The following is a 112,970-nucleotide window of genomic DNA, read 5'->3' on the forward strand; positions in this document are numbered from 1 at the left end:
GCTGAGCCGGCTTCAGCGGCCCTGGCCCGCGGTACGCTCGCGCAGCCACTGGCCGACCGCCTCGCGGTCGCCACGGAACACCACGCGCTGCGCCCTGGCGGCCCGCTGATAGTCGTACATGGGGTCGTAGTAGTCGCGCAGCAGCACCGTGATCCAGTCGCGATGCGCGTCGACCTCGCCCCGCTCGCGCTGCAGGTGCAGTGCCCCGTCCAGCAGCGCCGCCAGCGTGGCGAAGCGCACCCCGCCGAGCCGGCGGGAGATATCGGCGAGCGCCTGCCGCATCCGCGCGGCAAAGCCGTCGAAGCCGGCCTGCTCGCCGTATTCGGCGCGAAACTCGGCCTCCAGCGCGATCACGTAATCGCGCAGCACCCGCTCCACTCTTGCCTCGAAGGGCTCCTCCAGCCAGACCAGCGGGCTGGCCTGCATCCGCGCATAGAGGGCAGGCGGAAGGTCACGGCTGCCGATGAAGCGACCCTCGTCCTCGACCACGAAGGCCGACGTGCCCGCCGCGCGCTTGCGCAGCAGGTCGATCGACAGCACGTTCTCGAAGTCGATCTGCGCCGGCTGAGGGCGGGCCCGACGGCCAAAGCTGGAGCCGCGGTGGTGCGCAAGGCCCTCCAGATCGACGCTCGCCTGCAGTGTCGCCAGCAACTCGGTCTTGCCGCAACCGGTCAGGCCGCCCAGCACGATCCAGTCGCTGCGGGCGATCGCGTCCTCCAGCTCGCCGATCAGCCAGGTGCGCATCGCCTTGTAGCCGCCCACCACGCGCGGATAGGGCACGCCGCCCTCCTCGCGTAGCCAGCGCTGGGCGATCTCGGAGCGCAGTCCGCCGCGGAAGCAGTACAGGTAGCCGTCGGGATGGCGCCGTGCGAATTCTGCCCAGGCCGCGATGCGGGCCGCCTTGCGCTCGCCGCTGACCAGTTCGTGGCCGAGGCGGATCGCCGCCTGCTGGCCGGCTTCCTGGTATTCGCACCCCACGCGGTGCCGCTCCTCGTCGTCCATCAGCGGCACGTTGACCGCGCCGGGGAAGGCGCCGCGCGCGAATTCGATCGGCGCGCGCACGTCCAGCAGCGGCACGCCGGCGAGGAACAGCGCCCGGTAGTCGGCGCTGTCGGGACGCTCGTCCCGGGATGATGAACCGGTCTCGCCCATGGCGGCTCAGTCCAGCAGCACCGCGTGCGCGGCACGCTCGACGGTGGTGCCGATGCAGTCCAGCTGCAGCCCGCAGTCGGCGGCAACGCGCAGGAATTCCGCCTCCCCCTCCGGATCGACGGCTACCAGCAGGCCGCCGCTGGTCTGGGGATCGCACAGCAGCGCCCGCAGCGGCGCCGCCAGCCCCTCGTCCGGCGCCGCGATGCGGTGGCCGTAGCTGTCGAAATTGCGGCCGGTACCGCCCGGCACGCAGCCCGCTTCGATGTACTGGGGAACGCCGGGCAGCACCGGCACGGCCCGCACATCGAGGCGCACCGATACGCCGCTGCCATCGGCCATCTCGACCAGATGGCCGAGCAGGCCGAAGCCGGTCACGTCGGTCATCGCCAGCACGCCGGACAGCCGGCCGAAGCGGCTGCCGGGCCGATTGAGCCGGCACATCCATTCCGTGGCCAGGTCGGCGTGTTCCGGCCGCAGCTTGCCCTGCTTGCCGGCGGTGGTGAGCACGCCGATGCCCAGCGGCTTGGTCAGGTACAGCCGGCAGCCGGGCCGCGCGCTGTCGTTGCGCTTCAGATGCGCGCGCTCGACGATACCGGTCACGGCCAGGCCGAAGATCGGTTCCGGTGCGTCGATCGAATGGCCACCGGCCAGCGGAATGCCCGCGTCGTCGCAGGCGCGGCGGCCCCCGGCCACTACCTCGCGGGCAATTTCCGGCGCCAGCACGTTGACCGGCCAGCCGAGGATGGCGATCGCCATCAGCGGATCGCCGCCCATCGCATAGATGTCGCTGATCGCGTTGGTGGCGGCGATGCGGCCGAAGTCGAAGGGATCGTCGACCACCGGCATGAAGAAATCGGTGGTCGATACCAGGCCCCGTCCATCGCTGCCGTCGCCGTCGATGGCGTACACCGCCGCGTCATCGCGCGAGGCGTTGCCGACCCACAGCCGCGGGTCCAGATGCTGGGGGCCGCTACCGGCCAGGATGACGTCCAGGACCTTGGGGGAAATCTTGCAACCGCAGCCAGCGCCGTGGCTGTATTGCGTCAGCCGTACCGCTTCAGACATGCGCGGAACTCCGTGACTCGAGGGAAAGGGAAGGTGCAGGCCGCGGCGAGGATCACCCCGCACGAGGCACGGAACCGGGAGCCGGCGGCGCCGTGCCTGGTGCTGGGGATGAGAAGCCGAATGGTAATGATAGGGATTCACCTTCGGCGTCGCGCGAAGCCGCGGCTGCCCGCCAGCCGCGAAACACGCCGGCCCGCGCGCCCGGAGGACGCGTCAGGCCACGGCCAGGCGCATTACTGCTCGCCCGGCTCCATCTGCGACTGCAGGTAGTTCTGCAGGCCGACGCGGTCGATCAGATCGAGCTGGGTTTCCAGATACTCGATGTGCTCTTCCGTATCGGTCAGGATGTCGAGCAGCAGGTCGCGGCTGACGTAGTCGCCGACGGATTCACAGTAGGCAATGCCTTCCTTGATCGTGACCTGCGCGGCCTGCTCCAGTTGCAGATCGCACTTGAGCATCTCGGGGGTGTCCTCGCCGATCAGCAGCTTGCCCAGGTCCTGCAGGTTGGGCAGGCCGTCGAGCATCAGGATCCGGTCGATCAGGCGGTCGGCATGCTTCATCTCGCCGATCGATTCCTTGTACTCGACATCGCCCAGCTTCTTCAGGCCCCAGTGCTTGTACATGCGGGCGTGGAGGAAGTACTGGTTGATTGCGGTCAGCTCGTTGGTCAGCTGGGCATTGAGATACTGGATGACTTTCTTGTCACCTTTCATTGTTGGCTCCTGATAAGGGGCCCGCCAAAATGCCGCGCGGCGCCGGGTGGCGCCGCGTGCAGCGTGAATCAGGAACGACAAACCGCGCCGCGATCCCGATGATCGTGGCGCGTGGGAGAGAGTGAGCGGTACGGTGGCTCAGGCCACCAGCTCGGTCTGTTGATCGTTCGCGACTGCCGGGTCCCGAGTGTCCATTATGGCACGCGGTCCCGACGTGGAACAACGGGAAAGGGGGGCGAATTGCACCGGCTTTGCCATCATGGCCGGCATGGCCGTCAGGGCGGCGGCGTTGCTGTCACACAGCATCTGGTGGGCGCACTCCCGGCACCGGCCGCAGCAGGTCCCCACGCCCAGCGTCTCCGCCAATTCGTCGAGCGTCGAGACGCCCAGCGCGGCGGCGCCCTTGATCTCGCGGTCGGTTACCTGGTTGCAGATGCAGACGTACACAAAGCCCTCCTTCGACTCGGACGTCACCGGCATGACGTTCCCATGAGCGGCAGCTTAACAGAGAGTGGGAATGATAACAATTCCCATTAATCCACGTTGCGACACGATGGCAGACTGCATCACTTTCGTCCGCCGGAAGGTCCGCTTTTGCCACTTCGACAGCAGGAATGGGATTGGGTTCGTGGCTTCCAGGCCGCGCAAACCCATGGTGGTGTCAGGGTTGTGACAGGCGTTGCAGCACAGCCGCGGCGTCGTCCGGCTCGTAGGTAACCAGCAGCTCGTCCACCACCGGCGCGAGCCGCCGACAGTCGGCGCGCAGCACCTCCTGCTTCACCCGCAGCAACTGCGCGGGATGCATGGAGAACTCCCGCAGTCCCATGCCGAGCAGCAGGCGCGTCATCGCCGGGTCGCCGGCCATTTCGCCGCAGACGGCGACGGGCACGCCGGCATGGCTCGCCTCGCGGATGGTGCGGGCGATCAGCTGCAGCACGGCGGGATGGAGCGGATCGTACAGGTGGGCGACGGCATTGTCGGCACGATCGATCGCCAGCGTGTACTGGATCAGGTCGTTGGTGCCGATCGACAGGAAGTCCATCCGCCGCAGGAACAGGGGCAGCAGCAGCACCGCGGCCGGAATCTCGATCATCGCGCCGATCTTCAGCGCCGGATCGAAGGGCACGCCCCGCTCCTCCAGCTCGCGGCGGGCGCGCGCCAGCAGTTCCAGGGTCTGGTCGATTTCGCGCGCGTGCGCCAGCATCGGAAACAGCACCCGTACCGGCCCGTAGGCCGAGGCGCGCAGCAAGGCGCGCAGCTGCGTCAGGAACATCGCCGGCTCCGACAGCGACCAGCGGATCGCCCGCAGCCCCAGCGCGGGATTCAGCGCGGTCTCGTACTCCTCGCCACGCCAGTCCCGGCCATCGCGCCCGTCCCGCCCGTCGCGGGCATCCAGCGGCTTGTCCGAGCCGATATCGATCGTGCGGATCGTCACCGGCAGGCCGTGCATTGCCTCGACCGCAGCCCGGTAGGCTTCGAACTGCTCGTCCTCGCCCGGCAACTCGCCACGGCGGTTCATGAAGAGGAACTCGGAGCGGAACAGCCCGACGCCGACCGCTCCCGCTGCCAGCGCGCTGGCGGCGTCCTCGGCCAACTCGATATTGGCCAGCAGGTCGATCTCGATGCCGTCCAGCGTGACCGCGGGCGTATGGCGCAGTCGCTGCAGCCGCTTCTTCTCCAGCGCCCGCTCGCTCTGGCGGTGCCGGTATTCCTCCAGGATGATCGGCGTGGGATCGACGATCACGAGGCCGGCGTCGCCATCGATGATGATCCAGTCGTCCTGGCGGATCAGTTCGCTGGCATTTTGCACGCCGACGGCGGCGGGAATATCGAGGCTGCGCGCCACGATCGCGGTATGCGAGGTGCGGCCGCCCAGGTCGGTGACGAAGCCGTGAAAGACGGTATGGCGGAACTGCAGCATGTCCGCGGGCGAGATGTCGTGGGCGACCACGATCACGCCCGGCGTCGGCTCACCGTCAGCCGCGAGCGCGGGGACCGGTGCCGGCACCAGCACCGGCGCGCCGGCCAGATACTTGAGGATGCGCTCAACGACCTGCTCGATATCGGCCTTGCGCTCGCGCAGGTACTCGTCCTCGATCTCGTCGAACTGGCGCATCAGCTGCTCCAGCCGCGTGGTCAGGGCCCATTCCGCGTTGTACCGGCGTGTGAGGATCAGCGCCTCCGCCTCGCGCGCCAGCATCTCGTCGTCGAGGATCATCGCGTGCACGTCGAGGAAGGCGCCCATTTCCTCGGGCGCATCGGGTGGCAGGTCCCGCTTCAGGGCCGCCAGTTCGGTCCGTACGGCGGCACGCGCGCTACGCAGCCGCTGCACCTCGTCCTGCAGCCGGTCTTCGTCCACCAGGTAGTGCGAGACGTCCAGCGCCGCCGGCGCAAGCAGATGCGCCCGCCCGATTGCGACGCCGCGAGAGACCGGGATGCCGTGCAGGGCAAAGGGCATGGACCGCTCCGGTGGGAACGTTTAGGGTCGATCGCTCCGGCAGGCCGGGATCATTCTCCCTCGCCGAAGCGGTTGCCAATCAGTGTCACCAGCGCGTCCATCGCCTCCTGTTCGTCCGGGCCTTCGGTTTCGATGGTCACGGTGGAGCCGATGCCGGCCGCCAGCATCATCACGCCCATGATGCTCTTTGCATCGACCTGGCGGCCATTGCGCGACATCCGGACCTGACTGACGAAACTGCCAGCGAGCTGGGTGAGCTTGGCCGAGGCGCGTGCATGCAACCCCAGCTTATTGATGATGGTGACGTCCCTCTGCAGCATACTTGTCGGGATGGTTTGCGATCTGGTTCTGGACGGATGTGGAGCCGATCTGCAGCACGCCCTGCGAGCCGCCGGCAAGTGCCTTGGTCGCCAACTGGTCCAGTTGTTCGGAACGGTAGCAGATCGCCCTGACGAGCATCGGCAGGTTGACTCCGGCGAGGACCTTGACACGGCCGGGGTCTGCCAGGCGAGCGGCAATATTGGCCGGCGTGGCGCCGAAGATATCGGTCAGCACCAGCGTGCCGTTGTCTTCGGCCACATGGGCAAGCCTGCGCCGCGCGTCGGCAAGCACTGCGGCGGGCTCGGCATCCGGAAGCACGTCGATGGCCTCGACCCCCTTCGGCTCGCCGCAATACACGTGCGCCGCGCAGTCCCGCAGGGCACTGGCCAGCGGCGCATGCGCAATGATCAGAATGCCTGCCATGGTTGAGGTTCGATCCTGTGGTCTGGCGCGATTGTAGCAGGGGCCGGCCGCAGTGCCTTCGGCTGCACGGCAGGATGGTGCCGTCCGGGGGTCAGTGCGCCGCGCCGACCGCCTGTTCCAGCGCGTCGATGAACATGCCGGCGACCGGGAAGCCGGTCTGCTGCATGATTTCCTGGAAGCAGGTGGGGCTGGTGACGTTGACCTCCGTGAGATAGTCGCCAATCACATCCAGGCCCACCAGCAGCAGCCCCCGCGCAGCCAGCACCGGCGCCAGCGTCTCCCCGATCTCGCGGTCGCGCTCGGACAGCGGCTGCGCTCGGCCGGTGCCGCCTGCCGCCAGATTGCCGCGCACTTCGCCATCCTTGGGGATGCGCGCCAGCGAATACGGTACCGGCTTGCCGCCGATCAGCAGCACGCGCTTGTCGCCGTCGCGGATCTCGGGAATGAAGCGCTGCACCATCAGCGAACGCGCGCCGTTGTTGCCCAGCGTCTCGACGATCGCACCCAGATTGATGCCATCCTTGCCCACGCGGAACACGCCCATGCCGCCCATGCCGTCCAGCGGCTTGACGATGATGTCGCCATGCTCGGCGTGGAAGGCGCGAATGCGGGCCGCGTCGCGCGTCACCAGCGTCGGCGTGACGAACTGGCCGAACTCGGCGATGGCGATCTTCTCCGAGTGGTCACGAATCGCCTGCGGCTTGTTGAATACGCGTGCGCCCTGCCGCTCCGCCACCTCAAGCAGCCAGGTGCTGGTCACATATTCCATGTCGAACGGCGGGTCCTTGCGCATCAGCACGGCATCGAAGTCGCGCAGCGGGGTCGGGACGGCCGCGTCCAGCCGGTACCAGTCATCCGCATTGCCGGTCAGGTGCAGCGCGCTGGCGGCGGCTTCGACCACGCCCGAGGACAGCGTCAATTGCGGTTGCAGGCAGAAGTACAGCTGATGACCCCGGCCCGCCGCTTCGACCATCATCGCGTAGGTGGAGTCCTTGTACGTCTTGAAGGTATCGAGCGGGTCGGTAATGAATAGGATGCGCATGCTGGATAGATTCGGCGGTGAGGTCGGCCAGGGAGCGAACGCGGGCTGCGATGCGGCGTACAGGCCACGCCTGCATCGCGCCTGCAGCGGAAGGGATCAGAGGATGGGATTCGGATCCGTCTTCTCGAGTTCAATCGAGGCCGCCAGCAGCGCAAGCCGCGCCACCACCCCGTACATATAGAAGCGGTTGGGCACCGCGGCCCCCGGCTTGGCGTGGGTGTCGGGGATGCTGTTGGGCGCGAACGCCAGCGGCACGAAATGCATGCCAGGCGCGTTCAGGTTCTCGTCGACGCCGCGGCCGGTGTGGACGCGGTAGAAGCCGCCAACGACGTAACGGTCGATCATGTAGACCACCGGTTCCGCCACCGCCTCGTTGACCTTCTCGAAGGTATGCACGCCTTCCTGGATGATGACGTCGTTGACCTCCAGGCCTTCCTTGACGACGCTCATCTTGTTGCGCTCCTTCCGGTTCAGGCCCTTGACCTCGGCCGGATCGCGCACCGTCATCACGCCCATGCCGTAGGTGCCGGCATCGGCCTTGACCACCACGTACGGCGTTTCCTTGATGCCGTACTCGCGGTACTTCTTGGCGATCTTCTTGAGCACGCCCTCGACCGCATCGGCCAACGCTTCCTCGCCCACGCGCTCATGGAAGTCGATGCCGCCCACGCGCGCGAAGTACGGATTGATCATCCATTGATCGATGTCGATCAGCTTGGCGAACTTCTTGGCCACCTCGTCGTAGGCCGAGAAGTGCGACGACTTGCGGCGCGTGCTCCAGCCCGCGTGCAGCGGCGGCAGCACGTACTGCTCGTTGATGTTCTCCAGGATCGGCGGTACGCCGGCGGACAGGTCGTTGTTCAGCAGGATCGAACAGGGATCGAAATCCTTCAGTCCCAGGCGGCGGTCACGCGTGCCCAGTCGCTGCAGTGGCTCGACGACCAGCACCTGGCCATCCGGCAGCTCGATCGGCGTGGGCTCGGTGATGTCCTCGGACAGCGAACCGAGCCGCACGTTCAGGCCCGCCTGGCGCATGATCAGCGACAGCCGCGCGACGTTCTGCAGATAGAACATGTTGCGCGTGTGGCGCTCCGGGATCAGCAGCAGGTTCTTGGCGTCCGGGCAGATCTTCTCGATCGCGGCCATTGCCGCCTGCACCGCCAGCGGCAGCATTTCGGGGGCGAGGTTGTTGAAGCCGCCGGGGAACAGGTTGGTGTCCACTGGCGCCAGCTTGAAGCCGGCATTGCGCAGGTCGACCGAGCAATAGAACGGGGGGGTATGCTCCTGCCATTCCAGCCGGAACCAGCGCTCGATGGACGGGGTAGCGTCCAGGATCTTCTTTTCGAGTTCGAGCAGGGGGCCGTTCAGCGCGGTAATGAGATGCGGGACCATATCCATCCTATAGATCGTCTTTATCGTCCGCCCCGATTGTAGAGGAACGTTCAATAGCCTGCTGACCGGGTGCAGTGGCGGGCCGGTCGGCATGGCGTAACGATATGAGGTTTCCGGGAGGATTTAAAAGAGGAAAGGCACTGATTTTTTGACCCGGCACCGCCAGAATGATTTGCCGCAGGCAAAAAAAAAACGCGGCGGGCGCCGCGCTTTGAATGGCCTGACAGATACGGGGAGCGTTCTGCAGGTGGAGGAAACTGCCTCACTCGCACTGTATGTGCGCTCCCCGGCCATTACAACTGAAAGGTTTTGAAGACGGAGTTAAGTGCTTACCGAAGAAGGCCGCTGGTAGCCTGTGGGTGTCCCGTCATCTGGAGGGAGAGACAGTGGCCTTCGGCGTGACAAGGAACGAAAAAAGCCCGGCACGCGGCCGGGCAAAACTCCTGAGAGAAGATTCCCAATCAGCTCTCCAGCACAACACCGTTTGAGATGGCGCCCCTGTCAGGCGGCGCCGTCCCGGAACTTCGATCAGCCCTCGTAGGCGGTTTCGCCGTGCGAGGTAATGTCCAGGCCCTCGCGCTCCTCGTCCTCGGGCACGCGCAGACCGATCAGCAGGTCGACCAGCTTGAAGGCGACGAAGGCCACCACTGCCGACCAGACCACGGTGGTCAGCACGCCTTCGACCTGCACCCAGACCTGGCTGGCGATCGAATACTCGTCGGCGACCTTGTTGGCCACGTAGTCGTAGATGCCGACGCCGCCCAGGCTCGGAGCCGCGAACACGCCCGTCAGCACCGCACCGACGATGCCGCCCACGCCGTGGACGCCGAACACGTCCAGCGTGTCGTCGGCACGCAGCATCCGCTTCAGGCCGGTGACGCCCCACAGGCACAGCAGGCCGGCGACCAGACCCATCACGATGGCGCCCATCGGGCCGACAAAGCCGGCACCCGGGGTGATCGCCACCAGACCGGCGACCGCGCCCGACGCACCGCCCAGCATCGACGGCTTGCCCTTGGTGATCCACTCGCCGAAGGTCCAGGACAGCACCGCGGCAGCGGTTGCCAGCAGCGTATTGGCGAAGGCCAGCGCGGCGCCGCCGTTCGCTTCCAGGCCGGAGCCCGCGTTGAAGCCGAACCAGCCGAACCACAGCAGCGAGGCGCCGACCATGGTGAAGGTCAGGCTGTGCGGACGCAGCGCCTCGCGGCCGAAGCCCAGGCGCTTGCCGAACAGGTAGGCGCCCACCAGGCCCGCAATCGCCGCGTTGATGTGCACCACGGTACCGCCCGCGTAGTCGAGCGCGCCCTTCTGGAACAGCCAGCCGGCCTTGGCGGTCGCAGCCTCGGCGGCGGCGGCGTCGGTGTACGCGTCCGGACCCGGCCAGAACCAGACCATGTGGGCCATCGGGATGTAGGCGAAGGTGAACCACAGCACGATGAAGACCAGCACCGCCGAGAAGCGGGCGCGCTCGGCGAAGGCGCCGATGATCAGGCTGCAGGTGATCGCGGCGAATGCGCACTGGAAGCAGAAGAACACCAGTTCGGGGATCACCACGCCCTTGCTGAACGTCGCGGCCACCGCATCGGGGGTCAGGCCCTTCATGAACAGCCGGTCGGTACCGCCGAAGAAGGCGTTGCCCTCGGTGAAGGCGAAGCTGTAGCCGTAGATGGCCCACAGCAGCGACACCAGCGAGAAGATCACCAGGCACTGCATCAGCACCGACAGCATGTTCTTGGACCGCACCAGACCGCCGTAGAACAGCGCGAGGCCCGGCAGCGTCATCAGGATCACGAGCGCCGTGCAGATCAGCAGCCAGGCGGTGTCGCCCTTGTCCGGCGTCGGCGCCGCGGCGGCCGCTTCGGTGGGAGCCGCGGCCGGCACCACCGCTGCACCGGCGGCGGCGGCATTGCCACCGGCGGTGGCGGCAGTCGCGGCAGGTGTGGCGGCTTCGGCTGCGGCTGGGGCGCTTGCCTGCGCCGTCGTCGCGTCCTGCGCCACGGCGTGACCGGACAGACCAAGACCCCCCGTACCAAGGGCAAGCGCCATGGCGCCTGCCGTCAGAAAGCGTTTGAACCAGCTATTCATGTTTATCTGACCTCTTGTCTTATTCGTGCATACCGGTGCTTGTGTCGCGCCGCTTACAGCGCGTCGCCGCCGGTTTCCCCGGTACGGATACGGATGACCTGCTCGATCGGGGCAACGAAGATCTTGCCGTCGCCGATCTTGCCGGTACGCGCCGACTTCTCGATCGCCTCGATGGCGCGATCGACCACGTCGTCGGGCACGGCCACTTCGATCTTGACCTTGGGCAGGAAATCGACGATGTACTCGGCGCCCCGGTACAGCTCGGTATGGCCCTTCTGGCGCCCGAAGCCTTTCACTTCGGTGACGGTGATGCCGGAAACGCCTACGTCCGACAGCGCCTCGCGCACTTCGTCGAGCTTGAAGGGCTTGATGACGGCGATGATGAGTTTCATGCCAGTTTCTCCTGGGGCGGCCCCGGCCCTCGCCGGCGCCGCCTGCTTGCGGGTGATTTAGAAAGCTTTGGTGATCGTCGCCACCACGGTCGCCTTGCCCAGATACCGGCCCGACGTATTGGTGTAGACGCTGCGCTCGGCATTGGTGTCGATGTACGACACCGCGGCCGAGAAGCCGCTGCCCAGATCCTTGGTCAGCCCGATCTTCCAGTCGGTGTATGAGGCGTCGGAGACGTCCTGCACCTTCTGGTAGCCGACGTGGGCGTTCAGCGTCAGGCCCCAGACATTCAGCGGCACATTGGCCGACAGGTCCAGGTACCAGCTGTTCTTGCTGTCGGCAAAGCCGAACAGGTTGGTGGGCGCGTACGAGTACTTGAGGAAGACGGGGCCGTAGCCGACGCCCGCATAGACTTCGGTGGTGTACGGCCGCACGTAGCCGCCCGGGTAGTCGCCGGGGTAGTAGTACTGCAGCACGCCGACGTCGTAATTCCAGTTGCCGTCGCCCAGGGTGTTCTTGAAGCCGGCATAGAAGTCCATCTCGATCGGCGCCGACACCTCGTCGTTGCTGTCGTTCAGCCAGCTGATGCTGGAGTTCCAGTTGCCGGCATAGAAGCCGCTGGCGTGGCTGTAGTCGAAGCCGCCCTGGATGGCCGGGCGCCGGTTGGTCTGCATCAGGCCGCGGTAGCGGTACTCCGATGCCAGCGTCACGTTCGCCGTGAACGTATGCGGCGAGGCCGGTTCGGCGGCGGCAGCGCTCTGCGCGTTGGCGGTCGCGGCGAATCCGCTCAGCGCGATGGCGCCAGTGGCGCCGATGGCGAGGGCCAGCTTCTTCATGGACTTCTTCTCCTTTTCCTTGGCTCTAGGCTTGGCGGTGCCGCGGCCTGGCTCGGACCGGGCACCCCTGGTACACCGCTTCGGGCGATTTACTGCAACTGGCGTGCCAGCTACGGCGCTCCCGAACGAAGCGCGCCGGGCGGCCAACGGATCGCGTGCATCGGAACCAAAACCGTCCGCCATGGCCACAGAAGACAACGGGCCCGCCTCCGTCAAAACGTGTGTCTGCAAGGGCCGGGGCGCTTTCCGGCCGGCGGGCAAGGCGCCATAATCGCGCCATGACGCCGGCCGGAGCGTCCGCCGCGCACTAGCCGGCGCGGACCGCTCTGCACCAGCCTTGTGCAGTCGGGACAGGCGAGGGGCACGGCCGCCCTAAATCGGAGCACCACATCGGTGCGCAAGGAGAAGTCCATGAAACCCAGCGATCTCTTCAACGACCTGCAGAGCAAGGTGAGCGAGGCGCTGCGCAATTCGCCTGCGAAAGACCTGGAGAAGAACGTCCGCAGCATGATGACCCAGGGCTTTGCCAAGCTGGACCTGGTCACCCGCGAGGAATTCGACGTCCAGTCGCAGGTGCTGGCCCGCACCCGTGCGCGGCTGGAGGAGCTGGAACTGCGCGTGATCGAACTGGAGCGCCGGCTGGCGCCGCAGGCAGGCACCGCCTCCACGATGGGCGCCAGCGCGGGCGGCATGAGCGCCGGCATGACGGGCGCATCGAGTGGTGCCGTGGGTGGCGTGGGTGGCGTGGGTAGCGGCCCGGGGTCGGCGACCGCCATGGCGCCGGGTAGCGTCCCGGGAAGCGCGACGGCGTCGGGCACCGCGACGCCGACCGGCCCGGCGCTGGGCAGCACCGCGGAGATGGCGGGACGCGCCACGGGTTCGACTACCGGGTCCACCACGGGCACCGCGACGGGCACCGCTGGCGCAGGCACCGCAGGTTCCGCACCGTCCGCGGCGCCGACGGTCGAGCCCGGCACCGGCCCGACCAACCCGGGCCTGGCCGGATAAGCCCGCTGCGGCGGCGCAGCGTCATCCGCCGCAATCGTCACGATCGGAGGCCGCCGCGAGGCGGCCTCTGTCATTGCAGCCGGGCTTCACAAAGTCGTAACGGGTGCGTTCCCCTGTTGCCTGCTGCGCCCTGCCTCGGAGATGCCGCATGCAAGCCGACCTTGCCGTCGTCCGCTGTCGTGCCCTGACCGGTATCGACGCACCGCCCGTCTGCGTCGAGACGCACCTTGCCAACGGACTGCCGGCCTTCAATATCGTCGGTCTGGCCGACACCGAGGTGCGCGAGAGCCGCGAGCGGGTGCGGGCGGCCATTCTGAACAGCGGCTTCGAATTCCCGGCGCGTCGGATCACCGTCAACCTGGCCCCGGCTGATCTGCCCAAGGAGTCCGGCCGCTTCGACCTGGCGATCGCGCTGGGTGTGCTGGCCGCCAGCGGGCAGATTCCCGCCGACGCATTGGAAGGCCGCGAATTCGCCGCGGAACTGTCGTTGTCCGGCGCCTTGCGGCCGGTGCGCGGGGCGCTCGCCATGGCGATGGGGACCGCGCGCGACAACGGCAAGCGGGGCGGCAGGCCGCACGCCTTCGTGGTAGCGGAGGACAACGCGCGCGAGGCCGCGCTGGTGCCCGACGTGCCGGTGCTGGCCGCGTCCACGCTGGCCCAGGTCTGCGCGCACCTGTGCGGCACCGGTGCCGGGCTGGCGCGCGCGATCGGCGCGCTGCCGTCGACCGGCGCCGGCGCCGACTATCCGGACATGCGCGAGGTCCGCGGGCAGGCACAGGCGCGCCGCGCGATCGAGATCGCGGCGGCGGGCCAGCATTCCGCGCTGCTGGTCGGTCCACCGGGCACCGGCAAATCGATGCTGGCCCAGCGGCTGCCCGGTTTGCTGCCGGCGATGACGCTGGACGAGTCGCTGGAATCGGCCGCGGTGCTCAGCCTGACCGGCCGGGGCTTCGACGCCTCGCGCTGGGGCAGGCGTCCGTTTCGCTCTCCGCACCATACCGCTTCCGCGGCGGCGCTGGTAGGCGGCGGCGGCGATCCGCGGCCCGGCGAGATCTCGCTGGCGCACCGCGGGGTGCTGTTTCTCGACGAGTTGCCCGAGTTCGAGCGACGGGTGCTGGAGGTCCTGCGCGAGCCGCTGGAGACCGGGCGCATCACCATCTCGCGCGCCGGAAGGCAGGCCGAGTTTCCGGCGCGATTCCAGTTCATTGCCGCGATGAACCCCTGCCCCTGCGGCTATCGGGGCCATCCCCGCCGGGCTTGCCGCTGTACCCCCGATCAGATCCAGCGCTATCAGGGGCGCCTGTCCGGCCCGCTGCTGGACCGGATCGACCTGCAGATCTCGGTACCGACGCAAACCGAGCACGAAACGCTGGACGGCCCGCCGGGCGAGGACAGCGCGGCGGTGCGCGAGCGCGTCCGCGCCGCGTACCAGCTGCAGATGTCGCGGCAGGGCAAGGGCAATGCGGAACTGGCAGGCGCCGAGATCGAGCGGCATTGCCCGCTGACGGACGAGGCGCAGGGGCTGCTGCGCGCGGCGATGGCCCGGCTCGCGTGGTCGGCACGGGCGTACTTTCGCGCGCTGAAGGTCGCCCGCACCATCGCCGACCTGGCACAGGCCGAGCGCATCGACGCCGGCCATGCGGCAGAGGCGGTGCAGTACCGGCGCGTATTGCCGGGGGCCTAGCCGGCGCGCCCACTGGCGGCTGCGCTCAGCGCCGATGCTCGGGCGGCTCGCCGGGCGGCTCGGGCGGCTCCTCGATCGGCGGCTGATCGGGGGGAATGCCCGGCGGAGGCGGTTCGTCGAACGGCGGCACGGTGTGTTCCAGACGGCGCGGCATGGCGAGCTCCAGGATGCGATTCCCTCATTGAAGCAAACCCGCATCGCGCCCGCCAATCCACCGTACGCCTACATCGGCGACGCCCCTTGCCCGGAGTGCGGATCAGGCAGGCTGCCGGCGCACGAAGAACAGCGCGGCGCCCACTGCCATCAGCACGCCGCCGAAGACGCGGTTCTGCCAGCGCATCGCCGTGGCGTTGCGGAACAGCCCCTGCATCCGCGACGCCAGCAGCGCGTACCCGTGCATCACGATCAGGTCGACCGCGCACATGGTGGCCGCGAGAATGGCCAGCTGCGGCGCCAGCGGCCGGGCGGGATCGATGAACTGCGGCAGCACCGCCACCATGAAGACGATGCCCTTCGGATTGGTGACATTGGTCAGCAGACCGGTGACGAAGCGCCGGCGGGGACTGAGGGCCGCGACACGGGGGGTACCGGCTTGCCCCGGCGCGTCCTCGACGCGCGAGCGCCATTGCTGGATACCGAGGTAGATGAGGTACAGCGCGCCGACGGTCTTGACCGCGGCGAACGCCGGCTCGGACGCGAGCAGCACGGCGCCGACACCGCCGCCGGCGATCAGCAGCACGATCAGCAGCCCGGTCTGCAGGCCGAGGATGGTGGTACTGGTCTTGCGCAGGCCGTAGGACAGGCCATGGCTCATCGACAGCACGGCACCCGAGCCCGGCGAGACCGCAATCACCCAGCAGGCCACGAAGTACCCGAACCAAAGCTCCCAGCGCATCTTGTTGTTCTCCTGAATAGAAACCGGTTGGCCGACCGCGGGCGGCCATTAGAAGGGATGGAACCCGGCGAGAAACTGCTCGATCTGTTCTCGCAGGCGGTCATCCCGGGCCGTGTCGCCCGACTCGAGCACCACCGCCTGATAGACCCGCGTGCCGCGGCCGACCAGCCAGGCGGTCATCCTGCGCGGCGTCCGATCCTCGCCCGACACGCCGGTCGCGCGCACCTCCGTGGCCGGCAGCGGCAGCGCCGGGTTGCCGGCCGACATCACCGTCACCTCGCGCGTGTGCACCGGCTCGGCGGCGGCGGCACCGACGTTGGCGGCCAGTCCGGCCTGCATCGCCTCGATGGCCTCCTGGCGCAGGCGGGCGTCGTCGGCCGGGAGGGTCACCACGCCGACGGCAAACAGCGTGTCGTCGACCCGCGCCGCGTCCATCGTCATCGGCAGGCGGCGCCCCGCGATGGTCACCTGCCGCGCGGCACTGGACGGCTTGGCCGGATACAGCGCGGCATAGGCGCCCTCGTTGGACTGCACGGTGCGCCAGTCATACCGGGGCGAGCAGGCGAGCAGGGCCAGCGCCAGCGGCAGTGCCAGCACGGCATGGCGCGCGCGGCGCGCCCACGCGGGAAGGATTGGCGAAGGCATCGGCATGGACAAAGGAAGCGGTGTGGGCGCGCAGGGGCGATACCGGGAACAGAGACCGGATCGACGGCACGTCACTGGCGATCGATAGTGGATCGTCGCGAGGCGGTATTATCGTGGATTCAGGCAGGCGCGGGGACAGCGTGCCGCATCTTTCGCTCGCCCTGGCGCCCGTTGCCGCTCTCAGCCGCGTTCCCTTCCGCTTTCCTTTTCCCTTCCGCTTGCCTGCCCGATCCGCTCCCATGCCACTACCGCTGCGCTTTCCTTGGCGACGCCTCCCCCAGGCCGGGCTTGCCGCCCTGCTGCTTGCCGCGCCGCTCGGCGCTGCCGCCGCCAGCGAGGGCGCCGGCGCCGGGACAGGAACGCACGCGCACGGCGCGCCCCTGCCCCATGCGACCGATCTTGCCGCGCACGCCGCCGCCGCGGCAGCGCGCAAGGAACCGCTGGTCGTGCTGGTGACGCTACCGGGCTGCCAATACTGCGAAACCGTGCGCCGCCACTATCTGGCGCCGCTGGCGGCGGAAGCCGGCATCGCCGCGCGCGAGGTCGACATGACCGCAGTGACGCCGCTGCGCGCCTTCGAGACCAGCCAGACCACGCCGCGCGACTGGGCGCGCCAGCAAGGGGTGCGGGTCGCACCGACGGTCCTGTTCCTCGGTCCCGACGGCCGCACGCTGGCGCCACCGCTGGTCGGCCTGCAGCCGGATTTCTACGGCGCCTATCTGGATCAGGCGCTGGCGCAGGCCCGCGAGCGCCTGGCGCAACTGCCGGCAGGCAGCCGGCGCTAGAATGGCGGCTGGCCTTTCGTTGCATGCGCTCGCGATGAACTCTGCACCCTCCTCGAATTCCGGTCCCGGACCGAACCGGCCGTCGCGTTCCGCCGGCGCCCCGCGCTGGCCGTGGATCGCCGCGGTGCTGCTGCTGGCGCTGATCGGCTTCTTCGGCTATCGCGCGCTGACGCCAGCGTCGAAGGCGCCGGAGGCGACCTTCGTGCTGCTGTCCGGCGAGCGCGTCAGCACCGCGCAGCTGCAGGGCAAGGTCTACCTGGTCAATTTCTGGGCAACCAGCTGCGTGACCTGCGTCAAGGAAATGCCGGACATGGTCCGCACCTATGACAAGTACAAGGAAAAGGGCCTCGAATTCGTCGCCGTGGCGATGCAGTACGACCCACCCATGTACGTGCTCAACTTCACCGAGACGCGCAAGCTGCCGTTCAAGGTCGCGCTCGACTCCGACGGCTCGGCGGCGCGCGCCTTCGGCGACGTGCAACTGACGCCGACCACCTTCGTCGTCGACAAGCAAGGCCGCATCCTGAAGCGCTATGTCGGCGAGCCCGAATGGGACGGCCTGCACAAGCTGCTGGAAGAGGCGCTGGCGCGTACCGCCTGACACCGGCCGGGGCGTGCCCCCCCGGACAACAGGCCAGCTTGCGGTTAACCTCTGTATGGATATACAGTTGTCGCCAAGCTGAGGCGGCTGCCCGACACCGTCTCTATTCGTGCCGTTCCAGCCGCTTTTCTTTGCGGCGCCCTGCTCAGCCCCCGTGTCCGCCGACTTCCTGCTTTCCGCCACCGCGCCCGACCTGGCTTGCGCAACGCCTTGCGCCGACGATGCCGGCCATGCCCTGACAGCGGTTGTCACCGCCCCCAGCGAAGGGCCACCGGACTACCTCGCCGCCCTCAATCCCCAGCAACGCGAGGCGGTCGAGCACACCGCGACGCAGCCCCTGCTGATCATCGCTGGCGCCGGCTCCGGCAAGACCAACACGCTGGCGCATCGGGTTGCGCACCTGCTGGTGGGCGGCGCCGATCCCCGGCGCATCCTGCTGCTGACCTTTTCCCGCCGTGCCGCGATCGAACTCGGGCGCCGCGTCGAGCGGATCGTCGACCAGGCCTTCGCGACCCGCAACGGCGCCGCCGCGCGCGGACAGTCCGGCGTGGGCCGGGCCGCGCTGCAATGGGCCGGCACCTTCCACGCGATCGGCGCCCGGTTGCTGCGTGAATACGCGGAGACGCTGGGCCTGTCGCCGGCGTTCACCATCAGCGATCGCAGCGACTCGGCCGACCTGATCCACGTGCTGCGTCACGACCTCGGCCTGTCCGAGCTGCCTTCGCGCTTTCCGCGCAAGGAAACCTGCCTGGCGATCTACTCGCGCGTGGTCAATACGCAGGCGCCGCTGGAGGACGTGCTCAAGCGGCAGTTTCCCCGCTATGCGCAATGGGCCGACGCGCTGCGCAAGCTGTTCGCCTGCTACGTCGAAGCCAAGCAGAAGCAGCAGGTGCTGGACTATGACGATCTGCTGCTGTACTGGGCGCAGGCGCTGACCGAGCCCGCACTGGCGCGGGAGATGGGCGAGCGCTTCGACCACGTGCTGGTCGACGAGTACCAGGACACCAACGCGCTGCAGGCGTCGATCCTGCTCGGCATGAAGCCGGACGGCCGCGGACTGACCGTCGTCGGTGACGATGCCCAGTCGATCTATGCATTCCGCGGCGCCACCGTGCGCAATATCCTGGACTTCCCCGCCCGCTTCTCGCCGCCGGCGGCGCAGGTCACGCTCGCGCGCAACTACCGTTCGACCCAGCCGATCCTGGCCGCCGCCAATGCGGTGATCGGCCTCGCTGCCGAGCGCTTCACCAAGGACCTGTGGTCCGACCGCGAGTCGGCGGAAAAGCCCGGCGTCGTGGTCGTCAACGACGAGACCGACCAGGCGCGCTATGTGGTCGAACAGATCCTGGCACGCCGGGAAGCCGGCCTGGCGCTGATGTCGCAGGCGGTGCTGTTCCGCGCCGCCGACCACAGCGCCCAGCTGGAACTGGAACTGGCCCGGCGCAATATCCCCTTCGTCAAGTTCGGCGGCCTGAAATTCCTCGAATCGAGCCACGTGCGCGACATGCTGGCGGCGCTGCGCTGGCTGGAGAATCCGCGCGACCGGATGGCGGGCTTTCGTACCCTGCAGCTGCTGCCCGGCATCGGGCCGAAGACGGCAGCGCGCGTGCTCGAAGCGATCGAAATCGCCACCGAGCCACTGTTCGCGCTGCAGACCTTCGAACCGCCGCCCGCCGCGGAACCGGGCTGGGAGGCCCTGCTGGCGCTGGCCGCTCGCTCGATGGGCCTGCACGCACCCTGGCCCTCCGAGTTCGAGGCGGTGCTGCAATGGTACGAACCGCATCTGGACCGGCTGCACGACGACGCGCCGGCGCGCCTGGCCGACCTGCAGCAGCTCGCCCGCGTGGCCGGCACCTATGCCAGCCGGGAGCGCTTCCTGACTGAACTGACGCTCGATCCGCCCGATGCCTCCAGCGACGAATCCGGCGTCCCCTCCCGCGACGAGGATTACCTGATCCTGTCGACCATCCATTCCGCCAAAGGGCAGGAATGGAAGGCGGTCTATGTGCTGAACGCCGTGGATGGCTGCATGCCTTCGGATCTGGCGACCGGCACCACGGAGGAAATCGAGGAGGAGCGGCGGCTGCTGTATGTGGCCATGACGCGCGCCAGGGACCACCTCGATATCGTCGTGCCGCAGCGCTTCTACGTGCACCAACAACCAGGCATGGGCGACCGGCACGTCTATGCCTCGCGCACCCGCTTCCTGCCCAACCGCGTCATGCCGCATTTCCACAGCCGGGCGTGGCCGCCACCGCCGCCCGTGGACGCGGCGCCGGTCCGGCCGGCGCTTCCGGCGGTCGATCTTGCCGCGCGCATGCGGAATATGTGGCGATAGCCGGCAACGCGGAAGTGGCGTGCGCGGCACGCTTGTCGGAAGGTGGCGCGCGCTCGGCAAAACCCGGCGCCGCAAGCCTTATAATTGCCTGTTTTCCAGCCCGCACTGCGCTGCGCGCCGGTCGCGGGTCCGCCTCGGGCCGGGCGGGATCGTTCCCGCCGCGACGGCAACCGGCATCGCCACCTTCGCCTCCGCCACGATGAGCAGCTACTACCAGCACCACGTCTTCTTCTGCCTGAATCAGCGCGATTCGGGGGAAGCCTGCTGCGGCAACCACAACGCCGCGAAGATGCAGGAATACGCCAAGAAGCGCTGCAAGCAGCTTGGCATCGCCGGCGGCGAGGGCCGCGTGCGGATCAACAAGGCGGGCTGCCTGAACCGCTGTGAACTCGGTCCGGTACTGGTGGTCTACCCCGAGGCCGTCTGGTACACCTTCGTCGACGAGCAGGACATCGACGAAATCATCGAGAGCCATCTGCTGAACGGCAAGCCTGTCGAACGGCTGATGGTGGACCGCTGAAGCCGACCGTACGATGACCACCAGCTCGATGGCCTCGCCGCGCCGGCTGCCGTGCGGCGCGTCCTTCCCCGCTTTCTCCCGCTCATGAACGCGCATACCCAGGTACTTACCGTGGCCGGCCCCGTCGGCGCGATCGACGTATCGGTCGACCTGCCCCAAGGCACGCCGGCACGCGGCCTTGCGCTGGTTGCCCATCCGCATCCGCTCTTTGGCGGCACCAAGGACAACAAGGTCGCGCAGACGCTGGCGCGCGCCTTCGTGCAGCTCGGCTATGCCACCGTGCGGCCGAATTTCCGCGGCGTGGGCGGCACGGCCGGCGAGCACGACAACGGCAATGGGGAGCAGGACGACCTGCTGGCCGTCATCGACTGGATGCGCGGCCGGCAGGAGTGGCTGGAACAGGCGGCAACCGCGCCGCTGGCGCTGGGCGGGTTCTCGTTCGGCAGCTATGTCGCCAGCCATGTGGCGCGGCGCCTGGCCGAAGCCGGCACGCCGGTGCAACGCCTCGCGATGGTGGGCACCGCCGCCTCGCGCTGGCAGGTCGCCCCGGTGCCGGCGGACACCATCGTGATCCATGGCGAGCAGGACGACACCGTCCCGCTTGCCAGCGTGCTGGACTGGGCTCGGCCGCAGGAACTGCCGGTGATCGTGATTCCCGGCGCGGACCATTTCTTTCATCGCAAGCTGCATCTGATCAAGCAGCTCGTCGTCAATGCCTGGGAGCGCTGAACCGCGCCAGTGAGGCCACCGGCCGCACGCAGCCGAAGGTTGCGGCGGCCCGGTGGCGAGGAACTTGGCGTGCCGCCCCGGTCGACGCACCGCCGGGGCGGCGCCGCCATGCAATCTGGCCGGACGCTCCCCTTTCAATTCGTCGGAACCCAACAACATGTTCAAACCGTCTTCGTCGCTCCTTGCCTCGCCAGTCTCGTTCGATCTGCCGGCACGCCCGCTGATCGCGCGTGTGGTGCCGCTCGCTGCGGCGACCGCTGCCGCCCTGGCAATCGCCAGCGCGCCGCTGACCGCCCGCGCCCAGCAGACCGTGCCGATGCCGCAGGTCGCCGCCAAGGCATGGATGCTCTACGACGTGACCAGCGGCCAGGCACTGGCCTCGCAGAACGCCGACGCCCGCATCGAGCCGGCCTCGCTGACCAAGCTGATGACCGCCTATCTGGCCTTCCAGGCGCTGAAGGAAAATCGCCTGACGATCGACCAGGCGGTGGTGCCGACCAATCTGGTGCTGAAGGTCAAGAGCGACGAGTCGCGCATGTTCATCGAGCCGAACAAGCCGGTCACGGTGCGCGACCTGCTGCTCGGCCTGATCGTGCAGTCGGGCAACGACGCCGCGCTGGCGCTGGCCGAAGCGGTCGGCGGTTCCGAGGAAGGCTTCGTCGCGATGATGAATCGCGAAGCCCAGCGCATGGGCATGAAGAACACGCACTACACGAATACCGACGGCATTCCCCATCCGGAGCACTACACCACCGCGCTCGACCTGGCGACCCTGACCACGCGGCTGATCGAAGACTTCCCCGAGTACTACAGCATGTACTCGCAAAAGGACTTCACCTATAACAAGATCAAGCAGCCCAACCGCAACCGGCTGCTGTATATCGATTCGACCGTCGACGGCGTCAAGACCGGCCACACCAAGAGCGCCGGCTACTGCCTGATCTCGTCGGCCAAGCGGCCCCTGGCCAACGTGCCCAACGGTTCGCGCCGGCTGATCTCGATCGTGATCGGCACCTCCAGCGACCAGGTCCGCACGCAGGAAAGCCTGAAGGTGCTGAACTACGGCTTCCAGTTCTTCGACACCCTGCGTCTGTACGACAAGGGCCAGGTGCTGGCCACGCCGGACATCTACAAGGGCCGCGAGGACACCGTCAAGATCGGCGTGCGCGACGAAACCTATGTGACCGTGCCCAAGGGCACCGCCGGACGCCTGAAGCCAGTGCTGGAGCGCCAGGAACTGCTGGTCGCGCCGATCGCGGCCGGCCAGCAGGTCGGCACCGTCAAGCTGATGGACGGCACCCGCAAGGTCGGCGAGTTCCCGGTGGTGGCGCTCGAGGACGTGCCCGAGGCTGGCTTCTTCGGCCGGCTGTGGGACACTGTCCGCCTGTGGTTCAAGCGCAAGTAACCCCGAGTAGGAGGCTGCCCGATGAGCACCGACATTCCTGATGGCGGACAGGACCGCCCCTCGCTGATCGAATACCCCAGCGATTTCCCGATCAAGGTCATGGGCACCATGCAGGATGGCTTCGCCGAAGCCATCGTGCTGGTGGTGCAGCAGTTCGACCCGGAGTTTCACGCCGGCAAGATGGAGATGCGCCCGTCGCGCAACGGCAACTATCTGGGCCTGACCGTCACTGTGCGTGCCACCAGCCGCGAACAGCTGGACGAACTGTACCTCGCGCTGACCTCGCATCCGATGGTCAAGGTGGTGCTGTAAGCCGCCGAGCCACCGGCCCGCGTCCCGATCCTTTCCCCGTCTTCCCTTGTCTTCCCTTCCGCCGTGCTCACGCACGGCGGCTCTCGCGCCGGCAGCGCCTCGCGCCGGCCACACCTTCGATCATGAACACCGTCTTCCTCAAGCCCGGCAAGGAAAAATCGCTGCTGCGCCGGCACCCGTGGGTCTATGCCACCGGCATCGCGCGTACCGAGGGCCGCTGCGAAGCGGGCTCCACCGTGGTCGTGCGCGCCGCCGACGGCCGCTTCCTGGCCAAGGCCGCGTACAGCCCGCACTCGCAGATCCGGGCCCGCGTCTGGACCTTCGACGAGAACGAGCCGGTCGACCACGCGCTGATCAAGCGCAGGATCGCCACCGCCGTGGCCTACCGGCGCGAATGGGTGCGGGACAGCGATGCGGTCCGACTGGTCTTTGCCGAGGCCGACCGGCTGCCCGGACTGGTGGTCGATTACTACGGCGCCGGCAAGGGGGCCGAGCAGGCACAGCTGGTCTGCCAGTTCAACGCCGCCGGTGTGGAAGCGTGGAAGGATGCCGCGGTACAGGCGCTGATCCGCGAAACCGGCTGCCCCAATGTCTACGAGCGCTCCGACGCCGCCGTGCGCGAGCGCGAAGGCCTGCCGCTGGTGACCGGCGTGCTGGCCGGCGCCGAGCCCGATCCGGCGCTGTCTGCCACCGAGCACGGCGTGCGCTACTACGTCGACGTGCGCAACGGCCACAAGACCGGCTTCTACGTCGACCAGCGTGATAACCGCAAACTGGTCGGCGACCTCGCCGAGGGACGGGAGGTGCTGAACTGCTTCTGCTACACCGGGGGCTTTTCGCTGGCGGCGCTGCGCGGCGGCGCGAAGTCGGTGGTCTCGATCGATTCGTCGGGCGACGCGCTGAAGATCGCGGCGGACAACGTCAAGCTGAACGGCTTCGACCCCGAGCGCGCAACCTGGCTCGACGCCGATGTGTTCCGCACGCTGCGCCAGTTTCGCGCCGAGGGCCGCCAGTTCGACCTGATCGTGCTGGACCCGCCCAAGTTCGCGCCGTCTGCGCAGCATATCGATCGTGCCGCACGCGCCTACAAGGAGATCAACCTGGTCGGCATGCAGCTGCTGCGCCCCGGCGGCCTGCTGTTCACTTACTCGTGCTCCGGTGCGATCGATCCCGAGCTGTTCCAGAAGATCGTGGCCGGTGCCGCCACCGATGCGCGCGTCGACGCCCGCATCCTGCGCCGGCTCTCCGCCGGCACCGATCACCCGATGCTGGCGGCGTTTCCCGAAGGCGAATATCTGAAGGGTCTGCTGCTGCAACGGGTCTGATCGCGGCCGGCGCCCGGCCTGGCTTCCGTATCGGCGTCGCCCGCTTCATCGATCCTTCACGAAGACGACCCGAGGCTGTCATCGTCGGCCGCTACCATGCAATCGGTGGCTGCGGCATTGGCAGGTGCCCCGCCACCGGTGTATCAGTCTTCGTGGTGTGCCCCGCTTCTGGCGGGGCTTTTTTTGCGCTTCGGCAGCGCAAAATGAGACAACGGGGCGCCGTTTCAGGCTCCTGCCAGTTACCGCTGATAACCTAAAACACGTCGACCTCTTAGTCGCCAGTATCACGCCATTCGACAACCATTCCCCGCCCGGATGGAGCCATGGCACAAGAGACTGACGCCTCCTACAAACTGCTGTTCTCGCACCCCGAACTCGTGCGCGACCTGGTGCGCGGGTTCATTCCCGACCGGTGGCTGCGCCAGCTGGACTTCAGCACCTTGCAGAAGGTGCCCTGCTCCTTCGTCACCGACGACCTGCGGCAACGGCTCAGTGATGTGGTCTGGCGCGTCCGGGCCGACAGTCAATGGGTCTACCTGTATCTGCTGATCGAATTCCAGAGCACCGCGCCGTACTTCATGGCCGTGCGCATCGCCAACTACGTATCGCTGCTATATCAGGACCTGGTCAATGGGAAAGAGGTCCAGCCCAATCAGCAGCTGCCGCCGGTGCTGCCGATCGTCATCTATACCGGCAAGCGGCGGTGGGCGGTGCCGACGGATCTGTCCGAGATGATCCCGGTAATGAGGGGACGGGCGGCCCGCTACCGGCTGCAATCCGCGTTCAAGCTGATCGAGCAGAGCCGCTACCCTAGATCGAAGCTGGCAAGGATGCGCAACCTGTTCGCCGCGGTCGTACAGATGGAGCACTGTCCTGCTCCGGAAACGTTGCCTAAGCTTGTTAAGGCCGTAAGCCAGTGGATCGGAAACAATACGGATTTGCAGCGGACCTTCACGTCCTGGGCGTGCGCCGCCATCCGGCGCAACAATCCGGGACTAGCGATACCTCACCTTGAAACCTTGGAGGATCTCCAGATGGAAATGTCGGAAGGATGGGTGCGATGGGCAGAGCGGCTGGAGCAGAAGGGACTGGAAAAAGGCGAGCGCAAGTTCCTGCTGAAGGTGCTGACGCAGCGATTTGGTGCCGTTCCCGATGAGATCCGTGAGCGGATCGAAACCGCCGACGAAAAGCAGCTCGACCGCTGGATGGAACAAGCCTTTCAGATCGACAGCCCCTACGAGCTCGCGAACAGCTGATCGCCCGCCGCGCAAGCCATTGTCGCCAGCACGAAGCCCGAGTACGATGCGCCGAAAGCGCGTCTTTGCGCGTCGTGCCGCTGGCTTGACTTCCGGACACTCCGGCGGCCGGCGTGCGCTGGAGAAACCACGCTGAAAACCCCCGAGCCGCCGCCCTCCGCCTCCCGCACCGCGCCCGGCGCCAGTCCCCTCCTCCGTGCCATCTGGGTCGGTCTGGGCAGCCTCTGCCTGCTGATCGGCTTTGCCGGCATCTTCCTGCCGGTGCTGCCGACCACGCCGTTCGTGCTGCTGGCTGCCGCCTGCTTTGCGCGCGGCTCCCAGCGCTTCCATCGATGGCTGACGAACCACCCGAGGCTGGGGCCGATCATCCAGGACTGGGAGCGCCATCGCAGCATCCCGTTGCGCGCCAAGTGCTTCGCCATCGCCACCATGTGGGTGTCGATGTCGACGACAGCGTGGTTCCTGCGCGACCGCCCTGCCGTGTCGATCGCGCTGCTGGCCGGCGCGGTGCTGCTGACGGCCTGGCTGCTCTACCTGCCCACGCGGCCGCGCGGCGGCTACAACCCGGCGGGCGACCGCGTCCAGGACGACCGCCGCGATGCGCGGGGCCGCCAGTCCTGAGCCGCACGGCTACTGGTGGTTGCGCGCATCCTCGATCAGCCTGCCGTCCTCGGGCAGTGAGCCCGGCGCGGCGAAGCGGACCTCGCCCTTGAGCCGCAACACGTCGCGCAGGCTGGCGCGGATGGCCTCGCTCAGCGGCGCCTCGTCCCCGGCCGCGGCGCCGCGCAGCACGCAATGCAGCGTCATGATGTCCGCGCCCGGCTCCCCGGTGATGACCAGCCGCGCCTGATGGATCTCCGGATGCCGCCGCACCACCTCCGCAACCTGCCCCGGATGCACGAACATGCCGCGCACCTTGGTGGTCTGGTCGGCGCGGCCCAGCCAGCCGCGCAGCCGCAGATTGGTGCGGCCGCAGGGGCTCGCCTGGCGGGAGGAGCCGGGCACGATCGCCGACAGGTCGCCGGTGGCGAAGCGGATCAGCGGATAGTCCGGGTTGGACAGCACGGTCACCACCACTTCGCCAACCTCCCCCTCGGGCATCGGCTCGGTGCCGCCGGGCTCGACGATTTCGACCAGCACGCCCTCGTCCACCACCCAGCCGTCGGACCCGGCGGCCTCATAGGCGATCAGCCCCAGATCCGCGCTGCCATACATTTGCCGCACCTGGATGCCCTGCTCCTCGAACCAGGCCCGCAACGCGGAGGGCAGCGCTTCGCCCGATACCAGCGCCCTGGAGAAGCTGCAGCGCTGGCCCTGCTCCGCTGCCTTCTCCATCAGGATCTTCAGGAACGACGGCGTGCCGGCATAGGCAGCGGGCTGCAGCATGGCAATCGCCTGCACCTGCGCCTCGGTCTGGCCGACCCCTGCCGGGAACACGCAGCAGCCGAGGCGATGCGCGCCGCTCTCCATCATCATGCCGGCCGGCGTGAAGTGGTAGGAGAAGGTGTTGTAGACAAGGTCGCCCTGCCGGAACCCCGCGGCGTACATCGCGCGGGCGGTGCGCCACCAGTCGGAGCCGTGCCCGTCCGGCTCGTGCAGCGGGCCCGGCGACTGGAACAGATGGCGCAGGCCCGACAACGGCGTCGCGTTCAGGCCGCCCAGCGGCGGCACCTGGCGCTGCATCTCCGCGAGCCGGGCCTTGCGCGTCACGGGTAGCGCCGCCAGCGCGGCGCGAGAGGTCAGCGACTGCGGTTCGACGTCGCGCAGGCTGACTGCATAGAACGGCGCATGGCGCCGCGCATGCTCGACCTGCCGGGCCAGGGCGGCCAGCAGATCGCGCTCGCGCTCCTCGGGCGGGCGGGTTTCCAGATGGTCGTAGTAGTCGGACACGATGGCATCCAGCGATCAAGGTTTGTCAGGGGCGCTTCGACCTTCAGGCCACCGCGCCGTGGGAGGGTGTCAGGCGAGCCAGCGCTTGCGCCGCCGGTAGCTCTTGACGTCGCGGAAGGAGCTGCGCCGCCCGCCGTCGGCATCGTTGGCGGCGACGCCCAGGTAGAACTCCTTGACATCCTCGTTCTCGCGCAGCGACGCCGCGCTGCCGTCCATCACGACACGGCCGTTTTCCAGGATGTAGCCATAGCTGGCATAGCGCAGCGCCACCATGGTGTTCTGCTCGGCCAGCAGGAAGCTGACCTTCTCGCGCTGATTCAGGTCGCGCACGATCTCGAAGATCTCCTCGACGATCTGCGGTGCGAGGCCCATCGACGGCTCGTCCAGCAGCACCATCGCCGGACGCGCCATCATGGCTCGGCCGATCGCGCACATCTGCTGCTCCCCGCCCGAGGTATAGCCGGCCTGCGATTTGCGCCGAAGTTTCAGCCGCGGGAAATACGCGTAGACCCGCTCGAGCGCCTCACGCGTCTGCGCCCGGGACATGCCGCAGGTGTAGGCCCCGGTCAGCAGGTTCTCCTCCACGGTCAGGTGGGCGAAGCAATGGCGGCCCTCCATCACCTGAATCACGCCCCGGCGCACCAGTTCGTTCGGACTGAGGCGATCGACCCGGTCGCCGCGGTAGTGGATGGCGCCCTTGGTGACTTCGCCACGTTCCGCGTGCAGCAGGTTCGACACCGCCTTGAGCGTAGTGGTCTTGCCCGCGCCGTTGGCGCCGAGCAGCGCGACGATGCCGCCCTCGGGCACATCGAGCGAGACGCCGCGCAGCACCAGGATCACGTGGTCGTAGATGACCTCGATATTGTTGACGGACAGCAGGGTCATGGCGATGGCTCCGCCTGGCTGGATTCAGGATCGAAAAGGGGCGCGCAAGGGCAATGAAAGGCGCCGCGGGGAACGCCGCGGCGCCCGCCCTTGCTCAGGATTTCGCGCAGGACGGCGTGATGCCCTTCTCCTTGGCGTACTGCGCGGCATTGGCCTTGAACAGCGGGTGGATCAGGCTCTTGTTGCCCTCGATCCAGTCCGACACCGCCACCCATTTGGCGCCGTCCCATTGCTGGATCTTCACCATGCCGGAGCCCTCATGGTTCTCGCAACTGGTGCGGATCTCCGGCAGCAGCCCGGTCGCGCCCAGCTGCTGCAGCCGGGCGTTGTTCAGGTTCAGGTTCTCGAAGGCCCAGCGCATCTGCTCGCCGGTCATCGGCTTGCCCTTGCCGAAGCGCGCCTGCGCGACGCGCACCGCTTCCACCGTGACGACCGCCGCGGACACGCCGCGGTTGTACAGCACCGATCCGACCTTGCCGCGGTCCTGCATATTGCCCTTGCCGGCGCCGTACACCACCTTGTCGATGTCGGCGATCACCGGCACGCCCTTGCCCGCCACGTTCCAGGTCGCGCTCAGGTAGCCCTTGGCCGCGTCGCCGGCAGGCACCGTGTCTTCCTCCGACCCGGCCCACCACGACCCGACCATCCTGTCGCGTGGATAGCCGACCTTCTGCGCGGCCTTCAGCGCGGTCTGGTTCATCACGCCCCAGCCCCAGAAGATCACGTAGTCGGGCCGCTCCTGGCGGATGCGCAGCCACTGCGCGCCCTGCTCGTTGCCGGGGTGCGCCACCGGAATCTCCACCAGGTCGAACTTGCCGAGCTTCGCCTCGGCCTGCAACGCGACGATGGGCTCCTTGCCATAGGCGGAGTCGTGATAGAGGTAGGCGATCTTCTTGCCCGCCAGCGAGCCCTTGTTCTTGCTGGCCAGGTACTTGACGATGGCCGAGACCTGCATCTGGTAGGTGGTCACCAGCGGGAACGCATAGGGAAAGACGCTGCCGTCTACCGCATCGGTGCGGCCGTAGCCCATCATCACCAGCGGCACCTTGTCGGCCGCCGTCTTGTCGATCAGCGCGTAGGAGATGCCGGTGGACATCGTATGCCAGGCGGTACCGTTCGATACGCCGCCCTTGCCCTTGAGCCGCTCGTAGCACTCGACGCCCTTGGCGTTGTTGTACTCGGTCTCGCACTCCTCCCAGCTCAGCTTGACACCGTTGACGCCGCCGTCCTTGAGGTTCACATAGTTCAGGTAGTCGATAAAGCCGCCATAGAACGACTGCCCGTTGGCCCCGTACGGGCCGACCCGGTAGCTGGGCAGCGCGACGAACTGCTCGCCGCCGCCCTGCGCCCGCACGGGCTGCGGCGCGAGCACCGAGGCGACGGCGGCAATGGCGAGCGCGGCGCCGAGGGCCAGGGTACGAGGCGCGCGAATCAGGGATTGCATGGTTGTCTCCTTCACCCTCGAGGGGCGTTCGTTATCTTGGTCAGCATTCAAGCCGCGGGACGGACTTCAATGCGGAAACGGCCACAGCCTCAGCTTCTCCTTGCCGATCTGCCACAGGCGCGCCATGCCATGCGGCTCGACGATCAGGAAGAAAATGATCAGCCCGCCAAACACCATCATCTGGATATGGGAGACGGTGGCATTGGTGAAGGGCAGATGCAGTAGCCCCGCCAGCGGTGGCAGCAGGTTGTCCAGCAGGATCGGCAGCAGCAGGATGAAGGCGGCGCCGAGGAAGGAGCCGAGGATGCTGCCCACGCCGCCGATGATGATCATGAACAGCACGCGGAACGACAGGTCCAGGGAGAAGCCATCCGGCTCCACCGAACCCAGGTAGCAGTAGGCGTAGAGCGCGCCGGCAATGCCGCAGTAGAACGAACTGACGGCGAAGGCCAGCAGCTTGGTGCGCATCAGCCGGATGCCGATCACCTCCGCCGCGACGTCCATGTCGCGCACTGCCATCCACGCGCGGCCGGTAGCGGAGCGCACCAGGTTGCGCGCGGCCAGCGCCAGCAGCGCGACGATGGCGAGCACGAACAGATAGCGGCGCTCGGGCGTGTCGATCGGCAGGCCGAACAGGTCCAGCCGCTGCGCGGTGATCACGCCGGAGGAGCTGTTGTTCGAGAACCAGGGGAACTTGGTCAGCGCCCAGACCACGAAGAACTGCGCGGCCAGCGTGGCCACCGCCAGGTAGAACCCCTTGATCCGCAGCGAGGGCAGCCCGAACGCGACGCCGACCACCGCCGCGGACAGGCCGGCGAGCACGAAGGTCAGCAGCACCGGCAGGCCCTCGACGCGCAACTGGAAGTTGTAGGCGGCATAGGCACCGACCGCCATGAAGGCGGCAGTGCCCAGCGACAGCTGGCCGGCGTAGCCGGTGAGGATGTTCAGCCCGAGCGCGGCCAGCGAGAAGATCAGGAAGGGAATCAGGATGGCGGAGAGCCAGTACTCGCTGGCCACCGCCGGCACCACCAGGAAGGCGATGGCCAGCAGCACGGCAAAGCCGATGCGGTCCTGCCGGATCGGGAAGATCTGGCTGTCGGCCTCGTAGCTGGTCTTGAACTGTCCCGCTTCACGGTAGAACATGACGTCTCCTGGCAGTTGCCGGGGTAGGTTGCCGGATAAGTTGCCGGCCCGCTCAGACGCGGTCGATATGCTTCTCGCCGAACAGCCCCTCCGGCCGCACCAGCAGGAACAGCAGCGCGAACACATAGGGGAACCAGCCTTCGATGCCGCCGAAGTTGCCGCCGAACATCGACTGGAACACCGGCGGGATATAGATCTCGGCGAGCTTTTCGGAGGCGCCGATGATCAGCCCGCCGACGATCGCGCCGGGCACCGAGGTGAAGCCGCCGAGAATCAGCACCGGCAGCGCCTTCAGCGCGGTCAGCGTCAGCGCAAACTGCACGCCATTGCGCGATCCCCACAGCAGCCCGGCGACCAGCGCGACGAAGCCGGCCACGCCCCAGACGATGGCCCAGATCTGCTGCAGCGGAATGCCCAGCGACAGCGCCGCCTGGTGATCGTCGGCGACCGCGCGCAGGGCGCGCCCGACCCGGGTGTACTGGAAGAACAGCGCCAGCACGGCAACCAGCACGCCGGCAATGCCGGCGGCGGCAAGATCGAACTTCGACACGACGATGTCGAAGCGCTCGAGGATCGGCACGATGGGTTCGTCGACGATGCCCAGCTCGATCGGACGCACCTCGTTGCCGAACAGCAGCGGCCCCAGGCCCTCCAGGAAAAAGGACAGGCCGATGGTCGCCATGAACAGCGAGATCGGCGGCTGGTTGACCAGCTTGCGCAGCACGAAGCGCTCGGTGCCGATGCCGACCAGCAGCATCACCACGAAGGCGCCCACCACCGCGAGCCACATCGGCACGCCCTTGTCGATCAGCCCCACCACCGCCAGCGCGGCAAAGTAGACCATCGCCCCCTGCGCGAAGTTGAACACCCCGGACGCCTTGTAGATCAGCACGAAGCCCAGCGCCACCAGCGAGTACATCAGGCCGGACAGCAGTCCGCCCAGCAGGATCTCGAAGAAGAATGTCATCGACTGCCCCGTATGGAACTTCGATTCGCCGGGCGTGCAGCCCCGGCCCTGACGCTTGCCCTGGGCGGACGGTCAGTGCGCCACGCCCAGATAGGCGCGGATGACCTCCGGGTCGGACTTGACCTCGTCGGGCGCCCCGTCGGCGATCTTGCGGCCGTAGTCGAGCACCACCACCCGGTCGGAGATGTCCATCACCACGCCCATGTCGTGTTCGATCAGCACGATGGTGGTGCCGAACTGCTGGTTCACGTCCAGAATGAAGCGGCACATGTCCTGCTTTTCCTCGACGTTCATGCCGGCCATCGGCTCGTCCAGCAGCAGCAGTTCCGGTTCGGCGGCCAGCGCGCGCGCCAGTTCGACGCGCTTCTGCAATCCATAGGGCAGGCGGCCCACCGGCGTCTTGCGGATCGACTGGATCTCGAGGAAGTCGATCACCTCCTCCACCTTGTGCCGGTGCTGCATTTCCTCGCGCCGCGCCGGCCCCCACCACAGCGCGTTGGCCAGCATGCCGCAGCGCAGCCGGGTATTACGCCCGGTCATGATGTTGTCGAGCACCGACATGCCCTTGAACAGCGCGATGTTCTGGAAGGTCCGGGCGATGCCATGCCGGGCCGCGTCGGCCGGATGCATGCGCCGGCGTTCCTCGCCGCGAAAGACGATGCGGCCCTGCTGCGGGTGATAGACGCCGTTGATCACGTTCAGCATCGAGCTCTTGCCCGCGCCGTTCGGACCGATGATGGCGCGGATCTCGTGGGCCCGCACATCGAAGGAGATGTCGCTGAGCGCCTTGACGCCACCGAAGGACAGCGAGATGTGCTGCAGGTCCAGGATCACGTCGCCCTGGCGCAGCGGGCGCTGCCGGCCCTGCTCGGACTGCTCGTGCTGTCCGGCACGCGCCGCGAGCGGCTGCGCTGTCGCCTGCCCGGTCTCGATGCCCTTCCATTCGGCGTCCTGTCCGGACTGCCGTGCCACGCCTTGCCATGCCATCTGCACGGTCCTCCGTTGATCAGGCAGCCCTTGCCATGCCGGCTTGCGCCGGTTCTCCCACCCCGCCGGATGGCGCTCCCGGCGCGCCCTGCGCGGCCGGGAAGCGCTTCACATCCACCAGCCGCAGCGTCGCACTGACACTGCCCTCCCGGCCGTCCTCGAAGCGCACGCGCGTTTCGATGAACTGCTCCTCGCGTCCCGCATACAGCGCCTCCACCAGCGTGCCGTACTTCTCGGCGATGAAGTTGCGGCGGACCTTGCGGGTCCGCGTCAGCTCGTCGTCGTCCGGGTCCAGCTCCTTGTGCAGGATCAGGAAGCGCGCGAGCTGCGCGCCGGCCAGCATGGGGTCCCTGGCCAGGTCGGCATTGACCTGCTCGACGCAGCCGGCGATCAGCTCGATCACCTGGGACTGACCGGCAAGGTCGACATAGCCGGCGTACGGCAGATGACGACGCTCGGCCCAGTTGCCGACCGCATCGAAATCGATATTGATGAAGGCGCAGACGCGGTCGCGGCCGTTGCCGAAGGCCACCGCCTCCTTGATGTACGGAAAGAACTTCAGCTTGTTCTCGATGTACTTGGGCGCGAACAGCGAGCCGTCCACCAGCTTGCCGACGTCCTTGGCGCGATCGATGATCTTCAGGTGGCCGTCCGCATCGAGGATGCCCGCGTCGCCGGTCTGGAAGTAGCCGTCCTCGTCGATCGCCTCGCGGGTGGCATCGTCGCGCTTGTAGTAGCGCTGCAGCAGCCCCACGCCGCGTACCAGCACCTCGCCATTGCTGGCGATGCGCACCTCCATGCCGGGGGCGGGAGGACCCACGGTGTCGAAGCGCACCTGGCCGTCCGGCTGCAGGCAGACGTAGGCGCAGGTTTCGGTCTGCCCGTAGAACTGCTTGAGGTTGATGCCGATCGAGCGGTAGAAGCGGAACAGGTCGGGGCCGATCGCTTCGCCGGCGGTGTAGGCCACGCGGATGCGGCTCATGCCCAGCACATTGCGCAGCGGCCCGTAGACCAGCACTTCGGCAATGGCATAGCGCAACCGCTCCAGCAGCGGCACCGGCTCACCATCGAGCATCGCCACGCCGCAGCGGGCCGCCACCGCCATCGCCCAGCCGAACAGCCGCCGCTTGATGGCGCCGGCGTCCTCCATCCGGATCATCACCTGCGTCAGCAAGCCTTCGTAGATGCGCGGCGGTGCAAAGTAATAGGTCGGGCCGATCTCGCGCAGGTCGTTCATCACGGTGTCGCGAGACTCGGGACAGTTGACGGTGAACCCGGCGACAAGCGCCTGCGCATACGAGAACAGGTTGTCGCCGACCCAGGCCATCGGCAGATACGACAGCACGTCGTCGGCGGGGCCAAGACCGTCGAATGCGCAGCCGTGCATCGCGGCGCCAATCAGGCCACGGTGCGAGTGACACACGCCCTTGGGCTTGCCGGTGGTGCCGGAGGTGTAGAGGATGATCGCCGTATCGTCTGGGCTGCCTGCCTCGACCTGGCGATCGAAGTAGCCGGGGTTGTGCCGCTCGAACTCGCGGCCCATCTCGAGCAGGCCCTCGAACGACAGCAGGGCTGGATGGTCATAGTCGCGCAGCCCGCGCGGATCCTCGTAGACCAGATGCCGGATCGCCCCGCCCTGCGCGGCCAGCAACGGTTCGGCCTCCAGCAGCTTGTCCACCTGCTCCTGGTCCTCGACCACCGCGAAGGCGATCTCCGCGTCGGTCAGCACATGCACCATCTCCGCAGCGATGGCGTCCTGATAGAGCGGCACCGGCACCCCGCCCAGCGCCTGCGCGGCGCACATCGCCCAATACAGCCGCGGCCGGTTGTCGCCGATCACCGCGAGGTTCATGCCGCGCCGAAAGCCCAGCGCCGCCAGACCGCATGCGAGTTCGCGCACCTGCTGCGCGGCATCGGCCCAGCTGCTGGTCTGCCAGATGCCCAGGTCCTTCTCGCGATAGGCGGGATGGGAGGGACGTTGGCGCGCGTGTGCCAGCAGCAGTCGCGGGAAAGTCGTTGCCGACGGTTCCTGCATGGCGTGTCTCCTGTGGTCGCGGGATCCGATGCCCGCCACTGCCCGTGCCGGCCCCGGAAACCACCCGGGGATGTGGGGCCGCCCTGCATCGATGGCCGAGGCTCGATATCGCGGCGCACAAGGCGGGCAGCAGGATCAAGCCACGCTGCCCGGCGTGTTGTGACGGTAAGATAGCCGATGGCCATCCCACCGGTTGTCACGCGGGTGACAATTCCGGGTTAATCCCTAGCGGAGGACGATGCGCATGCCGGAAGACTATCTGGACCGATGCATCTGGGCCGCGGACCTGGATCCGCAGCACCGCACGCGCGTTCGGCAGGCGATGTTCGTGCGCGAGTACAGCCCGGGCGACTACGTCTGCCACAAGGGCGACATGGCGGAACACTGGCTCGGCGTGATCGAAGGGATCGTCAAGATTACCACCGTATCGCCGTCCGGAAAATCGGTCACCTTCACCGGCGTGCCGACCGGCGGCTGGTTCGGCGAAGGCGCCGCACTGAAGCAGGAAATCCGCAAGTACGACGTGATGGCATTGCGCCGTTCGCGCATCGCCTTCATGCCGCGCGACACCTTCCAATGGCTGCTCGACAACAGCCTGCCCTTCACGCGCTTTTTGCTGAACCAGCTGAATGAGCGCCTTGGGCAGTTCATTGCGGCGGTAGAGTACGAGCGCCTGCTCGACATCGATTCGCGTGTGGCAAGGGCGGTGTCGTCGTTGTTCAACGACCGGCTCTATCCTGGCATCGGCACGCGGCTGGAGATCTCGCAGGAGGAGATCGGCCTGCTGGCGGGGATTTCCCGCCAGCGCGCGAACCAGGCGCTGAAGGTGCTGGAACAGCAGGGCCTGGTGCGGGTCGACTACGGCGTCATTGAAGTTCTGGACCTGGAGGGCCTACGGCAATACGGCGAGTAGGCCCGGCTGACCGGCTGGCGTAGGGAGCCGCGGTGGGAGCGCGGGCGAGCGGGGCGAAGTCAGACGGGAGACGGGTCTACCCTGTGCCCCGCCGCCTTCTCCCATTCTGGATCGAAGCCCTGCGAGGACGCGGCGATATCCGGATTCGGCGCCCTGCCCGGGCCCGCGTTCCGGTCCGCGTCCGGCCGAGGGTCGGCGTTGACCCCAGGGTCCGGGTTCTGCGGGGGCTCGTGCGGTGGCCCATCGCCTGATTGCGGCTCGTCGACGGCCTGCGTATCGGGCACCGGCCCGGGGCGAGCGATCCCACCCTTGTCAACTCGCCTGGTGAAGATGCGGCCGGACAAGCGGGACACGGCGTACTCCTCTATCGGCACCGTGTCGCTCGTCCAGTTCCCGCCCAGCATGCCAGCCAGAAGCGCCGCTCCTGCCGCGGCGTCTGGCGCCATGGCATTCAGCTTGAGCGCCCTCGTTAGCGGCCCCTCATGCTCGCGGCCGCTCACCACTGCCTTGACAAGCGACCGATCGTACTTGTCCAGTGCACCCAGCGTCGTCTTGCCGATACGCAAGGCATGCAGCAGGCGCACCACGATCTTTCGCTCCGACTCTGTCAACGTCTCCGGCGGCACCGTCGGGCGAAGAATATCCCGCAAGTCCCCGGCAAAGAGCGAGGCCGTCGCCTTGTCGAATTCCGTGGTGTGCAGGTGCCGCAGAATATCCCTGGGGGTGCCGCCGATGCGATTGCGAAGGTAGCGAACCAGGTTGCGCTCTGCCGCGGGCCGGTATTGCGGGGGCACGGGCAGGATTGCCGCAGAGTGGCCCAACCGGTTGGTGACCATCTCGGCGGGCACGGGCTTCGCGCCAAGCATGCCGCCCAGCGTTCCGGGGGCCCGTTGGAAGAAGAATCGGTTTTCATTGCAGGCGCCGTCCTGCTGCGGCTCCAATGCAAGCAGATCTACCCATGTTCTCGCCAGCGCACCGACCGGGTGCGCTGCAAGCGACGATTCTGCGACCTTCTCGATGCGGCGGGCCCGGCTCAGGAATTCGCCAAAGATGCGCCCCGTTTGCGGAGTCAGAGCGTTACAGGCAATGTCCGACCTGACAGCGGCGAGATAGCCGCCTGCCGCGACGCGGCAGGCGCCCATGCACTGGTCGACGGCCGACCGAATGGCGGGCTCGATCTGCTTGAGCAGCCTTTTTTCTGCGGCGCTGCCGCCGCGTCCCTCTTTCGCTTCGAGCCGCGGAAGAAAGCGGGGCTCTCCTTCGCTCGCGAGGAGACGCGCTTTGCGAGCGAGCAGGGCCGGCATCTCATCCTCCACGGTCTGCGCGACGAACTGCCCGAACAGCTCCGCCAGGTTGTCATACTTGCCGCTGCCTGTCTTGCCCAGCGCGAGTGCCAGCAGGCGCTGCAGGCCCGCCTCGGCCCGACGCACGACGTCCGGGTCACCTCCCTCCCGCACGGCGAACCGGAATTCGATTCGCCGGCGGCTGCCCGGTTGCCGAAATACCAGCACCAGTTGGTTGCCGACGATGCGGCTCTCGGCGCGATCGATGGTGTCGGCCGAGATGGGGTTGAGCGGGTGCACGAAGACGGCCCACGCCGAGACGCTCACGCGGTCCACGACTTCCATCCCCTCGGGCAAACAGCAGACCGGAGGCGGCAAGTGGTTTTCAGGCTCTGGGTTTTCAGGCTCTGGGCGCTGGCGCGACAGGTTCAGTTCCGGGAACAGTTCTCCGAGCGCGGCGGGAACCGCCTCAAGGAGCATCCGATTCCGAAAACCGGCGGCCACGGTGTCCCGGCTGTGCAGGGCGCGCTCCATGCGTCGGACGCCGCTTCGCAGAAAGAGGTTATCGGCGATGAAGAACATCAGCTTCTGGCGCCAGCTCGCCGCATTGCCAGCGGCCCCGTCGTGACTGCTCTCCGCCGGTCGCCTGACAATCTCCATGCGTTCAATGCCGCCCCGGTCCTCCCGCTTGAGTGCGAAGCTCTGCCCCTGGACGGTGAAGTTACCGCCGTGCAGTGTCTCGATCTCGGCAATCAGCGTCTCGGGGGATGTCCGCAACGCCGCGTAGTAATCGGAGAAGGAGTCGATCGTGTATTCCATGAGGCGCTCCGCAACATGAGGAGGTCGCATCCTACAAAGGAATGCTCCCCAGAATGTTGCTGGAACGACAGGAACGATAGGGAAAGGTCCGGTGACAGCGTCAGATTGCGAGCCTGTCCATCGGCCGCTTCCCTCGGCACCAAAAATCGACGGACAAAAGCGAAAACCGGCGCCGCTGCAGCGAACGCCGGTCCTAGCATGACCAGATCCCGCCGATCCGGGCGGGGACGGTGTCAGCTGGTGTAGCGGTACACGCCGCGGCCGGTCTTGCGGCCCAGGTACCCCGCCGCGACCATCTCGCGCAGCAGCATGGCCGGGCGGTACTTCGGGTCGGCGAACTCGGTGTAAAGCACCTCCATCACGGCCAGCATGGTGTCCAGGCCGATCATGTCGGCCAGCGCCAGCGGTCCGATGGGGTGGTTGCAGCCCAGCTTCATGCCCTCGTCGATTTCCTCGGCGGAGGCCAGCCCTTCGCCCAGCACGGAGAAGGCTTCGTTGATCATCGGGCAGAGGATGCGATTGACGACGAAGCCGGGACTGTTGCGCACGGTGATCGGATACTTGCCGAGCTGACGGGCCAGTTCCTCCACGCGTGCGTGGGTGTCATCGCTGGTCTGCAGCCCCCGGATCAGTTCGACCAGCGCCATCATCGGCACCGGATTGAAGAAGTGCATGCCGATGAAACGCTCTGGGCGGCCAATGACCGCGGCGAGCTTGGTGATCGAGATCGACGAGGTGTTCGTGGCGATGATGACGTCGTCGCCAGCCAGCGCGTCGATCTGCTTCAGGATGCGCACCTTCAGGTCGTGATTCTCGGTCGCGGCCTCGATGACCAGTTGCGCGCGCGTCAGGTCCTCATAGGAGGTAGAGCCCTGCACCCTGCCCAGCGCCGCCTGTTTGTCGGCCTCCGTCAGCTTCTCCTTCTTGATCAGCCGGTCGAGGCTGCCGCCGATGGTGGCGAGGCCGCGCTGGACGGCCGCATCGTCGATATCGACCATCACCACGTTCAGGCCCGCCATCGCGCACGCCTGGGCGATGCCGTTGCCCATGGTTCCGGCACCGATGATGCCCACAGTCTGGATTGTCATGTTGTTGTCTCCTTGAAGGTTGCCGACCGCGAATCCGGGTTGAACCGCGCGCGGTCAGGGTAATGGATGCGTGGCTGCGCTCACGCCAGGCCAAGCTCGCGCAGCGCGGCCTGGATCCGTTCGGCGTGCTCGCGCAGCACGTCCGGCTGCTGCGGCTCGCTGGCGTGCCCGCGCAGCGCCCGGTCCGCATAGCGCGGCACGATATGGAAATGGACGTGCGGAACGGTCTGGCCCGCAGCGGCGCCGTTGAACTGGCCGATCGACACGCCGTCTGGCGCAAACGCATGCCGCACCGCGCGGGCAATCCGCTGGGTGGTACGGATCGCGGCGGCGGCCGCGCCTTCGGACAGCTCGAACAGTTCGGCCGCCGGTTCCCTGGGCAGCACCAGCACATGGCCGTCGGACTGCGGCATGATGTCCATGAAGGCCACCGTATCGGCGTCCTCGTAGACCTTGTGGCTCGGCAGCTCCCCGCGCAGAATGCGGGCGAAGATGTTGTTCTGATCGTACACGGCGGCGTCTTTCTGCATCTGAAGTTGAAGTCGGGATTCCGGGACCGGCATCGAGTGTAGCGCAGCATGCTGCGGCAGCACATTGACCGGAGGCCTTGCCCCGCCGCCTTGCGTCCGGTCCGGCTGGACAGCGCTCTGCATCGGCTACAATCGAACACCCGCCATCGGATCGGGCCGGGCCGGCCCGCGGGGCGGTCCGTTGCCAGCCAGCCGGCCAGGACGAACCAGACAAGGACAACAACCGGGACACGCATCGCCAGACGTGTCGCCTCATCGAGAGGGAGTTCTGCTATGCCGCATCCAATGCGGTGGATGGCATGCCTGGGCGCCTTTGCCTGCCTGATCGGCGTATCGGGTAGCGCGATGGCATGGGACTACACCCCTGCCGTGATTTCCGGTCTCACCAGCATCTACGGCTACCTGAGCAATCAGGAGACTACGCTGGCGCAAGGCGCGGCGAAGTTTCCCGCGCTGAAGGGCCAGATTCAGCAGGCTCGCTCGGAGTTCGACAAACAGTTTCCGGACGCGCTGGAGGTAGTGACCCGCCTGTTCCAGGACATTCCGCTGCCCGCCACCGATCGCGCGCGCCTGGCGTCCAAGGTGATGGAGATCGACCGCGAGACGGCGCTGGCCGCGCTGGCGAGCGAGCAGGCGATGCTGGCCTTCGTCCGGCACGTGCGAGAGAGCGCCCGCGGCGACATGGAGAAGGCAACGCTGCAGCTGCTGCTGGCCGCCGTCTACGAGGAACGCCCCGCGGCGGAGTTGTCCTCGCCGATGGCCCAGGTCTGGCGCACGCGCGGTGTCAAACCGGGGGTCAGTGTCGACATGACGCTGAGAATGCCGCTGTCCTGGGACCGCGATCCCGCGCGCGAGAAGCTGCAGCCGGAGCGCAGCATCTTTGCCTTCAACAGCCAGGGCGGCAACGGCTTGTCCACCATCGACCTGCTGCTTTACCCGCAAGGGGCAGAACCGGCCAGCCGGCCGAAGGCGCCGGAAGCCGCCGAAGGCACTGCGCGCGCGGAGGAGTTGCGCCAGTTGCTGGGGTCGGGAACGCGGGTCACCGGGCAGGGTGTCGCCAGGGTGGCCGACCGCCGCTCCACCTGGGTCGCCTTTACCGTGCCGGCCGATGCGGGCCGCACCGTGCAGCAGGGGCGCGCCTGGTGGGTACCGATCCCCGGCTCGCGGCAGTCGGTACTGCTGCTCTGCCGCACCGCGGCGCTTCCAGCGGCAGCGGCCGAAGCCGAGCGTAACCGGCTGGAGCCCCTGTGGACAGCGGTAGCGGCGTCGATCGTCGAGCCGGCGGTGCCACGCTGAGGGGCCGCGCTGGAGCGCGCCCGCCGGTTCAGCCAGCAAGCGTCGCCGGCGCCGGCTTGCCCCACGGCGCCAGCAGCCGGCGCATCGCCCCGCGCCAGGACGAGGACAGGCCGTTGGCAGGCCGCGCCAAGGTAAAGCGCGAGCCGCGCTCCTCGCCGGAAATCCATACCGTACCGCCCGTGGGCAACGCCGCGGTCTGCCCCGGCAGCAGCCAGATATCGGCGGCTTCGCCTTCCACCGTCAGCCAGAGGCGGCCAGTGCGGGCGGTCACCCGCTCGCCGCTGCCCGCGCGCCATTGGACGGGACGGCCGCTGCCGTCGAGTTCGAAATCTCGCAGTTCCTGCATGATCCACTCCTGAGAAGCGTTGCCGGCGTGCTCGCCAGGTGCTTGCGCGCCGGCCGTTGCGGGTCTGTCCGACTCTGCGCCGCCTGGCCCCGAGGGCCAGGGGCGGAGCACTCCCGCGGTCCTTCCATTATTCATGGCGGCCGCTACAATCCCATGCACAGTTCCGAACAGTTTCCGATGTACTGTGCAGCAGTTTTTGCTGAACAGTGATCGGGCAAACGACTGGCCGCGGCCCGGTCGGAACACCGGGCCAGCCGCGGATGCCGCCCCCCTTTGCCGACCTGACAGGACCGCACCATGAAGCTGTCGCTCGACCCGACGACGGGAATTCCGCTGACCGAGCAGATCGTCAGCGAGGTCAAGCGCTGGATCAGCAGTCGCACGGCGCGGCCGGGCGCGCGGCTGCCGTCGATCCGGCAGGTGGCTGCGGAACACGGCATCAGCCGCTTCCCGGTGATCGAGGCGTATGACCGGCTGGTGTCGCAGGGACTGGTGGCGTCGCGGCAGGGCTCCGGCTTTTATGTCGCGGACAGCCCGCTGGCGGAAGGCGCCGGCCGCGGCTGGTCCGATCCAAGCCTCGCCGACGACCTTTGCGACCATATCCTCGATCAGTTCAGCCATCCCAGCGCCACGCTGAAGCTGGCGGGCGGCTTCGTGCCCGAGAGCTGGCGCGATGTCGAAGGTCTGTCGCAGGCGATCCGGCAGGTCACCCGCAACGACATCGATTGCGTGATCCACTACGCCTCGCCGCTCGGGCTGCCGGAGTTGCGCCGGCATGTGCTGACGCGGGTACGGCAGCTGGGTATCGAGGCGGAGCAGTCGCAGGTGCTGATTACCAACGGCGCCAGCCAGGCGCTCGACCTGGTGGTGCGCCATCTGCTCAAGCCGGGCGATACGGTCTTCGTCGAGGATCCGGGCTACTACAACCTGTTCGGGCTGCTGCGGCTGCATGGCGTCCAGCTGGTCGGGGTGCCGCACACCCCCAACGGACCGGACCCCGACGCCACCGAAGCGCTGCTGCGCGAGCACCGGCCCAAGCTGTTCTTCACCAACAGCGTGCTGCAGAACCCGACCGGCTCGACGCTGGCGCCGCCGGTTGCCTTCCGGCTGCTGGAGCTGGCGCGGCGCCACGGCTTCCGCTTCGTCGAGGACGACATCTTCTCGGACTTCCAGACGCACTTCAGCGACCGGCTGGCCACGCTGGACCAGCTCGAACAGGTCATTTATATCGGCGGCTTTTCCAAGACGATTTCCGCCTCGCTGCGGATCGGCTACCTAGTCGCGGACAAGGCGCTGGTCAAGGACCTGATCGACGTCAAGGTGCTGACCACGGTGGCGGGCTCGCATTTCGCCGAAGCCGTCACGGCGGCGCTGCTGGAGCGCGGCGCCTATCGCAAGTACGTCGAGCGGTTGCGCATGCGGGTCCGCGAGGCGACGGCCAATGCGGTGCGCCGCCTCGGCGAAGCCGGCTGGGAGGTGTTCTGCCACCCCGCCGGCGGCAACTTCCTGTGGGCGCGCTCGCCTCGCTTCGAGGACTCGCGCGACCTGGTGGCGCTGGCCCGCCAGTACGACATCATGCTGGCGCCGGGCAACTACTTCCGGCCCGGCGGCGGCGCCAGCGCCTGGATACGGATCAACTCGGCGTTCGTCGAGGAGCCGCGCGCGCTGGCGTTCCTGCGCGCGGCGGGGGCGGCATGAAGCCGGCGCTCAACGGTGCAGCACGGCGTTGCGGCGCGCATAGAGGAAGTAGATCGCCAGCCCGATCGCCAGCCACGCCAGGAACGCCATCCAGGTGAAGGGCTGCAGGTGCGCCATCAGGAAGACGCAGAAGGCCACCGACAGCAGGGGCACCACCGGCACGCCAGGGCAGCGGAAGGTGCGCGGCAGGTCCGGGCGCGTGCGGCGCAGCACCAGCACCGCGATCGAGATCAGCGAGAAGGCCGACAGCGTGCCGATGTTGATCAGCTCCGCAAGCACGGCGAGCGGCACGAAGCCGGCGATCAGCGAGAAGACGATGCCGACCGTCCAGGTGGCGTAGAACGGCGTGGCGTGCACCGGGTGCACCTCCGACAGGCGGGCGGGCAGCAGGCCGTCGCGCGACATCGCGAACAGGATGCGGGTCTGGCCGTAGGTCATCACCAGGATCACGGTGGTCATGCCGAGGATCGCGCCGAGATCGACAAAGCCGGCCACCCAGTTCTGGCCGGCATATTGCAGCGCCAGCGACACCGGATGGTCGATCCCCTCGAATTTCGGGAACGGCACGATGCCGGTCATGATGGCGGCGACGGCCACGTACAGCACGGTGCAGACGGCCAGCGAGCCGATGATGCCGATCGGCAGATCGCGGCGGGGATTGCGCACCTCCTCGGCGGCGGAGGTCACCGCGTCGAAGCCGATGAAGGCGAAGAACACCAGCGCCGCCGCGTTGACGATGCCGGAGAAACCGAACGGCGCGTAGGGCTGCCAGTTGACCGGCTGCACATGCCAGACGCCGACGGCGATGAACAGCACCACCACCGAGATCTTGATGGCGACCATGACGTTGTTCAGCCGCGCCGACTCGCGCACGCCGGTCGATACGACCCACGTGATCGCCAGCATCACCAGCATGGCCGGCAGGTTCAGCACGCTGTTCACGCCGGGCACGGCGCCGGGCGCCGCGCTCAGCGCCTCGGGCAGCCGGATGCCGAAGCCGGCAATCAGCGACTGGAAGTAGCCCGACCAGCCCACCGAGACGGCCGAGGTGGCCAGCCCATATTCGAGCAGCAGGTCCCAGCCGATCATCCAGGCGATGATCTCGCCGAGCGTGGCATAGCTGTAGGTGTAGATCGATCCCGACACCGGAATCGCGGTGGCGAACTCGGCGTAGCACAGCGCAGCAAACCCGCACGCCATTGCCGCGATGACGAAGGACACGGTCAGCGCCGGGCCGGCCGTCAGCGCGCCGGTGCCGGTCAGCACGAAGATGCCGGTGCCGATGATGGCGCCGATGCCCATCATTACCAGATCGACGGGGCCGAGCACCTTTTTCAAGCCGTCGTCGCGACTCTCGGCCAGCATGGCCTCGATGTCCTTGGTGCGGAACAAACTCATAAGCGATCTCCTTGGGGAGGGCGTGCATCGCCGCCGGCGAGCAGCGCCGGCGGCGGTGCGGTCAGGTTGGTATGCGGATGGCGCGTCGCGTCCCGACCAGGCGGTCGGTGTTCCCCGCTTGCGGCCCTGCACGATGTGCGTAGAACCGGGGGCGAGGCGCCTTTTCATCCGCGGCAAGGGCGTGAAAACGCAAGAGGCGGGCCAGTTTACCGAACCGGCTGGGACAGACCATCACATCAGCACGGCGGCTTCGAAGATCGGCATCGCGGCAAAGGCGGTTGTCCCAGAAAACAAAAACCGGCCGTACCCAGGGCGGGTACGGCCGGTCGTCACAACACGGCGCGGCAAGGAGAGCCGCGGCGGTGCGCTGGAGTGCGCGCTATTTGGCCACGGGCATGGTGAACTCGGCGCCCTTGGCGATGCTGTCGGGCCAGCGCTGCATCACACTCTTGTAACGGGTGTAGAAACGCACGCCCTCCTCGCCGTAAGCGTGGTGGTCGCCGAACAACGAGCGCTTCCAGCCGCCGAACGAGTGCCATGCCATCGGCACCGGGATCGGCACGTTGATGCCGACCATGCCGACGCGGATCTGGCGGGCGAACGCCCGCGCGATACCGCCGTCGCTGGTGTAGCACGACACGCCGTTGCCGAACTCGTGCGCGTTGATCAGCGCCACTGCCTCGGCGAAGTCGTGCACGCGCACGACCGACAGCACCGGTCCGAAGATCTCTTCCTTGTAGATGGTCATCTCGGGCCGCACGTTGTCGAACAGCGTGCCGCCGACGAAGAAGCCCTTCTCATGCCCCGGCACGGTGTGGCCGCGGCCGTCGAGCACCAGCGTCGCGCCCTCCTCCACGCCGCGGGCGATATAGCCCTCGACCTTGGCCTTGTGCGCGGCGGTGACCAGCGGCCCCATCTCCGCGTCGGACTCGATGCCGTTGCGGATCTTCAGCGCCGCGGCGCGTTCGGCCAGCCTTGGCACCAGCCGGTCGGCGACGTCGCCCACGGCGACCGCTACCGAGATCGCCATGCAGCGCTCGCCGGCCGAGCCGTAGGCCGCGCCGATCAGCGCGTCGACCGCCTGGTCCAGGTCGGCATCGGGCATCACCACCAGATGGTTCTTCGCGCCGCCCAGGGCCTGCACGCGCTTGCCGTGACGCACGCCCTCCTGATGGATGTACTCGGCAATCGGCGTCGAACCGACGAACGATACCGCCTCGACATCGGGATGGTGCAGCAACGCATCGACCGCTTCCTTGTCGCCATGGACGACGTTGAACACGCCGTCGGGCAGGCCCGCCTGCTTGAGCAGATCGGCCAGCAGCAGGCTGGCCGAGGGATCGCGCTCGGACGGCTTGAGCGCGAAGGTGTTGCCGCAGGCCAGCGCCACCGGGAACATCCACATCGGCACCATCACCGGGAAGTTGAACGGCGTGATGCCGGCCACCACGCCCAGCGGCTGGCGCAGGTTCCAGTTGTCGATGCCCCCGCCGATATTGTCGGTGTAGTCGCTCTTGAGCAGATGCGGGATGCCACAGGCGAACTCGACGACTTCGATGCCGCGCGTGACCTCGCCGCGCGCGTCGGACAGCACCTTGCCGTGCTCGCGGGTGATGATCGCCGCCAGATCGTCGTGATGACGGTCCAGCAGCTCCTTGAACTTGAACAGGATGCGCGCGCGGCGCAGCGGCGGCGTCTCGGCCCAGGCCGGCCAGGCGTCGCGCGCGGCGGCGACGGCATCGTCCACGTCCTGGGTCGAGCCCATCACCACGCGGGCACTGACGTCGCCCGTGGCGGGGTTGAACACATCGGCGTAGCGGGTCGACGACGAGCGCCGTACCGTGCCGCCAATATAGTGGTGCACTTCGGCAATCTGCCGGCTATCTGCGATATTCACTGCGGTCTTCCTCGGTATGTCGCGTTGTGGTTGGTACGGGCGGTCCTTCAGCGGACCTCCTGCAGTACCTCGCGCACGGTGTCGAACAGCTGGCCGATCTGCTCCTCGGAGATGATCAGCGGCGGCGAGAAGGCGAGGATGTCGCCGGTGTAGCGCACCAGCACGCCGCGCTCCAGGCATTTGAGGAACGCCTCGTAGGCGCGTGCACCCGGCTCGCCCGGGCGCGGGTCCAGCTCGATGCCCGCGACCATGCCGAAATTGCGGATGTCGCGCACGTGCGGCGCACCGCGCACGCCATGCGCGGCCTGCTCGAATACCGGCTCCAGCTTGCGGGCGCGGCCGAACAGGTCCTCGTTCTTGTACAGATCGAGCGTAGCGATCGCGGCCGCCGCGGCCAGCGGGTGGCCCGAATAGGTGTAGCCGTGCAGCAGCTCGATGGCGCCAGCAGCCGCGCCGTTGACCACGGTGTCGTGCACCTCGCGCCGTACCGCGACCGCGCCCATGGGCACCGCGGCGTTGTTGATGGCCTTGGCCATGGTGATCAGGTCGGGTGTCACGCCGAAGCGCTCGGCGGCGGTCGCCGCGCCGAGCCGGCCGAAGGCGGTGATCACCTCGTCGAAGATCAGCAGGATGCCGTGCTTGCTGGTGATCTCGCGCAGGCGCTCCAGGTAGCCGACCGGCGGCACCAGCACGCCGGCCGAGCCCGCCAGCGGCTCGACAATGACGCCAGCCACATTGGACGGATCATGCAGCGCCAGGATGCGCTCGAGTTCGTCGGCCAGATGCGCGCCCCAGTTCGGCTGGCCTCGCGAGAAACCGGCTTCGGCGATATTGAGCGTGGCGGGCAGATGATCGGCGCCCGGCATCACGTTGTTGGAGAACATCTTGCGGTTGGGGCCGATGCCGCCCACGGCCATGCCGCCGAAGCCGACGCCGTGATAGCCGCGTTCGCGCCCGATGAAACGGGTGCGCTGGCCTTCGCCGCGCGCGCGGTGGTACGCCAGCGCGATCTTCAGCGCGGTATCGACCGACTCCGAACCGGAATTGGTGAAGAAGATGCGGTCCAGGCCCGACGGCATGATCTGCGCCAGCTTGGTGGCGGCTTCGAACGACAGCGGATGGCCCATCTGGAACGGCGGCGCGTAGTCCAGCGTCTGTGCGGCCTGGGCGATCGCCTCGGCGATCTCCTTGCGGCAGTGGCCCGCTGCCACGCACCACAGTCCCGCGCAGCCATCGAGGACCTGGCGACCGTCATGGGTCGTGTAGTACATGCCGCTGGCCGAGGCGAGCAGCCGCGGCGCGGCCTTGTACTGGCGATTGGCCGTGAACGGCATCCACAGCGCGTCGAGATCGGGCATCACGGTTTTGGCGGCGTCCATGGTTCCTCCTGAATGGGTTGTGGTCGGCCGCTGCGGAAGGCAGCGGCCCGGCAAGGCGATCGGACCACTGTAGCGGGCGCTGCTCGCCGGCAAAATAGACAGTGACCAGAAGTTGGGCAAACCGTACAGATGAAAACCGGCCAACTGTACTGGCAGGCCGGTGCAGGGCGATGCCAGCGGAGAATGGTCCGTACCGGCAGAAAGGCCTGTGCCAGCCGTTTGACCGTCGGCCGGAATTGGCAGCGGCGCTGCGGCGCGCACCGGGGATTGCGCTTGAACTGTATTGGTTTCCCCGCGACAATGCCACCCGATGATCCAGCTCGACCTGACCCGCAGCCGCCGCGGCGGCGATACCCTGACCGAACAGATCGTGGCCGGCATCGCGGCCATGGTGGACCGGCGCGCGCTGCGCCCGGGTACCTCGGTGCCGTCGGTGCGCCGCTTCGCGGCGCAGCATGGCGTCAGCACCTATACCGTGGCCGAGGCCTACGGCCGGCTCACCGCGCTCGGCTACCTGGCTTCCCGCGCGGGGTCGGGCTATACGGTGGCGCACCGGCAGGCGATACCCGGCGCCGCGCCCGCACCGCGCTGGGAAGCGCCGGTGCTGAACGCGGCGTGGCTGCTGTCGGACGTGTTCGCCGACCATTCGGTGCCGATCAAGGCCGGCGCCGGCTGGTTGCCCGGGGACTGGCTCAACGAGGAGGGCCTGCACCAGGCGATCCGCGCCGCGGCGCGGCTGCCGGCCGGGCAGGTGTCGGGTTACGGCCATCCCTACGGCCATGCCGCGCTGCGCGAGCATATCGCCACGGGCCTGGGCCGCCACGGCATGCCGGTGCAGGCGGGGCAAGTGGTGCTGACGCAGGGCGCGACCCAGGCGCTCGATCTGGTGGTGCGCACGCTGCTGCGCGCGGGCGACACGGTGCTGGTCGAGGACCCCTGCTATTGCAACCTGCTGCAGATCCTGCGGCTGGCCGGCCTGCGCGTGATCGGTGTGCCGCGCGGCAAGGACGGGCTCGATACCGACGCCCTCGACCTCGCCATCCGCGAGCATGCGCCGCGCGCGCTGTTCGTCAACACCGTCCTGCAGAACCCGACCGGGGGCACGCTGACCAGCATGAATGCGCACCGCGTGCTGCAACTGGCCGAACGCCACCGGCTGCTGGTCGTCGAGGACGACATCTATCGGGAGCTGGCGCCGCCCGGCTCACCGATGCTGGCGGCAATGGATGGCCTGTCGCATGTGGTGTATATCAACGGCTTTTCCAAGACCATCACGCCGTCGCTGCGGGTCGGCTATGTCGCGGCCAGTCCGGAGCTGGCCAAGGCATTCGCGCGCACCAAGATGGCGGTCGGCCTGACCTCGTCGGAGGTCACGGAGCGGCTGGTGTATGCGGTGCTGACCGGCGGGCACTACGGGCGCCATGTCGAATCCCTGGCCGCGCGGCTGCGCGCGCAACAGGACCACGTCACCGAGCGGATGGAAGCGCACGGGCTGGAAGTGATGCTGCGGCCCGAGGGCGGGATGTTCGCCTGGGCGCGGCTGCGCGAGCCGGTGGCCCAGGGAACGGGCAGCGCGCTGGCGACGCAGGCGCTGGCGCACGGCGTGTGGCTCGCGCCGGGCAGCTACTTCGCCGCCGACGAAGCCGACACGCCGTGGATTCGCTTCAACGTGGCGACCAGCGACGCGCCACAACTGTGGTCGTTCTTCGATGCGGTGCGCGGCGCCCGCTGAGCGCGGCGGAAACCGCCCGCCGCCGGGCGGTCGTCGGCGAGCCAGCCGTCAGAAGCGTCAGAAGCGGTAGCGCACGTACCCGGTCAGGAAATCGGTGCCCGGGTTCGGCCGCTTGATGCTGGCGTTCGAGATGTGCTGGTAACGGACGCCGGCTTCGATGCGCTGCTGCGGACCGAAGGCGACACCGAGGCCCACCATGTCGGAGAACTGGAACGCCGTGCTGAAACGATGTTCGTCCGAGGTGGAGGTATGGCTGAGCAGACGCACGCCCACCGATGCCTCGGCGAACGGCACCACCGAGCCGCCGCGCTTTTCCAGGCGCAGGATCGGCGACAGGCCCAGTTCCCAGACATCGCGCTGGTTGGTACCACGGCGCGCGTCCCAATGGGCGACGTTGACTTCGCCCTGCACCTTCAGCTGCCAGCCCTGCGGGTTGCCCCACTTGTAGGGCGTATCCCAGTTCAGCCCCAGCTCGGCCTTGTTGATGCCCTCACCTGTATCGCGCGCATAGGCGAAGTGAAGGCCCGGGTCGGCGTGGGCGGGCGCCATGGTCAGGGCTGCCAGCGCGGCGACGGCGGCACTGGCGGCACGCAGCTTGCCGGCACTGCGCGGCGCTGCAACATATTGTTGTTGTGTCATGGTGGTCGCAGGAGAAAGAAGGTTTGGGAGAGGAAACGCTGCAGGCGGGCAGGCAGGCGCGCGGGCCGCGCCAGTGCTGCGCGGCGCCGTCTCCACCTGGCCCCTGGCCGTCAGGACCAGAGGCGTTCGATCACCCATCCGGCAGTGGCGCACACACCGATCCAGGTAGCGAGGCAGCCGGTAATGAAACGGTAAGTCATCGTAATTTTTAGACCAAAACAACCAGGAACGCACAAAATCGAGCAGAAATGATACATGCATTCATGAATGTATGTTGAGCGTCGTGCGAACGGCCTCGCCGGTGGCCGCAGTCGGGGCAAGGCCGGGCGCCGCGCCACGGGCGGCCGCGACGACCGCCCCCGCCCGCCAGCAGATTGTTGCATCTGCACAACGGCTCGCCTGCCGTCATCGGCGCGCGCCGCCGGCCGGTCGGATGGCGTGCTCCCTTGGGCCGCCACGGCTTCGCCAACGCTGCTAGCCTTGGCGCTTCTGCGGAGATTCGAATGCACACCCACGATCTGTCACGCTGGACCCACCAGCATGTTTTCGACCAGGGCAACCCCGACGCCGAGCGGGGCACCCGGCTCGTGCTGGCGGTGACGCTGCTCGCCATGTGCGGCGAGATCGTTGCCGGATGGTGGTTCGGCTCGATGGCGCTGCTGGCGGACGGCTGGCATATGAGTTCGCACGCGCTGGCGATCGGCCTGTCCGTCCTTGCCTATGCCGCCTCCCGGCGCTATGCGGCGGACCGCCGCTTTGCCTTCGGCACCTGGAAGATCGAGGTGTTGGCCGGCTTCGCCAGTGCGGTGTTCCTGCTGGGCGTGGCCGTGCTGATGGCAGTGGCGTCGCTCGGGCGGCTGGTGGAGCCGACCACGATCCACTATCCCGAGGCCATGGCGGTGACGGCGCTCGGCCTGCTGGTCAATCTGGCCAGCGCCTGGCTGCTGGGCGGCGGCGGACACTCCCATGGGCACGGACACTCCCACGGGCACGCGGACGCGCACGATCAGCATCACAACGGCCACGACCTGAACCTGCGCTCGGCCTACCTGCACGTGCTGGCCGACGCCGCCACCTCGGTGCTGGCGCTGGCCGCGCTGGCCGGCGGCTGGTGGCTGGGCTGGCGCTGGCTCGACCCGGTGATGGGCATCGTCGGCGCGGCGCTGGTCGCGCACTGGGCGGTGGGTCTGATCCGCGAGACCTCCGCCGTGCTGCTTGACCGTGAAATGGATCACCCCGTGGTCGACGAGGTTCGCGAGGTGCTGGCGCAGTTCGACGGCGGCGCGGCCCACACCCGCATCACCGATCTGCACGTCTGGCGCGTTGGCAAGGCCAACTTCGCCTGCATCGTCGCGCTGGTCACCCACGACCGGACGTTGACGGCCGAGCGGGTCCGCACGGCGCTGGGCGTCCACGAGGAGCTCGCGCACGTGACTGTCGAAATTGCGTACTGCGAAGCGGCCGCAGCCGCCCGCTAGTTGAGCTCGCAGCGCATGCACCAGCCGCCCTGCAGCAGGCGCTGCTGCAGCGGCGACTCGCGCACCTCGGCCGGCAGCGCCGCCGCGGGGGTCAACGAGAAGCCATAGCGGGCAAAGTAGCTGGGGCAACTGGTGGTCAGCAGCACCGCACTGCGGCACCCCTCGGCGCGCGCCCGGCTGAGGACCGCGCAGATCAGGTGCGAGGCGATGCGCTGGTCGCGATATTCCGGCAATACCGCCAGGGAGTTGACCACGGCGGTGTCCCCGTACAACTCGGCGCCGCCACAGCCGACGATACGGCCATCGAGCACTGCGACGTGGAACAGATGCCGTTGCGGTTCGATGTCGTCCACCGGCAGGCCACACTGCTCCAGCACGCTGGTGATGTCGGGCCGCTCCCCTGGCGCCGCGGCGCGGATACGCAGATCTCTTGTCATGGAAAGCCTCGGCTCGCCCCGGCGTCTTCTGCTCCCCTGCCGGGTGCAATACGAATGATTGGACTGCGTCTGAATTGACAGTACAGCATCCGGCCGCGGCGCGGGCAGGAACTTGATGCGGGATAACCCCGAGGGTGTGCAGGCAGGGCCGCCTGTGCGGCGCGGGATGAGAAAGGAGAGAGGCGGGAGGCGGGAGGCGTCGAGGCAACCGATGCGAGCGCGATGGAGGCGGGGGAACGGAATCGAACCGTCGTGCACGGCTTTGCAGGCCATGGCATCACCACTCTGCCACCCCGCCACGTTTGCCGCATCGGTGTGCGCCGGCAGCGACCGCCGCAACGGGCGGCGACATCGGCGCGGGCGCAAGTGTAGCCGGAACCGGAAATTCGTGCAGGACCCGGCGCGCCGGCGCATCTCTGCTATCGTCACGGCCATCGCCGAACGACCGCTACCATGCGACTGCTGCACACCTCCGACTGGCATCTGGGCCAGACCTTCCATCACTACGACCGCACCGCCGAACACCAGCGCTTCCTGGACTGGCTGCTCGATACGCTCGATGCCGAAGACACCGAACTGCTGCTGATCGCCGGCGACGTCTTCGACAACGCCAATCCGTCTGCCGCTTCCCAGCGCCAGCTGTACCGGTTCATCACCGAGGCGCGCCGTCGCCGGCCCGCGCTCGCCATCGTGATGATCGCCGGCAATCACGACTCGCCGGCCCGGATGGAAGCGCCCGCGCCGTTTCTCGACGGTCTTGGCGTATGCTGCATCGGCCAGGTGACGCGGCTGGGCGACGGCGCCATCGACATCGGCCGCCTCGTCACGCCGGTGCACGGCGCGGACGGCGAGGTGCGGGCGTGGTGCCTGGCCATCCCCTTCCTGCGGCCGGGCGATGTGCCGCGACCGGCGTTGCCGGAAGGCGGCAGTGCGCAGGCCGACGCGGAAGTGGCCCCGCTTGACACCGATCCCTACCGGGCGGGCGTCGCGGCGCTCTATCGCGCGGCGCTGGACGAGGCCCTGCGCCGCCGCGCCCCGGACCAGCCCGTCGTCGCGCTGGGTCATTGCCACATGCGCGGCGGCGAGGCCTCGGAGGACTCGGAGCGGCGCATCGTCGTCGGCGGCGCGGAAGCGCTCCCGCCCGGCATCTTCGACCCGGCCATCGCCTATGTCGCGCTGGGACACCTGCACAAGGCCCAGCGCGTCGGCGGCCAGGAGCACATTCGGTACAGCGGCAGTCCGCTGCCGATGTCGTTCTCGGAGATCCACTATCGCCACCAGGTGCTCAGCGGCACCATCGAGGGCGACCGGCTCCAGGAGATCCGGGCGGTGCCGGTGCCCCGCTGGGTGCCACTGCTGCGGGTGCCGGAACAACCGGCGCCGCTGGACGACGCGCTGGCGGCATTGCAGGGGCTGTCTGTGCCGGCCCCCGCCGGGCAGGAAGCGATGGCCGAAGACCTGCAGCCCTACCTGCAGGTACGGGTGCGCCTCGACGGACCGGAGCCGGCGCTGCGCAGCCGTATCGAGCAGGCGCTGGCGGACAAGCCGGTGCGGCTGGCGCGGATCGAAGTCAGCGCCGCCGCTTCCGGCAATGACGCGACGGCGCCACTGCTGTCGCTGGACGACCTGAACCGGGTCGACCCGGCCGCGCTGTTTTCCTCGCTGTACCGCAGCCGCCATGGCGGCGAAGCACCGCCCGCGCTCCTTGCCGCATTGCACGAGCTGCTGCATGACGACGAGGACGATACGTCCGGGGTGGAGGCGGCATGAAGATCCTCGCCATCCGCGGGCGCAACCTGGCGTCCCTCGCCGGCGACTTCGAGGTCGATTTCAGCGGCGAGCCGCTGGCGTCGGCTGGGTTGTTCGCCATTTGCGGGCCGACCGGGGCGGGCAAGAGCACCTTGCTCGACGCGCTGTGCCTGGCGCTGTACGACGCCACTCCGCGCATGGCGCGGGCCCGGGACGCCACCGGCCGCGGCACTGCGCTGCCGGACGTGGCCGGGGAGACCATCGGCGCGCGCGATACCCGCACGCTGCTGCGCCGGGGCGCCGCCGAGGGCCATGCCGAGGTCGACTTCGTCGGCGGCGACGGCATCGCCTATCGCGCACGCTGGAGCGTGCGCCGCGCGCGTTCTCGCGCCAGCGGCAAGTTGCAGGACACGCAGATGGCGCTCGCCCGCCTGCCCGGCGGCGAGCCGGTGGGCGGCGGCCTGAAGTCCGAGGTCAAGCCCGCCATCGTCGAGCGCATCGGCCTGACCTTCGAGCAGTTCACCCGCGCGGTGCTGCTGGCGCAGAACGAGTTTTTCGCCTTCCTGAAAGCCGATGACGACGAGCGGGCCGAGCTGCTGCAGGCGCTGACCGGCACCGAGCGCTTCGAAGCGATCTCGCGCCGCGCCCACGAGCGCAACAAGGCCGAGCAGGAGAGGCTGCGCGGCTTGCGCGACCAGCTGGACGCCGATCCGCCGCTCGATGCCGCGACGCGGCTGGAGATCGAACAGCAGCAGCAGCGGCATGCCGAAGAGGCGGCCGCGCTGGACAGCCGCATGCGCGAGCTCGACGCGTCGGTGTCCTGGCACGAGCGCGACGCCCAGCTCGCGCATGCCAGCCAGGAGGCCGCGCTTGCCCTGCAGAGCGCCCTGTCCGCGCGTGACGCGGCAGCGCCGCGCCGGTCGCGGCTCGAGTCCGTGCGGCTGGCGCAGCAGGCGCGGCCGCTGGTGACGGAACTGGACCGGCTTGGCAAACAGGCTGCCGCGGCGCGCGCGGAAGCGGACGCGTCGCGCGCCGCATGGCTCGCTGCGCAGCAGGCCGCCGATCTCGCGCAGCAACAGCGGCGGCATGCGCTGGCCGCGCGCGATGCCGCCGCCCAGGCGCAAGCCGCCGCGGCGCCGCGAATCGCCCGGGCGCGCGAACTGGACACCGTCATCGCCACGCTGTTGCCTGGCCACCGCAACGCACTGGCCGCGCGTAACGACGCTGCCGCAGCGGCCGCCCAGGCGCGTGCGCGGCTCGACCGCGTGCAAGCGGAGCGGGCGCAGGCGGTGGCTGCGTTGGGCGCGACCCAGCAATGGCTGGACCAGCATGCCAGCCTTGCGGCGCTCGGCTCGCAATGGCTGCGCTGGGAACAGGCCCTGCACCAGGCCGCGTCATGGCATGGCGCGCATGGCCGCCTCACGGCAGAGATCGCGCGACACACCGCGGCGCTCGGCGCTGCGCGGCCCCGGCTCGCGCAGGCGGAACAGGCACTGGGCGAAGCCGTCGCCGCCCTCGAGCCCGCACAGGAGCAATGCCAGCGCTGGCGGGACGAACTGGCGGCGCAGGATCGCGATGCCATCGCGGCGCGGCTGCAGGCGGCCCGGCACCAGTCGGCGGCGCTGCAGCGGGCCGAGCAGTTGCTGCTGGCCCTGTGGCGCGCCGAGCAGGGCCTCGCGGAATTGCGGCAGCACACGGACCGCGTGCAGGCGCGCCATCGTGAATGCCTGTCGCGGCTGGAGCAACACCGGGTGCAGCGCCCGGCCGCCGAGCAGGCGCGGGACAGCGCCGAGCGCGCGTGGCGGCTCGCCGCCGCGGCCTGTCACGAGAGCGTCGAAACCCTGCGCAACGCGCTGGAGCCCGACGCACCCTGCCCGGTCTGCGGCGCCACCTCGCATCCGTACGCCGGGGACGCCGCGCAGCCCTTGCGCAAGGTGCTCGACGCCCTGGAGCAGGACTACCACCGCTGTGCGCAGGCGCTCGCGGCGCTCGATGCGGCCGGGCACGGGGACCGTGCCACGGCCGCCGCGCTGCAGGAGGAGCTCGACATGCTGCGCGCGCGCGAAGCCAGCCTGCAGGGCGAGCGCGACGCCGCTGCCGCGGCCTGGCAAGCCCATCCGCTGGCAGCCAGTGTGGCCGCTCAGTCCGAACTCTGGGCCGACCTCGACGAATGCAGGCTGCGCCTGGCGCAGCTGTCCGAAGCGGCTGCCGCGGAGGAGCGGCAGGCCGCCGCCGACGACGCCGCAGTGCGCGCGCTAGATCTGCGGCTGCAACAGGCGATGGCCGAACTGGAGCGGCTGCGCGCGGCCCGGCAGCTCGCGCAAGACCGCCGCGAGCAGCTTCACGGCGAATTGGCGCAGATCGAGTCGCGCCAGAGCGCAGCGAGCGAACAGCAGCAGACCCTGGCGGCAAGCATCGACGGCGCGCTGATCAGCCTCGACGATGGCGCGCTGGGCGCCGCCCGTCTCGCGCTTCTCGCCAGCAGGGACCCGCACGCCCGCTGGCAGGACGCCTGGTCGGCAGACCCGGCTGCGTTCGCCGCGCACTGTGCGCAACTGGCCGGCCAGTGGAACGACACGACACGCGAGCACGAAGCCCTGCGTCAGCGCGTGACCACGGCGGACCAGGCAATCGCGGCAGCGACCGACGCGCTGCAAGGCGCGCTCCAGCAGCAACAGCGTGCGGCCGATGCGTTCGCCACACAGGACCGCGAGCTGGCGGGCAAGCGTGCGTTGCGCGACGCGGTCTTCACCGATCCGCGCGACCGCGAGCGCAGCGTCGATGCAATCGCTGCACAACTGGAAGCCGCAATGTCCGGCGCAGCGGCTGCCGTCGAGCGAGCCGACGCGGCGTGCCAACAGGCTGCGCAGCGCATCGCCAGCGAAGCGGCACGGTTCGAGCGCGCCGAAGAGACGACGGTGCGCGTGCAGCAGGATCAGCTTGCCGCGCGCGCGCAACTCGATGCCTGGCTGGAACGGCAGGCGCTGCAGGAGCCGGCGCTGCGCGAACTGCTGGCCATCGGCATGGAACAAGTTGCGCAGGAGGAGGAAGCCTTGCGCGCGCTCGAGCGCGACGTCGACGCCTGCGGCGCGCTTGCCGCGGCCCGGCAAGCCGAGCGGCAGCGATGGCAGGAACAGCGGCCGGTGCTATCGGCAGAAGCGCAGGAGTGCATCGAAGCCTGGACGGCAGGAAACACCGAAGTCATCACCGAAGCCACAGCGCCGTGCGCAAGCCACGCCGACGCTGTGCGCAGCGAAGCGCTGCGCGACGCCCTTGCCCACATGCGGCAGCAGCGCGACATGGTCGGCAAGGCGCAGGCCGAAGCGAGCTTTGCCCTGCGCCGCGACGATGAGCGCCGCCAGCAGGGCGCGGCACTGCTCGAACGCATCGAGCGGCAGGAAAACGAGGCACGGATCTGGCAGGTCATGCACGAGCTGATCGGCTCGGCGGACGGCAAGAAATTCCGCAACCATGCCCAGCAGATGACGCTGGACATCCTGCTCGGTTATGCCAACCGGCACCTTGCCACGCTGTCGCGGCGCTACCGCATGGAGCGGCTGCCCGACAGCCTTGGCCTGCTGGTGGTCGATCAGGACATGGGCGACGAAGCCCGCTCCGTCCATTCGCTGTCGGGCGGCGAATCGTTCCTGGTGTCGCTGTCGCTGGCGCTCGGTCTGGCCTCGCTGTCGTCGCACCGGGTGCGGGTCGAATCGCTGTTCATCGACGAGGGCTTCGGCAGCCTGGACAGCGATACGCTGCGCGTCGCGATGGATGCGCTCGACAATCTGCAGTCCCAGGGACGCAAGGTCGGCGTGATTTCGCATGTGCACGAAATGACCGAGCGCATCGGCACGCGTATCGAGTTGCGGCGGCTCGCCGGGGGCCAGAGCCGGATCGCGGTGACGGGCGGCGAACCTGCCTGACCGCGCCCGCGCCGGACAGCGGCGCGATGCGCGCCTTTCGGCAAGCTTTCGTCAACCGGCCGTGGGCCCATCCACTGGTCGCGCCCGTGGATTTACCGTTCGCATGTCAGGACAATGCGGCGAAAAACCCGCACGGGCGTTCGTTTTTGCGGTTTTCGCCTTCGTTCGCGTCAGACGCCGCCCGGTGCACAGGCCGGATATCGGGGTTACCCTAGTGCGGTAACCCCTCCGCCTGCCCAGGGCCGGCGGCACAACAACGATTCGAGCGATCTCTCATGACACAAGTGAACAGCCCCAGCCTTGGCAGCGGCCAGGCGGCGGCGGATGACAGCCGTAAACGCGTCTTCGCCATCGTTGCCGCCTCGTCCGGTAATCTCGTCGAGTGGTTCGACTTCTACATCTACGCGTTCTGCGCGATCTACTTCGCGCATTCGTTCTTCCCGCAGTCCAATCCCACGGTCCAGCTGCTCAATACCGCCGGCGTATTCGCCGCCGGCTTCCTGATGCGTCCGATCGGCGGCTGGATTTTCGGCCGCATCGCGGACCGGCACGGCCGGAAGAATTCGCTGCTGATCTCGGTGGTCATGATGTGCACCGGGTCGCTGATGATTGCGTGCTTGCCGACCTACGACAGCATCGGCGCCTGGGCGCCCGCGCTGCTGCTGCTTGCGCGCCTGCTGCAGGGGCTGTCGGTCGGTGGCGAATACGGCACCACTGCCACCTACATGAGCGAGGTCGCGCTGCGCGGCCGGCGCGGGTTCTTCTCCTCCTTCCAGTACGTCACGCTGATCGGCGGGCAGTTGCTCGCGGTACTGGTGGTGGTCATCCTGCAGCAGATCTATACCGAGCAGGAACTGCGCACCTGGGCCTGGCGCATCCCCTTCGTGATCGGCGCGATCACCGCGATCGTCGCGCTGCTGCTGCGCCGCACGCTGCAGGAAACGTCGAACGCCTCGACCCGTGCCAGCAAGGAGGCGGGCAGCGTGGTCGCGCTGCTGCGCGACCACCGCGCCGCCTTCCTGACGGTGCTGGGCTATACCGCGGGCGGCTCGCTGATCTTCTACACCTTCACCACGTACATGCAGAAGTACCTGGTCAATACCGCCGGCATGCCGGTCAAGACCGCCAGCTACGTGATGACGGGGGCGCTGTTCGTCTACATGTGCATGCAGCCGGTGTTCGGCGCGCTGTCGGACCGCATCGGCCGCCGTACCAACATGATGCTGTTCGGCGCGCTCGGCGCGCTGATTACGGTGCCGGTGCTGACTGCGCTGCACGTGGTCACCAGCCCGATCCTCGCCTTCGTGCTGATCGTCTTTGCCCTGGCGGTGGTCAGTCTCTATACGTCGATCAGCGGCATCGTCAAGGCCGAGATGTTCCCGCCGGAAGTGCGCGCACTCGGCGTGGGGCTGGCCTATGCGATCGCCAATGCCGTGTTCGGCGGCTCGGCCGAGTACGTCGCCCTGGGCCTGAAGTCGCTGGGACACGAGAGCGCGTTCTACTGGTATGTCACCGTGATGATGGTGGTCGCCTTCCTCGTCAGCACCCGGCTGCCGAAGCAGGCGAAGTACCTGCATCACGAGCCGTGAGCCGGGCGAGGGGCCGGCGCATGCGCCGGCCCCTCGGTGGCCCTCATCGGCATTGGAAGTTTGCCGCCTCGTCCGTGCTGCCGCTGCCGACATAGACCGCGCGACGGGGATACGGGCATAGCGGCCGGGTTCGCGTCACGACGTCGTCGGTGACGGTGGATGCGACGATCCGGTCGGGTGCCCTGCCCTGCGTGACCCAGGCATCGAGCGCCTCGAGGATGTCGTGGCCGGCGTCCACCACCGGCGCCGCCGTGTCGCCATTGCCGAACTGCGTCGGCCCCGGGCCACCCGAGCAATGCCCCATGCCGGGCACCAGGTACAGCCGGAAGAAGGCGTCCATCTCCCCCTGCGATCCCTGCGCCTGCCGCACCCGCTCGAAGTAGCCGATCGTATCCACCGCGTTGACCACCGGGTCCTGCCAGCCGTTGTAGACCAGCAGCTTGCCGCCGCTGGCCTTGAAGGCCGACAGGTCGGTGCTGTTCTGGTCCACCAGCGTGCCCACCCTGGCATCGGCATAGGCCAGGTCACGGTCGAAATCGAACGTCCACCAGTTCCACTGCGGATTGTCGAAGACCCAGTAGCGCCAGAAGTCGGCGCGGGTCGGTTCCGTCGTGCCCCAGTAGGTATTCCATCCCACCGGGTTGGTGCCGACCGTGAACAGCGCCTCGCTGGTCTTTGGCCAGCCCGGGTAGACCTGCTCGCCGGTGCGTGGGTTGCGCGGCCCGGCATACATCGCTTCCAGTGCCGACACCTGCTCCGCGGTCAGGCAGTCCGGCGCATCGGCGCCGGTGCATTGCAACGATGCCGGCGCGAAGCGGCACTGGCGCGGGTCGTCCACCAGCCCGTCCGTCACGCCGTCGTCCGCATCGCAGGCGGCCACCGCGGCCTGCGTCACCATCGGCAGCTTGCTGGCCGGGATGATCGGCGTGGTGTTGTCGTTGCGGCGATGGTTGGCGAGGAACTGCCAGAGGAAGCCGGCATTGAGCCGCACCCGGTTGTTGCCGGGCGCGCCCGCGATGATGCCGTCGAAGTCGTCGGGGTAGCGCTGCGCCTCGGCGTAGCCCTGATGCCCGCCGGTGGAGCAGCCGTAGAAGTACGATCGGTCGATCGGGCGCGCATGCATCTCGCTGACCAGCCGCTTGGCCGGCACCGTGATGGCATGGATCGAGCGCGTGCCCCAGTCGACGATCTTCTCCGGATGCCCGACGCCGAACAGCAGGTCGTTCGGATTGCTGGTCTGGTGGCCGGTGTCGCCGCTGACGGTCGCATAGCCGCGCGCCAGGCCCATCGCCATGGCACGGTAGCCCAGTGCCGGGCTGTAGCCGCCGTTGCCGGCGACCATCAGCTTGCCGTTCCAGCGGGGAGCCGGCGGAATCCAGACTTCGAAGCGGATCTCCGAATCGCTGGTGGGTCTCGCCACGGCCTGCACCCGGCAGAACGACTCCACCTGCAAGGTGGTGCCGCTGGCCGGCGCGAAGCTGCCGGCCGGCACCTCGGCGGCGGCGGTTACCGTGGCGCCGTCCAGCACCGCGCGCGCCATCTGGCCGCAGTCGAGCGGCTGCTGGGCCGTCGGCGGCGGTTCGGGCGGCGGCGCGTGAGCGCCATCGTCATCGTCGTCGCCACCGCAGCCCGCGAGCAGCAGCGCCGCGGCGACGGGGGTCAGGGTCAGCGCCAGCCTGCGGCGCCTGGACTGCAGAAGATCGCGGTGCATGCTCGCCTCCCCTCGATCAAGGCAGGATCGGATTGGCCTGCGCCCGCGCCACCGCCCGTTCGGCGTCGGCCGGCAGCAGGAAGCGCTGGGCCACCAGCGACGTGGCCGCGGTGCGCAGCTTGTCCAGATAGACCGCTTGCGTGCCGTACAGCGACTCCAGTGACGGCCGCTGGTCGCCCGCGGCGATGCGCGCTGCCTCGGTGCGGTGGAACGGAATATAGCTGCCGCTCAGGTTGACCAGATCGACAATCCCCGGCGTCGCCACATAGTTGAACTCGAGGCTGGTTCCCAGCGGCACCTGCACGTCCAGCGACTGGATGCCCGAGCGCGAGAGCCCGGTCTGCGGATCGAGTTGCGGCACCAGGATGGCGTAGTCGCGCCCCATGTACGAGGGCGGCAACTGCGTCGGAATGCCGGACTCGTCCTCGGGCCGGTACTGCGGGCCGAAATCGAGCAGCGGGAAGCCGTTGTAGCGCGCGAGGTACTGGAAGTCGGGAATGGGAACCGGTCCGCCCGCCCCTTCCCACGTCACGCCGCGCATCACGGGCACCGTGAGCTGGTCGGGCCGCACCAGGGTTCCGTCGGCAAGACGCGGCACCTGGCTGTCCGGCGGCGGGACATCCCGTGCGACCCAGTCCTCCAGCGCCACGAACAGTGCGCGGAAGGTATCGGCGAAATCGATCATCGAGCCGGCGGGATAGACGGTGGCCGCCGGGTTGTAATTGATCTGCGCCGACTTGCCGCCGTGCTGCGTGCTGCCGTAGTAGTAGATGCGCGCGTTCTCTGGCTGGTCCAGGTCGCGGAAGCCCCAGGCGTCGGTCAGCACCGGCGAGCCCTGCAACTGCCAGAACTCGGTACCGGACAGGCCGAGGAAGAAGCGCGGGCAGGTCTGCGTTTCGGTACAGCGCTTCATCACGCCGCCGCTGCGTCCGGCCACGTCGTCGCGGTAGTCCGCGGCAAGCCCGCGCGGCGCGGTCTGCCCGAAGGCGCGATGATCGGTGCGCAGGCCGCCGCCGCCGCCCGGCACGGCGAAGCGCGTATTGATATTGGTCTGCCGCGCGGCAACATGGGCGAAGATGCCGTCGAACACCTTGCCGCCCGCCAGCGAGGCATTGAATCCGAGATGCAGGAAGGTCTTCATCGCATTGCCGGACTGCGAGGTGCCCTGCCCGATCGCATGGCGGATCGCACCGGCGATCGGATTGGGCGTGCCGGCGCGGTCCGCCGCTTCCTTGCGGAAGAAGGTCACCGTGTCGCGCAGCGCTGCCAGCCCGACGCCCATCACCTTGGGGTCCTTGGCCACATAGGTCAGCTCGTACAGCTGGCCCGGCACGAAACCGCCCTTCAGGCAGACCTTCGTCCCATCCGGCCGTCCCGGGAACGGCGCGCCGGTGCCGCCGCAATCGGCGAACTTCCAGTCACTGGGCGGAATCGCGATGCGCGGGTCAGTCTCGTTGACGCGCCGCGTCAAGGAATAGCCGGCTTGCGTGTTGTCCAGGCTGGCCGGTTCGTAGGGAATCATCGATCCGTTGAACACGCCGCCCGGCAGGCTCATGGTGGAAGTTGGCGCGTTGGGGATCAGCTCGGTGGCATAGGGGCCGGTGATCGAGCTGCCATCCTTGTTGCGGGCGACCGGCACGGTCAGCGTCAGCCGGGCCGGCGAGCTCTTGGGCACGTCGCCCTGCCAGGCCGCGAACAGGAAGACATAGCCGCGCTCGAAATAGACCGCGTCGCCGGGCACCTGCGCCGGGTTCGGCATGGTGAGGATATTGCCGCGATTGGGAGCGTCGTAACGCAGGATGCCGCCCGCCTTGCCCATGTCCTTGGGCTTGAGCATCACGAACTCGGTCTTGTAGTCGACCAGGCCGCGCGCGTTGACCGGCGCGAGCTCCAGGTCCTGGATCACCGCGTTGCGCGGGTCCTTCGGATCGATCTCGCCGGCGATCGAGCCGGTGACCCGTTCGTATTGCCCGACGCTGCCGAAGCTGCCCGGGAAATCCTCGCGAGCGTCGATCGTCAGCGTGATCCCGGGCTTCGCGGCCGGCGCCTGGCCGCCGCCTCCTCCGCCCCCGCCGCTGGTCGGCGGCGGCGTGGAGGGGCCGTCATCATCGTCGCTGCCGCATGCCGCAGCCAGCGCCATCACGGCGCATGCGATACCGAGGGCACGTGCCGTCCGGCCGCGCCCAAAACGCGTTGTCTCCATTCTCTTCGCTCCTGCTCCGGTGGACCGCCCACTGACGAGGCGTTGGCGCGAAGTCTAGGAAGCGGATTGCGCGAGGGGAAATGGATAATCTCGATGGATTCTGCGGGTTTTCAGCGCAATCGTCTGATGGAGCAGATTCCCGCCGAGGCGCAGCGCCCCTACAGCAACGTAGCGGTGCTGGCGCGCCCCGCGGCAACAAACAGTGTCAGCGAACCTGTGGCGCCGCGCCGTGTCCTACCGGATTGGAACGACAAGGAGGTAACACCATGGATTGTCCTGTTTGCCCGCAAACCACACTGGTGATGTCAGAGCGCCAGGGTGTCGAGATCGACTATTGCCCGAAGTGCCGGGGCGTGTGGCTGGATCGTGGCGAGCTCGACAAGATCCTCGAGCGTGCCGCTGCCGAACAGGCGCCCGTGGCGCAGGCCGCACCGAACCAGGCGCCTGCCCAGCCGGCGGCGCGTCCCTACGATCCTGGCCATGGCGGTGGATATCGCGGGGACGACCGCTACCGGAATGACGACCGCTACCGCGAGCAAAAGCACTACCGCAAGAAGAGCATCTGGCACGAGCTGTTCGACTGAGCGCACACCCCGTGCCGGGTGCAGCGATCAGAACGCCAGCATCCGGCGCGGGTCGTGTCCGGCGATATGACTGGCGATGTCGGGATCGTGCGTGACGAGCATCAGCGCGGCGCCGGTTTCGTCGCAGGCCTGCACGATCAGTTCGATGGTCCGCTTCTGCGTGACCGGGTCCAGGCGGGAAGTGGGCTCGTCCGCGAACAGGAAGACGGGCTGCAGCAGCAGCGCGCGCAACAGCGCGAAGCGCTGCAACTCCCCGCCGGAGACAGCGCCCGGCAGCCGCCGCAGCAACGCCGGCGCCAACCCCAACTGCTCCATCATCGGGCCCAGGCGCGCCCCGTCGAGCCGATGCAGCCGGATCAGGTCCTGCAGGCCGTCGCCGATCCTGCGGCGCGGGGCAAAGGCGGCACCCGGGTCCTGGTACAGCTTCTGAAAGCGATGCCGGGGCACTGCGTCGGCCCGGTGCACGTGACCCTCGTCCGCCCGGACCAGCCCGAGCAGGATGTTGCCCAGCGTGGATTTCCCGCTGCCGCTGGGCCCGGTGACGGCGACATGCTCGCCGGAGCGGATCTGCATCGTCAGCCCGGTAAACAGGATCTGTTCGCCGAAGCGCTTGGCAAGTCCGCTGGCGCCGATGATGGCGCGGCCAGCGGTGCCACCTTCGGGCGCCGCTGGCGGGCTTGCTGCGACCGTGCCCGCCCATGCGGCAGGATCGGCGGCCACCAGTTCCCGGGTGTACGGATGGGATGGCGCCGACAGGACCGTCGCCGTGCTGCCCTGCTCCACCACCTTGCCTTCCTGCAGCACCATCGCCTGGCCGCCCAGCGCGCGCGCCACGGCGATGTCATGCGTAATGGTGACGACCGCGCAACCGTGCGCCAGCGCCTCGCGCAGGTGCTCCACGACCGCGTCGCGCCACCGGTGGTCCAGCCCCTTGGTCGGCTCGTCGACGATCAGTACCGGTGCGCCACCGGCGCGCACCATCGCAAAGGCCACGCGCTGCGCCATGCCGCCTGACAGCGTGCCGGGCAGCGCTGGCGCCGCGTGCTCGACACCCATCTGGCGCAGCGCCGCCAGGGCGGCGCGCCAGCTTTCGTCGCGCGGCTTGCCGCCGACCAGACGCCAGCTCTCCGCAAGCTGACTGCCCACCCGCATCAGCGGGTCCAGCGCAAACCAGGGCTCCTGCGGCAACAGGGCGACGCAGCGGCCCCATAGCGGCCGCCGCGCGGCGGCATCGCCGGCATCGCTGGCACGGCCGGCGCACGCCAGGCGACCGCTGGCCCGCAAACCGTCCGGCAGGGTTCCCATCACGGCCTGGGCGAGCAGGCTCTTGCCGGCACCGCTCTCGCCGAGCAGCGTCAGCGCTTCCCCTGCGCGTACCGAGAAGGAGACCGGCTGCAGCAGCAACGCATTGCCGGCATGGATCGCGAGCCGGTCCGCTTCGAGCAGCGGGGCGCCGCTTCGGCGGTATTCGGGCAGCGCCATCATGCCTGTACTCCGCCCGGCTGCACCGCCGCCTCGACAGGTGCGCCGCGCCGCTCGCCGAGCAGCACCAGCGCCAGCATCGCCATGGCGATCACGACGATGGGGCTGGCCATCGCCCAGGGCGCCTCGCCGGCATAGGGCAGCAACTCGGTCATCAGCAGACCCAGCTCTGCCGTCGGAGGCGGCAGGCCCAGCCCGACGAAGCCCATCGCCGCCAGCGCGAGCACCGCGGCGCCGACGCCGAAGCTGGCCAGCGTCGCCAGCATGGGCGCCAGTTCCGGCAGCAGATGGTGCCTGGCGATATAGCCGCCCCGAAAGCCCAGCAGCCGGGCGGCTTCGACGTGGTCGCTGCGCAGCACCACCATGGCGCTGCTGCGGCTGACGCGGAAGTACTCGACCCACAGCACCAGCGACAGCCCGAGGTACAGCGGCCACAGTGCCCCGGGGGCGAGCGCGGACAACAACAGCACCAGCAGCAGGCCGGGCAGCGCCAGCACGGCATCGGCCAGCGCCGTCAGCACGCGGTCCACCCACGCACCCTTCCAGGCGGCGAGCAGGCCGAGCGCGGTCCCCGGCACCATGGCCGACAGCACGCACAGCAACGCCAGTCCCAACGACAGCCGGGCAGCGTGCGCGGTGCGCGCCAGCACGCTACGGCCGAGATGGTCCGTGCCCAGCGGCTCGGCCAGGCTCGGCGCCTGCAGCACCGCGTAGAGGTTCTGCTCGAAGGGCGGCCGCTGGGCGACCAGCGGGCCGGCCAGCGCAAAGACGGCAAGCAGCAGGATCAGCACCACGCCCAGCCGCTGGCGGCCCCGCGGATGGCGCCCGCCTGCCCGCTTGCTCGCGCCCGGATGGATCGTCTCGTTCATCATGCAGTCCTTCCCCGCGCGACGCGCAGGCGCGGATCGATCGCCGCGCAAGCCAGGTCGACCACGGCATTCAGGGCGACGAACAGCAGTCCCATCACCAGCGCGGTGCCCTGGATCATCGGCACGTCGCGGCCGAAGATCGCGTGCACCAGCGCATGGCCGATGCCGGGCCAGGCGAACAGCGTCTCGATGACCACCACGCCTTCGAGCAGGTAGACCAGCTGCACGCCGAGGTAGGCCACCACCGGCACCGCCGCATTGCGCACGCCGTGCCGCCACATCGCCATGCGGTCGGACAGACCCTTGGTGCGGGCGAACAGGAAATACGGGGAGCGCACCACGGCCGCCATCGCGTCGCGCGACACGCGCAGCGCGGTGGCCGTCAGTCCCAGCGCGAGCGTCAAGGTGGGCGCCACCCAGTTGCCGTGCTCGCCGTGTCCGCCGGCGGGCAGCACTGCCAATTCCACCGACAGCGCCAGCACGAGCAACACGCCGAGCACGAAGGGCGGCAGCGCGCGCAACACGATCGACAGCATCAGCGTACCGCGGTCCGCAAGTCCGCCGGCCCTGCGGCCCGCCAGGAAGCCCAGCGGGATGGCGATCAGCGCCGACAGTGTCAGCGCGGCCAGCGCGAGCGCGAAGGTATGCCCGAGCTGGTGCGCGATCTCCGTGCCGACCGGGGCACCGGTCACCACCGAGGTGCCCAGGTCCAGATGCAGCAGGCGCGACCACCACGACGCCAGCGCTGCATACCAGGGCAGGTCGAGGCCAAGCTCGGCGCCCACCGCTTCGGCGGCGGCGGCATTGACCATGTCGTAGCCGTAGCGGCCGGCGGCCACGCGGAAGGCCATGTCTCCCGGCAGCAACCGCATCATCACGAAGCTGAGCGTGCCGACCAGCGCGGCGACGACGGCGGCCTGCAGGCCGCGCTGCAGCAGAATGCGCAACAGCAGCCGGGCGGTAGCGCCGCGGCGGGTAGCCACCGCAGGAGCCGCCATCGAGGCCGGCGTGCCACGGCTGTCGGGGCCCAGCGAAAAGGAAGACGAGTCGTTCATCACGGGTTGCGGGTCAGGCGGTCCAGCGCATGCCGGTCAGCCGCCAGGTCCGCTCGAAGGGATCGATGGAAACGCCGGCAAGGCGGGGATTGGCGGCCAGGGTCTGGCGATACCACACCACCGGCACCAGCGGCAGGCCGCCGTGCAGCGCCCCGGCAATCCGCTGCCGCAGCGCCCGTGCCGCCGACTCGCCGCCGCGCTCTGCGGATCGCGCCGGCAGTTCACTCAAGGCGCTTAGCGCGCGCGGAACCGCGGGCTCGCGCCACTGCATCGCGCCCCAGTCGCCGCCGCTGCCGTCCTCGGCACCGAAGTCCTGCGACACCGCGCCGAAGGCATCGGGCACCACGCCATAGTTGCGCGCGATCAGTCCCATCTGCAGCGAGCCATCGCGATGGGCAAACGGAATCTCCGAGGAATTGCCGACCGCCACGCGCACCCGGATGCCGACCAGCCGCAGCTGCTCCTGGATCGCCGCGGCGATGAGCGGCAATTCGGGGCGGTCGGGAAACGTGGTCAATGTCAGCGTGAAGGGCTGGCCGTCGCGCCACAGCATGCCGTCGGCACCCAGGCGCCAGCCAAGCTCGCCCAGCAGATGGCGCGCGGCGACCGGATCGTGCGTCAGCGACGGTAGCGCGCCGTCGTGCCAGCCGGCGAGCACCGGGGGAAACAGCTGCTGCGCGGCCAGCCCGGGATCGCGCAGGATCGCCGTGGCGATGCCGCGCCGATCGAGCGCCAGCGACAGCGCCTGCCGCGCGCGGGCGTCGGCCAGCAGCGGATGCCCGGCGTTCAGCTTCAGCGAGGTCGTGCGCGGAATCATCTCCTCGACGATCCGCACGGCATTGCCGTGGCGCAGCCGCGCGATGCTGCCGGGATCGAGCCCGTAGGCCAGGTCGGCCTGGCCGGATTCGGCCATCAGCGCCCGCATCTCGGCGCGCCCCACCGACAGATACGAGGCGCGCTGCACCGCGGGGCGCGCACCTTGCCAGCCGTCGAAGGGGACCACCGAGAAGCGCTGCGGCGGCTCCAGCGTGTCGATCCGGAAGGGGCCGGAGCCGACGATGGCGCGCACGTTGCCGTCGGCGCCGAACGACGCCGGAGCGAGGATCTGCGTGCTGCTGTGCGACAGCAGCGCCGGCAGCGCGCCGTAAGGGCGCGACAATACGATGCGCACCGCGCCGCCCTCGGCGCGAATCGCCTGGATCGGCGCCCGCCCCAGCACGCCGGCCGGATGCAGCGCCCGTTGCAGGGCACGCGCCACGTCGATGTCGCGCACGGGCGTGCCGTCGTGAAAGCCCGCGCCTGCGCGCAGCACGAAGCGCCATTCGAGCCCATCGGCGGAACTGCCCCAGCGCGCGGCCATGCCCGGCACCTGACGCCCCGCCTCGTCATATTCCACCAGCGTCTCGCATACCTGCATGCGCGAGAACAGGTAGCCGCCGCGCAGCGGATCGAGGCTGGACAGTTCCCATGGGCCGATCACGCGGACGGTGCGCGTTGCGCTCGTGGCGCGGTCCTCGGCAGCGCGGGTGGAATGGGCCAGCACGGCGGGGGCAAGCCCGCTGGCGGCCAGGCCGAGCAGCAGGCGCCGCCGCGCAAGCGAAGGCGCCACGGTGGAGTGCAGCGTCACGTCAGTAGTCCAGATGCAGGCCGAGCCGGACCGTGCGGCCGATTCCCGGGGCGATCCACAGGTTGTTGTAGGCGCTCGCATAGTACCTGCGGTCGAACACATTATTGACGTTCAACGTGACCTTGACGTTGCGGCTCGCCTGCCAATAGGCGAGGAGATCCGCCAGCGTATGGCTGGGCAGCGTGAAGCTGTCGGCCGCATCGCCGGCGCGCTTGCCGACGTAGCGCACGCCAGCGCCAATGCCGTAGCGCTGGCCCACCGGTGCCGCATCCTCGTAGATCGCCAGGGCGCTGGCGCTGGTACGGGGGATATTGCGCAGCGGCGTGCCGGCCGGCAGGCGGCTGTCGGCCGTGATCTCGGCGTCGGTCAGCGCGACGTTGCCGGTCACGCGCCAGTGCTGGCCGAGGCTGCCCGAAAGGTCCAGCTCCAGCCCGCGGCTGCGCGCCTCTCCCGCCGCGATCAGGAACGACGAATCGCCGGGGTCGGTGGTCAGCACGTTGCGCTTGTGGATGCTGTACGCAGTCAGCGTCGCACCGAAGCGGCGGTCGTCGCTGTCGAACTTCACGCCCGCTTCGACCGCGCGGCCGCGCTCGGGCGAGAAGCTGTTGCCCAGCGCGTCGATGCCGGCGTTGGGGCGAAACGAGCGGCTGGCATTGGCGAACAGCGACAGGTTGTTGCTGGCGAGATAGGTCACGCCCAGCCGGGGCGACACCGCGGTCTCGTCCTGCTCGGTCACTGCCCCGCGCAGCCGGTTGTTCAGCGTCTGCCGGTACGAGTCGAAGCGCGCGCCGGCCTGCACGCGCCAGCGCTCGCCGAAGGCGAGCTGGTCCTGCACGAAGACGCCGACATTGGTCTGCCGCTCGCGCGCATCGGTCTGCGTGGCGAAGGTGCCGGGCGGCACCTGCCCATAGACCGGGTCGTAGATGTCGATCGCGTACGGCGCCTCGGCAGTGGGATTGCGCCGCAGCTGGTACTGGTTGCCGGTGAACCGGTAGGCATCGATGCCGAGCAGCAGCGTATGGCCGACCGGTCCGGTGTCGAAGCGGCCGGTCACATCCGCCTGCATCGACAGGTCGTCCGACTGGTAGTCGCGATAACGGCGCTGGCGCAGCAGCGTGCGGCCATCGGTGGCGAGCGCGTGGGCATCGCTGGAGAAGCCGTGCATCGCGCCGCCACGATAGGCGACGTTCAACCGGCCCTGCCAGCCGGGGGCGAACGCATGCTCCACGCCAAGCTGGTGCGACTGGCTGTCGATGCGGGTATCGCCATCGTTCGGCTCCCCCAGGAAACGCGAGCGCGGCAAGGCACGCAAATCGCCGTTGACCGCGACGATACCGCGGTCCAGCGGCGCACTGTAGCGCTGCACTTCCCCCGAGTAGTGCAGCAGCGTATTCGGTCCCAGCGCCCACGTCAGCGACGGCGCCAGCAGGAAGCGCTGGCTGTTGACGAAGTCGCGCCCGGTGCCGCCGTGATCGGTCACCGCGATCAGCCTGCCAGCAAGGTTATCGCCGAGCGGCCCGGTGATGTCGGCGGCCACGCGCTGGTTGTCGAAGTTGCCTACCTCCAGCTGATAGCGCTGGGCCGGTTTGAACTGCGGCTGGCGCGTGACGATATTGATGGTGCCGCCGGGCTCGCCGATGCCGTACAGCGACGAGGTCGGTCCTTTCAGCACCTCCACCCGCTCGATGGTCGCGGCATCGCGCGGCGCGGCATAGCCCCGGTTGGCGACGAAGCCATTGACCAGATACGGTGTGCCGCTGTTCTCGTTGCCGGCAAAACCGCGCACGGCATAGTTGTCCCAGAGCCCGCCGAAGTTGTCCAGGCGCGCGACGCCGCTGGCATAGTCGAAGGTCTGCTCCAGGCGCGTGGCGCCGATGTCGTCGATCAACGTGCGCGGCAGCACCCGCACCGCCTGCGGCAGCTCGCGCAGCGGCGTATCGGTGCGGCTCGCGCCGGCCGATTCCTGCGGGTTGTACGGACTTTGGGCGGCGCTCACGACCGAAACCTCCGGCAGCACCGCTTCGCTGTCTGTATCGCCTGCCGGGGCAGAGGTCTGGCTCATCGCCGCGCGCGCCACGACCAGCAGGACGGCTGCGGCAAGCGGCCGGAGGGGGCGGACGGAAAAGGGCTGCTGCAAGCGCCGCATGGATCTTCCTGTTGTTGGATGCGGGGATGGACGGCCCAAAAACAACGAGGGCCGGTAGCGGCCCCCCGATGTTTATTGAGAATGGATTTTCAATAAGATTGTAGCGGCGTGAATTGGCGCGCGTCAAATCGCGCGGACCGATGGCGATAAGCGGGAGGGCCTGGGGATGGCGGAGGCAGGCGTGCCCTCTCCCCCGGCCCCTCTCCCGCCTGGCGGGAGAGGGGAGCGAACCGGCAGGGCTGGAACAGCGAACGGTGTTCTCCCCTCGCCCGCTTGCGGGAGAGGGGTCGGGGGAGAGGGCAGCAGACCACGGCCGCCCTTCAGCCACTCAAGGCTGCGAAATCGCGAACTCGTGGGCTTCGGTATTGAGCCGCGACACCCGCCGCTCCACCCGCTTGTCGTGATACGACGAGGCGATCCGCGTGATCTGCAGCAGCGGCCCGCCGACGGGCACCTGCAGCAGTGCGTGGTCATCCTCCTGCGCGAGCACGGCGCGCAGCCGCTCCTCGGTGCGGATGACGTTGATGCCGAACACGTCCTGGTAGAAGTTGTAGAGCGTATTGGGCCGGTCGCGCAGTCTTGCCTCGGTCAGGCCCTCGAACAGCCGCTCCGGCACCGTGATGGAATCGGTCATCACCGGACGGTCGTCCAGCGACAGCACGTTGGTGAAATGAAAGACGCGCTCGCCGGGCTCGATCCCCAGCGCCATCGCCTCCTCGCGGCTCGCCTTGGCGCGGCGGAACCGCACCAGCCGCACCGAGGGATAGGCACGGTGTCCATCCTCCCGCACCACCCGAAAGAAGCGGAAGAAGTGGTCCTCCTGCCGGTGCGTGGCGACGAAGGTGCCGCGCCCCTGGTGCCGGATCAGGATGTTCTCGGCCACCAGTTCGTCGATGGCCTTGCGCAGCGTGCCGATCGACACGCCGAAGCGCTCGACCAGCCGGCGCTCGGACGGGATGGCCTCGGCCGGCTTCCATTCGCCGCTGGCCAATGCCGCGAGGATCGCCCGCTTGATGTCCTTGTACAGCACGCCGCCGATGGCCGTGCCCGGTCCGAATTCTGCGCCCACGTTGTCCGTCTCCTCCGTCGTGTTGCGGCCCATGTGCCCGGTCCGCTCGGGACCCAGCTATATAACATGGATGACTTGCAAGACCTGGGCCAGCGCGAGCCTGGACGCAACGCCCGCGCTGCCCGTTCCTGCCGGTCGCGAAATGCAGGTCGGCTATTCCGCGCGGATCTGCTTCTCGTCGATCAGCCTCGCCCAGCGCGCCACTTCATCGCGGAAGTAGTTGCTGAACATCGCGCTCGGCTGCGGCGCCGGGGTAAAGCCGGCGGCGATGATGCGCTCGCGCGGCTCCTTCATCTCGACCAGCCTGGCCACCGCCATGCCCACCTTGTCGACCACCGGCTGCGGTGTGCCCGCCGGCATCATCACGCCGGTCCAGTTCTCGACCAGCAGCTCCGGGAAGCCGACCTCGGCGACGGTGGGCACGTCGGGCAACAGCGGATGCCGCTCGCGCGTGGTCACGGCCAGCGCGCGCAGCTTGCCGCCCTTCACATGCGCCAGCGACTCCGGGAAGTTGGAGAAGACCACATCGATCTGTCCGCCGATCAGGTCCGTCATCGACGGCGCGCCGCCCTTGTAGGGCACGTGCGTCAAGCGGGTCCTGGTGAGGCTTTCGAACAGCGCCAGCGTCAAGTGCGGCGGCGTGCCGTTGCCGCTGGAGCCGGCGTTCAGCTTGCGAGTGCGGGCCGCTTCCACCAGCTCCTGCATCGACTTGATGGAGGAACTGGCGGGCACCACCACCGTCATGGGCGACGAGGCGATCCGCGCGACCGGCACCAGGTCCTTCTGCATGTTGAACGGCAGCCGCGGGAACAGCGTCACGTTGGAGGCGTGCGTCAGCGTGACCGCGAGCCAGGTGTAGCCGTCGGGAGCCGACTTGGCGACCTGGTCGGCGCCGATGTTGGCATTGCCGCCCGGTTTGTTGTCGACCACGATCGGCTTCTTCCATTCCTCCGACAACTGGTGGCCAACCAGCCGGGCCATCACATCGGTCAGTCCGCCGGGCGCGAACGGCACCACATAGCGAATCGGCTTGCTCGGATAGTCGCCTTCCGCGCCGCCATTTCCATTGGCGCGTGCGGCGGGACTCTGGGCAGCCACCGGAGCGGCGGCAAGCGACGACACAGCGGCGGACAACGCAATCAACAATGCAGCCGCATGCCTTGGCATGCGTCGGATCGAAGGGCAATGCATGGTGTGTCTCCTGTGTAGGCCGCCGCCCGTACGTTGCGAGCAGTGGCAAGGGGATGGTGCCGGCTCGATTTCTATGCGGGGTTCGCCTCCCCGGCCAGCGCCCGGATCTCGGCCAGCAGCGCGTGCGGCACGTCGATGCCCTGCGCGCTGGCCTGCGTTTTCGATGCCTCGCGCCGTGCGCCGGGCAAGCGCGTGCCCTCGTCGGCAAGCATGGCCGCCAGCAGCGCTTCCACGCGCTGGTGATAGACCTCGCCACCGCGGAACGCCGCCGGGTCGAGCACCAGGAACAGCTGCCCGATGCGGGGCCGTCCGCCCTCCTCCTCGAAGAACGAGTCGGCCTCGGCACCGAAGCTGGCGCCGGCGATCGATGCCACCAGCAGCTCGACCATCAGCGCCAGCATCGCGCCCTTGACGCCTCCGGCGGGTAGCATCGAGCCGCGCAGCGCCGCCGCCGGGTCGGTGGTGGGCTGGCCGGCTTCGTCCAGCGCCCAACCCAGCGGAATCGCCTTGCCCTGGCGAGCGGCCACCATGATCTTTCCGCGTGCAACCTCGGACAGCGACAGATCGATCTGGACCGGCGGCGCGCTGCGACGCGGAAACACCGCGGCGATCGGATTGGTGCCGAACAGTGGGCGGCGTCCGCCCCAGGCCGGCATTGCCGCCGGAGAGTTACCCAGCGCGATGCCCACCATGTCCGCCTGCGCGACCGGATCCAGATGCAACGCCGCCGCGCCGAAGTGGTGGCTGTTGCAGACCGCCACGGCGCCAATGCCGGTTTCGCGCGCCCGCACCATGGCCTCCTGCACGGCCAGCCCGCAGGCCGGAAAGGCAAAGCCGCAGCCGGCATCGACGACGCCGGCAGCGGCACGCGCGGACAGGAGGCGAGGCACGGCCCGCCCATCCACCCGGTCGCGCCGCAGGTGGCTGGCATACATCGGCACGCGCGACACGCCGTGCGAGGCCAGTCCCGCCGCATCGGCCTTCACCAGCGCGCGGGCAGTCGCCTCGGCCTGCAGGTCGCTGGCTCCCGCCCGGCGCAGCGCTTCAGCGGCAAGCGCAGTCAGCGCCTGCATGTCGAGCATCGTCATCGGCTGTCCTCCAGCGCCTTGCGCACTTGCTGCGCGATCAGCATCGACACCCGTTCATTGGCTTCCCGCGTGACGCCGCCGATATGCGGCGTGAGCAGCAGGTTTGGCACGCCAGCGAGTGCCGAGCCGGCCGGCAGCGGCTCCTGCTCGAACACGTCCAGCGCCGCGCCCGCAAGCCGGCCCTCGCGCAGCGCGGCTGCCAGCGCCGGCTCGTCCACCACCCCGCCGCGGGCGCTGTTGATCAGCACCGCGCCGGGCTTCATCTGCCGCAGGCGCTGCGCGTCGATCAGATGCCGTGTCGCGGGCACCAGCGGCACGTGCAGGCTGACGGCATCGGATTCCGCAAGCAATGCATCCAGTGCGCGGGGCTCGACGCCAGCGGATTGCCACACCGGATCGACGTCGGCCAGCATCGGGTCGTGTGCGATCACCCGCATGCCGAATGCCTGCGCCAGCGCCGCCGTCAACCGGCCGATATCGCCGAAGCCGATCAACCCCAGCGTCTTGCCCAGCGTTTCCCTGCCCTCGGACAGGCGCGCACGCGGCCATTGGCCCGCTGCCATCTCCGTGTTGCTGGCATAGGCGCCGCGCAGCAGCATCGCAACTGTCGTCACCACGTACTCCGCGACCGAGCGGGCATTGGCGCCCGTGGCCGGAATCACCCGGATACCGCGCGCCTGGCACGCCGCCACATCGATGTTGTCCAGCCCGACCCCAAGCCGGCCGACCACGCGCAGCTGCGGCGCGCGCTCCAGCAGTTCCGCATCGACGCGGGTGCGGTTGCGCACGATCAGCGCGGCGGCCTCGGACAAGGCGGACAGCAGCGCCTCGCGCCGATCGGCCCAGGACGGCTCGTAGTGCAGGTCGAAGCCGGCCGCCAGCGTGGCGACGGCCTGCTCGTCCATGAACTCGCTGATGCAGATGCGCGTCATCATGCCGACTCGTGGATGCGGGTCAGCACGAACTCGCGGTGGCCAAGCGCCTCGGCCGCGGTCCAGCGCCCATTGACCGTGGCGAGCATGCACTCGAGCAGCTTGTCGCCGGTCTGGTCCAGGTTCTGCTCGCGCTGCAGCAGGCCCGAGCAATCGACGTCGATATGCTCCTGCATCAGCCGCACCGTACGCGGGTTCGCGCACAGCTTGATCACCGGCACGATCGGGTTGCCGATCACATTGCCCTGCCCGGTCGGGAAGAAATGGACGACAAAGCCGGAGGCCGCGCACAGCGTCACCATCTCCGCCGCGGCCGACGACGAATCCATGAACCACAGGCCCGGATGGGTCGGCTCCTCGGCCTTGTCGATCACGCCGTCCACGGTGCAGGTCTTGCCGATCTTCTGGATATTGCCCAGCGCCTTTTCCTCGATGGTGGTGAGGCCGCCGGCGATATTGCCCTTGGTCGGCTGGGACTCGGACAGATCGGTCGTCTTCCAGCGGTCGATCATGCTCTGGTAGCGGTCGAACATGGTCATGAACTTGCGCCGCACCTCGGCATTGGCACAGCGCTCGGCAACGATATGCTCGCCGCCGGTCAGCTCCGAGGTTTCGCCGAACACCAGCGTGGTCCCCAGCGGATGCAGCTTGTCGAAGGCATTGCCGACGGTGGGATTGGCACCGCAGCCGGAGGTGGTATCGGACTCGCCGCACTTGGTCGACACCCACAGGTCGCCGATCGGACATTCGACGCGATGCAGCGCGGTGGCGTACTGCACGAATTCCCGCGCGGCCTGCGACGCCCGCCTGATGGTCTCGTGATCGCCATGCCCTTCGATGCCGAAGCCCACCACCGGCTTGCCGGTGCGGGCGATGCCGTCGACGACGCGCCGGGTCCAGCCATCCTCGATGCCGATCACCACGACCGCGGCGACGTTCGGATTGCTGCCGGCGCCGATCAGCGTGCGGAAATGCAGGTCCAGATCGGGGCCGAATTGCAGGCGTCCATAGGGATGAGGAATCGCCATGGTGCCCTTGATCGCATAAGCGACCGCTTCCGCGGCAGCGTTGGACAGATCGTCCAGAGGCAGGATGATGACGTGGTTGCGCACGCCAACACGGCCGTTGTCGCGGCGATAACCCCAGAAGGTAGTGTTCTGATCGATGATGGACATGAGTTCGGCTCTGACGGATTGGAGGTGGGGATGGCCATGCCCGTCGCACGGTCGAGCGCGACCGCGGCCCGCCATTCGGGGGCCTGACAGGGGTCAGCAAGGGAGGAAGATGCGCCGGCGGCTTACCAGCGCTTGGTCTTGATGTTGTGCACGTGCGCGTGCTCGCCGGCCTTGATCGGCGCGACCACGCGGCCGATGTCCACGCCGTACTTGAAGACCGTGTCGTTGGGCGCCATGTCGCGCAGCGCCACCTTGTGGCCGATGGGAATCGGCTGCCGTGCGGTCACGGTAATGGTGCGGTCCTCGTCCATGATCCAGGCATTGAGTTCGGTGCCCGCCTCGATGCCTTCCACCACCGCGACCGCCACGGTATCCCGGGCGTCGTGCAGTACGACATGAATCATCGTTTGTCTCCTTGGGGTTGATTGGCTCGTCCGCGCCTCGGACCGGGCGGCGCCGGGGCGGTGTGAAACCAGCATAGGAAACAGAAAGATAAAGGTCAACCAACTCATCTATATGAATTAGTGGAGTGAGAGTTGGCGCGCATTGCGCCTGGCGACGGGGCGGATGCCGAAATGCAAAGCGGCCCGGTGCGCAGTGCACCGGGCCGCCAGACTGCTGCGCCCCCTCGTCCCCGCGAAGGCGGGGACCCAGTGGCTCTTGCCGTCGTCCCCGCGAAGGCGGGGACCCAGTGGCGTTCGAAGACGCTGGATTCCCGCTTGCGCGGGAACGACGCGCTGGTTCTCCAAGCCCTGTCAGCAATCTGGCGGCCCGGCGCGATGCAGCGGGCGGCCAATGCCGAAGGGCAGAAGGAAGAGGATCAGCCGGCCGCCGGTTCCATGCCGATCGATTGCATCATCTGCGCGTAGCGGCGCACCTCGGCACCGACCATCGCATGGAACTGCGCCGGCGAAGCGCTGCGGCGCAGCTCGCCGGAGTTGGCTTCGATCTGCGCGGTCAGCTTGCCGGCGTCCTGCAACGCCGTGACGGCGGCGAACAGCTTCTGCACCAGCGGCGCGGGCAGGCCCGCCGGCGCGAACAGTCCGCTCCAGTTGTCCAGCTCGAAGCCCGGCGGCAGCGCCTCGGCCAGCGTCGGCACCTGCGGGAAATACGACGAGCGTGACGACGTGGTGACGGCCAGGATACGAATCTGCTTGTTGCGCAGAAATTGCGTCGCGGTGCCGATCACCGGCATGCCGAATTGCGTCTGGCCGCTGAGCATCGCCGTGACGATCTCGGTCGCGCCCTTGTAGGGGATGTGGACCGCGGTGGTGCCGGTCTGGTGCAACAGCGCCTCGACCGCCAGATGGGCCACGCTGCCCTTGCCGCCGGAGCCGTAGTTGAACTTGCCGGGCGCGCGGCGCATCGCCTCGATCAGTTCGGCGGCCGTCTTCCAGGGCGAGTCCGCCGGCACCGCCAGCACGGTCGGGCCGCCCGACAGCGCGGCGATCGCCTGGAAGTCCCTGGCCGGATCGTACGGCTTGTTGCGGTACAGATTGACGTTGATGACGTGCTGGTTGGCGAGCAGGCCGAGGGTATAGCCGTCAGGCTCGGCACGCTTGAGCGCCTGCGCACCGATGATGCCGCCCGCGCCGGGGATGTTCTCCACCACCAGCGACTGCCCCAGCTTCGGGCCCAGTTCGGCGGCGAGATTGCGCGCGGTGATGTCCGGCGAGGTGCCCGCCAGGAAGGGAACGATCAGCCGGATCGGCCGCTCGGGCCAGGCGGCAATGTCCCGCCCTTTGTCGCGCGCGCGCGCCAGTCCCAGCGATCCCAGTGCGCCCGCTGCGGCTACCGCACCGGCAGCCTTCATCCATTCTCTGCGTTGCATTGCTTGTCTCCTGTTGCCTGCCTGGCGCTATGCGTTGCGCCGGTGCGCTGGTTCGCTTGCCCCGTTGGGGGAAACCGGCCGCCGTCAGCTTGCCGCCGCATCCCTGGCACGCGCCGCCGGGGCTTCCTCTCCCGTGTCGAGAATGGCGCGCGCGATGGTGTTGCGCTGGATTTCGCTGGTGCCGGTGAAGATGCGGAACATGCGCAGCTTGCGGAAGGCCTGCTCCACCGGATGGCCGCGCGTCACACCGACATTGCCGTGAATCTGCACCGCCTTGTCGGCCACCTCGAAGCAGCGCTCGGAGACGAACAGCTTGCAGGCGGCGGCCCGCATGCGCAGGTCGGCGCCCGTATCGGCCAGGGCAGCAGTCTGCGCGATCATCGACTCGCAGGCCCACAGCGTGGCCGCCATATCGGCCAGCATATGCTGGATCGCCTGGAAGCGCGCGATCGGCCCGCCGAACTGGCGCCGGGTGCGCGCGTAGTCCAGTGACGACCGGTAGACCGACATCGCCAGCCCCAGCATGGTCGGGCAATGCAGCAGCCGGTTCACGTTGATGCGCGACATGCCGAGCTTGAAGCCATTGCCTTCGCCACCGAGGATATTGGCGCGCGGCACACGGACCTGCTCGAAGCGGATGTCCGCATCGATATGCTGGCCCGACATCGGGGTGTATTCCGTGCTGACCGTGACGCCCGGCAGGTCGAGATCGACCAGCACCGCGCTGATCGACGGCGGCGTGCCGGCCGAACCCGGCGTGGTCACGCACATCACGATCGCGAAGTCGGCGAACGGCGCGCCGCTGATGTAGTGCTTGGTGCCGTCGATCACCAGCTCGTCGCCATCTGCCACCGCGGTGGTCGAGATGCTCATCGCGTCCGAGCCGGAATGCGGCTCGGTCATCGCAAAGCAGGTCGAGCGCTCGCCGCGGATGACCGGGCCGAAATAGCGCGCGATCTGCTCGGGCGTGGCGTACTTCAGCATGTTGCCCACACGCGGCGGGCCGCCCAGGTCGCCCAGTACATGCGGCGCCAGCGAGCAGCCGCTGGCGGCCAGGTCCGCCTTCAGCGCGCACTGTTCGGCAATATTCAGCCCCTTGCCACCCAGCTGCGTCGGCAGGCAGGACGCGTACAGTCCCAGCTCGCTGGAGCGGCGCCACACGCCCTGCAGCACCTCGCGTGGCCACGGGTCTTCCGAGCCAAGGCCCAGTTCCGCCTCGAGCGGGCGCAGTTCCTCCTCGATATAGCGGCGCATCGCCGCGCGGGTCTCGATCAGGACCGGATTGGTCAGATGGTCGAACATGCGTCTCCCCTTCTAGTTCACGCGCCGATCGACGCCCTGCCAGTACTGCTCGCGCACCACCTTGCGCGCCAGCTTGCCGCTGGCGTTCTTGGGCAGCGTGTCGACGAAATCGATCGAGCGCGGCAGCTTGTAGTCGGCGATGCGCTCGCGGCAATGGGCCAGCAGCGAGCCCGCATCGGGCTGGCGGCCGGGACGCAGCGCGATCACCGCCTTCACCGCCTCGCCCCAGCGCTCGTCCGGCACGCTGATCACGCAGGCTTCGAGCACATCGGGATGCTGGTACAGGGTCGCCTCGACCTCGGTCGGATAGACGTTGAAACCGCCCGAAATGATCATGTCCTTCTTGCGGTCGACCAGGTACACGTACCCTTCCTCGTCCACCCTGGCCAGGTCCCCGGTGTGCAGCCAGCCATCGACCAGGACCTCGGCCGTCAGCGCCGGCTCCCCCCAGTAGCCCTGGAACACGTCCTCGCCGCGGATCACCAGTTCGCCGATCGCGTCGCCGCTGACCTCGTTGCCGCGCTCGTCCACCACCCGCACTTCCGTCTCGCCCAGCGCGCGGCCGCACGAGGCCAGCCGCTCCGGCCGGTGCGCCAACGCCCAGGCGTGGTCGGCGGTCGACAGCTTGGTCACGCCCGAGGTCGATTCGCTGGCCCCGTAGCCTTGCGAAAGGATCGGGCCAATGCGCTCCCAGGCCTCGCAGATGCGCGCCGGCGCCATCGGCGCGGCGCCGTAGGCCAGCGTCTTCAGGCTGGACAGATCTGCGCTGCCCAGCGCCGGCTCGGTCAGCAGCATGTTGATCATCGCCGGCACCATGAAGACGTGCGTGATGCGCAGCCGCGCCACCTCGGCCAGGAAGTGCGCCGGCTCGAAGCGGTCGAACAGCACCAGCGTCGCGCCGCAGAACAGGTACGGCTGCATCAGCATGCCGGACGCGTGCGTGATCGGCCCGATCAGCGCAAGCCGGTCGCCCGGGCGGGCCGGCTGGTCCATGCCAAGCACCACCTTGCGCAGCGAGGCGATGCGGTTGCCGTAGCTCTGCATCGCGGCCTTGATCTTGCCGGTCGAGCCGGAGGAAAAATGCAGCACGGCGAGATCGCCGGGCGCCGGGTCGTAGTTCACGGGCGTGGCCGCGGCCTGCTGCAGCAGTGTCTCGTAATCCCGGTAGCCGGGCGCGGACTCGCCGAGCGAGACAAAGACCTCCACCGAACCGAAACCCGGCGTCATGCGCGAATAGCCGGTGAAGCCCTCGCCCGCGATCATCACGCGCGGCGAGCAGTCCTCCATCACCTGCGACGCCTCCGCGGCGGTGAAGCGCGGATTGAGCGCCGCCTTGACCAGGCCCGCCTTGTACAGCGCGCATTCGAGTTCGACCAGTTCGGTGCAGTTGCGCGCCTGTACCGCAACCCGGTCGCCCTTGGCCAGACCCAGGCCCAGCAGCGCATTGGCCAGCCGGGTCGAGCGCTCGTCCAGCGCCGCGTAGGTCAGTATCCGGTCACGGTGTATGACGGCGGCGTGGCCGGCCCAGTAGCGGGCCGCCCGACGCAGGAAATAGGCGAATCCCATCGTGTCTCCTTGTGGCGTTTGCCTCTATGTCTCTGATTGGTGCCTGTCTGGCGCAGTCTGTAAGATGGCGAGCATTACCGCCATGCCGCGTTCGGCATAAAGTCATAACCAACAGGAATCCCTCGCCGTGGCGATCACCGGGGGGAGCGGACAAGCACGATGGAGACACGGGACCTCGAATACCTGCTGGCGATCGGCACCCACGGCGGCATCGGCCGCGCCGCGGAAGCGCTCGGCATCAGCCAGCCCGCCCTGACCAAGGCGGTGCGCCGCGTGGAGACGCAACTCGGCCTGCCGCTGTTCGAGCGCACCGCGCTAGGCATGCGGCCCACCGATGCCGGCAGCACATTCCTGCAGCGCGCGCGCCGGATCCGGCTCGAATACGACGATGCCCTGAAGGAAATGCGCGAGATGCGCACCGGCGAGCTGGGACTGCTGCGGGTCGGCTATTCGCCCTCGATGCCCAACCCGCTGGTGCTCGGCGCCTGCCAGCAACTGCTGCGCGAGCGGCCGGTGGCGCGCTTGCGGCTGGTGCGGCGGCTTGCCCCGGAGTTGATGGACCTGCTGGTCCAGGGGGAACTGGACCTGGCCATTGCGCCCGTGCCCAGCCGGCAGGCGGACCTGTTCGCCGCGCACGCGCTATTCCAGGACAGCCTGGCAGTGATCGCCGACGAAGACCACCCGCTGCAACACCGGCGCGGGCTGACGCTCGCCGACCTGGTCGGGCAGCCGTGGCTGCTGCCACAAGCGCATATCGTGCTGCGGCAACAGGTCGAGGACGCCTTTGAAGCGGCGGGCCTGCCGCCGCCGCTGTTGCGGATCGAAGCGGACTTCGGCAGCGCCTCGCTGCTGCATCTGCTGCGGGGTACCACGCTGCTCAGTGTCGGCGGCGCCTTGATGAATCGTGGCGCCATGGGATTGCGGCCGCTGCCGCTGCCGGTGGAGGAGCTGGACCTGCGCCGAAGGGTGGGCGCCGTCTGGCGCAAGGGCGCCTACCTGTCGCCACTGGCGCAGCGGATGATCGAGATTCTGGAGCAATCCCACACCATGTGAAGCCGCGCCGGTGCGCTCCCTCTCCCCCGGCCCTCTCCCACCAGTGGGAGAAGGGAGTAACCCGTTGGCAGCGAAGCCGCCGTGGGTGTGCTCCCCTCTCCCGCCCGGCGGGAGAGGGGCCGGGGAGAGAAGTCAGCAGCGTCCCCAAGTCCCCTGGATCAGCAAGCCTACTGGACTCCTGCGCCCGATCGACTATCGTATCCAGACGCGCGGCACTCGACCGCCGACATTCAACATGCTTGACCGCTACAGGAGACACAGATGGCCTACGTCGATGGTTTTGTTCTCGCCGTTCCCCAGGCAAACCGGGAAGCCTATCGCCAGCTCGCGGAAACCGCCGCTACCGTGTTCAAGGAGCACGGCGCACAGAAGGTGGTGGAGTGCTGGGGCGACGATGTGCCGGAGGGCAAGGTGACCTCCTTCCCGATGGCCGTCCAGCGCAAGGACGACGAAGCGGTGGTCTTTTCCTGGATCTATTGGCCCTCGCGCGCAACACGCGACGAAGGCATGAAGGCCGCGATGGAAGATCCGCGCCTGAAGCCCGACTTCGACACCATGCCGTTCGATGGCAAGCGGATGATATTCGGGGGCTTCGAGGTGATGCTCGAAGCATAGGACCGGATAAATGGTTCGAGGGACGCCGGAAAACCCGACCCTGCCCGATCACCGCGCGCTGCAACAAGCCAGGGCCGCGGTGGAGGCCGCACAACGCCATCTGGGGCCGGCGCTGCTCGCCGCCTGGCTATACGGGTCAGCCGCGGATGGCGGGCTTCGGACCCATAGCGACATCGACCTGTTGCTGCTGATCGAGGGTGGCCTGCCGGCACCGGCAGGCACTGCCCTGACCGCGAATCTGCTGTATCTGTCCGGCATCCCGGGCGATCCGCAACGGCGCCCGCTGGAGTTGACCATCGTCGACCTCGCGCAAATCAGGCCGTGGCGCTATCCCGCCATCCGCGAGTACCAGTTCGGCGAGTGGCTGCGTGCGGAACTGCTGCAGGGCGCCACCATCGAGCGTCAGCGCGATCCCGACCTGGCCTTGCTGCTGACCGCGGCAAGGCAGCATTCGCACGCCCTGTGGGGTCCATCCGCGGCGCAGCTGCTGGACCCGGTCCCGGAGCGGGACAGGTTGCGGGCGATGCGGGAGATGCTGCCCGAACTGGCGGAGAACTGGGAGGAGGACCCACGTAACGCCGTGTTGACCCTGTGCCGGATGCTGGTGACGGCGGTGACCGGCGACATCGTGCCCAAGGACCAGGCAGCCACATGGGTGCTGCGGCATTTCCCCGGCCCTCATGCGCGGATCGTGGGTTGGGCCCGCGCCGAGTATCTTGGCGAGAACAACGTCGGCGAGAACAACGTCGGCGAGCGCGCCCACAGTGGGGCCGCTATCGGCCCCATCGGGCCCGCCCGCATCGCAGTGCAGGGTCTCGCCGACCTGGTCCAAGCCAGGCTGGACGAGGCGGTCGAACCCCGGACCTGACAGGGAGCCAGGACAAGGCGCCCGCCCCGAGGAGCGGGCGCCGGTCTTACTCCACCGTCACCGACTTGGCCAGATTGCGCGGCTTGTCCACGTCGGTCCCCCGCGCACAGGCGGTGTGATACGCCAGCAGTTGCAGCGGCACCACGTGCAGGATCGGCGAGAGGTCGCCATAGTGCTCGGGCAGACGGATCACCTGGATGCCGTCGGTGGACTGGATATGCGTGTCGGCGTCCGCGAACACATAGAGCCGGCCGCCGCGCGCGCGCACTTCCTGGATGTTGGACTTCAGCTTCTCCAGCAGCGCGTCGTTGGGCGCCACCGTGACCACCGGCATCGCTTCGGTGACCAGTGCCAGCGGGCCGTGCTTCAGCTCGCCCGCCGGGTAGGCCTCGGCATGGATGTAGGAGATTTCCTTCAGCTTGAGCGCGCCTTCCAGCGCGATCGGGTAATGCAGGCCCCGGCCGAGGAACAGCGCATTCTCGCGGCGGGCGAAGTCCTCCGACCACGCGATGATCTGCGGCTCCAGCGCCAGCACGCCATGCAGCGCTGCCGGCAGATGGCGCAGATTGGCCAGCGCCGCCGCCTCGGCATCCTCGGACAGCCGGCCGCGCTGCTTGGCCAGCGCCAGCGTCAGCATGTACAGCGCCGCCAGCTGGGTGGTGAAGGCCTTGGTCGAGGCAACGCCGATCTCGGCGCCGGCGCGCGTGATGAAGCGCAGCTCGGTCTCGCGCACCATCGCGCTGCTCGACACGTTGCAGATGCACAGCGTGTGCTCATGGCCGAGCGACTTGGCGTGGCGCAGCGCCGCCAGCGTGTCGGCGGTCTCCCCGGACTGCGAAATCACCACCACCAGCGCACGCGGGTTGGGCACGGTTTCCCGATAGCGGTACTCGCTGGCGACTTCGACCTGGGTGGGAATGCGGGCGATCGATTCCAGCCAGTACTTGGCCGTGCAGCCCGAGTAATAGCTGGTGCCGCAGGCCAGGATCAGCACGCTGTCCACGCCGGCGAAGATCTGCGGCGCGCGTTCGCCGAACTGCGAAGCGTCGATGACCTCGATGCCTTCGAGCGTATCGCCCAGAGCGCGCGGCTGCTCGAAGATTTCCTTCTGCATGTAGTGACGGTACGGCCCGAGATCGACCGCTGCCGCGTGCGCCTCCACCAGCCGCACTTCGCGCTCGACTTCGTGGTCGTGCAAGTCGTGGATGGTGATGCCGTCGCGCCGGACCTCGACCACGTCGCCTTCTTCCAGGTAGATCACCCGGTTGGCGGTACCCGCAACAGCCAGCGCATCGGAGGCGAGGAACGCCTCGCCCTCGCCCAGCGCGGCGACCAGCGGCGAACCGGCGCGCGCGCCGACCACCACGTCCGGCTGGTCCTTGGCCACCACCGCGATGGCATAGGCGCCCCGCAGCCGCTTGGTAATGGCGCGCACCGAGGCGAACAGGTCGCCGCGGGTGGCGCTGCTCGGATAGGTGTAGGCCTGATGCACGAGGTGTGCGACCACTTCGGTGTCGGTCTGCGAGTCGAAGCCGTAACCGACCGCGCGCAGCTCGTCGCGCAGCGGCTCGTAGTTCTCGATGATGCCGTTATGCACCAGCGCGATCGTCTCGCCGGAGAAATGCGGGTGCGCGTTGGTCGTGTCGGGCTTGCCGTGCGTGGCCCAGCGGGTATGCGCGACGCCGACGGTACCGGCCAGGCCCGACGCCCGGGTCTGCTCGTCCAGATCGGCGACGCGCGCCACTGTGCGGGCCCGCTCCAGCGTATCGTCGCGGACTACCGCCACGCCGCAGGAATCGTAGCCACGATATTCGAGGCGGCGCAGCCCCTCGACCAGGACGGGAACGATGTTGCGGGTCGAAACCGCACCGACGATGCCACACATATTCTCTTCTCCCTGAAGGCAGGCGCGCGGTTGCGCTGCCAGTTCTTGCAGTCATGCCGGGCGGCAGATCGTGCCGGCCCGTGCACCGCGGCGCGCGGATCGCGCCGCTGCGGGCGCCACGTTCGCCGCGGCTTATCTTACTGTTTTGCTGCACCGCCCTCCGGGCGGTCGGCCACATCCGCCGGCGCGGCGCCGCTTGCCGCCTTGGGCAGCTTCGCCGGCCGCTGCCATCCGGGCACGCTGAGCTGGCGGGCACGCGAGACGGTCAGCTGCCCGGCCGGCGCATCGCGTGTCAGCGTGGTGCCGGCACCCAGCGTGGCGCCGCGTCCCACCGTCACCGGCGCGACCAGCTGCGAATCCGAGCCGATGAAGGCGTCATCCTCGATCACGGTGCGGTGCTTGTTGACGCCATCGTAGTTGCAGGTGATGGTACCCGCGCCGATGTTCACGCGCTCGCCGACCGTGGCGTCGCCGACATAGGCCAGGTGGTTCGCCTTGCTGTGCGCGGCGATGCGGCTGTTCTTGATCTCGACGAAATTACCGACATGCACGTCCTCGGCCAGCTCGGCACCCGGGCGCAGCCGGGCATACGGCCCGATACGGCCGCCGGGGCCAACCTGGGCCTGCTCCAGATGGCAGAACGGGTGGATCTGCGCCCCGGAACCGATCTTGCTATTCCGAATCACACAGTGAGGTCCGATGTGCACGCCGTCGTCCAGGTGAACCCGCCCCTCGAACACGCAGCCGACGTCAATCGTGACGTCTCGTCCGCACGTCAGCTCGCCGCGGATATCGATTCGCGCGGGGTCGAGCACCGTGACGCCGGCTTCGAGCAGTTGCTGGGCCAGGTTGCGCTGATGCAGCCGCTCCAGTTCCGCGAGCTGGACCTTGCTGTTGACGCCAAGCGTCTCCCAGAGCGCACCCGGCTGGGCGGACACGACGGCAAGGCCGTCCGCCACCGCGCGCTCGACCGTGTCCGTCAGGTAGTACTCGCCCTGGGCGTTGTCGTTGCGCAGGCTGGCCAGCCAGTCGCCGAGGCGGCCGGTCGGGCAGACGATGATGCCGGTGTTGATCTCGGCAATGGCGCGCTCGGCCTCGGTGGCATCCTTCTGCTCGACGATGCGCTGGATCTGCCCGGCCTCGTTGCGCACGATACGACCATAGCCGGTCGGATCGTCCATGGTCACGGTCAGGATGCCGAAGCGGTCGGCACCGGCGGCGTCGACCAGGGCGCGCAGCGTTGCGGCGCGGGTCAGCGGCACGTCGCCGTACAGAACCAGCGTCGGTTGCGCAGGATCCAGCAGCGGCAAGGCCTGCATCACCGCATGGCCGGTGCCCAGCTGCTGCGCCTGCAGGGCGAACTGCACGTCCGGCGCACCGACGGCGGCGCGGACCTGGTCGGCGCCATGGCCGACCACGACGACCAGCCGCGACGGAGACAGCGAGCGGGCCGTATCGAGCACGTGGGCCAGCAGGGGCCGGCCGGCGATCGGATGCAGCACCTTGGGCAAAGCCGAGTGCATCCGTTTGCCCATGCCGGCAGCAAGAATGACGATGTTCACGAGGAGGTTCCTAAGTGAGTGCGCCCGAAATGACTTCCGGAACGGATCGGCAAGGCGTGGAGTCCGCCCTGGCGGCCGATGCCCATTGCCGGCATGGCAGGCTCGACCCAGTGGTCGACAACACCGTCGACAACACGGCGGCTTGCCGGAAAGCGCCTGCCAAGGCTGCGCACGGTACGGCCCGGACGGCCGCAAACCCTTGTCCAGCCTCGGCTGGCGGGGGTCGGAGGGAGCCGTCCGGAATGCGCGACGATTCTAGCATGGGGGGTATCCGACGCTTGCTGGCTGTTGCGCAAATTCACAATCTGCGGTTGCGCGCACTGATCGCCGGATCGGTTCTGGTATTGCTGACGGCCTGCAATGCGATGAAGCTGGGCTATCAGCAGGGCGACCACCTTGCCTACTGGTGGGTGGACAACTACGTGGACGTCACCGACGACCAGGAGCCGCAGACCAAGGACGCCATCGCCCGGTTCTTTGCCTGGCACCGGCGCAGCCAGCTGCCGGAAATCGAGGCGCTGCTGCAGCGGGCCAAGTCCGAGGTCCAGCAGCCGGTTACCGAGGCGCAGCTCGACCGCTTCCGTGACGAATCGATGCGCCTGACCCGGCTGTCCTATGACCATGCGATTCCCGACGTAGCGGACCTGCTGTTGACGCTGCAGCCGGAACAGGTCCGCCGCATGGAACGCAAGTTCGCCGACGGCAACGAGAAGTACCGCAAGAAATTTCTTCGCGGCGACCCGCAGGACCGTCTTGATGCCCGCTTCGACAAGGTAATGGAGTGGTCCACGCTGGTCTATGGCCGGTTTTCCCGACAGCAGGAAGACGCCATTCGCAAGGCCCTGGCCCCGGTGGTGGATAACGCGGAAGCCCGCTACGCCGAGCGCTTGAAGCGCCAGCAGGCATGGCTCGCACTGGTGCGGCAGGTTCAGGCCGAGAAGCCGCCCAAGGCGCGCGTCATCGAATTGCTGCAGCGCTTCGGCGACCAATGGCAGGCGCCGCCCACCCGCGAGCGGCGCATCAGCTATGAGGCGGCCAGCGACACCGGCCTGGCGGTGGCGGCGACCATTGCCAACCTGACCACGCCCGAGCAAAAGCGTCACGCAGTGAACCGCTTCCAGGGGTGGATCGACGATGTGCGCGCATTGATGCGTGAAGCGCCGCGCGAAGCGCCCCGTAAAGCGCCCGTGCAGCCAGCGCACGCATCGAACTGACGCTGCGGCCGGCCGATCCGGTCAAGGGGCGGGGTCAGCTTGCCGCTTGCGGTTCGGATGCGGATGCCGGCTGCGCCGGCGAGGGCTTCTCGAAGCGGACGAACTCCATCCGGTTCTCCGCACTGCCGCCGGCGAATACCAGCGGCTGCTGCTGGAACGTCGAATCTCCGAACAGCGAGGCCTCGTCCACCTTGGCGAGGCCCGTCGCCAGTCCATTGAAGTCGAACAATTCGGTATCGGCCAGGTGCGACGGCACCACGTTCTTCAGCGCCGAGAAGATGTTGTCGATCCGGCCCGGATTCTGCCGCTCCCAGTCGAGCAGCATCTCCTTGACCTTCTTGCGCTGCAGGTTCTCCTGCGAGCCGCACAGGTTGCACGGGATGATCGGAAACTCCATCGCGCGCGCATAGGCGGCGATGTCCTTTTCCGAGCAATAGGCCAGCGGACGGATCACGATATGCTGGCCGTCGTCGGTAGCCAGCTTGGGCGGCATCGATTTCATCTTGCCGCCGAAGAACATGTTCAGGAAGAAGGTCTGGACGATGTCGTCGCGGTGGTGGCCCAGCGCAATCTTGTTGGCGCCCAGTTCCTTGGCAGTCCGATAGATCACACCGCGCCGCAGCCGGGAGCACAGCGAGCAGGTCGTCTTGCCCTCGGGGACCTTCTCCTTGACGATCGAATACGTGTCCGCCTCGACGATCACGTACTGCACGCCAATGCCGTCCAGATACCGCGGCAGCACGTCCTCGGGAAAGCCCGGCTGCTTCTGGTCCAGATTCATCGCGATCAGCTTGAAGTCGATCGGCGCCCGCTTCTGCAATGCCATCAGCACCGACAGCATCGTGTACGAGTCCTTGCCGCCGGACAGGCAGACCAGCACCGTATCGCCGTCCTCGATCATCTTGAAGTCGCCAATGGCGCGACCGGTCTGCGACTGCAGATAGGTCTCGAGGCGGTAGAAGTTCTTCGAATGGCTGGTGTCGGTCATGGCGGAAACAGGCGAAGCGGGGGCGAGCGGGGCCGCCGTGCGGGGAAAGGCGGGTATTTTACCGGGGGAAGCGCAGGGCTGCTGGCAGCGAACGCGCGATCACATCAGCAACGCTGCTAGTCTGCCCCCTCGCCCGCTCGCGGGAGAGGGACCGGCGGAGAGGGCGACCGCTGCGGCTCCAGCTTCCACCAATGTGCCTCAGTTCTTGATGTGAAACACCTCCACCCCCACCGAATCGCAATCCGGATACACGTCCGGCTTCTCGGTGGAAACGCGCACGGCGCGCACCTTGGGGTGCTTGAGCATCTCGCGTGCGACGTCATCGCACAGGGTCTCCTGCAGGTGGACATGCCCTTGCGCCATGCGGTCGGCAACGGTATTGCGCATGAAGTCGTAATCGACCACTTCGTGCAGCTTGTCGTCCTGCGGCGTGCTTTCCGCCAGCGGCACGTACAGGTCGATATTGATCAGCACGCGCTGCTCGCCCTTCTTCTCGAACTCGTGCACGCCGATATTGATCTGCACTTCATAGTTGCGCAGGAACATGCGGCGGCAGTCTTGCAGGCTGGGATGGGAAAGAGCGGCGAACATGGCGGCGGATTGCTGAAAAAAGAAGATCGGTAAGCCGGACGCGCTTGCCCTCGCAGGCGCGCATCCGGAAAAGGTCATTCGGTCAGGAACATCACGTCCCGCGCCAGCGGCATCAGGTGCTGGCCGCCGTCGACATACAACGTCGTGCCGGTCACCGCGCGCGCCTCGGCGAGGTAGGCCACGGCCTGGGCGATATCCTCCGGCGTGGAAGACTGGCCCAGCGGCGTCATCCGGTGCGCGCGCTTGAAGCCGCCCCCGGACTGGTCGCCCGATACCAGCGTGATGCCCGGCGCGACGCCGACCACGCGCAGCCGCGGCGCCAGCGCCTGTGCGAGCTGCATGGTCGCGGTCTGCAACGCGGCCTTGGAGAGGGTATAGGACAGGAAGTCCGGATTCAGGTTGTCCAGCTTCTGGTCCAGCAGATTGATCACCACGCCGCGCTGGTCGGCCTGCAGCGCCTTGTGCAACTCGCGCGCAAGCAGCAGCGGGGCGGCGACGTTGGTACGCATGTGGGTGTCCAGCGACGCATAGGAGAAGCTGGTCGCGACATCGTACTGGAACAGCGAGGCGTTGTTGACCAGGCACGTCGGCACGCCGAGCGCCTCGGTGCAGCCGGCGATCAGATTGCCGGTCGCCGCCTCGTCGCTGAGGTCGGCCTGCAGCACGGCGGCCCGGCGTCCCATCGCGCGCAACTGCGTGGCCAGCGCCTCGGCCTCGTCGCGGGAACGATGGCAATGCACGGCGATGTCCCAGCCGCGCGCCGCCAGCTCCAGCGCAATCGCGCGGCCGATACGGCGGGCGCCGCCGGTCACGAGGGCGATGCCGCGCGCAGCGGCGGACGGACCGGCGCCAGGCGCCGCGGCGGAGGACGCGGACGCGGAGGACGCGGACGCGGATGCCGACGCGGAAGCGGAAGCGGTGGACTCTGCGGAAGAAGCGGAAGCTGGCATTGCTACAATCGCGGGATGCAGAAAACCGGTAGTCTACCCCTTCCCTCCGCCGACGCGCTGGAGGCGTCGTCCCGACTGTCCGAGCACATCGGCGAGGCGATCGACGCCGCTGGCGGGTGGCTCGGCTTCGATCGCTATATGTCGATGGCGCTCTATGCCCCGGGACTCGGGTACTACAGCGGCGGAGCGGCCAAGTTCGGGCGGGATGTGCGCGACGGCAGCGACTTCGTGACCGCGCCGGAACTGACGCCGTTCTTCGCGCGCACGGTGGCCCGCCAGGTGGGGCAATGGCTGGCCGAAGGCCTCGATGCGGTGATGGAGTTCGGCGCCGGTACCGGCCGCCTTGCCGCCGATCTGCTGACGGCACTGGAGCAGCAGGGTCAGTTGCCGCGCCGCTACACGATTGTCGAGTTGTCGGGCGAGTTGCGCGAGCGGCAACAGCGCACGCTGGCCGAGCGCGCCCCGCATCTGGCTGACCGCGTGCAATGGCTGGACGCCCTGCCTGCGGCCTTCGACGGCGTGGTGATCGGCAATGAGGTACTGGACGCCATGCCGGTGCGGCTCTATGCCCGGCAGCGCGGCCTCTGGCACGAGCGTGGCGTCGCCCATGCGGACCTCAGCCCGGACGCGAATGTCGGTGCCCGTTTCGCCTATGCCGATCGCCCCTTGCCATCGCAGGACATTCCGGCGGTGCTGGCTGCCATCCCGGGCGATCACGATGTCATCACCGAGACGCATGCGGAAGCGGAGGGCTTCATGCGTTCAGTGGGCGCGATGCTCGGCAAGGGCGCCGTGCTGCTGATCGACTACGGCTTTCCCGCCGCGGAGTACTACCACCCGCAACGCACCGGCGGCACGCTGATGTGCCACTACCGCCATCATGCGCATCCGGACCCCTTCCTGTATCCGGGGCTGCAGGACATCACCGCCCACGTCAACTTCAGCGGCATTGCGCTGGCTGCCGTGGAAGCGGGCCTGACCGTGGCGGGGTTCGCCTCGCAGGCGCGCTTCCTGATGAACGCCGGCATCACGGAGCTGCTGATGACGCTCGATCCCGCCGATGCCGCCAGCTTCCTGCCCGCCGCCAACGCGGTGCAGAAGCTGCTGTCCGAAGCGGAGATGGGGGAGCTGTTCAAGGTCATCGCGCTGACCCGCGGCCTTGACGACTCGCTCCCGGCCGGATTCCGCGCCGGCGACCGCAGTTACACCCTGTAGCCGGAGCCGTCGCCATGCTGCGCTGGACGCTCACCATCTTCCTGTCGGTCATCATCCTGTCGTCCGCCCTGCCGTGGCTCAAGCGCATCGGTCTTGGCAGGCTGCCGGGCGACGTGCGTTTTCGCGTGTTCGGCCGCGAGATGGTGTTGCCGTTTGCCTCCACGGTGCTCCTGTCGCTGCTGGTGCTGGTGATCGGGCGCATGTTCTGAGCGCCCTCTCCCGCCGCGCTCTCCCGCGCGGCGCGGTCAACCCCCATCCTGTTCCAGCCGGGCGCGCTTGAGCGCGCGCATCTCGACGGCCTCCGGGTCTTCCGCCGGCAGCGGCTGCAAGCCTTCCGGATAGTCGGCCGGATCGACCCCATCCAGCTGCAAGCGCAGATGGGCCACCGCGGCAGGCTGCTCGTCAGGCGGCAGCACCGTGGCAAGCCGGCGCATCGCCGTCAACGGCAGCGCGCGCTGGCCGGCCGGCAGGCGCTCCAGCATTGTCATCAGTTCGATCCATCGTTCGAGGCGCTGGTCCGGGCCGTACGCCGCCGTCGTGACTTCGTCCGCGAGCGCGGCGACCAGCCGCGGGCGGCAAACGGCCGGCAGCGCGTCGATGTGCTCGACCAGATGCTCCCAATAGGGACTGCCGACACTGCCGGGCACGACCACCCGCAGCCAGGTGGCCCGCGCCATCGGCGGGAGGGGCCGCAGCACGTCGAACAGCTGCCGCACGCGAGCAGGGCCGATGGCGACGCGGTCCAGCTGCCGCACCAGTACCGCCCAGAAATGGCGCCGGTGATCCACCGGCAAGGTATCGATCCGGTTGCGCAGCACGTGCCAGACTGCGGGCTGCAGGTGAGGCGCCAGTTGCGGCACCGCCCGGATCAGGCCCGCCATCGCCGCCAACTGCGCATTGGCGGGCAGCGCGTCCACGTCGGCCAGATAGTGGCTCCATTGCTGGCGCGCGACGAGCGGGCTGTGCATGCAGTGCTCCAGCACCGCCACCCGGGTTCTCCGGTCGACATTGCCGAGCCACTGCAGCAGTGCTGTCATCCGGCCGTCGTCGGCGCCCTCCTGATCCAGTGCGACAGCGTCCGCCAGCGAGCGCAGCGGCCCCTGCCGGACCTGCGCTGGCAGCCGCGCAGTGACCGCGTGGAACACTTCCCACCAGATCTGCCGCCGCTGCTCGGGAGCCGGCAAGCGTCCCGCGTAGTCGGCACGCACGGCGAGCAGCCCGGCCTGCTCCGTCACCGGCAAATGGTGCAGCTGCGCCATCAGCAGGGGCCACTTCCAGGACTCGTCGCCTGGTGCGAGCGCGCGCCGGCCGAACTGCTCCAAACACGCCGCGCGAAGCGAAGGCGGCAAATCGAGATCCAGGCTCGCTTGCCAGACTCGTTCGAAGCGCGCGCGCAAGCCGGGGCCGTCGTAGGCCAACAAGGCTTCGAAAGCCGCCACCTGCGCTTGTGGCGGCAGCGCGGTGACGGCATCGAAGAGCCGATTCCAGCATCGCTGCGTCGGCGCGAGCTGCTGCTGCGCCGGGGCGGGGTGGTCCCCCATGGCTTGCGCCGCAAGCTGACGCGCAAGCGCGGCGAGCACGCACGCTTGTTCCGCGGAGGGTTTCCCGTCGGGATCGCGCAGGCGGTCGGCGGCCGCCAGGTAAGCCAGGAATCGCTCGTCCCGTTCGGACACCGTGCGCAACGGAAACGGCTTGAGCAGCTGGGCGATCAAATGCCCGCGCGCCGCCGGGCGCGGCAGCGCCAGCGCGATCTCCAGCCAGCCCCGCAGGTCGTGCCCTGCCAGCGCCTGGTCGACGGGCGGCATGGCGCTCAGGCATCGGCTCAGCGGCTCTTCCTGCTGCGCCGGGTCCAGCTGCAACACCGCCCGCATCAACCGCTCCTCCGCCCCGCGGGCGCGCAGGGCGCCCATGCGCGGCGCCGCGGCAGCGGCGAGGGCGTGCAGCGGCAGCGCACGCTCAGGCGCGGGCAGGGCCTGGACCGCCACGAGCATCCTTGCAACGGCAGGGGCAGCGAGCGCCCGGTCCAGGCGTGGGAGGCATTGCGCCACCTGCGCCAGCCAGCCGCTGCGCGCGCGCGCCGACAACAGCGGTGTGTCGAGGCTGCGGAGCGCGCGTAGCAGCCCGGACATCGAGGCGAGTTCGGCCAGCTCGTGCCGCAAGCGCTCGTCCAGGGACCACCTGCCGAGGCTGGCCTGGAAGTCGTGGCTGCATCGCAACCAGCGCGATCCGTCGCGAGCCGGCAGGAAGCCCGCGATGCGCAGCACCAGCTCCAGCGGCAACGCATGGATGGGGCCCGGTGGCGGCTCTGCATCCGACTGTTGTTGCAACTGCAGGAGCACAGCCGCCGCATCGCCTTCCGGCAAGGTGGGCTCCGCCGGCGGGTTGCCGTCGGTGGCATCGGGAGAGGCTCCCGCCTGGCTGGCGGGCGCGAGAGAGCCGAGCATGATCGCTCCTGCAGGAGTGGAAAAGGCGCCAGTGTTTCCCTCGCCCGCCTGCCCGGCTATCGAATTGGTGCGGCCCCTTGCGAGCGCGCCGTTGCGTGGCCCCCCCTCACCGGGGCGCCCCTTTGGCCGCCCATCGCCTTAGCCATCCAGCGCCGCGAGTGCCCGCTCCACCGCCTCCACGCGAGCGGCATGGATGCGCTCTCGGATCCGTTCGGGCTGCCCCTCGCATGCCTTGGCGATGGCCCCTGCATCGACGGCGGCGGCGGCTTCGCGGGCGGCCAGCAGGCGTGCGGGCTGCGGATACTCGCGCTGCTCCAGGCCCAGCCTGCCACGCGCATCGGCCTCGCAGGCCTGCAGGGCCTCGGCGAAACGGGCCGGCTTGCGCAAGGCATCGCAACGCTCCAGCAGGCGCGTGACGGCCGCCGCGCCGAATTCAAGGGAGCGGTGGATATTGCCGTGCTCGCGCGCGACCAGCACGGCCAGATCGCGGCAGTCGTTCGGCACGCGCAGCCGGCGGCAGACCTGCTCGACCAGCGTCACGCTGCGCTGCTCGTGCCCGATGTGTTTGGGCAGGACGTGCTCGGGCGTGGTGCCCTTGCCCAGGTCGTGCACCAGCGCCGCGAACCGCACCGCCAGCGTCGTTCCCATCGCGGCAGCGGTATCGAGCACCATCATGACGTGCACGCCGGTATCGACTTCGGGGTGATAGTCCGCGCGCTGCGGCACCCCCCAGAGCCGGTCCAGTTCGGGAATGAGCCGGGCCAGCGCACCGCACTCGCGCAGCACCTCGAACATGCGGGAGGGACGCGCTTCCATCAACCCGCGCGCCAGCTCCTGCCAGACGCGCTCCGGCACCAGCGCATCGACCTCGCCGGCGTGGACCATCTCCTTCATCAGGACCAGCGTGTCCGCGGCCACGGTGAAGTCCGCGAATCGGGCGGCGAACCGCGCCAGCCGCAGGATACGCACTGGGTCTTCGGCGAAGGCCGGCGAGACATGACGGAAGACCCGCGCCTGCAGGTCACGCTGCCCGCCGTAGGGGTCGATCACCGGACCGGTCAGCTCGCCCGCATCGTCCACCGCCTGCGCCATCGCGTTGATGGTCAGGTCACGCCGGATCAGATCGTCCTCGAGCGTGACATCGGGCGCGCAGTAGAAGGCAAAGCCCTTGTAGCCGGCGGCGGTCTTGCGCTCGGTCCGTGCCAGCGCATATTCCTCGCGGGTGCGCGGATGCAGGAACACCGGGAAGTCCTTGCCGACCGGCTTGAAGCCGGCGGCCTCCATCTGTGCCGGCGTGGCGCCGACCACCACGTAGTCCCGGTCCTGGCTGGGGGCGCCCAGCAGGGTGTCGCGAATGGCGCCGCCCACGGCGTAGATCTGCATGCGGGTTGGTCCGATGGCGAATCAGCGGTCGATGATCACCGCTTCGGGGTCGGTGGGCAGCGGCCGATAGGGCTCGTCCGCGACGACGAAATCGCGCTCCTTGCGCGCGCCCTCGATCCATTGCTGCATCGCCGGCAGCGCAAGGATGAAGTCGGCGTACGCCTTGGCCGGTTCGGGCAGGTGCACGCCATAGGTAGCGAAGCGCGACACCACCGGCGCGTAGAACGCGTCCGCGTTGCTGAATTGCCCGAACAGGAACGGGCCGTCCTGCCCATAGCGCTGGCGCGCGTCGGTCCAGATGGCGGCGATGCGGTCGATATCGCGCTGCACCGCGCGGTTCCAGCCCAGCCCTGGCAGCATGGCGACGATATTCATCGGCATCTGGCTGCGCAGATTGGCAAACCCCGAATGCATTTCGGCACAGATCGAACGGGCATAGGCGCGCGCCACGGGGTCGGCGGGCCACAGCCGATGCTCGGGAAAGCGCTCGGCGAGATATTCGACGATGGCGAGCGAATCCCAGACGCGCACGTCGCCGTCGACCAGCACCGGCACCTTGCCGGAGGCCGAATACACGGCGACGTCACGGTCGAAACTGTCGGTGAACAGCCGCAGGTTGGCCTCCTCGAACGGAATGCCGGCGTGGGTCAGGGCGATCCACGGGCGTAGCGACCAGGAGGAGTAGTTCTTGTTGCCGATGACGAGCTTCATGTCTGGGTCGTCCTTCTGTACAAGGAAGCGAAAGGGGCGCGCCGGGCGGATCGCCTGCGCGGTGTGCGTCCGCCACCGATGAAGCGGCGGGCATCAGCCATTCTAGCGAGAGGCGTCTTCTTCACAAAACGAAGATCGCTGACAAGCGCTGCGAATGGCGCTAGCAAGCGGCCCCTCTCCCGCGTGCCGTTAGCCCCGGTGCACGCTTCCCCGCATTTCGCGCTGCCGCGCTTCCTTCAGCCGCCCGAGCACGTCGCCGAGCACCGCTTCCAGGCTGGTCGGCTGCAAATGCAGCTCGGGCGCGATCGGCCCGGTGAGCACGTTGTCCAGGCGCATCGAATCGAGATTGTCCCGGCTCATCAGCGGCCCGCCCGGCAGATGCTCCAGCACCGCCGCCTGCACCCGCGACAGCGCATCCGGCAACGGCACGATGGGACGGGGATGGCCCGACGCTTCCCCCGCCATCCGCACCAGTTCCTCCAGCGTGTAGGCACGCGGCCCGCCCAGTTCGTACACGCGGCCGATGGTGGCCGGTGCCGCCATCGCGTTGATCAGCGCCTGCGCGACATCGAGCACGTAGACCGGCTGGAAGCGGGCCTTCGCGCAAGCGAGCGGCACCACGGGAGCATGCCGCTGCAGGCTGGCAAACAGGTTCAGGAAATGATCGTCGGGGCCGAACACCACCGAGGGACGGAAGACGGTCCAGTCCAGGCCGCTCTCGCGCACCAGCCGCTCGCCGTCGCCCTTGCTGCGCAGATACATCGATGGTCCGCTGCTGTCGGCGCCGAGCGCGCTCATATGGAGCAGCCGCCGCACACCGGTACGGCGCATCGATTCGACCAGCCGGCGCGGCAGCTCGACATGCGCCTCGGCAAACGCCTTGCCATAGGGGTGGCCGCGGTCGCCGTGCAGCACGCCGACCAGGTTGACGACGATGCCCTGGCGGCCCAGGCTGCCGATGGCCCGGTCCAGCTCGGACTCGTTGGCCAGGTCCAGCACCATGATCTCGACACGGGGCAGCTCGAGCAGCTCGCCCGAATGGGTCAGGTTGCGCGTGGTCAGGATGATCCGCTCGGGATCGATGCCGGGCTCGACCAGCGTGCCCTGCTCCAGCGGCGGACTGCCGCCTCCGGCCAGGCCGGTCAGCCGCGCCGCCAGATGACTGCCGATGAAGCCGGTCCCGCCGATGACCAGAACATTGCTCGTGAGCATGACGCCTCTCCCCAACGAAGCCGCGGCGGAACGGCTCCGCCGGGCGGTTTGTCGATGCAGTGCACGCGCTACGCAAGTCCCGGGCCGGCCCGGCCCCCGGGGTTCGATCAGGGCAGGCTGGTGGTGGTCACCGACGACGGCGTCACGTTGCCCAGCCGCGCCTTCAGCGACTGCGGGTGTCCGTGCACCAGGGCAGCGTAGTACGTGGCGTTGGACAGTACGTTCTTCACATAGGTCCGCGTCTCGCTGAACGGGATCGTTTCCGCGAAGATCGCGCCCTCGACCGGACCGCTCAGCGTGCTGCGCCAGCTCTTGGGCCGGCCCGGACCGGCGTTGTACGCGGCCGACGCGAGGGTCTGCGAGCTCTCCAGATCCGTCAGCACCATGTTCATGTAGCTGGTGCCGAGCAGGATGTTGACGTTCGGATCGCTCATCATCGACGGCGAGAAGTCCGTCATGCCGATCTTGCGCGCGACGTACTTGGCAGTCGCCGGCATTACCTGCATCAGGCCATGCGCGCCGGCGGACGAGCGCGCGTTCATGATGAAGCGCGACTCCTGCCGGATGATGCCGTAGGCCCAGGGCAGGTCCAGCCCGGCGTCCTCGGTGGCGCGCTGCATGATGTCGCGGAACGGCATCAGGAAACGCAACGAGAAGTCATGCTCGACCTTGGTCCGGTCGGCGGTATTGACGGTGCGGTCCAGCAGCGAAAGCGTCTTCGCGTACTCGGCGGCGGCCAGCAGTTCCTGGTCGCTCATGCCACGCAGCTCCCAGTTCCACTCGCGGTTGCCTTCGAAGCGCATGTCCATGTCGTAGAACGCCTTGGCGCGCTGGAAACCGGCGCGCTTTCGCATCGCCCGCACATCGCCACCGCTGACGCGGGTCTGCGGCGGCAGCGTGATGCGGCTACCCAGCTCTTCCAGCGCCAGCTGGCCGTAGAAATGGAATCCGGTCGCGATCGATTCGAACTGCTGGCGCGCCTCGGCGCCGCGCCCGGCCGCCAGCAGCGCCCGGCCCTGCCAGTAGGTCCAGGCCGGATCGCGCCCACGCAGTTCGGGCCGCATCCGTTCAATCGACTGCTGCACCTGCTTCCAGTCCCCCTGCCGCAGCGCCGCGCGCACGCGCCACTCCTGCGTCTCGGTGGACAGCCACTGGTCGCCGCCCAGGTCGAGTTGACGGCGGAAGTAGCCAGCGGCATCCGGCAGCAGCTTCTTGGCGGCATATTGCCCGACCACGCCCCAGGCGGCGCCCTGCTCGTCGCGCGACAGCGCGCCGCCGCTGGCGTTGATGTAGGCCGCCGCCTGCGACGGATCGTTGCGCGCCATCTTCACCACCATCGCCAGGGTGTCGCTGTCCACGCGGGCGTCCGGCACCAGCGCGGCGATCTTCGCCGCCAGCGTGGTGAAGTTCTGCTCCAGCGCCAGGCGCGCCTGGAAGGCCACGTCCTGGCGGGTGATCTGCTGGCTCTGGTACAGGTAGCCGATCAGGTCCACGCACGCTTCGCCGTAATAGCGCGGGTCGGTCAGCATGGCGTTCGCCTCGGCGGCGACGTTGTTGCCCTTGAGCGCGCGCGACAGCAGCGCGTAGCACTCGACCTGGGTGTCGTCCTTCAGCACGAAGCGCGGATACTCGGCGTCGAAGTTGGCCCAATCGCGCCGCTTGCCGAGCACCAGCAGCCAGTCGTTGCGCATGCGGTCGGCAATCGCCTCGCCCTTGTAGCGCTGCAGGAAGGCGCGCACTTCGTCGTCCGGCGCGTCGATGCGCGCCAGGCCCGAGGCGTCGAACAACTGCGGCTTGATGCGGAAGTACTCGACATACGACGGCATCGGGTAATCCACCAGCGTCGCCGAGATGGCATAGGCACGGGCGGCATCGTTGCGCCGAGCGGCCTCCCGCAGCGCCCGGAATGCGTCGTCCGGATCGCTTGGGATCATGGTCGCCGAAGCCGTTCCTTGCGATACCGTGCGCTTCTGTGCCGATGCCGGCATCGTGATCAGTACGCCGCTCAGGGCGACCGCGATGGTCGTCAACGCGAACACTCGCGCACGTTGCCGATATACTCCCTTGCGCATCCTTGAAGTTCCTTGTGTTGCCGGCGCGCCGCATGTGGCGGTTACAGCGCTCCCGGTCTAGTGTTTGTTTTGAGTCCGATAGCTCGGCGACATTATCACACCCCGCCAAAGCCAAATGCCTGCAGGAACGAGTGAAAAGCCCGTCGTTTCCGGAGAGTGCCCGGCCCGCGCCGGAACCGTCGGCACACCGGAACCTCCTCCAGCCCGTCCTGCGCTGCGCAAGCAACTGCTTGCCCTGCGTGCCTCGCAACCCGCGCGTGCAGAACGGGATGCCCGCATCGCCTCCCTCCTCGCCGAATTGCTGGACCGCTTGCCGGTGCATTGCCTCGGCTTCTATTGGCCGATCCAGTACGAGTTCGATGCCCGCCGCGTCGTTTCCGACTGGCTGGGCGCCGCGCCCGGGCGCACCGCGGCGCTGCCGGTCGTTGCCCAGCCGGCGGCGCCACTGGACTTTCATCTGTGGACGCCCGACGTGCCGATGCGCGAAGGCCGGTATGGCATCCCGGTGCCGGACGGGACCGACGCGGTGCAGCCCGACGCCTTGCTGATTCCCTGTGTCGGCTTCAGCAGCGATAAGTTCCGCCTGGGATACGGCGGCGGCTTCTATGACCGCACCCTCGCCGCGCTGCCGCAGCGCCCGCTGGCCATCGGCATCGGCTATGAGGCGTGCCGGTTGACGCTCGAGGTGGAGGAGCACGACGTGCCGATGGATTGGCTGGTGACGGAGGCCGGCGCCGCCTGAGCCAAGGGCGCGCTTGCCGAGGCCGCGTCAAGGGATCAAGGACGCGACGGCATCAGGCCATCCACCACGGCGCGCATGCGGCGCCAGTGCGATCCTTCCCAGAACACCCGCAGGCACACATCGCAGGTGGAAAAGCGCTGATGACGCTCGCGCACCGCGGGCGGCACGCGCTCGCCCACATCCTCGGCCCCGACCCGGCGCAGCGGTGCATTGCAGGACAGGCAGAGCGAAAACGGGCGTAGCTGGCGTGCCAGCTCCAGCCGGTCGAAGACTTCCTGCAGCTGCGCATGCGGCTTCAGCGCCCGCACATAGCAACCGTGCGCGATGCTGGCGCGCTTGAGCAGTTCGCGGTCGCGCGTCAGCACCACGCGCTGCTCACGGGCAGCGATGTCCTCGATCTCGCGGTCGTCGTAGCCGTTGTCGTAGAGCGTGTCGTAGCCGGTCAGGCGCAGCAGGTGGGCAAGCCCGCCCAGATGGGCGTCGGCGACGAAGCGGATCACGGCGAGCGGCTCGCGCAGCATCCCGGCCGGCACGGGCGGCAGCATGCCGCGGGACACGGCCCCGGGCGGAAAGACCTCGACGCGGTCGCCCTCTTCGAGCAGGCGGTCGAAGCCGGCCGGCTGCCCGTTGACGAGAATCGCCTCGACCTCGGTGTGGGGAATGCCCAGCGCCTCGATCATGTGCTTGGCGCTGGCCGCGCGTGCGCAGGGGCAGGTGCAATCGCGCCCGCGCAGCCGGGAAGGAAGGAAATCGTTCAGCTCGGCGTGGAAGCGGAACGTGGCGGTAACCATGGCGCCCAGTATGCCACTGGAAGCGCCATGGCAAGCCGCCTTACAACTTCAGCCGCTGCCAGATGGCCTTGGTCGCGCCAGCCGCGTTGAGCGTATAGAAATGCAGGCCCGGCACGCCGCCAGCCAGCAATCGGTCGCACAGCGCCGTCACCACGTCCAGCCCGAAGGCGCGGATCGATTCGCGGTCGTCGCCGAACGCTTCCAGCCGTTTGGCAACCCAGCGCGGCACTTCGGCGCCGCACATCTCCGAGAAGCGCATCAGCTGCGTGTAGTTGGTGATCGGCATGATGCCGGGCACGATCGGCACCTCGACGCCCAGTGCGCGCGCATCGTCGACGAAGCGGAAATAGGCGTCGGCGTTGTAGAAGTACTGCGTGATCGCCGAGTCGGCGCCCGCCCTCACCTTGCGGGCGAAGCTCTCCAGATCGTGGCGCGGCGAGCGCGCCTGCGGATGGCATTCCGGATAGGCCGCCACCTCGATCTGGAACCAGTCGCCGGTTTCCGCGCGGATGAACTCGACTAGCTCGTTGGCGTAGCGGAATTCGCCGATCTCGCCCATGCCCGACGGCATGTCGCCACGCAGCGCCACGATATGGCGGATGCCGTTGTCGCGATAGGTGGACAGGATCTGGCGGATGCTGTCGCGGGTCGAGCCGACGCAGGACAGGTGCGGCGCCGCCTCGATGCCGTCGCGCTGAATCTCCAGCACGGCGTCCAGCGTGCCCTGCTGGGTGGTACCGCCCGCGCCGAAAGTGACGGAAATGTATTTGGGCCCGAGCGCGGCCAGCTGGGCCCGGGTGTTGCGCAGTTTCTCCCGGCCCTCGTCCGTCTTGGGCGGGAAGAATTCGAAGCTGTAGTAGCGGTCTTGCATGATGGAGGGGCGCCGCGCATTGCGCGGCGCCAAGGCAAAGGGGAGCCGCGCCGTCAGGCCGCTTCGCGGTCGCGCAGCAGCAGGCCGGCCAGCAGGGTCGAGATCACGCTGTACAGCAGCGAACCGAGCAGCGCCGTCCAGAAGCCCGACACGGTAAAGCCCGACAGCAGATTGCCGACGAACAGGAACAGCAGCGCGTTGATCACGAAGATGAACAGTCCGAGCGTCACCAACGTGACCGGCAGGGTAAGCAGCACCAGGATCGGCCGGATCAGCGTATTGATGATCGCCAGCACCGCCGCCGCCACCATCGCCGAGCCAAAGCCCCGCACCTCGATGCCGTCAACGATCGCGCTGATCAGGAACAGCGTCAGCGCGTTGATGATCCAAACCGCGAGCAGTCTCATGGGTACTCCTTGAGGGTGAACGGCAGTACAGCGATCGGTGTGCCCCCTCTCCCACGTGCGGGAGAGGGCCGGGGAGAGGGAAGCGGACCGATCAATAGCGGTAGTGGTCGGCCTTGTACGGGCCTTCCTTGCTCACGCCGATGTAGGCGGCCTGCTGGTCGGTCAGCTCGGTCAGCTGCGCGTTCAGCTTCTTCAGCTGCAGGCGGGCGACCTTCTCGTCCAGGTGCTTGGGCAGCGTGTAGACGCCGACCGGGTACTTGCCGCTATCGCGCTCCAGCCACAGTTCGATCTGCGCCAGCGTCTGGTTGGCGAACGAGCTGCTCATCACGTACGACGGGTGGCCGGTGGCGCAGCCCAGGTTCACCAGGCGGCCCTTGGCCAGGATGATGATCTTCTTGCCGTCCGGGAACACCACGTGATCGACCTGCGGCTTGATCTCGTCCCACTGGTACTTCTCGATCGAGGCGATATCGATCTCGTTGTCAAAGTGGCCGATGTTGCAGACGATCGCCTGGTCCTTCATCCGCACCATATGGTCATGGGTGATGACGTGGTAATTACCGGTGCAGGTAACGAAGATGTCGGCCTTGTCGGCGGCATATTCCATCGTCACCACACGGTAGCCCTCCATCGCCGCCTGCAGCGCGCAGATCGGGTCCACTTCGGTGACCCAGACCTGTGCCGACAGCGCCCGCAGCGCCTGCGCGCTACCCTTGCCCACGTCGCCATACCCACAGACCACGGCGACCTTGCCGGCGATCATCACGTCGGTGGCGCGCTTGATGCCGTCGACCAGCGATTCGCGGCAGCCGTACAGGTTGTCGAACTTGCTCTTGGTGACCGAGTCGTTGACGTTGATGGCGGGGAAACGCAGTTCGCCCTTCTGCGCCATCTGGTACAGGCGATGCACGCCCGTCGTGGTTTCCTCGGTCACGCCGCGGATCGCTTCCAGGTTGCGGCTGTACCAGCTCGCATCCTTGGCCAGCTTTTCCTTGATCGCGGCGAACAGGAACGTTTCTTCCTCGCTGCCCGGGTTCTCGATTACCGACGGATCGCGTTCCGCACGGGCGCCCAGATGCAGCAGCAGCGTGGCGTCGCCGCCATCGTCCAGGATCAGGTTCGGCGTGCCGCCGTCTGCCCAGTCGAAGATGCGGTGCGTGAAGTCCCAGTACTCCTTCAGCGACTCGCCCTTGAAGGCGAACACCGGCGTGCCGCTGGCGGCGATCGCCGCGGCGGCGTGGTCCTGCGTCGAGAAGATATTGCACGAGGCCCAGCGCACGTCCGCACCGAGCGCCTTCAGCGTCTCGATCAGCACGGCGGTCTGGATCGTCATGTGCAGCGAGCCGGCAATGCGAGCGCCCTTCAGGGGCTGGCTTGCGGCGAATTCCTCGCGGATGGCCATCAGGCCAGGCATCTCGGTTTCCGCAATGGCGATTTCCTTGCGGCCCCAGCCGGCCAGGCCGATATCGGCGATCACGTAGTCTTGCTTCAGGTCGGTCACAGCGTTCATGTTTCACTCCGTCGCAGAGTGTGGACGCCGATGACGAGGGGACTGCGGGAAGAGGCGGCGCGGCAGTACCGCGCGCGGACAGGTCGACTCGCCACCGTGCGAACCACGGTTCAGCGAGCGCCGTTGAAGACATTCCGAGCCTGGCGGATGGCAGAATGCAGGGTTGCGCCCGCGCCGTCCGTTGCAACGCTCCTCGGAGTGGCGGTATTGTACCTGCCCTGCGTGACGCCGGTGCGCCGCACTGGAATTCTTTTTGGCGGCACCGCCCCACCGTGGCGACCGCCTTTCAACCCCCTATGACCGCCCATCCCCCCCGAACCCTGACCATCGCCGGCTCCGACTCCGGCGGCGGCGCCGGCATCCAGGCCGACCTGAAGACCTTCGCCGCGCTCGGCTGCTACGGCATGAGCGCGATTACCGCCATCACGGCGCAGAACACCCTCGGCGTGACCGGCGTGCACGCCATTCCGGCCGAGATGGTGGCGGCGCAGATCGACGCGGTCGCGGACGATATCGGCATCGATGCGGCCAAGACCGGGATGCTGGGCACCGCGGCCATCGTCGAGGCCGTCGCCGGGGCCGTGGATCGCCATGGCATCGCCAAGCTGGTGGTCGATCCGGTGATGGTCGCGACCTCGGGCGCCACGCTGTCCGACGATGCCACCGCGCAAGCCATGGTGCGCCTGCTCTTTCCGCGCGCCCTGCTGGTGACGCCGAACCTGCCCGAAGCCTCGTACCTGCTGGGCCGGCCCGTGACTCGCCGCGCCGAGATGGAACAGGCGGCGCAGGACCTGATCGCGCTGGGCTGCCGCGCGGTGCTGCTCAAGGGCGGGCACCTGGCGCAAGCCGGCGGCGCCGAGGGCGCGCAAGGGCTGGACGATCTGCTGATGAGCGCCGATGGCACCGTCCGGGTCTTCCGCCACCCGCGCATCGACACCCGCAACCTGCATGGCACCGGCTGCACGCTGGCGGCCGCCATCGCCTCGCAACTGGCGCGCGGCGATGCACTGGAAGAGGCAGTCGGCACCGCGCTGGATTTCGTCGCCCAGGCCATCGTGGCGGGCGCCGGACTGCGGCTCGGCGCCGGGAACGGGCCGTTGAACCACGGCTTTGCGCCGCGGGTGCTGGGGTGATTGTCAGGCGTTCGCGCTGCCAGGGAAGCCCGCTTGCCCTCTCCCCCGGCCCCTCTCCCGCAAGCGGGCGAGGGGAGCAAACCGCCGGGCTGGGTTGGGGGGGTCGTTGTTCTCCCCTCTCCCGCCCTTGCGGGAGAGGGGCCGGGGGAGAGGGAAATGCGCGCCTCCCCCCGACACCGCCAACGAAAGCCCGTCAGTTCCCGCCAGCTGCCAGCGGCACCAGCTTGAACGCCGCCCGCGCCACGCAAACGACATTGCCGGACGCGTCCTTTACCTCGCCTTCGCAGAAGGCGATCCGCGCCCCACGCCGCATGCAGCGCGCTTCCAGGGTCAGTTCGCCCCGCGCCGCCGCCAGGAAATGCGTCGACATATCGATGGTGATCACCCCGGTCTCGAGCGGCGCATGCGAGCGCGCCGCACCGCTCAGGGTGAAGTCCAGCACCGCCATCAGCGTGCCGCCGTGCACGTCGCCACGGCTGTTGACCAGCGCCGGATGCGACGGCAGCCGGGTGCGGCACAAGCCCTCTTCGATGTGAACGGGCTGCAGGCCCAGGTGCCGCATCAGCGGAACGTCGATACCGAAATACGGCCGCTCGGCCGTGCCCGGCGCGACCGGGACGATTTGCGCACTGCTTTCCAAAACCACTTCCTTAGTCGAGTTCGATCAGGACCCGGCGGTCGCCGGCGGGCTCGCCGCTGGCGCCGGGATGGCGGGACGATAGCCAGAACCCGTCCCGTACCTGGATAGGGGCAAAGCGGCATCGCCGGCCGCAATGGTAGCGCTAACTTGCCCGCTGCCGCAGGAAACGCGATTGGAACCGGTACGGGATTTCAACCATGAGTTGAAATCTGGCACCGGATTCAATCAGGCAGGGCCCGGAGTACCACCCTTCTCGAACGCCGCCATCAGCCGCTCCACCGCCGCCGGCACATCGGCCGCCTCGGTGATCGCGCGCACGACGGCCGCGCTGCCGACCCCCGCCGCCAGCACCTGCGGCAGATTGCCGGCGTCGACGCCGCCGATGCCGACCAGCGCCGGTACCTGCTCGCGCATCAGCCGGGCATAGGCGTAGAAGCGGCCCAGCCCCTGCGGCTGGGTCGGCATGACCTTGGTGGTAGTGGGGAAGATCGCGCCGAGCGCCAGATAGCTGGGCCGCAGCGGCGCCACGCGCAGCATCTCGGCGTAGCCGTGGGTGGAGACGCCCAGCCGCAGCCCGGAGGCGCGCAACGCATCGAGGTCCGCCTCGTCCAGGTCCTCCTGGCCAAGATGGATGCCGTAGATGCCGCTCGCCGCGCTGTCGCCACCGTGCGACGCGTGATAGTCCAGCGCCGCGCGCCAGTGGTCATTGATGAAGAGCCGGCTGCGGCTGCCGCGCGCCGCCTCGGCAGAGCGGGCGATCTGGTCGGCGACCGCGGTCGGATCGCTCGACTTGAAGCGCAGCTGCAGCGTGGGGACGCCCAGCGGCACCAGCCGTTCGATCCAGTCGGCGGTGGGCACCACGGCGTACAGGCCGAGGTCGGGCGGGCAGGGGACGAACGGCGCGACCGTCTGCCCCGGAGGCACCAGCGCGGCCTGGCGTACCTGCGGGAAGCGAGCGAACCGATCGGGCCAGTCCAGCGAACCCGGCTGCCACGCGCGCGCCAGGCACAGGGCGTCATGGGCAGGGAAATGCAGGCCCAGACAGGCCAGCAGCACCGCGACGAATTGCGGTCCGTGCGCGGCATCGCTATCCGCCTGCACGCTGAACACCCACGTTCCCATCGGCGAGCGCACCGTATCGATCCAGCAATCGCCTTCCCGGCTGGTTTCGATGCCGACGGCACCCATGGCGGACGCCTGCTCGATGGCTGCCGCCGCAGCCGGGCCGTCGCTGAACAGCACCGCATCGGGCTCGACCGCGTCGGCGGGCAACTGCGCGCCGTCCAGCCGCCATGCCCGCCGCGGCGTGTCGTCCGCGCCGAAGGTGGCGGCGTGGCGCGCGAGCACCGCCTGGTGCAGGGATTCGTCCGCCGGCATCGCACTCGTTGTCGAACTCATGCCTTGCTCCCTTCGCCGTGCCAGAACGGCATGCCGACCACCGGCGTGCTGGCCTGCGCCAGCTCTCGCTCCGGCATGGCGCCCGCCAGATACGCGGCGCGGCCGGCCTGCACGGCGAGGGCGAACGCGCGCGCCATCTCGATCGGGTAGGCGGCCTGCGCGACCGCGGTATTGAGCAGCACCGCGTCGTAGCCCCACTCCAGCACCTGGGTGGCATGCGAAGGCAAACCCAGTCCCGCATCGACGATCAGCGGCGTGTCGGGCAGCCGCTCGCGCAGCACCCGCATCGCATACGGGTTGACAGCCCCCTTGCCGGTGCCGATCGGCGCCGCCCACGGCATCAGCGCCTGGCAACCGACGTCCAGCAGGCGCCGGCACAGCACCAGGTCCTCGGTGCAGTACGGCAGCACCTTGAAGCCCTCCCGAATCAGCGTCTCGGCGACGGCCGGCATGTTCAGCGTATCGGGCTGCAGGGTGTAGTCGTCACCGATCAGTTCAAGCTTGATCCAGTCGGTCTCGAAGACCTCCCGCGCCATCATCGCCGTGGTGATCGCCTCCTGTGCCGAGTGACAGCCAGCGGTGTTGGGCAGCACCGGCACCTGCATCGACTTGAGCAGTTGCCAGAAGGCCTGTCCGCCCTCGCCTTCGCCCACGGCGCCCTGGCGGCGCAGCGCCACGGTCAGCATCGCCGGTTGCGAGGCTTGCACGGCGGCCTGCAGCGTCGCCGGGGACGGATAGCGGGCAGTGCCCAGCAGCAGACGCGATTGGAACGCTTCGCCGTACAGCATCAGGGGATCGTGCGCCGCGCCCGTTTGCGCGCCGTATCGAGTGTCGGTCATCGCCTCAGCCTCCCGTCACCGGTTGCACGAGATCGATCCGATCGCCCGGCGACAGCCTGGTCTGGGCATGCGCGGACTTCGGCACGAACTGGCCATTGAGCGCCGCCGCGAACGGCGGCGCGATATCGGACGCCGACACCGCATCGGCCATCGTGGCGGATGCAGGCACGGTCAGCGGCCTTCCATTGAGCAGGATTTCCATTGTCGAACCGTCAGAAAACGTTCAGCGCAGCACCGCTGCGCCGTGGACCGCGGCGATCATACCCGGCCACTGGCTGGCCGCCGGTACGGCTTCGGGCGCAGTCATGCCAGCCATCATCGCCTCGACCACCTCGCAGGCAGCCGCGACGACCGCCGGCGCAATCAGGAAGCCATGCCGGTACAGCCCGTTGACCCGCACCACCCGCGCGTCGGCATCGACGCGCACGGCAGGCAGATGATCGGGGCGCGTGGGCCGGCGCTGCACGTTCAGCTCCAGCACGCGGGCCTCGCCGAAGGCCGGATGCAGCGAGTAGGCGGCCGACAGCAGTTCGAGCGCCGAGCGCACGCTCATCGGCGAATCGTCCTCGCTTTCCAGCTCGGTCGCGCCGATGACGAAGAGGTTGCCCGGCTTGGGGGCGATGTAGATCGGATAGCGCGGATGCAGCAGCCGCACCGGCCGATGCAGTCGCACCTCCGGCGCATGCACGCGCACCACCTCGCCGCGCAGGCCACGCAGACCCGGCATCGCGCCGCGCTGCCCGGTGCCGCCCTCGGCCGGCCACGCCGCGCGCGCGCCCAGGCCCCGGCAGTCCAGCACCACGTGGGCCTCGATGCCAAGACCGGGCAGGTCGGCGGCATCGACCGCGCCGGCATTCCACACGCAGTGGGCACCCGCTTCGACCGCGCCGGCCAACAGCGTGCGCAGCACGCCGCGGTTGTCCAGCTGCCCTTCGCCCGCCAGCCAGAGCCCCTGCTGGAAGCGGCCGTCAAGCGCCGGCTCCAGCTCGGCCACGCCGCGCGCGTCGATCGCGCGCAGGCGCTCGGCCACCAGTTCGGGGGGCGACACCGCCCGGATGCGGCTGGTGAACAGCGGCATTTCCGCGCGGTCCTGCGCATGCCAGACGACAAGCGTGCCGTCCTGCTGGAAAAACACCGGCTGCCGCGTCTGCGGATCGGCCGGCAGCGCCTGCACCCAGTCGCGCCACAGCGCGACGCTGGCCAGACCAAGCTCGACGATGCGGCGCTCGCTGATGGCCGATTCCGCCAGCGGCGCCAGCATGGCCGCTGCCACATGCGCGGCAGCGCCAGCGCCGTCCGGCCCGTCCCGTTCCACCATGGCTACGCGCCGGCCGGACGAGGCCAGGCGCCATGCGGCGATCCGGCCCGCCAGGCCCGCCCCGAGGATGGCGACATCAAACTGCATCTTCATGGGTATCGATTGTGCCAGCTTGGCCGGCATGCCGCCGAAATCGAGGGAATCCGCGCAAATCCATGGGACCGCCCCGGCGAGCGGGGCGGGCGTCTTCACGAATAGATCTTGCTGCCCTTCTTCACGAACTCGATCGACTTCTGCTGCATGCCCAGCTGCGCGTCGTCGCCGGCCGCCTGGCCCTTGAGCGATTCCGCGTAGTCGCGCACGTCCTGCGTGATCTTCATCGAGCAGAACTTCGGTCCGCACATCGAGCAGAAATGAGCGATCTTGGCGCCTTCGGCCGGCAGCGTCGCATCGTGGAAAGCGCGCGCGCGCTCCGGGTCGAGGCCCAGGTTGAACTGGTCCTCCCAGCGGAACTCGAAGCGCGCCTTCGACAACGCGTTGTCGCGCAACTGCGCACCGGGCCAGCCCTTGGCCAGATCGGCGGCATGCGCGGCGATCTTGTAGGTGATGATGCCCTCGCGCACGTCCTCCTTGTCCGGCAGCCCCAGATGCTCCTTGGGCGTGACGTAGCACAGCATGGCCGTGCCCATCCAGCCGATATTGGCCGCGCCGATGCCGCTGGTGATGTGGTCATAGCCCGGCGCGATGTCGGTCACCAGCGGTCCCAGCGTATAGAACGGGGCTTCGTAGCAGTGCTTCAGTTCCTCGTCCATATTGGCCTGGATGCGCTGCAGCGGCACGTGGCCCGGACCTTCGATCATCACCTGCACATCGTGCTGCCACGCCTTGGCGGTCAGCTCGCCCAGCGTGCGCAGCTCGCCGAACTGCGCCTCGTCGTTGGAATCCGCGATACAGCCCGGACGCAGGCCGTCGCCCAGGCTGAACGACACGTCGTAGGCCTTCATGATTTCGCAGATCTCGTCGAAGTGCGTGTACAGGAAGTTCTCCTTGTGGTGGGCCAGGCACCACTTCGCCATGATCGAGCCCCCGCGCGACACGATGCCGGTGACGCGGTCCGCGGTCAGCGGCACGTAGCGCAGCAGCACGCCGGCGTGGATGGTGAAGTAGTCCACGCCCTGCTCCGCCTGCTCGATCAGCGTGTCGCGGAACATCTCCCAGGTCAGGTCTTCGGCGATGCCGCCGGTCTTGTCCAGCGCCTGGTAGATCGGCACCGTGCCGATCGGCACCGGCGAATTGCGCAGGATCCACTCGCGGGTTTCATGGATGTGCTTGCCGGTGGACAGGTCCATGATGGTGTCCGCGCCCCAGCGGATCGACCAGACCATCTTCTCGACCTCTTCGGCCAGTGACGAGGTCACCGCGGAATTGCCGAGGTTGCCGTTGATCTTCACGCGGAAATTGCGGCCGATGATCATCGGCTCCAGTTCCGTGTGGTTGATGTTGGCCGGGATGATGGCGCGGCCCGCGGCCACTTCCTTGCGCACGAATTCCGGCGTGATGTCCTCCGGACGCAGCGGCAGGCCCGCGCCCAGCGCATTGCCCGGATGCTGGCGCAGCAGCGCCTTGTATTCCGGCTTGTCGTAGAGCGCCTGCAGGTTCAGCGATTCGCGCAGCGCCACGTACTCCATCTCCGGGGTCACGATGCCCCGGCGTGCGTAGTGCATCTGGGTGACGTTGGCACCGGCTCTTGCGCGGCGCGGATTGGTCAGCTGGGCGAAACGCAGGTGCGCCGTGGCCGGATCGTTGGCGCGCGCGCGGCCGTACTCCGACGACAGGCCGGGCAGCACTTCGGTATCGCCTCGTTCCTCGATCCAGCGGCTGCGCACAGGCGGCAGGCCCGCCTTCAGATCGATATGCGTCGCCGGGTCGCTGTACGGACCCGAGGTGTCGTACACCGGAATCGGCGGGTTGGGCATCTCGCCCTGCTCGGTGCGCGTGGCCGTCTGCAGGATGGTGCGCATCGGCACGCGGATGTCGGGCCGGCTACCGGTCAGGTAGGTCTTGTTCGATGCGGGATAGGCGAATTTCTGGTCGAGATCGCTGGCGAGCGACTCGAACGAAGCGGCTGGGGCGGTGCGGGCCATGGGTGTCGTCCTCTTGGTGGGGATGGACGAAACCAGGAGCCCGTCGAGCATGTCCCCTCGAGCGTAGCCGAGGACAAGGCGGCGCATGGAATGCGCCTGCGGGAATGGTGGTCATCGTGAAACTTCCCACGCCGGTACTAACCGGATCGGGTTCGAAGGGACTCTCTCAGCCGCACGGCCCATCCGTACGGCACCCCTGTTTCATCCAACGGGGGGAATTTAAGCACAGGCAGACAGCAGGCGCCAGCCTTGTTTTGCACCGGGCCGCCGCACGCAAGTGCGCCGGGATTCCCTCGGCGCACTTGCGCGGCCTCGCCTACCATGGAGCAACAAGCCCGCAAGGGGCATCGACCAGAACGCGGCCGCCACCGCCAGGACCGCCACGGAGACAGACGCCATGCTCAGCAGCATCGCCACGCACCGCGTGTTCAATCAGGTTCCGGACCTTGCCAACCACAACCTCTTCGGCATCGATGCGGCACTGGCGGCCACGCTGGAGCGGCTCGGCGGCGGCTGGCATGCCGGCGCGCTGCACGAGTTCGGCGCGGCGCTCGGTGCGCCGGAAGTACAGGAATGGGCCGCCCAGGCCAACCGGCTCACGCCCGAGCTGCATACCCACAGCCGCACCGGCGAGCGCATCGACCAGGTCCGCTTCGACCCGGCCTGGCATTCGCTGCTGTCGCTGCTGCGCAGCCAGCAGCTGCAGGCCCTGCCGTTCGCGCAGCCTAAGCCCGGCGCATGGGTGGCACGCACCGCCGGGTATTACCTGCAGGCCCAGGTCGAATCGGGATCGCTGTGCCCGGCCACCATGACGTTTGCCAGTATCCCCGTGCTGATGAAGGAGCCGGACCTGTTCGCGCCGTTGCGCAGCCGGCTCTATGCCCCGGTGCACGACCCTCGCGACCTGCCGTGGCGCGACAAGCAGGCGGTACTGATCGGCATGGGCATGACGGAGAAACAGGGCGGCTCGGACGTGCGGGCCAATACGACGGTGGCCACGCCAGCCGCCGGCGAGGGGCGCGGCGCGCAGTACGCGCTGACCGGCCACAAGTGGTTCTTCTCCGCGCCGATGTGCGATGCCCATCTGGTGGTGGCCCGGATGGAGCGCGAGGACGGCCCGCTGTCGTGCTTCTTCGTGCCGCGCTTTCGCGACGACGGCAGCCACAATGCGGTGCAGATCCAGCGCCTGAAGGACAAGGTGGGCAACCGCTCCAATGCCAGCAGCGAGGTCGAGTTCCGCGAGGCCACCGGCATCCTGATCGGCGAGGAGGGCCGCGGCATCCCGACCATCATCGAGATGGCCAACCATACCCGCCTGGACTGCGTGATCGGCAGCGCGGGCCTGTTGCGGGCAGCGCTGGTCCAGGCCATCCATCACACCCGTCACCGCAGCGCCTTCGGCCGGCTGCTGGCGGACCAGCCGCTGATGCGCAACGTGCTGGCCGATCTCGCGCTGGAGAGCGAGGCGGCGATGCTGCTGATGATGACCCTCGGCCATGCCTTCGAGCAGGCCGGCAGCGACCCGCTCGCCAACGCCTGGAAGCGCATCGTCACTCCGGCCGCCAAGTTCTGGGTCTGCAAGCGAACCATCGAGGCCACGGGCGAAGCAATGGAAGTCTGGGGCGGCAACGGCTATGTCGAGGACAGCCCGATGGCACGCTACTACCGCGAGGCGCCGGTCAATTCGATCTGGGAAGGCTCGGGCAACATCATGTGCC

The 112,970-nt window shown here is 68.4% G+C and carries 98 protein-coding genes, 1 tRNA gene, 1 pseudogene and 2 riboswitches (2 of these 102 cut by a window edge); of the genes and pseudogenes, 32 read left to right on the plus strand and 68 right to left on the minus strand.

Going from position 1 to position 112,970, the window contains the following annotated elements; all coding sequences use genetic code 11:
* Positions 1-5 carry the end of a molybdopterin-synthase adenylyltransferase MoeB gene (locus K6V06_RS06145; protein ID WP_222241040.1) on the plus strand. Its footprint begins 745 nt before the window's first position, so 5 of the gene's 750 nt are visible here — the last part of the coding sequence; its start codon lies off the left edge, out of view; its stop codon occupies positions 3-5.
* Positions 6-12: 7 nt separating this feature from the next.
* Here the strand turns inward: K6V06_RS06145 and mnmH are convergent, their stop codons facing one another.
* From mnmH to K6V06_RS06205, 12 genes are all read right to left on the minus strand, one after another.
* Positions 13-1,152 (minus strand): tRNA 2-selenouridine(34) synthase MnmH, encoded by a 1,140-nt coding sequence (mnmH, locus tag K6V06_RS06150; RefSeq protein WP_222241042.1) that lies wholly within the window; start codon positions 1,150-1,152, stop codon positions 13-15.
* Positions 1,153-1,158: 6 nt separating this feature from the next.
* Entirely contained in the window at positions 1,159-2,217 is a 1,059-nt protein-coding gene (gene selD, locus K6V06_RS06155) for a selenide, water dikinase SelD (RefSeq protein ID WP_222241044.1), read from the minus strand.
* A 233-nt stretch (positions 2,218-2,450) separates the two neighbouring features.
* On the minus strand, positions 2,451-2,930 hold the full coding sequence (gene bfr / locus K6V06_RS06160; protein ID WP_222241046.1) for a bacterioferritin: 480 nt from the start codon (positions 2,928-2,930) through the stop codon (positions 2,451-2,453).
* Positions 2,931-3,068: 138 nt separating this feature from the next.
* On the minus strand, positions 3,069-3,377 hold the full coding sequence (locus K6V06_RS06165) for a bacterioferritin-associated ferredoxin (protein WP_222241511.1): 309 nt from the start codon (positions 3,375-3,377) through the stop codon (positions 3,069-3,071).
* A 214-nt stretch (positions 3,378-3,591) separates the two neighbouring features.
* Positions 3,592-5,388, minus strand: a complete 1,797-nt coding sequence (gene ptsP, locus K6V06_RS06170) for a phosphoenolpyruvate--protein phosphotransferase (RefSeq protein WP_222241048.1) — start codon at positions 5,386-5,388, stop codon at positions 3,592-3,594.
* A 50-nt stretch (positions 5,389-5,438) separates the two neighbouring features.
* On the minus strand, positions 5,439-5,708 hold the full coding sequence (locus tag K6V06_RS06175; RefSeq protein ID WP_222241050.1) for an HPr family phosphocarrier protein: 270 nt from the start codon (positions 5,706-5,708) through the stop codon (positions 5,439-5,441).
* Entirely contained in the window at positions 5,677-6,132 is a 456-nt protein-coding gene (locus K6V06_RS06180) for a PTS sugar transporter subunit IIA (protein WP_222241052.1), read from the minus strand. The genes K6V06_RS06175 and K6V06_RS06180 overlap by 32 nt, the downstream gene beginning before the upstream one ends.
* 91 nt (positions 6,133-6,223) lie before the next feature.
* Entirely contained in the window at positions 6,224-7,174 is a 951-nt protein-coding gene (gene gshB / locus K6V06_RS06185) for a glutathione synthase (RefSeq protein ID WP_222241054.1), read from the minus strand.
* Positions 7,175-7,270: 96 nt separating this feature from the next.
* Positions 7,271-8,566 carry a glutamate--cysteine ligase gene (gshA, locus tag K6V06_RS06190; RefSeq protein ID WP_222241056.1) on the minus strand — a complete coding sequence of 432 codons (1,296 nt, stop codon included), beginning with the start codon at positions 8,564-8,566 and terminating at the stop codon, positions 7,271-7,273.
* A 528-nt stretch (positions 8,567-9,094) separates the two neighbouring features.
* Complete coding sequence (gene amt / locus K6V06_RS06195; RefSeq protein ID WP_222241058.1) at positions 9,095-10,651, minus strand: ammonium transporter; 1,557 nt, start codon at positions 10,649-10,651, stop codon at positions 9,095-9,097.
* A 53-nt stretch (positions 10,652-10,704) separates the two neighbouring features.
* Positions 10,705-11,043 (minus strand): P-II family nitrogen regulator, encoded by a 339-nt coding sequence (locus K6V06_RS06200; protein ID WP_006159494.1) that lies wholly within the window; start codon positions 11,041-11,043, stop codon positions 10,705-10,707.
* Between the two features lie 57 nt (positions 11,044-11,100).
* Positions 11,101-11,877: a TorF family putative porin gene (locus K6V06_RS06205; RefSeq protein WP_222241060.1), complete on the minus strand. Its 777-nt coding sequence runs from the start codon at positions 11,875-11,877 to the stop codon at positions 11,101-11,103.
* A 411-nt stretch (positions 11,878-12,288) separates the two neighbouring features.
* Here K6V06_RS06205 and K6V06_RS06210 point away from each other — a divergent pair.
* Both K6V06_RS06210 and K6V06_RS06215 read left to right on the plus strand, forming a co-directional pair.
* Positions 12,289-12,531: pseudogene (locus K6V06_RS06210) on the plus strand (accessory factor UbiK family protein); the annotation flags it as partial.
* A gap of 502 nt (positions 12,532-13,033) precedes the next feature.
* Entirely contained in the window at positions 13,034-14,569 is a 1,536-nt protein-coding gene (locus tag K6V06_RS06215) for a YifB family Mg chelatase-like AAA ATPase (RefSeq protein WP_222241062.1), read from the plus strand.
* 25 nt (positions 14,570-14,594) lie between these two features.
* Here K6V06_RS06215 and K6V06_RS20650 read toward each other — a convergent pair whose 3' ends face one another.
* The 3 genes from K6V06_RS20650 to K6V06_RS06225 form a co-directional block, all read right to left on the minus strand.
* A complete protein-coding gene (locus K6V06_RS20650; protein ID WP_255581637.1) occupies positions 14,595-14,723 on the minus strand; it encodes a hypothetical protein in 129 nt (42 codons plus the stop codon).
* Positions 14,724-14,825: 102 nt separating this feature from the next.
* Positions 14,826-15,464: a LysE family transporter gene (locus tag K6V06_RS06220; RefSeq protein WP_222241064.1), complete on the minus strand. Its 639-nt coding sequence runs from the start codon at positions 15,462-15,464 to the stop codon at positions 14,826-14,828.
* A gap of 48 nt (positions 15,465-15,512) precedes the next feature.
* Positions 15,513-16,109: a hypothetical protein gene (locus K6V06_RS06225; protein ID WP_370637399.1), complete on the minus strand. Its 597-nt coding sequence runs from the start codon at positions 16,107-16,109 to the stop codon at positions 15,513-15,515.
* Positions 16,110-16,348: 239 nt separating this feature from the next.
* Here K6V06_RS06225 and K6V06_RS06230 point away from each other — a divergent pair, with 239 nt between their 5' ends.
* The 10 genes from K6V06_RS06230 (at position 16,349) to K6V06_RS06275 (ending at position 26,001) form a co-directional block, all read left to right on the plus strand.
* A complete protein-coding gene (locus K6V06_RS06230; RefSeq protein ID WP_222241068.1) occupies positions 16,349-16,894 on the plus strand; it encodes a thioredoxin in 546 nt (181 codons plus the stop codon).
* Between the two features lie 34 nt (positions 16,895-16,928).
* Positions 16,929-17,495: a TlpA disulfide reductase family protein gene (locus K6V06_RS06235; protein WP_222241070.1), complete on the plus strand. Its 567-nt coding sequence runs from the start codon at positions 16,929-16,931 to the stop codon at positions 17,493-17,495.
* Between the two features lie 169 nt (positions 17,496-17,664).
* Entirely contained in the window at positions 17,665-19,833 is a 2,169-nt protein-coding gene (locus tag K6V06_RS06240) for an ATP-dependent helicase (RefSeq protein ID WP_370637410.1), read from the plus strand.
* A 199-nt stretch (positions 19,834-20,032) separates the two neighbouring features.
* Entirely contained in the window at positions 20,033-20,353 is a 321-nt protein-coding gene (locus tag K6V06_RS06245) for a ferredoxin (RefSeq protein ID WP_222241072.1), read from the plus strand.
* Positions 20,354-20,437: 84 nt separating this feature from the next.
* Positions 20,438-21,082: an alpha/beta hydrolase gene (locus tag K6V06_RS06250; protein WP_222241074.1), complete on the plus strand. Its 645-nt coding sequence runs from the start codon at positions 20,438-20,440 to the stop codon at positions 21,080-21,082.
* A 157-nt stretch (positions 21,083-21,239) separates the two neighbouring features.
* Positions 21,240-22,487: a D-alanyl-D-alanine carboxypeptidase family protein gene (locus K6V06_RS06255; RefSeq protein ID WP_222241076.1), complete on the plus strand. Its 1,248-nt coding sequence runs from the start codon at positions 21,240-21,242 to the stop codon at positions 22,485-22,487.
* 21 nt (positions 22,488-22,508) lie between these two features.
* Positions 22,509-22,799, plus strand: a complete 291-nt coding sequence (locus K6V06_RS06260; protein ID WP_222241078.1) for a DUF493 family protein — start codon at positions 22,509-22,511, stop codon at positions 22,797-22,799.
* Between the two features lie 122 nt (positions 22,800-22,921).
* Positions 22,922-24,124 (plus strand): class I SAM-dependent rRNA methyltransferase, encoded by a 1,203-nt coding sequence (locus K6V06_RS06265; RefSeq protein WP_222241080.1) that lies wholly within the window; start codon positions 22,922-22,924, stop codon positions 24,122-24,124.
* 323 nt (positions 24,125-24,447) lie between these two features.
* A complete protein-coding gene (locus K6V06_RS06270; protein ID WP_222241082.1) occupies positions 24,448-25,380 on the plus strand; it encodes an Rpn family recombination-promoting nuclease/putative transposase in 933 nt (310 codons plus the stop codon).
* A 201-nt stretch (positions 25,381-25,581) separates the two neighbouring features.
* Positions 25,582-26,001 (plus strand): YbaN family protein, encoded by a 420-nt coding sequence (locus K6V06_RS06275; RefSeq protein WP_370637411.1) that lies wholly within the window; start codon positions 25,582-25,584, stop codon positions 25,999-26,001.
* A 9-nt stretch (positions 26,002-26,010) separates the two neighbouring features.
* On the opposite strand, the gene K6V06_RS06280 is transcribed toward K6V06_RS06275, so the two are convergent.
* The 7 genes from K6V06_RS06280 to K6V06_RS06310 all read right to left on the minus strand — a co-directional run bounded on the left by K6V06_RS06280 (position 26,011) and on the right by K6V06_RS06310 (position 34,731).
* Positions 26,011-27,270 carry an AMP-binding protein gene (locus K6V06_RS06280; RefSeq protein WP_222241084.1) on the minus strand — a complete coding sequence of 420 codons (1,260 nt, stop codon included), beginning with the start codon at positions 27,268-27,270 and terminating at the stop codon, positions 26,011-26,013.
* Positions 27,271-27,339: 69 nt separating this feature from the next.
* Positions 27,340-28,155 (minus strand): ABC transporter ATP-binding protein, encoded by an 816-nt coding sequence (locus K6V06_RS06285; protein WP_222241086.1) that lies wholly within the window; start codon positions 28,153-28,155, stop codon positions 27,340-27,342.
* A 94-nt stretch (positions 28,156-28,249) separates the two neighbouring features.
* Entirely contained in the window at positions 28,250-29,599 is a 1,350-nt protein-coding gene (locus K6V06_RS06290; protein ID WP_222241088.1) for an ABC transporter substrate-binding protein, read from the minus strand.
* Between the two features lie 66 nt (positions 29,600-29,665).
* The gene (locus K6V06_RS06295) at positions 29,666-30,742 is read right to left on the minus strand and encodes a branched-chain amino acid ABC transporter permease (protein ID WP_222241090.1); all 1,077 of its coding nucleotides are present in this window, start codon (positions 30,740-30,742) and stop codon (positions 29,666-29,668) included.
* A 52-nt stretch (positions 30,743-30,794) separates the two neighbouring features.
* Positions 30,795-31,709: a branched-chain amino acid ABC transporter permease gene (locus K6V06_RS06300; protein ID WP_222241092.1), complete on the minus strand. Its 915-nt coding sequence runs from the start codon at positions 31,707-31,709 to the stop codon at positions 30,795-30,797.
* 72 nt (positions 31,710-31,781) lie between these two features.
* Positions 31,782-32,696, minus strand: coding sequence for an ABC transporter ATP-binding protein (locus K6V06_RS06305; protein ID WP_255581638.1), 915 nt, complete (start codon positions 32,694-32,696; stop codon positions 31,782-31,784).
* A gap of 19 nt (positions 32,697-32,715) precedes the next feature.
* Positions 32,716-34,731, minus strand: coding sequence for a long-chain fatty acid--CoA ligase (locus K6V06_RS06310; protein WP_222241094.1), 2,016 nt, complete (start codon positions 34,729-34,731; stop codon positions 32,716-32,718).
* Between the two features lie 244 nt (positions 34,732-34,975).
* On the opposite strand from K6V06_RS06310, the gene K6V06_RS06315 reads away from it, so the two are divergent.
* A complete protein-coding gene (locus K6V06_RS06315) occupies positions 34,976-35,644 on the plus strand; it encodes a Crp/Fnr family transcriptional regulator (RefSeq protein WP_222241096.1) in 669 nt (222 codons plus the stop codon).
* 59 nt (positions 35,645-35,703) lie between these two features.
* Here K6V06_RS06315 and K6V06_RS06320 read toward each other — a convergent pair whose 3' ends face one another.
* The 3 genes from K6V06_RS06320 to K6V06_RS06330 form a co-directional block, all read right to left on the minus strand.
* Positions 35,704-37,746: a hypothetical protein gene (locus K6V06_RS06320; protein ID WP_222241098.1), complete on the minus strand. Its 2,043-nt coding sequence runs from the start codon at positions 37,744-37,746 to the stop codon at positions 35,704-35,706.
* Between the two features lie 233 nt (positions 37,747-37,979).
* On the minus strand, positions 37,980-38,834 hold the full coding sequence (locus tag K6V06_RS06325; protein ID WP_222241100.1) for a 3-hydroxybutyryl-CoA dehydrogenase: 855 nt from the start codon (positions 38,832-38,834) through the stop codon (positions 37,980-37,982).
* A gap of 80 nt (positions 38,835-38,914) precedes the next feature.
* Positions 38,915-39,364, minus strand: a complete 450-nt coding sequence (locus K6V06_RS06330) for an HIT family protein (RefSeq protein ID WP_222241102.1) — start codon at positions 39,362-39,364, stop codon at positions 38,915-38,917.
* 273 nt (positions 39,365-39,637) lie between these two features.
* On the opposite strand from K6V06_RS06330, the gene K6V06_RS06335 reads away from it, so the two are divergent.
* Complete coding sequence (locus K6V06_RS06335; RefSeq protein ID WP_222241104.1) at positions 39,638-40,660, plus strand: hypothetical protein; 1,023 nt, start codon at positions 39,638-39,640, stop codon at positions 40,658-40,660.
* 28 nt (positions 40,661-40,688) lie between these two features.
* Here the strand turns inward: K6V06_RS06335 and K6V06_RS06340 are convergent, their stop codons facing one another.
* On the minus strand, positions 40,689-41,006 hold the full coding sequence (locus K6V06_RS06340) for a DUF2917 domain-containing protein (protein WP_222241106.1): 318 nt from the start codon (positions 41,004-41,006) through the stop codon (positions 40,689-40,691).
* A gap of 297 nt (positions 41,007-41,303) precedes the next feature.
* On the opposite strand from K6V06_RS06340, the gene K6V06_RS06345 reads away from it, so the two are divergent.
* Positions 41,304-42,704, plus strand: coding sequence for a PLP-dependent aminotransferase family protein (locus tag K6V06_RS06345; RefSeq protein WP_222241108.1), 1,401 nt, complete (start codon positions 41,304-41,306; stop codon positions 42,702-42,704).
* 9 nt (positions 42,705-42,713) lie between these two features.
* On the opposite strand, the gene K6V06_RS06350 is transcribed toward K6V06_RS06345, so the two are convergent.
* The 3 genes from K6V06_RS06350 to K6V06_RS06360 all read right to left on the minus strand — a co-directional run bounded on the left by K6V06_RS06350 (position 42,714) and on the right by K6V06_RS06360 (position 47,378).
* Positions 42,714-44,102 (minus strand): amino acid permease, encoded by a 1,389-nt coding sequence (locus tag K6V06_RS06350; RefSeq protein WP_222241110.1) that lies wholly within the window; start codon positions 44,100-44,102, stop codon positions 42,714-42,716.
* A 379-nt stretch (positions 44,103-44,481) separates the two neighbouring features.
* Positions 44,482-45,999: a CoA-acylating methylmalonate-semialdehyde dehydrogenase gene (locus tag K6V06_RS06355; protein ID WP_222241113.1), complete on the minus strand. Its 1,518-nt coding sequence runs from the start codon at positions 45,997-45,999 to the stop codon at positions 44,482-44,484.
* Between the two features lie 47 nt (positions 46,000-46,046).
* On the minus strand, positions 46,047-47,378 hold the full coding sequence (locus tag K6V06_RS06360; RefSeq protein ID WP_222241115.1) for an aspartate aminotransferase family protein: 1,332 nt from the start codon (positions 47,376-47,378) through the stop codon (positions 46,047-46,049).
* A 310-nt stretch (positions 47,379-47,688) separates the two neighbouring features.
* Between K6V06_RS06360 and K6V06_RS06365 the strand changes: the two genes are divergently transcribed.
* On the plus strand, positions 47,689-49,110 hold the full coding sequence (locus K6V06_RS06365) for a PLP-dependent aminotransferase family protein (protein WP_222241117.1): 1,422 nt from the start codon (positions 47,689-47,691) through the stop codon (positions 49,108-49,110).
* Positions 49,111-49,167: 57 nt separating this feature from the next.
* Here K6V06_RS06365 and K6V06_RS06370 read toward each other — a convergent pair whose 3' ends face one another.
* The gene (locus tag K6V06_RS06370; RefSeq protein ID WP_222241119.1) at positions 49,168-49,749 is read right to left on the minus strand and encodes an acyloxyacyl hydrolase; all 582 of its coding nucleotides are present in this window, start codon (positions 49,747-49,749) and stop codon (positions 49,168-49,170) included.
* Positions 49,750-50,252: 503 nt separating this feature from the next.
* On the opposite strand from K6V06_RS06370, the gene dmeF reads away from it, so the two are divergent.
* A complete protein-coding gene (gene dmeF, locus K6V06_RS06375) occupies positions 50,253-51,227 on the plus strand; it encodes a CDF family Co(II)/Ni(II) efflux transporter DmeF (protein WP_222241130.1) in 975 nt (324 codons plus the stop codon).
* Here the strand turns inward: dmeF and K6V06_RS06380 are convergent.
* Both K6V06_RS06380 and K6V06_RS06385 read right to left on the minus strand, forming a co-directional pair.
* Positions 51,224-51,664, minus strand: coding sequence for a GNAT family N-acetyltransferase (locus tag K6V06_RS06380; protein ID WP_222241132.1), 441 nt, complete (start codon positions 51,662-51,664; stop codon positions 51,224-51,226). The two genes, dmeF and K6V06_RS06380, sit on opposite strands and share 4 nt — an antisense overlap.
* Positions 51,665-51,887: 223 nt before the next feature.
* Positions 51,888-51,962: transfer RNA gene (locus K6V06_RS06385), tRNA-Cys, on the minus strand.
* A gap of 155 nt (positions 51,963-52,117) precedes the next feature.
* Between K6V06_RS06385 and K6V06_RS06390 the strand changes: the two genes are divergently transcribed.
* From K6V06_RS06390 to K6V06_RS06400, 3 genes are all read left to right on the plus strand, one after another.
* Positions 52,118-53,434, plus strand: coding sequence for an exonuclease SbcCD subunit D C-terminal domain-containing protein (locus K6V06_RS06390; RefSeq protein ID WP_222241134.1), 1,317 nt, complete (start codon positions 52,118-52,120; stop codon positions 53,432-53,434).
* Positions 53,431-57,336, plus strand: coding sequence for an AAA family ATPase (locus tag K6V06_RS06395; RefSeq protein WP_222241136.1), 3,906 nt, complete (start codon positions 53,431-53,433; stop codon positions 57,334-57,336). Before K6V06_RS06390 ends, K6V06_RS06395 begins: the two co-directional genes overlap by 4 nt.
* Positions 57,337-57,611: 275 nt before the next feature.
* Complete coding sequence (locus K6V06_RS06400) at positions 57,612-58,925, plus strand: MFS family transporter (RefSeq protein WP_222241138.1); 1,314 nt, start codon at positions 57,612-57,614, stop codon at positions 58,923-58,925.
* Positions 58,926-58,968: 43 nt separating this feature from the next.
* On the opposite strand, the gene K6V06_RS06405 is transcribed toward K6V06_RS06400, so the two are convergent.
* Positions 58,969-60,636: a tannase/feruloyl esterase family alpha/beta hydrolase gene (locus tag K6V06_RS06405; protein ID WP_222241140.1), complete on the minus strand. Its 1,668-nt coding sequence runs from the start codon at positions 60,634-60,636 to the stop codon at positions 58,969-58,971.
* 16 nt (positions 60,637-60,652) lie between these two features.
* Positions 60,653-62,839: an alpha/beta hydrolase domain-containing protein gene (locus K6V06_RS06410; protein ID WP_255581639.1), complete on the minus strand. Its 2,187-nt coding sequence runs from the start codon at positions 62,837-62,839 to the stop codon at positions 60,653-60,655.
* A 93-nt stretch (positions 62,840-62,932) separates the two neighbouring features.
* Here K6V06_RS06410 and K6V06_RS06415 point away from each other — a divergent pair, with 93 nt between their 5' ends.
* Together K6V06_RS06415 and K6V06_RS06420 are read left to right on the plus strand one after the other, a co-directional pair.
* A complete protein-coding gene (locus tag K6V06_RS06415) occupies positions 62,933-63,142 on the plus strand; it encodes a hypothetical protein (RefSeq protein ID WP_222241142.1) in 210 nt (69 codons plus the stop codon).
* The gene (locus K6V06_RS06420; protein ID WP_222241144.1) at positions 63,106-63,423 is read left to right on the plus strand and encodes a zf-TFIIB domain-containing protein; all 318 of its coding nucleotides are present in this window, start codon (positions 63,106-63,108) and stop codon (positions 63,421-63,423) included. The genes K6V06_RS06415 and K6V06_RS06420 overlap by 37 nt, the downstream gene beginning before the upstream one ends.
* A 27-nt stretch (positions 63,424-63,450) precedes the next feature.
* Here the strand turns inward: K6V06_RS06420 and K6V06_RS06425 are convergent, their stop codons facing one another.
* The 14 genes from K6V06_RS06425 to K6V06_RS06490 form a co-directional block, all read right to left on the minus strand.
* Positions 63,451-64,908: an ABC transporter ATP-binding protein gene (locus tag K6V06_RS06425; RefSeq protein WP_255581640.1), complete on the minus strand. Its 1,458-nt coding sequence runs from the start codon at positions 64,906-64,908 to the stop codon at positions 63,451-63,453.
* Entirely contained in the window at positions 64,905-65,774 is an 870-nt protein-coding gene (locus K6V06_RS06430; RefSeq protein WP_222241146.1) for an ABC transporter permease, read from the minus strand. Before K6V06_RS06430 ends, K6V06_RS06425 begins: the two co-directional genes overlap by 4 nt.
* Complete coding sequence (locus K6V06_RS06435) at positions 65,774-66,772, minus strand: ABC transporter permease (RefSeq protein WP_222241530.1); 999 nt, start codon at positions 66,770-66,772, stop codon at positions 65,774-65,776. The genes K6V06_RS06430 and K6V06_RS06435 overlap by 1 nt, the downstream gene beginning before the upstream one ends.
* A 70-nt stretch (positions 66,773-66,842) precedes the next feature.
* Positions 66,843-68,456, minus strand: coding sequence for an ABC transporter substrate-binding protein (locus K6V06_RS06440; RefSeq protein ID WP_370637402.1), 1,614 nt, complete (start codon positions 68,454-68,456; stop codon positions 66,843-66,845).
* A 1-nt stretch (position 68,457) separates the two neighbouring features.
* Entirely contained in the window at positions 68,458-70,452 is a 1,995-nt protein-coding gene (locus tag K6V06_RS06445; RefSeq protein WP_370637403.1) for a TonB-dependent siderophore receptor, read from the minus strand.
* 478 nt (positions 70,453-70,930) lie between these two features.
* A complete protein-coding gene (locus tag K6V06_RS06450) occupies positions 70,931-71,704 on the minus strand; it encodes a GntR family transcriptional regulator (protein ID WP_222241160.1) in 774 nt (257 codons plus the stop codon).
* Positions 71,705-71,824: 120 nt separating this feature from the next.
* On the minus strand, positions 71,825-72,838 hold the full coding sequence (locus K6V06_RS06455; protein ID WP_255581641.1) for a tripartite tricarboxylate transporter substrate binding protein: 1,014 nt from the start codon (positions 72,836-72,838) through the stop codon (positions 71,825-71,827).
* Between the two features lie 95 nt (positions 72,839-72,933).
* Complete coding sequence (locus tag K6V06_RS06460) at positions 72,934-73,950, minus strand: Ldh family oxidoreductase (protein WP_222241164.1); 1,017 nt, start codon at positions 73,948-73,950, stop codon at positions 72,934-72,936.
* Positions 73,947-74,882, minus strand: coding sequence for a hydroxyacid dehydrogenase (locus tag K6V06_RS06465; RefSeq protein ID WP_222241532.1), 936 nt, complete (start codon positions 74,880-74,882; stop codon positions 73,947-73,949). Before K6V06_RS06465 ends, K6V06_RS06460 begins: the two co-directional genes overlap by 4 nt.
* A complete protein-coding gene (locus K6V06_RS06470) occupies positions 74,882-76,057 on the minus strand; it encodes a UxaA family hydrolase (RefSeq protein WP_222241166.1) in 1,176 nt (391 codons plus the stop codon). Before K6V06_RS06470 ends, K6V06_RS06465 begins: the two co-directional genes overlap by 1 nt.
* 122 nt (positions 76,058-76,179) lie before the next feature.
* The gene (locus K6V06_RS06475) at positions 76,180-76,461 is read right to left on the minus strand and encodes a UxaA family hydrolase (RefSeq protein WP_222241168.1); all 282 of its coding nucleotides are present in this window, start codon (positions 76,459-76,461) and stop codon (positions 76,180-76,182) included.
* Positions 76,462-76,877: 416 nt separating this feature from the next.
* On the minus strand, positions 76,878-77,888 hold the full coding sequence (locus tag K6V06_RS06480) for a tripartite tricarboxylate transporter substrate binding protein (protein ID WP_222241170.1): 1,011 nt from the start codon (positions 77,886-77,888) through the stop codon (positions 76,878-76,880).
* 84 nt (positions 77,889-77,972) lie between these two features.
* Entirely contained in the window at positions 77,973-79,190 is a 1,218-nt protein-coding gene (locus K6V06_RS06485) for an acyl-CoA dehydrogenase family protein (RefSeq protein ID WP_222241172.1), read from the minus strand.
* Between the two features lie 12 nt (positions 79,191-79,202).
* Entirely contained in the window at positions 79,203-80,756 is a 1,554-nt protein-coding gene (locus K6V06_RS06490; protein ID WP_222241174.1) for an AMP-binding protein, read from the minus strand.
* A gap of 159 nt (positions 80,757-80,915) precedes the next feature.
* On the opposite strand from K6V06_RS06490, the gene K6V06_RS06495 reads away from it, so the two are divergent.
* The 3 genes from K6V06_RS06495 (at position 80,916) to K6V06_RS06505 (ending at position 83,292) form a co-directional block, all read left to right on the plus strand.
* A complete protein-coding gene (locus K6V06_RS06495; RefSeq protein ID WP_222241176.1) occupies positions 80,916-81,809 on the plus strand; it encodes a LysR family transcriptional regulator in 894 nt (297 codons plus the stop codon).
* Between the two features lie 261 nt (positions 81,810-82,070).
* The gene (locus K6V06_RS06500; protein WP_222241178.1) at positions 82,071-82,424 is read left to right on the plus strand and encodes a DUF1428 domain-containing protein; all 354 of its coding nucleotides are present in this window, start codon (positions 82,071-82,073) and stop codon (positions 82,422-82,424) included.
* A gap of 10 nt (positions 82,425-82,434) precedes the next feature.
* On the plus strand, positions 82,435-83,292 hold the full coding sequence (locus tag K6V06_RS06505; protein ID WP_222241180.1) for an aminoglycoside adenylyltransferase family protein: 858 nt from the start codon (positions 82,435-82,437) through the stop codon (positions 83,290-83,292).
* 46 nt (positions 83,293-83,338) lie between these two features.
* Here K6V06_RS06505 and glmS read toward each other — a convergent pair whose 3' ends face one another.
* Positions 83,339-85,177, minus strand: coding sequence for a glutamine--fructose-6-phosphate transaminase (isomerizing) (gene glmS / locus K6V06_RS06510; RefSeq protein ID WP_222241189.1), 1,839 nt, complete (start codon positions 85,175-85,177; stop codon positions 83,339-83,341).
* A 137-nt stretch (positions 85,178-85,314) separates the two neighbouring features.
* A complete protein-coding gene (glmU, locus tag K6V06_RS06515) occupies positions 85,315-86,739 on the minus strand; it encodes a bifunctional UDP-N-acetylglucosamine diphosphorylase/glucosamine-1-phosphate N-acetyltransferase GlmU (protein WP_222241191.1) in 1,425 nt (474 codons plus the stop codon).
* A 14-nt stretch (positions 86,740-86,753) separates the two neighbouring features.
* Between glmU and K6V06_RS06520 the strand changes: the two genes are divergently transcribed.
* Positions 86,754-87,953: a DUF6279 family lipoprotein gene (locus K6V06_RS06520; RefSeq protein WP_370637404.1), complete on the plus strand. Its 1,200-nt coding sequence runs from the start codon at positions 86,754-86,756 to the stop codon at positions 87,951-87,953.
* Positions 87,954-87,987: 34 nt separating this feature from the next.
* Here the strand turns inward: K6V06_RS06520 and ttcA are convergent, their stop codons facing one another.
* From ttcA to K6V06_RS06535, 3 genes are all read right to left on the minus strand, one after another.
* Positions 87,988-88,941 carry a tRNA 2-thiocytidine(32) synthetase TtcA gene (gene ttcA, locus K6V06_RS06525; RefSeq protein ID WP_222241193.1) on the minus strand — a complete coding sequence of 318 codons (954 nt, stop codon included), beginning with the start codon at positions 88,939-88,941 and terminating at the stop codon, positions 87,988-87,990.
* A gap of 198 nt (positions 88,942-89,139) precedes the next feature.
* Positions 89,140-89,532 (minus strand): dihydroneopterin aldolase, encoded by a 393-nt coding sequence (locus K6V06_RS06530; protein ID WP_222241202.1) that lies wholly within the window; start codon positions 89,530-89,532, stop codon positions 89,140-89,142.
* Between the two features lie 74 nt (positions 89,533-89,606).
* Complete coding sequence (locus tag K6V06_RS06535; RefSeq protein ID WP_222241536.1) at positions 89,607-90,353, minus strand: SDR family oxidoreductase; 747 nt, start codon at positions 90,351-90,353, stop codon at positions 89,607-89,609.
* A 144-nt stretch (positions 90,354-90,497) separates the two neighbouring features.
* Between K6V06_RS06535 and K6V06_RS06540 the strand changes: the two genes are divergently transcribed.
* Positions 90,498-91,697: a class I SAM-dependent methyltransferase gene (locus K6V06_RS06540; RefSeq protein ID WP_222241204.1), complete on the plus strand. Its 1,200-nt coding sequence runs from the start codon at positions 90,498-90,500 to the stop codon at positions 91,695-91,697.
* A 14-nt stretch (positions 91,698-91,711) separates the two neighbouring features.
* Positions 91,712-91,906, plus strand: a complete 195-nt coding sequence (locus K6V06_RS06545) for a DUF2905 domain-containing protein (RefSeq protein WP_222241206.1) — start codon at positions 91,712-91,714, stop codon at positions 91,904-91,906.
* A gap of 36 nt (positions 91,907-91,942) precedes the next feature.
* Here the strand turns inward: K6V06_RS06545 and K6V06_RS06550 are convergent, their stop codons facing one another.
* The 5 genes from K6V06_RS06550 to K6V06_RS06570 all read right to left on the minus strand — a co-directional run bounded on the left by K6V06_RS06550 (position 91,943) and on the right by K6V06_RS06570 (position 99,519).
* Positions 91,943-94,141, minus strand: a complete 2,199-nt coding sequence (locus tag K6V06_RS06550; protein WP_222241208.1) for a hypothetical protein — start codon at positions 94,139-94,141, stop codon at positions 91,943-91,945.
* Positions 94,142-94,279: 138 nt separating this feature from the next.
* Entirely contained in the window at positions 94,280-95,524 is a 1,245-nt protein-coding gene (locus K6V06_RS06555) for a multifunctional CCA addition/repair protein (protein ID WP_222241210.1), read from the minus strand.
* A gap of 21 nt (positions 95,525-95,545) precedes the next feature.
* Positions 95,546-96,235 carry a glutathione S-transferase family protein gene (locus K6V06_RS06560; RefSeq protein WP_222241212.1) on the minus strand — a complete coding sequence of 230 codons (690 nt, stop codon included), beginning with the start codon at positions 96,233-96,235 and terminating at the stop codon, positions 95,546-95,548.
* Between the two features lie 189 nt (positions 96,236-96,424).
* The gene (locus tag K6V06_RS06565) at positions 96,425-97,447 is read right to left on the minus strand and encodes a complex I NDUFA9 subunit family protein (RefSeq protein WP_222241214.1); all 1,023 of its coding nucleotides are present in this window, start codon (positions 97,445-97,447) and stop codon (positions 96,425-96,427) included.
* 107 nt (positions 97,448-97,554) lie between these two features.
* Complete coding sequence (locus tag K6V06_RS06570) at positions 97,555-99,519, minus strand: lytic transglycosylase domain-containing protein (RefSeq protein ID WP_222241216.1); 1,965 nt, start codon at positions 99,517-99,519, stop codon at positions 97,555-97,557.
* A 115-nt stretch (positions 99,520-99,634) separates the two neighbouring features.
* Between K6V06_RS06570 and K6V06_RS06575 the strand changes: the two genes are divergently transcribed.
* Positions 99,635-100,261: a 5-formyltetrahydrofolate cyclo-ligase gene (locus K6V06_RS06575; protein ID WP_222241218.1), complete on the plus strand. Its 627-nt coding sequence runs from the start codon at positions 99,635-99,637 to the stop codon at positions 100,259-100,261.
* Between the two features lie 35 nt (positions 100,262-100,296).
* On the opposite strand, the gene K6V06_RS06580 is transcribed toward K6V06_RS06575, so the two are convergent.
* The 4 genes from K6V06_RS06580 to ahcY all read right to left on the minus strand — a co-directional run bounded on the left by K6V06_RS06580 (position 100,297) and on the right by ahcY (position 103,840).
* Positions 100,297-101,052: a Mut7-C RNAse domain-containing protein gene (locus tag K6V06_RS06580; RefSeq protein WP_222241219.1), complete on the minus strand. Its 756-nt coding sequence runs from the start codon at positions 101,050-101,052 to the stop codon at positions 100,297-100,299.
* Between the two features lie 40 nt (positions 101,053-101,092).
* Positions 101,093-101,923 carry a methylenetetrahydrofolate reductase [NAD(P)H] gene (metF, locus tag K6V06_RS06585; RefSeq protein WP_222241221.1) on the minus strand — a complete coding sequence of 277 codons (831 nt, stop codon included), beginning with the start codon at positions 101,921-101,923 and terminating at the stop codon, positions 101,093-101,095.
* 53 nt (positions 101,924-101,976) lie between these two features.
* Entirely contained in the window at positions 101,977-102,330 is a 354-nt protein-coding gene (locus K6V06_RS06590; protein ID WP_222241223.1) for a phage holin family protein, read from the minus strand.
* Between the two features lie 91 nt (positions 102,331-102,421).
* Complete coding sequence (gene ahcY / locus K6V06_RS06595) at positions 102,422-103,840, minus strand: adenosylhomocysteinase (RefSeq protein ID WP_222241226.1); 1,419 nt, start codon at positions 103,838-103,840, stop codon at positions 102,422-102,424.
* Positions 103,841-103,948: 108 nt separating this feature from the next.
* Positions 103,949-104,041: riboswitch (S-adenosyl-L-homocysteine riboswitch) on the minus strand.
* Between the two features lie 95 nt (positions 104,042-104,136).
* Between ahcY and thiD the strand changes: the two genes are divergently transcribed.
* Positions 104,137-104,973: a bifunctional hydroxymethylpyrimidine kinase/phosphomethylpyrimidine kinase gene (gene thiD / locus K6V06_RS06600; protein ID WP_222241228.1), complete on the plus strand. Its 837-nt coding sequence runs from the start codon at positions 104,137-104,139 to the stop codon at positions 104,971-104,973.
* Positions 104,974-105,166: 193 nt separating this feature from the next.
* Here the strand turns inward: thiD and K6V06_RS06605 are convergent, their stop codons facing one another.
* The 6 genes from K6V06_RS06605 to thiC form a co-directional block, all read right to left on the minus strand.
* On the minus strand, positions 105,167-105,613 hold the full coding sequence (locus K6V06_RS06605) for a PaaI family thioesterase (RefSeq protein WP_255581644.1): 447 nt from the start codon (positions 105,611-105,613) through the stop codon (positions 105,167-105,169).
* Positions 105,614-105,838: 225 nt separating this feature from the next.
* On the minus strand, positions 105,839-107,011 hold the full coding sequence (locus K6V06_RS06610; protein WP_222241232.1) for a thiamine phosphate synthase: 1,173 nt from the start codon (positions 107,009-107,011) through the stop codon (positions 105,839-105,841).
* Positions 107,008-107,850: a thiazole synthase gene (locus K6V06_RS06615; protein WP_222241241.1), complete on the minus strand. Its 843-nt coding sequence runs from the start codon at positions 107,848-107,850 to the stop codon at positions 107,008-107,010. Before K6V06_RS06615 ends, K6V06_RS06610 begins: the two co-directional genes overlap by 4 nt.
* A 4-nt stretch (positions 107,851-107,854) precedes the next feature.
* The gene (gene thiS / locus K6V06_RS06620) at positions 107,855-108,052 is read right to left on the minus strand and encodes a sulfur carrier protein ThiS (RefSeq protein ID WP_222241243.1); all 198 of its coding nucleotides are present in this window, start codon (positions 108,050-108,052) and stop codon (positions 107,855-107,857) included.
* Positions 108,053-108,073: 21 nt separating this feature from the next.
* On the minus strand, positions 108,074-109,261 hold the full coding sequence (locus tag K6V06_RS06625) for an FAD-dependent oxidoreductase (RefSeq protein ID WP_222241245.1): 1,188 nt from the start codon (positions 109,259-109,261) through the stop codon (positions 108,074-108,076).
* 95 nt (positions 109,262-109,356) lie between these two features.
* Positions 109,357-111,252, minus strand: a complete 1,896-nt coding sequence (gene thiC, locus K6V06_RS06630) for a phosphomethylpyrimidine synthase ThiC (protein ID WP_222241247.1) — start codon at positions 111,250-111,252, stop codon at positions 109,357-109,359.
* 106 nt (positions 111,253-111,358) lie between these two features.
* A riboswitch (TPP riboswitch) is annotated at positions 111,359-111,460 on the minus strand.
* Positions 111,461-111,649: 189 nt separating this feature from the next.
* On the opposite strand from thiC, the gene K6V06_RS06635 reads away from it, so the two are divergent.
* On the plus strand, positions 111,650-112,970 hold the 5' portion of the coding sequence (locus K6V06_RS06635; RefSeq protein WP_222241249.1) for an acyl-CoA dehydrogenase family protein. Its footprint extends 344 nt past the window's final position; the window shows 1,321 of its 1,665 coding nt (coding positions 1-1,321); its start codon is at positions 111,650-111,652; its stop codon lies off the right edge, out of view.

The sequence above is a fragment of the Cupriavidus sp. AU9028 genome (assembly GCF_019795295.1).
Taxonomy (GTDB): domain Bacteria; phylum Pseudomonadota; class Gammaproteobacteria; order Burkholderiales; family Burkholderiaceae; genus Cupriavidus.

Excerpts from the sequence above, each read along its gene's own strand:
- mnmH (WP_222241042.1), bottom strand. The coding sequence starts at position 1,152 with ATGGGCGAGACCGGTTCATCATCCCGGGACGAGCGTCCCGACAGCGCC.
- selD (WP_222241044.1), bottom strand. The coding sequence starts at position 2,217 with ATGTCTGAAGCGGTACGGCTGACGCAATACAGCCACGGCGCTGGCTGC.
- bfr (WP_222241046.1), bottom strand. The coding sequence starts at position 2,930 with ATGAAAGGTGACAAGAAAGTCATCCAGTATCTCAATGCCCAGCTGACC.
- ptsP (WP_222241048.1), bottom strand. The coding sequence starts at position 5,388 with ATGCCCTTTGCCCTGCACGGCATCCCGGTCTCTCGCGGCGTCGCAATC.
- K6V06_RS06175 (WP_222241050.1), bottom strand. The coding sequence starts at position 5,708 with ATGCTGCAGAGGGACGTCACCATCATCAATAAGCTGGGGTTGCATGCA.
- K6V06_RS06180 (WP_222241052.1), bottom strand. The coding sequence starts at position 6,132 with ATGGCAGGCATTCTGATCATTGCGCATGCGCCGCTGGCCAGTGCCCTG.
- gshB (WP_222241054.1), bottom strand. The coding sequence starts at position 7,174 with ATGCGCATCCTATTCATTACCGACCCGCTCGATACCTTCAAGACGTAC.
- gshA (WP_222241056.1), bottom strand. The coding sequence starts at position 8,566 with ATGGTCCCGCATCTCATTACCGCGCTGAACGGCCCCCTGCTCGAACTC.
- amt (WP_222241058.1), bottom strand. The coding sequence starts at position 10,651 with ATGAATAGCTGGTTCAAACGCTTTCTGACGGCAGGCGCCATGGCGCTT.
- K6V06_RS06200 (WP_006159494.1), bottom strand. The coding sequence starts at position 11,043 with ATGAAACTCATCATCGCCGTCATCAAGCCCTTCAAGCTCGACGAAGTG.
- K6V06_RS06205 (WP_222241060.1), bottom strand. The coding sequence starts at position 11,877 with ATGAAGAAGCTGGCCCTCGCCATCGGCGCCACTGGCGCCATCGCGCTG.
- K6V06_RS06215 (WP_222241062.1), top strand. The coding sequence starts at position 13,034 with ATGCAAGCCGACCTTGCCGTCGTCCGCTGTCGTGCCCTGACCGGTATC.
- K6V06_RS20650 (WP_255581637.1), bottom strand. The coding sequence starts at position 14,723 with ATGCCGCGCCGTCTGGAACACACCGTGCCGCCGTTCGACGAACCGCCT.
- K6V06_RS06220 (WP_222241064.1), bottom strand. The coding sequence starts at position 15,464 with ATGCGCTGGGAGCTTTGGTTCGGGTACTTCGTGGCCTGCTGGGTGATT.
- K6V06_RS06225 (WP_370637399.1), bottom strand. The coding sequence starts at position 16,109 with ATGCCTTCGCCAATCCTTCCCGCGTGGGCGCGCCGCGCGCGCCATGCC.
- K6V06_RS06230 (WP_222241068.1), top strand. The coding sequence starts at position 16,349 with ATGCCACTACCGCTGCGCTTTCCTTGGCGACGCCTCCCCCAGGCCGGG.
- K6V06_RS06235 (WP_222241070.1), top strand. The coding sequence starts at position 16,929 with ATGAACTCTGCACCCTCCTCGAATTCCGGTCCCGGACCGAACCGGCCG.
- K6V06_RS06245 (WP_222241072.1), top strand. The coding sequence starts at position 20,033 with ATGAGCAGCTACTACCAGCACCACGTCTTCTTCTGCCTGAATCAGCGC.
- K6V06_RS06250 (WP_222241074.1), top strand. The coding sequence starts at position 20,438 with ATGAACGCGCATACCCAGGTACTTACCGTGGCCGGCCCCGTCGGCGCG.
- K6V06_RS06255 (WP_222241076.1), top strand. The coding sequence starts at position 21,240 with ATGTTCAAACCGTCTTCGTCGCTCCTTGCCTCGCCAGTCTCGTTCGAT.
- K6V06_RS06260 (WP_222241078.1), top strand. The coding sequence starts at position 22,509 with ATGAGCACCGACATTCCTGATGGCGGACAGGACCGCCCCTCGCTGATC.
- K6V06_RS06265 (WP_222241080.1), top strand. The coding sequence starts at position 22,922 with ATGAACACCGTCTTCCTCAAGCCCGGCAAGGAAAAATCGCTGCTGCGC.
- K6V06_RS06270 (WP_222241082.1), top strand. The coding sequence starts at position 24,448 with ATGGCACAAGAGACTGACGCCTCCTACAAACTGCTGTTCTCGCACCCC.
- K6V06_RS06285 (WP_222241086.1), bottom strand. The coding sequence starts at position 28,155 with ATGACCCTGCTGTCCGTCAACAATATCGAGGTCATCTACGACCACGTG.
- K6V06_RS06290 (WP_222241088.1), bottom strand. The coding sequence starts at position 29,599 with ATGCAATCCCTGATTCGCGCGCCTCGTACCCTGGCCCTCGGCGCCGCG.
- K6V06_RS06295 (WP_222241090.1), bottom strand. The coding sequence starts at position 30,742 with ATGTTCTACCGTGAAGCGGGACAGTTCAAGACCAGCTACGAGGCCGAC.
- K6V06_RS06300 (WP_222241092.1), bottom strand. The coding sequence starts at position 31,709 with ATGACATTCTTCTTCGAGATCCTGCTGGGCGGACTGCTGTCCGGCCTG.
- K6V06_RS06305 (WP_255581638.1), bottom strand. The coding sequence starts at position 32,696 with ATGGCATGGCAAGGCGTGGCACGGCAGTCCGGACAGGACGCCGAATGG.
- K6V06_RS06310 (WP_222241094.1), bottom strand. The coding sequence starts at position 34,731 with ATGCAGGAACCGTCGGCAACGACTTTCCCGCGACTGCTGCTGGCACAC.
- K6V06_RS06315 (WP_222241096.1), top strand. The coding sequence starts at position 34,976 with ATGCCGGAAGACTATCTGGACCGATGCATCTGGGCCGCGGACCTGGAT.
- K6V06_RS06320 (WP_222241098.1), bottom strand. The coding sequence starts at position 37,746 with ATGGAATACACGATCGACTCCTTCTCCGATTACTACGCGGCGTTGCGG.
- K6V06_RS06325 (WP_222241100.1), bottom strand. The coding sequence starts at position 38,834 with ATGACAATCCAGACTGTGGGCATCATCGGTGCCGGAACCATGGGCAAC.
- K6V06_RS06330 (WP_222241102.1), bottom strand. The coding sequence starts at position 39,364 with ATGCAGAAAGACGCCGCCGTGTACGATCAGAACAACATCTTCGCCCGC.
- K6V06_RS06335 (WP_222241104.1), top strand. The coding sequence starts at position 39,638 with ATGCCGCATCCAATGCGGTGGATGGCATGCCTGGGCGCCTTTGCCTGC.
- K6V06_RS06340 (WP_222241106.1), bottom strand. The coding sequence starts at position 41,006 with ATGCAGGAACTGCGAGATTTCGAACTCGACGGCAGCGGCCGTCCCGTC.
- K6V06_RS06345 (WP_222241108.1), top strand. The coding sequence starts at position 41,304 with ATGAAGCTGTCGCTCGACCCGACGACGGGAATTCCGCTGACCGAGCAG.
- K6V06_RS06350 (WP_222241110.1), bottom strand. The coding sequence starts at position 44,102 with ATGAGTTTGTTCCGCACCAAGGACATCGAGGCCATGCTGGCCGAGAGT.
- K6V06_RS06360 (WP_222241115.1), bottom strand. The coding sequence starts at position 47,378 with ATGGACGCCGCCAAAACCGTGATGCCCGATCTCGACGCGCTGTGGATG.
- K6V06_RS06365 (WP_222241117.1), top strand. The coding sequence starts at position 47,689 with ATGATCCAGCTCGACCTGACCCGCAGCCGCCGCGGCGGCGATACCCTG.
- K6V06_RS06370 (WP_222241119.1), bottom strand. The coding sequence starts at position 49,749 with ATGACACAACAACAATATGTTGCAGCGCCGCGCAGTGCCGGCAAGCTG.
- dmeF (WP_222241130.1), top strand. The coding sequence starts at position 50,253 with ATGCACACCCACGATCTGTCACGCTGGACCCACCAGCATGTTTTCGAC.
- K6V06_RS06380 (WP_222241132.1), bottom strand. The coding sequence starts at position 51,664 with ATGACAAGAGATCTGCGTATCCGCGCCGCGGCGCCAGGGGAGCGGCCC.
- K6V06_RS06390 (WP_222241134.1), top strand. The coding sequence starts at position 52,118 with ATGCGACTGCTGCACACCTCCGACTGGCATCTGGGCCAGACCTTCCAT.
- K6V06_RS06395 (WP_222241136.1), top strand. The coding sequence starts at position 53,431 with ATGAAGATCCTCGCCATCCGCGGGCGCAACCTGGCGTCCCTCGCCGGC.
- K6V06_RS06400 (WP_222241138.1), top strand. The coding sequence starts at position 57,612 with ATGACACAAGTGAACAGCCCCAGCCTTGGCAGCGGCCAGGCGGCGGCG.
- K6V06_RS06405 (WP_222241140.1), bottom strand. The coding sequence starts at position 60,636 with ATGCACCGCGATCTTCTGCAGTCCAGGCGCCGCAGGCTGGCGCTGACC.
- K6V06_RS06410 (WP_255581639.1), bottom strand. The coding sequence starts at position 62,839 with ATGGAGACAACGCGTTTTGGGCGCGGCCGGACGGCACGTGCCCTCGGT.
- K6V06_RS06415 (WP_222241142.1), top strand. The coding sequence starts at position 62,933 with ATGGATTCTGCGGGTTTTCAGCGCAATCGTCTGATGGAGCAGATTCCC.
- K6V06_RS06420 (WP_222241144.1), top strand. The coding sequence starts at position 63,106 with ATGGATTGTCCTGTTTGCCCGCAAACCACACTGGTGATGTCAGAGCGC.
- K6V06_RS06425 (WP_255581640.1), bottom strand. The coding sequence starts at position 64,908 with ATGATGGCGCTGCCCGAATACCGCCGAAGCGGCGCCCCGCTGCTCGAA.
- K6V06_RS06430 (WP_222241146.1), bottom strand. The coding sequence starts at position 65,774 with ATGAACGAGACGATCCATCCGGGCGCGAGCAAGCGGGCAGGCGGGCGC.
- K6V06_RS06435 (WP_222241530.1), bottom strand. The coding sequence starts at position 66,772 with ATGGCGGCTCCTGCGGTGGCTACCCGCCGCGGCGCTACCGCCCGGCTG.
- K6V06_RS06450 (WP_222241160.1), bottom strand. The coding sequence starts at position 71,704 with ATGGGCCGCAACACGACGGAGGAGACGGACAACGTGGGCGCAGAATTC.
- K6V06_RS06455 (WP_255581641.1), bottom strand. The coding sequence starts at position 72,838 with ATGCCAAGGCATGCGGCTGCATTGTTGATTGCGTTGTCCGCCGCTGTG.
- K6V06_RS06460 (WP_222241164.1), bottom strand. The coding sequence starts at position 73,950 with ATGACGATGCTCGACATGCAGGCGCTGACTGCGCTTGCCGCTGAAGCG.
- K6V06_RS06465 (WP_222241532.1), bottom strand. The coding sequence starts at position 74,882 with ATGACGCGCATCTGCATCAGCGAGTTCATGGACGAGCAGGCCGTCGCC.
- K6V06_RS06470 (WP_222241166.1), bottom strand. The coding sequence starts at position 76,057 with ATGTCCATCATCGATCAGAACACTACCTTCTGGGGTTATCGCCGCGAC.
- K6V06_RS06475 (WP_222241168.1), bottom strand. The coding sequence starts at position 76,461 with ATGATTCATGTCGTACTGCACGACGCCCGGGATACCGTGGCGGTCGCG.
- K6V06_RS06480 (WP_222241170.1), bottom strand. The coding sequence starts at position 77,888 with ATGCAACGCAGAGAATGGATGAAGGCTGCCGGTGCGGTAGCCGCAGCG.
- K6V06_RS06485 (WP_222241172.1), bottom strand. The coding sequence starts at position 79,190 with ATGTTCGACCATCTGACCAATCCGGTCCTGATCGAGACCCGCGCGGCG.
- K6V06_RS06490 (WP_222241174.1), bottom strand. The coding sequence starts at position 80,756 with ATGGGATTCGCCTATTTCCTGCGTCGGGCGGCCCGCTACTGGGCCGGC.
- K6V06_RS06495 (WP_222241176.1), top strand. The coding sequence starts at position 80,916 with ATGGAGACACGGGACCTCGAATACCTGCTGGCGATCGGCACCCACGGC.
- K6V06_RS06500 (WP_222241178.1), top strand. The coding sequence starts at position 82,071 with ATGGCCTACGTCGATGGTTTTGTTCTCGCCGTTCCCCAGGCAAACCGG.
- K6V06_RS06505 (WP_222241180.1), top strand. The coding sequence starts at position 82,435 with ATGGTTCGAGGGACGCCGGAAAACCCGACCCTGCCCGATCACCGCGCG.
- glmS (WP_222241189.1), bottom strand. The coding sequence starts at position 85,177 with ATGTGTGGCATCGTCGGTGCGGTTTCGACCCGCAACATCGTTCCCGTC.
- ttcA (WP_222241193.1), bottom strand. The coding sequence starts at position 88,941 with ATGACCGACACCAGCCATTCGAAGAACTTCTACCGCCTCGAGACCTAT.
- K6V06_RS06530 (WP_222241202.1), bottom strand. The coding sequence starts at position 89,532 with ATGTTCGCCGCTCTTTCCCATCCCAGCCTGCAAGACTGCCGCCGCATG.
- K6V06_RS06540 (WP_222241204.1), top strand. The coding sequence starts at position 90,498 with ATGCAGAAAACCGGTAGTCTACCCCTTCCCTCCGCCGACGCGCTGGAG.
- K6V06_RS06545 (WP_222241206.1), top strand. The coding sequence starts at position 91,712 with ATGCTGCGCTGGACGCTCACCATCTTCCTGTCGGTCATCATCCTGTCG.
- K6V06_RS06550 (WP_222241208.1), bottom strand. The coding sequence starts at position 94,141 with ATGCTCGGCTCTCTCGCGCCCGCCAGCCAGGCGGGAGCCTCTCCCGAT.
- K6V06_RS06555 (WP_222241210.1), bottom strand. The coding sequence starts at position 95,524 with ATGCAGATCTACGCCGTGGGCGGCGCCATTCGCGACACCCTGCTGGGC.
- K6V06_RS06560 (WP_222241212.1), bottom strand. The coding sequence starts at position 96,235 with ATGAAGCTCGTCATCGGCAACAAGAACTACTCCTCCTGGTCGCTACGC.
- K6V06_RS06565 (WP_222241214.1), bottom strand. The coding sequence starts at position 97,447 with ATGCTCACGAGCAATGTTCTGGTCATCGGCGGGACCGGCTTCATCGGC.
- K6V06_RS06570 (WP_222241216.1), bottom strand. The coding sequence starts at position 99,519 with ATGCGCAAGGGAGTATATCGGCAACGTGCGCGAGTGTTCGCGTTGACG.
- K6V06_RS06575 (WP_222241218.1), top strand. The coding sequence starts at position 99,635 with ATGCCTGCAGGAACGAGTGAAAAGCCCGTCGTTTCCGGAGAGTGCCCG.
- K6V06_RS06580 (WP_222241219.1), bottom strand. The coding sequence starts at position 101,052 with ATGGTTACCGCCACGTTCCGCTTCCACGCCGAGCTGAACGATTTCCTT.
- metF (WP_222241221.1), bottom strand. The coding sequence starts at position 101,923 with ATGCAAGACCGCTACTACAGCTTCGAATTCTTCCCGCCCAAGACGGAC.
- K6V06_RS06590 (WP_222241223.1), bottom strand. The coding sequence starts at position 102,330 with ATGAGACTGCTCGCGGTTTGGATCATCAACGCGCTGACGCTGTTCCTG.
- ahcY (WP_222241226.1), bottom strand. The coding sequence starts at position 103,840 with ATGAACGCTGTGACCGACCTGAAGCAAGACTACGTGATCGCCGATATC.
- thiD (WP_222241228.1), top strand. The coding sequence starts at position 104,137 with ATGACCGCCCATCCCCCCCGAACCCTGACCATCGCCGGCTCCGACTCC.
- K6V06_RS06610 (WP_222241232.1), bottom strand. The coding sequence starts at position 107,011 with ATGAGTTCGACAACGAGTGCGATGCCGGCGGACGAATCCCTGCACCAG.
- K6V06_RS06615 (WP_222241241.1), bottom strand. The coding sequence starts at position 107,850 with ATGACCGACACTCGATACGGCGCGCAAACGGGCGCGGCGCACGATCCC.
- thiS (WP_222241243.1), bottom strand. The coding sequence starts at position 108,052 with ATGGAAATCCTGCTCAATGGAAGGCCGCTGACCGTGCCTGCATCCGCC.
- K6V06_RS06625 (WP_222241245.1), bottom strand. The coding sequence starts at position 109,261 with ATGAAGATGCAGTTTGATGTCGCCATCCTCGGGGCGGGCCTGGCGGGC.
- thiC (WP_222241247.1), bottom strand. The coding sequence starts at position 111,252 with ATGGCCCGCACCGCCCCAGCCGCTTCGTTCGAGTCGCTCGCCAGCGAT.